This is a genomic window from Desulfobulbus rhabdoformis (genome assembly GCF_016919065.1).
In the GTDB taxonomy this organism is placed as follows: Bacteria; Desulfobacterota; Desulfobulbia; order Desulfobulbales; family Desulfobulbaceae; genus Desulfobulbus; species Desulfobulbus rhabdoformis.
The window spans coordinates 1-115,343 of the sequence record NZ_JAFFQA010000006.1; the positions used below are offsets into that span (position 1 = coordinate 1).

The 115,343-nt window shown below is 48.6% G+C and carries 95 protein-coding genes and 1 pseudogene (1 of these 96 running past the window's edge); 50 read left to right on the plus strand and 46 right to left on the minus strand.

What is annotated here, in order from left to right; all coding sequences use genetic code 11:
- From JWJ90_RS04320 to JWJ90_RS04345, 6 genes and pseudogenes are all read left to right on the plus strand, one after another.
- Positions 1 to 293, plus strand: a pseudogene (locus tag JWJ90_RS04320) (ISKra4-like element ISDau4 family transposase); the annotation flags it as partial.
- Positions 294 to 1,273: 980 nt separating this feature from the next.
- Positions 1,274 to 3,463 carry a hypothetical protein gene (locus JWJ90_RS04325; RefSeq protein WP_205225970.1) on the plus strand — a complete coding sequence of 730 codons (2,190 nt, stop codon included), beginning with the start codon at positions 1,274 to 1,276 and terminating at the stop codon, positions 3,461 to 3,463.
- A gap of 677 nt (positions 3,464 to 4,140) precedes the next feature.
- A complete protein-coding gene (locus JWJ90_RS04330) occupies positions 4,141 to 6,399 on the plus strand; it encodes an nSTAND3 domain-containing NTPase (RefSeq protein ID WP_205225971.1) in 2,259 nt (752 codons plus the stop codon).
- A gap of 571 nt (positions 6,400 to 6,970) precedes the next feature.
- The gene (locus JWJ90_RS04335; protein WP_338032288.1) at positions 6,971 to 8,338 is read left to right on the plus strand and encodes an IS4 family transposase; all 1,368 of its coding nucleotides are present in this window, start codon (positions 6,971 to 6,973) and stop codon (positions 8,336 to 8,338) included.
- Positions 8,339 to 8,375: 37 nt separating this feature from the next.
- Entirely contained in the window at positions 8,376 to 8,882 is a 507-nt protein-coding gene (locus JWJ90_RS04340; protein ID WP_205225972.1) for a LysE family translocator, read from the plus strand.
- A gap of 331 nt (positions 8,883 to 9,213) precedes the next feature.
- On the plus strand, positions 9,214 to 9,621 hold the full coding sequence (locus tag JWJ90_RS04345; RefSeq protein WP_205225973.1) for a hypothetical protein: 408 nt from the start codon (positions 9,214 to 9,216) through the stop codon (positions 9,619 to 9,621).
- 91 nt (positions 9,622 to 9,712) lie between these two features.
- Here JWJ90_RS04345 and JWJ90_RS04350 read toward each other — a convergent pair whose 3' ends face one another.
- Together JWJ90_RS04350 and cls are read right to left on the minus strand one after the other, a co-directional pair.
- Positions 9,713 to 10,429 (minus strand): metallophosphoesterase family protein, encoded by a 717-nt coding sequence (locus JWJ90_RS04350; protein ID WP_205225974.1) that lies wholly within the window; start codon positions 10,427 to 10,429, stop codon positions 9,713 to 9,715.
- Positions 10,430 to 10,601: 172 nt separating this feature from the next.
- Entirely contained in the window at positions 10,602 to 12,062 is a 1,461-nt protein-coding gene (cls, locus tag JWJ90_RS04355; RefSeq protein ID WP_205225975.1) for a cardiolipin synthase, read from the minus strand.
- 391 nt (positions 12,063 to 12,453) lie between these two features.
- On the opposite strand from cls, the gene argJ reads away from it, so the two are divergent.
- The 8 genes from argJ (at position 12,454) to JWJ90_RS04395 (ending at position 20,592) form a co-directional block, all read left to right on the plus strand.
- Positions 12,454 to 13,638 carry a bifunctional glutamate N-acetyltransferase/amino-acid acetyltransferase ArgJ gene (argJ, locus tag JWJ90_RS04360; RefSeq protein WP_205225976.1) on the plus strand — a complete coding sequence of 395 codons (1,185 nt, stop codon included), beginning with the start codon at positions 12,454 to 12,456 and terminating at the stop codon, positions 13,636 to 13,638.
- A gap of 9 nt (positions 13,639 to 13,647) precedes the next feature.
- Entirely contained in the window at positions 13,648 to 15,207 is a 1,560-nt protein-coding gene (locus tag JWJ90_RS04365) for a CHAD domain-containing protein (RefSeq protein ID WP_205225977.1), read from the plus strand.
- On the plus strand, positions 15,204 to 15,947 hold the full coding sequence (locus JWJ90_RS04370) for a ParA family protein (protein WP_205225978.1): 744 nt from the start codon (positions 15,204 to 15,206) through the stop codon (positions 15,945 to 15,947). Before JWJ90_RS04365 ends, JWJ90_RS04370 begins: the two co-directional genes overlap by 4 nt.
- Positions 15,944 to 16,444, plus strand: a complete 501-nt coding sequence (locus JWJ90_RS04375) for a SixA phosphatase family protein (protein WP_205225979.1) — start codon at positions 15,944 to 15,946, stop codon at positions 16,442 to 16,444. Before JWJ90_RS04370 ends, JWJ90_RS04375 begins: the two co-directional genes overlap by 4 nt.
- Positions 16,445 to 16,648: 204 nt before the next feature.
- Positions 16,649 to 17,941: a valine--pyruvate transaminase gene (locus tag JWJ90_RS04380; RefSeq protein WP_205225980.1), complete on the plus strand. Its 1,293-nt coding sequence runs from the start codon at positions 16,649 to 16,651 to the stop codon at positions 17,939 to 17,941.
- A 14-nt stretch (positions 17,942 to 17,955) separates the two neighbouring features.
- A complete protein-coding gene (locus tag JWJ90_RS04385) occupies positions 17,956 to 18,354 on the plus strand; it encodes a DUF4177 domain-containing protein (RefSeq protein ID WP_205225981.1) in 399 nt (132 codons plus the stop codon).
- 154 nt (positions 18,355 to 18,508) lie between these two features.
- Complete coding sequence (locus tag JWJ90_RS04390) at positions 18,509 to 19,555, plus strand: microcin C ABC transporter permease YejB (protein ID WP_205225982.1); 1,047 nt, start codon at positions 18,509 to 18,511, stop codon at positions 19,553 to 19,555.
- On the plus strand, positions 19,555 to 20,592 hold the full coding sequence (locus tag JWJ90_RS04395) for an ABC transporter permease (protein WP_205225983.1): 1,038 nt from the start codon (positions 19,555 to 19,557) through the stop codon (positions 20,590 to 20,592). The genes JWJ90_RS04390 and JWJ90_RS04395 overlap by 1 nt, the downstream gene beginning before the upstream one ends.
- Positions 20,593 to 20,878: 286 nt before the next feature.
- On the opposite strand, the gene JWJ90_RS04400 is transcribed toward JWJ90_RS04395, so the two are convergent.
- The 4 genes from JWJ90_RS04400 to ftsH form a co-directional block, all read right to left on the minus strand.
- The gene (locus tag JWJ90_RS04400; protein WP_205225984.1) at positions 20,879 to 23,380 is read right to left on the minus strand and encodes a hypothetical protein; all 2,502 of its coding nucleotides are present in this window, start codon (positions 23,378 to 23,380) and stop codon (positions 20,879 to 20,881) included.
- Between the two features lie 37 nt (positions 23,381 to 23,417).
- Positions 23,418 to 24,023, minus strand: coding sequence for an ADP-ribosylation factor-like protein (locus JWJ90_RS04405; RefSeq protein WP_205225985.1), 606 nt, complete (start codon positions 24,021 to 24,023; stop codon positions 23,418 to 23,420).
- Between the two features lie 49 nt (positions 24,024 to 24,072).
- Complete coding sequence (locus JWJ90_RS04410) at positions 24,073 to 24,471, minus strand: roadblock/LC7 domain-containing protein (protein ID WP_205225986.1); 399 nt, start codon at positions 24,469 to 24,471, stop codon at positions 24,073 to 24,075.
- Between the two features lie 1,296 nt (positions 24,472 to 25,767).
- Positions 25,768 to 27,558: an ATP-dependent zinc metalloprotease FtsH gene (gene ftsH / locus JWJ90_RS04415; RefSeq protein WP_338032286.1), complete on the minus strand. Its 1,791-nt coding sequence runs from the start codon at positions 27,556 to 27,558 to the stop codon at positions 25,768 to 25,770.
- Positions 27,559 to 28,848: 1,290 nt separating this feature from the next.
- Here ftsH and nrfD (JWJ90_RS04420) point away from each other — a divergent pair.
- On the plus strand, positions 28,849 to 30,042 hold the full coding sequence (gene nrfD / locus JWJ90_RS04420) for an NrfD/PsrC family molybdoenzyme membrane anchor subunit (protein WP_205225988.1): 1,194 nt from the start codon (positions 28,849 to 28,851) through the stop codon (positions 30,040 to 30,042).
- 81 nt (positions 30,043 to 30,123) lie between these two features.
- On the plus strand, positions 30,124 to 30,567 hold the full coding sequence (locus JWJ90_RS04425; RefSeq protein ID WP_205225989.1) for a MerR family transcriptional regulator: 444 nt from the start codon (positions 30,124 to 30,126) through the stop codon (positions 30,565 to 30,567).
- Positions 30,568 to 30,720: 153 nt separating this feature from the next.
- On the opposite strand, the gene JWJ90_RS23505 is transcribed toward JWJ90_RS04425, so the two are convergent.
- Positions 30,721 to 33,111 carry a sigma 54-interacting transcriptional regulator gene (locus JWJ90_RS23505; RefSeq protein ID WP_205225990.1) on the minus strand — a complete coding sequence of 797 codons (2,391 nt, stop codon included), beginning with the start codon at positions 33,109 to 33,111 and terminating at the stop codon, positions 30,721 to 30,723.
- 328 nt (positions 33,112 to 33,439) lie between these two features.
- On the opposite strand from JWJ90_RS23505, the gene JWJ90_RS04435 reads away from it, so the two are divergent.
- From JWJ90_RS04435 to JWJ90_RS04470, 8 genes are all read left to right on the plus strand, one after another.
- Positions 33,440 to 34,195: a 4Fe-4S dicluster domain-containing protein gene (locus JWJ90_RS04435; protein ID WP_205225991.1), complete on the plus strand. Its 756-nt coding sequence runs from the start codon at positions 33,440 to 33,442 to the stop codon at positions 34,193 to 34,195.
- Positions 34,196 to 34,216: 21 nt separating this feature from the next.
- Positions 34,217 to 34,909 (plus strand): c(7)-type cytochrome triheme domain-containing protein, encoded by a 693-nt coding sequence (locus JWJ90_RS04440; protein WP_205225992.1) that lies wholly within the window; start codon positions 34,217 to 34,219, stop codon positions 34,907 to 34,909.
- A gap of 739 nt (positions 34,910 to 35,648) precedes the next feature.
- Positions 35,649 to 35,882 carry a hypothetical protein gene (locus tag JWJ90_RS04445; protein ID WP_205225993.1) on the plus strand — a complete coding sequence of 78 codons (234 nt, stop codon included), beginning with the start codon at positions 35,649 to 35,651 and terminating at the stop codon, positions 35,880 to 35,882.
- 40 nt (positions 35,883 to 35,922) lie between these two features.
- Entirely contained in the window at positions 35,923 to 37,107 is a 1,185-nt protein-coding gene (gene nrfD, locus JWJ90_RS04450) for an NrfD/PsrC family molybdoenzyme membrane anchor subunit (RefSeq protein ID WP_205225994.1), read from the plus strand.
- Positions 37,108 to 37,175: 68 nt separating this feature from the next.
- A complete protein-coding gene (locus JWJ90_RS04455) occupies positions 37,176 to 37,544 on the plus strand; it encodes a MerR family transcriptional regulator (RefSeq protein WP_205225995.1) in 369 nt (122 codons plus the stop codon).
- Positions 37,545 to 37,705: 161 nt separating this feature from the next.
- Entirely contained in the window at positions 37,706 to 38,893 is a 1,188-nt protein-coding gene (locus JWJ90_RS04460) for a DNA polymerase Y family protein (protein WP_205225996.1), read from the plus strand.
- Between the two features lie 53 nt (positions 38,894 to 38,946).
- A complete protein-coding gene (locus tag JWJ90_RS04465) occupies positions 38,947 to 42,024 on the plus strand; it encodes a DNA polymerase III subunit alpha (protein ID WP_240194747.1) in 3,078 nt (1,025 codons plus the stop codon).
- Positions 42,025 to 42,293: 269 nt separating this feature from the next.
- The gene (locus JWJ90_RS04470; RefSeq protein WP_205225997.1) at positions 42,294 to 43,583 is read left to right on the plus strand and encodes an ATP-binding protein; all 1,290 of its coding nucleotides are present in this window, start codon (positions 42,294 to 42,296) and stop codon (positions 43,581 to 43,583) included.
- A 190-nt stretch (positions 43,584 to 43,773) separates the two neighbouring features.
- On the opposite strand, the gene rlmN is transcribed toward JWJ90_RS04470, so the two are convergent.
- The 4 genes from rlmN to JWJ90_RS04490 form a co-directional block, all read right to left on the minus strand.
- Positions 43,774 to 44,865, minus strand: coding sequence for a dual-specificity RNA methyltransferase RlmN (gene rlmN, locus JWJ90_RS04475; RefSeq protein ID WP_205225998.1), 1,092 nt, complete (start codon positions 44,863 to 44,865; stop codon positions 43,774 to 43,776).
- A 46-nt stretch (positions 44,866 to 44,911) separates the two neighbouring features.
- Positions 44,912 to 45,787 carry a radical SAM protein gene (locus JWJ90_RS04480; RefSeq protein ID WP_205225999.1) on the minus strand — a complete coding sequence of 292 codons (876 nt, stop codon included), beginning with the start codon at positions 45,785 to 45,787 and terminating at the stop codon, positions 44,912 to 44,914.
- A gap of 56 nt (positions 45,788 to 45,843) precedes the next feature.
- Complete coding sequence (serC, locus tag JWJ90_RS04485; RefSeq protein WP_205226000.1) at positions 45,844 to 46,926, minus strand: 3-phosphoserine/phosphohydroxythreonine transaminase; 1,083 nt, start codon at positions 46,924 to 46,926, stop codon at positions 45,844 to 45,846.
- Positions 46,927 to 46,995: 69 nt separating this feature from the next.
- Positions 46,996 to 47,457: a tRNA (cytidine(34)-2'-O)-methyltransferase gene (locus tag JWJ90_RS04490; RefSeq protein WP_205226001.1), complete on the minus strand. Its 462-nt coding sequence runs from the start codon at positions 47,455 to 47,457 to the stop codon at positions 46,996 to 46,998.
- 370 nt (positions 47,458 to 47,827) lie between these two features.
- On the opposite strand from JWJ90_RS04490, the gene JWJ90_RS04495 reads away from it, so the two are divergent.
- From JWJ90_RS04495 to JWJ90_RS04575, 17 genes are all read left to right on the plus strand, one after another.
- Positions 47,828 to 49,069: an aspartate kinase gene (locus tag JWJ90_RS04495; protein ID WP_205226002.1), complete on the plus strand. Its 1,242-nt coding sequence runs from the start codon at positions 47,828 to 47,830 to the stop codon at positions 49,067 to 49,069.
- 6 nt (positions 49,070 to 49,075) lie between these two features.
- Positions 49,076 to 50,671, plus strand: coding sequence for a citramalate synthase (gene cimA / locus JWJ90_RS04500; RefSeq protein WP_205226003.1), 1,596 nt, complete (start codon positions 49,076 to 49,078; stop codon positions 50,669 to 50,671).
- Positions 50,652 to 51,134 (plus strand): ComEA family DNA-binding protein, encoded by a 483-nt coding sequence (locus JWJ90_RS04505; protein ID WP_205226004.1) that lies wholly within the window; start codon positions 50,652 to 50,654, stop codon positions 51,132 to 51,134. Before cimA ends, JWJ90_RS04505 begins: the two co-directional genes overlap by 20 nt.
- Before the next feature lie 12 nt (positions 51,135 to 51,146).
- Positions 51,147 to 52,094 carry a tRNA (adenosine(37)-N6)-dimethylallyltransferase MiaA gene (gene miaA, locus JWJ90_RS04510; protein ID WP_205226005.1) on the plus strand — a complete coding sequence of 316 codons (948 nt, stop codon included), beginning with the start codon at positions 51,147 to 51,149 and terminating at the stop codon, positions 52,092 to 52,094.
- Positions 52,095 to 52,213: 119 nt separating this feature from the next.
- Entirely contained in the window at positions 52,214 to 53,965 is a 1,752-nt protein-coding gene (recJ, locus tag JWJ90_RS04515; RefSeq protein WP_205226006.1) for a single-stranded-DNA-specific exonuclease RecJ, read from the plus strand.
- A 161-nt stretch (positions 53,966 to 54,126) separates the two neighbouring features.
- Positions 54,127 to 55,569: an adenylosuccinate lyase gene (purB, locus tag JWJ90_RS04520; RefSeq protein ID WP_205226007.1), complete on the plus strand. Its 1,443-nt coding sequence runs from the start codon at positions 54,127 to 54,129 to the stop codon at positions 55,567 to 55,569.
- A 26-nt stretch (positions 55,570 to 55,595) separates the two neighbouring features.
- Positions 55,596 to 55,763 (plus strand): DUF4911 domain-containing protein, encoded by a 168-nt coding sequence (locus JWJ90_RS04525; RefSeq protein ID WP_205226008.1) that lies wholly within the window; start codon positions 55,596 to 55,598, stop codon positions 55,761 to 55,763.
- Between the two features lie 79 nt (positions 55,764 to 55,842).
- Complete coding sequence (gene miaB, locus JWJ90_RS04530; RefSeq protein ID WP_205226009.1) at positions 55,843 to 57,189, plus strand: tRNA (N6-isopentenyl adenosine(37)-C2)-methylthiotransferase MiaB; 1,347 nt, start codon at positions 55,843 to 55,845, stop codon at positions 57,187 to 57,189.
- Positions 57,190 to 57,518: 329 nt separating this feature from the next.
- Complete coding sequence (locus JWJ90_RS04535) at positions 57,519 to 58,175, plus strand: histidinol phosphate phosphatase domain-containing protein (RefSeq protein ID WP_205226010.1); 657 nt, start codon at positions 57,519 to 57,521, stop codon at positions 58,173 to 58,175.
- A 10-nt stretch (positions 58,176 to 58,185) separates the two neighbouring features.
- Positions 58,186 to 58,425 carry an RNA-binding S4 domain-containing protein gene (locus JWJ90_RS04540; RefSeq protein ID WP_205226011.1) on the plus strand — a complete coding sequence of 80 codons (240 nt, stop codon included), beginning with the start codon at positions 58,186 to 58,188 and terminating at the stop codon, positions 58,423 to 58,425.
- Positions 58,426 to 58,708: 283 nt separating this feature from the next.
- A complete protein-coding gene (locus JWJ90_RS04545) occupies positions 58,709 to 61,258 on the plus strand; it encodes a PEP/pyruvate-binding domain-containing protein (protein WP_205226012.1) in 2,550 nt (849 codons plus the stop codon).
- Positions 61,259 to 61,283: 25 nt separating this feature from the next.
- Positions 61,284 to 62,336, plus strand: a complete 1,053-nt coding sequence (locus JWJ90_RS04550) for a protein-tyrosine phosphatase family protein (RefSeq protein WP_205226013.1) — start codon at positions 61,284 to 61,286, stop codon at positions 62,334 to 62,336.
- Between the two features lie 502 nt (positions 62,337 to 62,838).
- On the plus strand, positions 62,839 to 63,207 hold the full coding sequence (locus tag JWJ90_RS04555) for a response regulator (protein ID WP_205226014.1): 369 nt from the start codon (positions 62,839 to 62,841) through the stop codon (positions 63,205 to 63,207).
- A gap of 206 nt (positions 63,208 to 63,413) precedes the next feature.
- On the plus strand, positions 63,414 to 65,105 hold the full coding sequence (locus tag JWJ90_RS04560) for a sulfite exporter TauE/SafE family protein (protein ID WP_205226015.1): 1,692 nt from the start codon (positions 63,414 to 63,416) through the stop codon (positions 65,103 to 65,105).
- A gap of 772 nt (positions 65,106 to 65,877) precedes the next feature.
- Positions 65,878 to 66,246, plus strand: a complete 369-nt coding sequence (locus tag JWJ90_RS04565; protein ID WP_205226016.1) for a response regulator — start codon at positions 65,878 to 65,880, stop codon at positions 66,244 to 66,246.
- Between the two features lie 150 nt (positions 66,247 to 66,396).
- Complete coding sequence (locus JWJ90_RS04570; RefSeq protein WP_205226017.1) at positions 66,397 to 68,088, plus strand: sulfite exporter TauE/SafE family protein; 1,692 nt, start codon at positions 66,397 to 66,399, stop codon at positions 68,086 to 68,088.
- A gap of 162 nt (positions 68,089 to 68,250) precedes the next feature.
- Positions 68,251 to 68,844, plus strand: coding sequence for a hypothetical protein (locus JWJ90_RS04575; RefSeq protein ID WP_205226018.1), 594 nt, complete (start codon positions 68,251 to 68,253; stop codon positions 68,842 to 68,844).
- A gap of 132 nt (positions 68,845 to 68,976) precedes the next feature.
- Here the strand turns inward: JWJ90_RS04575 and JWJ90_RS04580 are convergent, their stop codons facing one another.
- The 16 genes from JWJ90_RS04580 to JWJ90_RS04655 all read right to left on the minus strand — a co-directional run bounded on the left by JWJ90_RS04580 (position 68,977) and on the right by JWJ90_RS04655 (position 86,475).
- The gene (locus JWJ90_RS04580) at positions 68,977 to 69,657 is read right to left on the minus strand and encodes a response regulator transcription factor (RefSeq protein WP_205226019.1); all 681 of its coding nucleotides are present in this window, start codon (positions 69,655 to 69,657) and stop codon (positions 68,977 to 68,979) included.
- Positions 69,658 to 69,776: 119 nt separating this feature from the next.
- On the minus strand, positions 69,777 to 71,159 hold the full coding sequence (locus JWJ90_RS04585; RefSeq protein WP_205226020.1) for a sensor histidine kinase: 1,383 nt from the start codon (positions 71,157 to 71,159) through the stop codon (positions 69,777 to 69,779).
- A gap of 35 nt (positions 71,160 to 71,194) precedes the next feature.
- The gene (locus JWJ90_RS04590; protein WP_205226021.1) at positions 71,195 to 71,566 is read right to left on the minus strand and encodes an SMR family transporter; all 372 of its coding nucleotides are present in this window, start codon (positions 71,564 to 71,566) and stop codon (positions 71,195 to 71,197) included.
- An 18-nt stretch (positions 71,567 to 71,584) separates the two neighbouring features.
- Positions 71,585 to 73,291, minus strand: coding sequence for a phospholipid carrier-dependent glycosyltransferase (locus JWJ90_RS04595; protein ID WP_205226022.1), 1,707 nt, complete (start codon positions 73,289 to 73,291; stop codon positions 71,585 to 71,587).
- Complete coding sequence (locus JWJ90_RS04600) at positions 73,288 to 74,214, minus strand: polysaccharide deacetylase family protein (RefSeq protein WP_205226023.1); 927 nt, start codon at positions 74,212 to 74,214, stop codon at positions 73,288 to 73,290. Before JWJ90_RS04600 ends, JWJ90_RS04595 begins: the two co-directional genes overlap by 4 nt.
- Positions 74,211 to 76,202 (minus strand): bifunctional UDP-4-amino-4-deoxy-L-arabinose formyltransferase/UDP-glucuronic acid oxidase ArnA, encoded by a 1,992-nt coding sequence (gene arnA, locus JWJ90_RS04605; RefSeq protein WP_205226024.1) that lies wholly within the window; start codon positions 76,200 to 76,202, stop codon positions 74,211 to 74,213. Before arnA ends, JWJ90_RS04600 begins: the two co-directional genes overlap by 4 nt.
- A gap of 34 nt (positions 76,203 to 76,236) precedes the next feature.
- Entirely contained in the window at positions 76,237 to 77,217 is a 981-nt protein-coding gene (locus tag JWJ90_RS04610) for a glycosyltransferase (protein WP_205226025.1), read from the minus strand.
- Positions 77,214 to 78,362 (minus strand): aminotransferase class I/II-fold pyridoxal phosphate-dependent enzyme, encoded by a 1,149-nt coding sequence (locus tag JWJ90_RS04615; protein ID WP_205226026.1) that lies wholly within the window; start codon positions 78,360 to 78,362, stop codon positions 77,214 to 77,216. Before JWJ90_RS04615 ends, JWJ90_RS04610 begins: the two co-directional genes overlap by 4 nt.
- A gap of 220 nt (positions 78,363 to 78,582) precedes the next feature.
- The gene (locus JWJ90_RS04620) at positions 78,583 to 80,076 is read right to left on the minus strand and encodes an ATP-binding protein (protein ID WP_205226027.1); all 1,494 of its coding nucleotides are present in this window, start codon (positions 80,074 to 80,076) and stop codon (positions 78,583 to 78,585) included.
- Complete coding sequence (locus JWJ90_RS04625; protein ID WP_205226028.1) at positions 80,073 to 80,738, minus strand: response regulator transcription factor; 666 nt, start codon at positions 80,736 to 80,738, stop codon at positions 80,073 to 80,075. Before JWJ90_RS04625 ends, JWJ90_RS04620 begins: the two co-directional genes overlap by 4 nt.
- A 103-nt stretch (positions 80,739 to 80,841) precedes the next feature.
- Positions 80,842 to 81,612: a COG4705 family protein gene (locus JWJ90_RS04630; RefSeq protein WP_205226029.1), complete on the minus strand. Its 771-nt coding sequence runs from the start codon at positions 81,610 to 81,612 to the stop codon at positions 80,842 to 80,844.
- Between the two features lie 157 nt (positions 81,613 to 81,769).
- A complete protein-coding gene (locus tag JWJ90_RS04635; protein WP_205226030.1) occupies positions 81,770 to 82,126 on the minus strand; it encodes a PepSY domain-containing protein in 357 nt (118 codons plus the stop codon).
- A gap of 250 nt (positions 82,127 to 82,376) precedes the next feature.
- Positions 82,377 to 82,976, minus strand: a complete 600-nt coding sequence (locus JWJ90_RS04640; RefSeq protein ID WP_205226031.1) for a DedA family protein — start codon at positions 82,974 to 82,976, stop codon at positions 82,377 to 82,379.
- A 227-nt stretch (positions 82,977 to 83,203) separates the two neighbouring features.
- Entirely contained in the window at positions 83,204 to 83,635 is a 432-nt protein-coding gene (gene tnpA / locus JWJ90_RS04645; protein WP_205226032.1) for an IS200/IS605 family transposase, read from the minus strand.
- Positions 83,636 to 83,755: 120 nt separating this feature from the next.
- Entirely contained in the window at positions 83,756 to 84,994 is a 1,239-nt protein-coding gene (locus tag JWJ90_RS04650) for a COG4705 family protein (protein ID WP_240194748.1), read from the minus strand.
- Positions 84,995 to 85,584: 590 nt separating this feature from the next.
- Complete coding sequence (locus JWJ90_RS04655) at positions 85,585 to 86,475, minus strand: phosphoribosylaminoimidazolesuccinocarboxamide synthase (RefSeq protein ID WP_205226033.1); 891 nt, start codon at positions 86,473 to 86,475, stop codon at positions 85,585 to 85,587.
- A 249-nt stretch (positions 86,476 to 86,724) separates the two neighbouring features.
- Here JWJ90_RS04655 and JWJ90_RS04660 point away from each other — a divergent pair, with 249 nt between their 5' ends.
- Positions 86,725 to 87,180, plus strand: coding sequence for an Hsp20/alpha crystallin family protein (locus tag JWJ90_RS04660; RefSeq protein WP_205226034.1), 456 nt, complete (start codon positions 86,725 to 86,727; stop codon positions 87,178 to 87,180).
- Positions 87,181 to 87,192: 12 nt separating this feature from the next.
- Positions 87,193 to 87,591: an Hsp20/alpha crystallin family protein gene (locus JWJ90_RS04665; RefSeq protein WP_205226035.1), complete on the plus strand. Its 399-nt coding sequence runs from the start codon at positions 87,193 to 87,195 to the stop codon at positions 87,589 to 87,591.
- 21 nt (positions 87,592 to 87,612) lie between these two features.
- Here JWJ90_RS04665 and JWJ90_RS04670 read toward each other — a convergent pair whose 3' ends face one another.
- The 9 genes from JWJ90_RS04670 to JWJ90_RS04710 all read right to left on the minus strand — a co-directional run bounded on the left by JWJ90_RS04670 (position 87,613) and on the right by JWJ90_RS04710 (position 96,386).
- The gene (locus tag JWJ90_RS04670) at positions 87,613 to 88,440 is read right to left on the minus strand and encodes a DUF3108 domain-containing protein (RefSeq protein WP_205226036.1); all 828 of its coding nucleotides are present in this window, start codon (positions 88,438 to 88,440) and stop codon (positions 87,613 to 87,615) included.
- 4 nt (positions 88,441 to 88,444) lie between these two features.
- Positions 88,445 to 89,302 (minus strand): UbiA-like polyprenyltransferase, encoded by an 858-nt coding sequence (locus JWJ90_RS04675; RefSeq protein WP_205226037.1) that lies wholly within the window; start codon positions 89,300 to 89,302, stop codon positions 88,445 to 88,447.
- A gap of 3 nt (positions 89,303 to 89,305) precedes the next feature.
- Positions 89,306 to 89,878 (minus strand): UbiX family flavin prenyltransferase, encoded by a 573-nt coding sequence (locus JWJ90_RS04680; RefSeq protein ID WP_205226038.1) that lies wholly within the window; start codon positions 89,876 to 89,878, stop codon positions 89,306 to 89,308.
- Between the two features lie 4 nt (positions 89,879 to 89,882).
- A complete protein-coding gene (locus tag JWJ90_RS04685) occupies positions 89,883 to 90,602 on the minus strand; it encodes a ubiquinone/menaquinone biosynthesis methyltransferase (RefSeq protein WP_205226039.1) in 720 nt (239 codons plus the stop codon).
- 73 nt (positions 90,603 to 90,675) lie between these two features.
- Complete coding sequence (locus JWJ90_RS04690; RefSeq protein ID WP_205226040.1) at positions 90,676 to 91,500, minus strand: menaquinone biosynthesis protein; 825 nt, start codon at positions 91,498 to 91,500, stop codon at positions 90,676 to 90,678.
- 11 nt (positions 91,501 to 91,511) lie between these two features.
- Positions 91,512 to 92,732 carry an amidohydrolase family protein gene (locus JWJ90_RS04695; RefSeq protein WP_205226041.1) on the minus strand — a complete coding sequence of 407 codons (1,221 nt, stop codon included), beginning with the start codon at positions 92,730 to 92,732 and terminating at the stop codon, positions 91,512 to 91,514.
- Positions 92,732 to 93,790, minus strand: a complete 1,059-nt coding sequence (gene mqnC, locus JWJ90_RS04700) for a cyclic dehypoxanthinyl futalosine synthase (RefSeq protein ID WP_205226042.1) — start codon at positions 93,788 to 93,790, stop codon at positions 92,732 to 92,734. Before mqnC ends, JWJ90_RS04695 begins: the two co-directional genes overlap by 1 nt.
- 2 nt (positions 93,791 to 93,792) lie before the next feature.
- A complete protein-coding gene (gene mqnE, locus JWJ90_RS04705; RefSeq protein ID WP_205226043.1) occupies positions 93,793 to 94,887 on the minus strand; it encodes an aminofutalosine synthase MqnE in 1,095 nt (364 codons plus the stop codon).
- 179 nt (positions 94,888 to 95,066) lie between these two features.
- Positions 95,067 to 96,386, minus strand: a complete 1,320-nt coding sequence (locus JWJ90_RS04710; protein ID WP_205226044.1) for a sigma-70 family RNA polymerase sigma factor — start codon at positions 96,384 to 96,386, stop codon at positions 95,067 to 95,069.
- A 215-nt stretch (positions 96,387 to 96,601) separates the two neighbouring features.
- Between JWJ90_RS04710 and malQ the strand changes: the two genes are divergently transcribed.
- Positions 96,602 to 98,179, plus strand: coding sequence for a 4-alpha-glucanotransferase (gene malQ, locus JWJ90_RS04715; RefSeq protein ID WP_205226045.1), 1,578 nt, complete (start codon positions 96,602 to 96,604; stop codon positions 98,177 to 98,179).
- Here malQ and JWJ90_RS04720 read toward each other — a convergent pair.
- Complete coding sequence (locus tag JWJ90_RS04720; RefSeq protein WP_205226046.1) at positions 98,170 to 98,430, minus strand: AF1514 family protein; 261 nt, start codon at positions 98,428 to 98,430, stop codon at positions 98,170 to 98,172. The genes malQ and JWJ90_RS04720 overlap by 10 nt on opposite strands.
- 216 nt (positions 98,431 to 98,646) lie before the next feature.
- On the opposite strand from JWJ90_RS04720, the gene JWJ90_RS04725 reads away from it, so the two are divergent.
- Positions 98,647 to 99,972: a rhodanese-like domain-containing protein gene (locus JWJ90_RS04725; RefSeq protein ID WP_205226047.1), complete on the plus strand. Its 1,326-nt coding sequence runs from the start codon at positions 98,647 to 98,649 to the stop codon at positions 99,970 to 99,972.
- Between the two features lie 107 nt (positions 99,973 to 100,079).
- Here JWJ90_RS04725 and JWJ90_RS04730 read toward each other — a convergent pair whose 3' ends face one another.
- The 3 genes from JWJ90_RS04730 to purD are packed head-to-tail and all read right to left on the minus strand — an operon-like array spanning position 100,080 to position 102,832.
- Positions 100,080 to 100,403 (minus strand): Hpt domain-containing protein, encoded by a 324-nt coding sequence (locus tag JWJ90_RS04730; protein ID WP_205226048.1) that lies wholly within the window; start codon positions 100,401 to 100,403, stop codon positions 100,080 to 100,082.
- An 18-nt stretch (positions 100,404 to 100,421) separates the two neighbouring features.
- A complete protein-coding gene (locus tag JWJ90_RS04735; RefSeq protein ID WP_205226049.1) occupies positions 100,422 to 101,060 on the minus strand; it encodes an L-threonylcarbamoyladenylate synthase in 639 nt (212 codons plus the stop codon).
- The gene (gene purD / locus JWJ90_RS04740; protein ID WP_205226050.1) at positions 101,057 to 102,832 is read right to left on the minus strand and encodes a phosphoribosylamine--glycine ligase; all 1,776 of its coding nucleotides are present in this window, start codon (positions 102,830 to 102,832) and stop codon (positions 101,057 to 101,059) included. Before purD ends, JWJ90_RS04735 begins: the two co-directional genes overlap by 4 nt.
- Before the next feature lie 231 nt (positions 102,833 to 103,063).
- Here purD and JWJ90_RS04745 point away from each other — a divergent pair, with 231 nt between their 5' ends.
- Entirely contained in the window at positions 103,064 to 103,654 is a 591-nt protein-coding gene (locus tag JWJ90_RS04745; RefSeq protein ID WP_205226051.1) for a TetR/AcrR family transcriptional regulator, read from the plus strand.
- Between the two features lie 92 nt (positions 103,655 to 103,746).
- On the opposite strand, the gene greA is transcribed toward JWJ90_RS04745, so the two are convergent.
- The 3 genes from greA to JWJ90_RS04760 all read right to left on the minus strand — a co-directional run bounded on the left by greA (position 103,747) and on the right by JWJ90_RS04760 (position 106,716).
- Positions 103,747 to 104,232, minus strand: coding sequence for a transcription elongation factor GreA (greA, locus tag JWJ90_RS04750; RefSeq protein ID WP_205226052.1), 486 nt, complete (start codon positions 104,230 to 104,232; stop codon positions 103,747 to 103,749).
- 257 nt (positions 104,233 to 104,489) lie between these two features.
- Positions 104,490 to 105,677 (minus strand): DegT/DnrJ/EryC1/StrS family aminotransferase, encoded by a 1,188-nt coding sequence (locus JWJ90_RS04755; RefSeq protein ID WP_205226053.1) that lies wholly within the window; start codon positions 105,675 to 105,677, stop codon positions 104,490 to 104,492.
- Positions 105,678 to 105,729: 52 nt separating this feature from the next.
- On the minus strand, positions 105,730 to 106,716 hold the full coding sequence (locus tag JWJ90_RS04760) for a sigma-70 family RNA polymerase sigma factor (RefSeq protein WP_205226054.1): 987 nt from the start codon (positions 106,714 to 106,716) through the stop codon (positions 105,730 to 105,732).
- A 209-nt stretch (positions 106,717 to 106,925) separates the two neighbouring features.
- On the opposite strand from JWJ90_RS04760, the gene lepA reads away from it, so the two are divergent.
- On the plus strand, positions 106,926 to 108,719 hold the full coding sequence (gene lepA / locus JWJ90_RS04765) for a translation elongation factor 4 (RefSeq protein ID WP_205226055.1): 1,794 nt from the start codon (positions 106,926 to 106,928) through the stop codon (positions 108,717 to 108,719).
- A gap of 135 nt (positions 108,720 to 108,854) precedes the next feature.
- Here lepA and yihA read toward each other — a convergent pair whose 3' ends face one another.
- The 3 genes from yihA to hisI are packed head-to-tail and all read right to left on the minus strand — an operon-like array spanning position 108,855 to position 110,783.
- A complete protein-coding gene (gene yihA, locus JWJ90_RS04770; RefSeq protein WP_205226056.1) occupies positions 108,855 to 109,457 on the minus strand; it encodes a ribosome biogenesis GTP-binding protein YihA/YsxC in 603 nt (200 codons plus the stop codon).
- Between the two features lie 38 nt (positions 109,458 to 109,495).
- Positions 109,496 to 110,368 carry an ATP phosphoribosyltransferase gene (gene hisG / locus JWJ90_RS04775; RefSeq protein ID WP_205226057.1) on the minus strand — a complete coding sequence of 291 codons (873 nt, stop codon included), beginning with the start codon at positions 110,366 to 110,368 and terminating at the stop codon, positions 109,496 to 109,498.
- Positions 110,369 to 110,396: 28 nt separating this feature from the next.
- Positions 110,397 to 110,783 (minus strand): phosphoribosyl-AMP cyclohydrolase, encoded by a 387-nt coding sequence (gene hisI, locus JWJ90_RS04780; RefSeq protein ID WP_205226058.1) that lies wholly within the window; start codon positions 110,781 to 110,783, stop codon positions 110,397 to 110,399.
- A 370-nt stretch (positions 110,784 to 111,153) separates the two neighbouring features.
- Here hisI and JWJ90_RS04785 point away from each other — a divergent pair, with 370 nt between their 5' ends.
- From JWJ90_RS04785 to JWJ90_RS04795, 3 genes are all read left to right on the plus strand, one after another.
- On the plus strand, positions 111,154 to 111,594 hold the full coding sequence (locus JWJ90_RS04785) for an FKBP-type peptidyl-prolyl cis-trans isomerase (protein WP_205226059.1): 441 nt from the start codon (positions 111,154 to 111,156) through the stop codon (positions 111,592 to 111,594).
- A 325-nt stretch (positions 111,595 to 111,919) separates the two neighbouring features.
- Positions 111,920 to 114,811 carry a hybrid sensor histidine kinase/response regulator gene (locus JWJ90_RS04790; protein WP_205226060.1) on the plus strand — a complete coding sequence of 964 codons (2,892 nt, stop codon included), beginning with the start codon at positions 111,920 to 111,922 and terminating at the stop codon, positions 114,809 to 114,811.
- A 24-nt stretch (positions 114,812 to 114,835) separates the two neighbouring features.
- On the plus strand, positions 114,836 to 115,343 hold the 5' portion of the coding sequence (locus JWJ90_RS04795) for a methyl-accepting chemotaxis protein (protein WP_205226061.1). 1,211 nt of this gene lie beyond the right edge of the window; 508 of the gene's 1,719 nt are visible here — the first part of the coding sequence; the start codon lies at positions 114,836 to 114,838; the stop codon falls past the right edge of the window.

The following is a 115,343-nucleotide window of genomic DNA, read 5'->3' on the forward strand; positions in this document are numbered from 1 at the left end:
GAACTAAGTTGGTAAACTACCTGACAAAGAACAAAGGCAGAATCGAGTATGGTCGTTTGCGGCGAGGTGGGTACCCGCTTGGCAGTGGAGCGATTGAGAGTGCCAATAAGTTCATCAGCAATATTCGCCTCAAGAGATCCGGTGCCTGGTGGAAAGTAGATTATGCAAACAACATCCTCAAACTGCGATGTGCCAAGTACAATTCAAAATTCGATTCCTTTTTCGAGGAGTATGAGCAAAACGCAAAGCAGCAGCGAGCATCACGTCCGAAGAGGATCCGACGGGTTAAATAATGCCATAAGTATCGGATGCTCCCTACCCGGAGAGCCTTGAGTCGCAAGAGTGGCGCCGGGTTCAACGCCCGGTTTCGATTATAAATTGGAAAAGTCTTGGCGGGGCGAGGCAAGACTCTGGTTCTTCAATCATGATTATCTTGCCCATCATCTCCTTGTGGTTTGACTTTTTCATTTTCATGAGGCAAGCCTTAGCGTAGGACAATGAACGTTCACCAACTCATAGGTGGCCACTGGATCGTTCAGCGCGTCTGTGATCACAATAAACACCTCTAAAACTGGGTAAAATCGAAATGAATTTAAAATTAGCTCAATTCGTCACGGTGTTTGGAATACTTATCATCGCATGTATAGCTGTAGCCAGAGAGGGAGTAAAAGCCTCATCCCCACAGGTGAAGCCTGTTGAAATTACCAGAGACAATATCTGGTATACTATAACGACGAAGGTGACAAACCAGAGTGACCGAGAAAGTGTATGCGTTACTCTTCAGGCGCTTGATTTTCAATCGGTTGAGGTCGATCACGTTAGCATATGTGCCAAAGTTCCAGTTAATGGCATTCGCATTTTAACGAAGAAAACCTTTTCGCCATTAGCAGACTGGAAACGCATCATTAGGTGGCAGCAGATAGATTAAAGGGTAATCATGGGGGGGTATCCGATGTTTATGGCAAACTGCTTGCGAGATATACTCCTGCAGACGGCAGCACAGGGGATGCCGTCTGCAGGACAGTGGCGAGCCTTTAAATCCCCACAACTGTCGGATACTCCCGTAATCATGAGCATTCACCAGCTCAAAGATGGCCGCGAGGTAATGCATCACGCCAAAGGAAAAAATGGTTTCAACTCCCAGTTTCAATAAATTGGAAGTATGTTGACCGATTAGCGCGGAAACTGAGGACGGTGAGATTGATCAAAACAATCGTGGTCAGACCTCAATTTATTTACTTGGGCGTGACACAGATTATAAAATTATTTTTAAATGACTTCATCTACTGCAGTTGAACAGTGCAGGATTGCTTACGAAAAGGTGTTCGAAAAGAATTTCATAGCATCAGATTTTCTTGGACAAGCTGCTGACTCGTGCTCGCACCTATACCTTGACGGTAAACCCAAAAAAAAGGGATTTACTCATCAGGTTCGAACCACAGCATTATGGCAATGCTCATTCTGGGCGAAACTAACTGATATCGGTTACCAATCTGATCCCATATCGCTTGCCCTTGGCCGCTCACTGCATTTCGGTTTAGTGGATGAAAAGTTATTCCAGCGTTTGCTTCAAACTGTACCTGAAACCCTCAAACGGGGAATACGATATTCCAGCATTTTTCTTTACCCAGATTCGCCTTCATGGACAGCTATTCTCTCTATAGCTGCCAACGGGGACGTTGATTTCCAACAGTTCATTAAAGTCTGCCAGATACTTCACGAGGAACTTCAGGAGCATAATAACCATATTCAAGACCTAAAAAAGGAATTGGAAGAGCTGACAATATTCGAGTATCTGCTGTACGGAAGCCTATTCACTTTCCAGAATTTAGTCCCCGAACGATTCGAATTACCAAAGAAAGATGATGGATACGTTGAGATGCATCAACGAGCTTGGGATGCGTTAAGTGAACTTCTCATATGGAAACTCAAAAGCAGGCCAGAAAATGATCTCCGGCTCAATGAACGATTCTTGGCAAAATCGCTTAAACGCCACCTGATACCATTATTGTTTCCAGGGGAAATTCCTCCGTCATTGTGCCTGAAAAATCTTGATTGGTTGAATGTTCTTATTGCTGCTGTGGCAGCACGGAATGATTTTCTACATGGAACGGTCTATGATTTCTGTTACGACGATGATTATCGATATCTTTTTGAGGGTGAGCATCTAACCCTTTATCCTGTCGAAATTCCGGAGGAATCTGAATGGGATTTTAACGGCAGAAAACTCTCTGCACTTCATACTTACTGGTTCAATCGGGCTTTTCTTTTTCACCTCCAGTCGGACCTAGCTACACAACAGTTTGGGTTACCAGAAAACGATGATGCAAACCGTCTGGCGCACATCAAAGCATGCCAGGTGTTTTTGCAATTGGATGAAGTATTTGGCTTAGAACCAGAAATTGTATTACCGGATGGCTCAAGGGTTGATCTGTTTAAGGCGATACATTCCCTCGAACTTATGACAGCATTTTTCAACTCGTCATATATCGCCAAATTTCAGGATTATCTGAAGGAAACTGGAAACTGGATTCCAGCGTTGTCCCAGCTGATGTTCGAAGGTCTCATGACTGAAGAAAATCGGTTTCCGTTAACCTGGGCAGAACCATCGGAAAAAGCTAAACGGATAAAATCGTGGACCGTTTCAGAGAGCCATCCCGATGGCGATCTCAGGATGGCAGAAAATATTTTGGAATTCTGGTCGAATGACCTGAAGGAATTGAGGGACAGCCTAGAGAAAGCCCCTACTCTACCGACACCTGAATTTCATGAACAACCGATAATCAAACTTGGTATGTATGGATTTCAGTTGCCGTGGTTAATGGCATCACAGAACAACTCAACCGCCGCCGTTAATAATTTACGAAGGATTAGATCTAGACGAAAAGAAAAAACGGATGAAACCCACCGCATCGAATCACGATTAGGTGATTTATTCAGAAACAAGGGATTTAATGTTCTAGAATCATACCAGCCAGATATCGAAGACGGTTATGATCCGGGCGAGGTCGACCTTATTTGCCATCAAGACGATCACATTTTAATCTTAGAAGTAAAATCGTCGTACCTAAGAAAAACAAAGCAGGAGGCTTGGGTCCATCGAACCATTACCTTACGAAAAGCAGCTCAGCAACTTCATCGCAAACAAACAGCCGTTCAAAAGGCCATTCTAAACGATAAAAAATTACAGTCTGATCTCCAGCTGAATACTGACACGAACAAGATCAAATTTTACTCCTGGATTGTGGACACCTCGATTGAACATGACCAGGAAATGATAGATGGATTTCTCAAGGTATCTCTGGAAGGTTTGATAGTGATATTTCGGAATGAACGGCAGTTTTTGGGCCGCAACCTGGTACTTGAGAAGGAAGTCGTTGAAGACGATTTGTTTCCTGAAGGGTTTAGTGTTCAACGATTTATTGAGATAGTTGAGAAAGGTGAACTGTGGGACACCATTTAGGATAGCAATTCATCTGTAAAACGGAGAAATTTGTTAATGGCAGACAATATAGAAATGAAATGTCCCGAGTGTGGACAGCAGTTAAGGTTCCCAAAGAATATCGGCGGCATGCTTATGGCTTGCCCTTCATGTGGTAAAAAATTTAGCTCTGATTTCAAATTGGGTGGTGTAAAAAGAAAAGGGCTATTACAAACCATTTTCGAACTGCCCAATGAAATATTGGGTCGTATATGTCGATATCTTAATTCGTAATAACTGGAAGCATGCCTTGATGACTATCGGAATTTCGGTGGTCGCTTTTCATCGGTGTGGTACAGAGATTTCCATATATTGGAACAATATTAACTCGAAGATCCATGAAATAATTAGGAAGATGGTAAATTTTGAGTCCTGTAAGTGTGCTTGACATTGTCCATGCCTTCTATGTTCAACAATTTCTTGTTCATGAATTGCAGGTGTCATAAGATTACCAAAAATCGGGGACGTGTAGATGAAAAGAATATATATAACATTAAAAAAACTGCTTGTCATTGAGCGGCTAAGAACGTGTGACTTAGCACCTTGCAGGATATAATCGCCCACAGGGATTCTGTCTTAATTTTTTACATTTTCAAAATTTATGTTATCGAGAAATAACATAATTAATTCATATGTGGTGGAGTTTACATAGAGATTATATGTATTATTTGGAAAATTTAAGCCCTCAAGATTTCGAAGAATTGTGCTGTGATATACTACAGTCGCATCTTCTGATAGAACTAGAACGATTCAAAGTAGGAAAAGATAAAGGTATTGACTTGAGGTGTTTAGAAAGCGACAAGTCAAAGATTATAATACAAGTCAAACATACACCTGGAAGCTATGGCGCTTCTCACAGATCCTCTTTAAAAAAAGAGTACACTTCTTTTTTAAAGCATAAACATAATCCATCAAGATATATACTAATAACATCAGCAAAATTATCAGGAGAAAACAAAAAAGAAATTAACAAAATATTTAATGGGCTCATTAAATCAGATAAAGATATCCTTGGCTATGAATTCATAGATGATTTCTTGCGCAACAACCCACAGATACTAAAGCAACATTACAAGCTATGGCTATCAAATTCAGAGACAGTAAGCTTGATATTGCATAATAAGGTTCATGGTAAATCAGAAGATTATTTATCCGGATTATTAGAAAGAAAAAACTATTTTGTTCAAACATCATCTTTTTCGGATGGAATTAATCTTTTGAAAAAGAAACGTACTCTTTTGTTACTCGGTGACCCAGGAGTAGGAAAAACATTTCACGCCGAGCTCATATGTCTATACTATATAACTAAAGGTTATGATTTCATATATGCAGAAAGTATCGATGAGGCTGAAGAAGTTTACGATAAATCAAAGTTACAGATATTTTTCATCGATGACTTTATGGGAGCTAACTTTCTAGAATTATTTAAAGAGAATACAGAAAATAAAATTTTACGCTTCATTAATAGAATTCAATCCTCAAATGAAAAATATGTAATTTTTTGTTCTAGAACGACCATATTTAATTCTGCACTTCAACGAGCTATTCATCTAAATGAAAAAAATATAGACAAAAAAAAGTTAATTTTAGAAATATCCCATTACTCAAATTTAAATAAGGCAAAGATATTATATAATCATCTCGTTTATAAAAAATTAAATGAAAGATATTTTGATATTATAAAAAACACAAAAATATATCTTGATATCGTGAAACACAAAAATTTTAATCCAAGACTAGTTGAGTTTATAACAACTGATGAGTTAATTGAAGATTCAAATGACAAGGAATATCTTGAGTTAGTAAGATATTATCTAGATCATCCAAGCGAAATTTGGCATTCAGCATTTGAGAACCAGCTTAATAATGAAAACAGGTGGCTTCTCCAAACATTATTTACTCACGGTGGTTCTTGTGAGGAATCAGTGCTCGAGGAGAGCTTTATCAAACGAGTTCAATTCGAAATAAAAAATTCGAATCATGTCCCAACATCATCACCGTATATAAATTCATTAAAAATATTACTTAATGGTTTTGTAACTCGCACTATTTCCCACTCTTATACAAAGAAAAACACTTCAACAACCGTAGCAGTTAAAAACCCTTCAATATCTGATTATCTCCTAAGTTATTTTTCAGGCAATTCATACTTACAACATAACACAATTTCATCTTGTGTGTACTTTGACCAGATCAAACATTTAGTCAAATCGAATATTATTAATCATTGTGAAACTGCAAAAATCATAGATAAAATTTTAAAAAATAAGTTAGTTTTCAAAAGCAGAAAAGATAACTCTTTTGAAGAAGAATTATTAGGTTTAATTTTCCTGTCAAATTTCAGGATAGAATTCAAAATAATATTGGAATTATTTCAAAAGTGTTTGAGTGATATTGGAAATAAGAACTATCAATTGTTGTTTGATACTCTCGAATATTTAATTAATAATTATTCTGTTGAATTCTTAATAAAACACGGACTGGATATCAAAAACACCTTTCACGTTATGTTGCTTAATGCAAATGATCTAGATATTATTGATAGGTTAATTGATGATGGTTCATTGTTAGAATTTGATGTGAAAGCACAATTTTTTGTCAGCCCTAGAAAAGAAATTATAAATAAAATCTATGAACTTTGTGAGCTTGAGGCTGATGTCATGCTTGCAGATGATGATGACTATTATAGAGCATTGTCACCATGGGAAGTTGAGAGTGCGGCAGATAATGTTAAATGCAAACTAAAATCGAGGGTTTCTGACTTCAACTTCATTAATATTGAAAAATTAGAAACATTCAATATTAACTACGACGATATCGCAATTGAAAATGAAATGCGTCGAAATGATGATTTTTTTAGTTCAAATAGTAGGGAGGGGGCTTCTGATGAAGATATCATGCGGGTTTTTAGTAAATGAGACACATAGCCAATCGTTTAAAACGTTAGCCTGATGGCTTACTCGTACGACGTGATCGCCGCCGTTTAACTTAACGTTACGAGTTACGATAACTCCTGTCGATCATGACCTTCGATAGACTTAATTTTAGGGAAGTTCCCGGTTCTCGTCTCCAGGCGAATGAGAACCCCGTTATGAAAGTAAGGAATTACTGATGACATTCACCACTATATGTCTTTACATTGTTACATGTTTCACGGTCACGGTTACCCCTGGCCCCACCATGTTGCTGGCACTCGCAAACGGGACATCTCGCAGTTGGCGTGTAGCCGGTATGGGGCATAGCCGTCAGGCTAAGGGATTTGTATTCAAATTAAACACGAAATAACAGTAAAATAGGCGCAAAAAACTTCCAAGGCCCCAGCCTCATAATGGCATTCCCTTTGCCGAGAATGATTACTAATCACTCTCGAAGGTTGGTGGTGCTTTAGCTTGATATTTCTAGGAAATATACTCGTTTTTTCAGTAAGTTGCATCGTTTTTTGCCATTAAGAGAGTTGAAAAAACCGAATTTCGACTGATTGAGGAATCGATCAGGAAACAGCTATGTTGCTTCTTTACCGAGCAGGAAATCGAATCTTTAGCTCGTGAGAGCAAGTTCGTCCAGCGCTCAGGCCAGTTAGGCGGTTTCACCTTCCTTTGTCTGCTGGCTTTTAACAGTGATGCATTGGCATTTGAGAGTCTCAATGATCTCACCGTCAAACTGGAATTGGATCACGACATATGTATCAAAAAGCAATCGCTGGACGAGCGCTTCAACCAGCATGCGGTTTCTTTTCTCACGGCAGCCCTCGCTGAACTCTTCAGCAAAAAGCTGGCCGGTGGAATAGCGACGTTGATAAGCTGTGACCAATTTGAAAGAATTTTGATTAAAGATTCTGTTTGTTTTCAGATAGATCAATCTTTATCCAAGTATTACCCCGGTAGTGGCGGCAGTGGCTCCGCAGCCAGTGTCAGGATCCAATTTGAATATGATTTAGTCTCCGGCAGCATCGTTGATCTCAGCCTGAATGCGTTTAACGACCAGGATGCAACCAATTCAACGCTGACCATTGATGTTGTTAGAGAAGGCGACCTTGTCATTCGTGACCTCGCGTATATGCATCTATCAGCATTGCGAGGTATCCTGCAGAATATTGGTGATTTTTTATGCCGTCTGCAAGCCAACAAAAACGTGTATCAGCTTCGAGGCAAGAAAAAGGTTAAGCTGCATTTTTCCCGGATCGTTCGAGCCATGGCCAATGCCGGAATCGAAAAATTCGAAGACTGGGTATTTCTTGACCAAAATCTGACATTACAGGTTCGCCTCTTCGTTTATCTGCTCCCTGAAAGCGTCTATCAGGAACGAATGCGTAAGGCTCATTTGAATGCCCAAAAGAAAGGGCGGCAATTAGGTAAAGAATTCAAAGCCCGAGCACGGCTCAACCTGTTTATCACCTCCGCGTCAGAGGAGTTGCTTAATATTCAAAATGCGTGGAAGGCATACACCTTGCGATGGCAGATTGAACTCGTCTTCAAGACCTGGAAATCGCTTTGGAAAATCGACAAGGTCAAGAAGGTAAAAAAGCAACGTCTTGAGTGCTATATTTACTCGAAATTATTCATCATTGTGCTCAGCATGGATATGTTATGGATAATGCATAACCTCATGCGTGGGCTCTATGGTAAAAATCTCAGCTTCTATAAAGCGTTAAAGACCTGGATCAGGTCGATTGACCAGTTCAAAGAGGCATTTTTTAACGGAATAGAAGCTGTGACGGTTTTTCTGGTTAAGTTCCTCAAGTTGAGCTGCCGGAAGCATTTGTTGGAGAAAAAGAAAAATGGCAACTATTCTCCAGAAATCATTCAAGGCCTTTTTATTCTGAGAATCGATGGGGAGCCAATACCATGTGCTGTATAATCAGGCCTGCCATGGCTTAGCCTGACGGCTATGCGGTATGGGGATTCTCGGCGCTGCCCTTTCTGACCTTCTGCTTATTGGTGCAGTTTCCGTAGGGTTGGGCGCATTGCTAGCTACATCTGAAGCCATATTCTCTACCGTCAAATGCATTGGAGTCGTTTACCTCGTGTGGCTTGCGATTCAATTGTGGTTCCATCGACCTGTCGCACTGGGGGCAAGCATCGGCAATTCAAGCTCAACGGCAACAAAAGCATTTTCCCGAAGCCTCTTAGTGTCGCTTTCGAACCCAAAGGGCTTGTTATTTTTCTCTGCTTTTCTGCCTCAATTTATAAACACTGCAGAGCCCCAAGCCATTCAATACCTAATCCTTGCACTCCTCACAGCAGCATTAGATATGGTCATTATGGCCTGCTACGCTGCAGGCGGTGCCCAAGCTACTAGATTTCTTACCCTGAAAGGTTTGCGTAAATTGAATCAAGCATGTGCGTCTGCCTTGCTATCGCTTGCTCTATTTTTGGCATTATATCGTAGATCAAATACATGATTGCTACTAGGCAATCTCTCCCCCAGCGGTGGGGATTTTAGGGACAGAATACGACTTTTTATCAATAACATTCTGCGGGAAAGCCCCAGATGTTCGCGTTCAGAGTCAATTCTGCTCCTGTAGTTCGTGACTCTCGGCTATTTCAAAATCTGAATCAACTGGCCGACTGTACTTCAAAAATATTCACCTGAGCACGATTTTTGTGGTACTCCTTTTCCGACAGTTTTATAGGGAGAGGTGGTCAGTTATTAAAATTAAACATATTCACCGGATAGAGTCTTGCTGAGTTTTTTAAAGACGTATCTCTAACCATGGAAGGGGGCTTAAAGCTATGAGCGCAACCATACAGGAGTTGGAAGAATTTATTACAGACTGGAAAGCCACGGAAGAGGGGAATAAAGACGGATTTATTTGTTTAAAAGAGCAGTTAAGTGCACAGGCAAAAGGGGTGATGGAATTTCACCCACGACCAGGCGTTACCTATTCCCTGCGTGGTACGGTTCCTGGCAATGAGCGGTCGTTGTATGTCATGGTCGATGTGATCGAAGATGAGCCTCGCTGGCTCTCTGTCTGTTTTTTTGGGGATATGATTAGCGATCCGCAGGAGCTTGGCTCCTTTGTACCTGGAGGTCTTTTAGGGAACGATGCCGTCTGTTTTGATCTTGAGGAATGCAGTGAAGAGCAGTTGCAATATGTGGCAGCTCGAATTGATGAGGCCTATGCGAGTGCTGTGAAATAACGAATGAGTGTCCATCCTGAAACGGTCTTTTCGGATTCGGGGGTTATCTGAACTTGAACCAAAATCCCCATTTCAGAACGGACACGGCGAATTAATTGAGTTTTTTCCCTGCGCGAAACATGTCACCGTATGCTGGTGGAAGCTTACTTTTTCCCAGTGCATCAATGACGGCATCGATATCATAAGGGCAACGGTAGTGTTTCACCTCTACGTTGCCTTTTTTTATTTTTAAAAGAGCGAAGGATGCCTGTGGGTTGCCATCAAACATGCGGCCAACAGAACCAGGATTAATAAAATGTACTCCCCCAATGTATTTATGATAGGGAGTGTGGGAATGGCCAGTGATAACGATTTCGCAGTGGGTTTTCTTGGCAAGCTCTTTAAAACGCTTATCCGGTGTATCGGCAAAAAGAAATTCTTCGTGTTCTGCAGGGCTGCCGTGATAGAGCCCGATGAAACTATGGCCGAGCCGCAGGAGTTTTTTCTTTTTCTGCTCAAGAAGGTAGGCCGCGTTTTCTTTGCTGAGTGCCTCCGCAGTGCTGGTATACATGATCCGTTTTTCTGGATTAGCCGGTTTTTTAAAATTTTTTCCTTTCAGGAGTTTGATCACTCTATCGTCGGTGTTGCCCCGGATGGTAAAGGCTTCATTATCACGTAACCAATCAAGCGTCTGATTGGGAAAGGGCGCATAAACAAGGCTATCGCCACAGTTGAGCACATAACTGATGGTATGTTTTGAGACCGCCTCGCTGACAGCAGCCAGCGCAGGATAATTGCCATGAATGTCACTGATGAGCAAAATTTTCATAGAGAGTCACTGTAAACGAATAAAAATAATAATGCAGCCCGAATGTTTTGTTGCAGGGTCCCTGGCCCGAATTCGAACGAAAGGGCATCTTGAATAATTGCTTTCTCTGCCAATCCCTCGGTGTCTGACGCTTACCTGTCCTTGATTGAACAATCTAATAATTCAAGACACCCTAAAGTAAGGGACTCACCAACAATGCAGCATTTTCTAACAATCGCTCGCCAAAGGAGCGGTTAGTAAATTGATCGCCATCAAAACCAATGGTTTGCTGCAGATACTCTTGCTGCAGTTTACGGACCTGCCGAGTGAAGTCCTGGTTATACACAAAGAGTGTCATCTCAAAATTGAGCCAGAAGCTACGCATATCAAGATTCACCGAACCAAAGAGGCAAAAATCACCATCAACGGTAATGGTTTTTGCGTGGAGTAATCCTCCGGTAAATGCACGGATATGCACACCTGCCTGCGTGAGGCCATCATAACGGGCACGACTGGCATAATGAACCAGTAATGAATCATTTTGCTGAGGAACGATAATCCACACCTGAACACCACGTTGTGCCGCTGATTGCAGGGCTGCGTTGAGGGCGTTATCAGGCACAAAATAGGGAGTGGTCAAGACAATTTCTTTCCTGGCGGCGTATATAGTTGTCAGCAGGAGATTGTGAATCGTATCTTCACCGTAGCCAGGGCCGGATGGGGCCAACTGGACCAGGGCTTCGCCTGTGTCTTCTACCGGATGCAATTCATCGGTAATACCACTTTTACTGAGTTGCTCTCCCTGTTCCAGTAACCAGTCAAAAAAGAAGGTCACCTGGAGAAGTTCTACCACGGGGCCGGTAACACGTACCATGACATCCACCCAGGCGCCCACTCCTGAATCCTGTTTAAAAAAACGTGGATCGACCAGATTTTGCGAACCTGTGTAGGCAATCGTTCCATCAATTACAGCAATTTTGCGGTGATTTCGTAAATCAATGCGCATGAACAGGGCTCGGATAAGTCCTGCAGGCAGGGCCTCTGTAATTTCCACACCTGCTCGCCGCAGCACTTTTGCCTGGCGGCTTCGCAAGAATTTTTTTGAGCCAATACTATCCAGTAACAGGCGGCAGCGGACTCCACGCCCACTTGCGGCTAAAAGTTCATTGAGCAGTAGATCAACCAACCCTCCCTTGCTCAAAATATAAAATTCAAGGGAGATATTGGCTTTGGCCTTGCGGATATCCTTAATGAGTAGGGAAAAAAATTGCGGGGCTGAGTCGAGGAGTTCCAGTTGGTTCCCCCCCATTGTGGGGATACCTGTGGTTGCATACACCTGATGGTTGAGTGGAAGGCGTTCCGGGTTCACACCGGACCAGTCGATCTGCGGATGATGCATCAGGGTGGTTGACCATTGCCGGATCATGGGGCGGCCTGTAACCAGGCGAGCCGCCCTGCGCTCACCAAGTCGCGTTTCACCAAAGAGCAGGTAGGTTATTGCACCGGCAAAGGGGAGGAGTAATACGATCACCAGCCAGGCTATCGACACCGAGGGGGCGCGTTTGCGCATAATGACTCGTATCGACAGACCAACACGGATGGCCAGGTCGATAAGAAAGATCGAGCTGGTCAGCCCCCAAGCAAAACTCCCCATCTCTTAGTTACTCGAAAAAAACGAATAAAGAGGGATGGAGGGGCGAAGCGAGAACAGGTGTGAAAGGAAGCGGTGTCAATACAATCAATTCCAGGAATGAAGTTATTCAAGAAGGACGGCAAACCTAAAATTCCCATAAATCCGCACTTGGTCAAGGAAAATCCGCTTTCTTGGTGATCGGGCTTTCAATTTAAAGGCTATCTGGTAGAGTAGGGATAAATTTCTGCTATTAACTTGAGGGGTTGTTCCATTGTCACCGAGTGATATCTTTATGAGGTGGGGAGCTGGCCCTGAGGATGAAAAGTGGGGCCAATATTTTGTTGATATGAGCTCTTAGGGTAGAAATAGCTCGTTTATTTGCTCATTTATTTTTTTTACATGAGGACGTCTCATGCAGGTTCAAGGTTTTAAAGCCGCTGCGGTTGCAGCAGGTATTCGGTATGCCGATCGGCTCGATCTGGGCATGATTTTTTCTACTACCCCAGCAGTTGCAGCCGGTGTCTTTACGATGAACACCGTTAAGGCAGCGCCAGTCTTGTTGGATCAACAACGTTTACTAACCGGCAAAGCACAGGCAGTCCTTGTTAACTCCGGTAATGCCAACGCATGTACGGGGCAACAGGGGATGGACCTGGCCGTGGCCACCGGATCCTTTGCCGCCAAAGCCCTGAATATTGACCCCGGCCTGGTTCAGATTGCCTCGACAGGGGTTATCGGTGAGCAGATTAAAGAAGAGCCCTTTGAGCGTGCCATGCCTGGGTTAGTCAAAGCGCTTTCAGCAGATGGGTTCGATGACCTGGCCAAGGCGATCATGACCACTGACCTGGTCCCCAAGATAGCAACCGCTACAATTGATGTTCTGGGAACAGAGGTCTCCCTTTTGGGCGTGGCTAAGGGGTCGGGTATGATCATGCCCAATATGGCGACTATGCTCGGGTTTATTGTCACCGATGTTGCCATTGAGCAGCCCTTACTTGATCAGTTGCTCAAAGTCGCTGTCGAACGAAGCTTCAATCGAATCACCGTTGATGGCGATACATCGACAAACGACATGGTGCTGGTCATGGCCAACGGTGCGGCCGGTAATACCGCTCTGAGTGATCCTAACTCAGAGGCGGTTCATGATTTTGCAGAAGCACTCAATAGCATCTGTCTTGATCTTGCCCGCAAAATTGTTGTCGATGGTGAGGGCGCCACAAAATTTGTTACCATTCGCGTCACCGGCGCAGAGAGTGAGGCAAGCGCTGTACAAGCCGCGCGCACAATTGCCAACTCGGCACTTGTAAAAACAGCCTTTTTTGGTGAAGACGCCAACTGGGGGCGAATAATTGCTGCTCTTGGCCGTTCTGGCTGCTCTTTTCGCCAGGAAAATGTTGCCATCAGTTTTGATGCGGTACAACTGGTAAAACAAGGCCTCTTTATTGGAGGGGATTGCGAAGAGGAGGCCACAAAAGTCATGAAACAAAAAGCATTTGACGTCACTATCGATCTGGGTGAGGGGGAATGCTGCGGGGAGGTCTATACCTGTGATTTCTCCTATGACTATGTCAAAATTAATGCAGATTATAGAAGCTGAGAGCGTTTTATGAATCCAAACTCCCCAGAAACCTGGTTGATTCCGGAGGACCTTCATATTGACGATCTGTTTGCATCGCTCAAGGAAAAATTCGCCCTTGATGTGCTGCCTGAGTATTCCGCAAAGATCGAATATGTCGATACCTTTGACTGGGAGCTTTACCGGGAAAAATATCTTCTGCATAACAATGCTGGGTCCTGGAGCCTTTATCATGAAAATACGTGCAGTCTGACGCTTGAGAAAGGCGGTCCTAAACTTGATTCTCCATGCTTTAGTTCCGACTTTCCTCCTGGTCCGCTGCGTGATGTTTTGACGCCAATTCTGGGGATTCGTTGCCTACTCCCTGTTGCCACAGTCCTGCTCGCAGGTCAGGAGATCCGCCTTTTAAACAGAGACGAAAAAACAGTTGTGCGGCTGATTATCGAGAGGCAGCAACCTGAGGGACAGGCATACAGCTATCGGTTAGTGCGCCTTGTAGCCGTTCGGGGATATGATAAAGAACTGAGTGCAGCGCAAGAGATACTCGAAGAAAATGGTATAGTTGAAGTCGTCTCTGCTCTCATTGGTTTTGAGGAAGCCTGCCGTTGTGGAGGACGCTATCCCCTGGATTACAGCTCAAAATTTCAAATACAGTTGAGTCCCAGGAGTACGGCCCGAGAGGCCATCGGCTCCATCTATCTGGAACTTCTAGATAATATGCGGATCAATATTCCAGGAGTGATGGCCGATTGGGATATTGAATTTCTCCATGATCTGCGGGTGGCGATTCGGCGAACCCGTTCTGGCCTGAGTTTGGTCAAGCAAGTCTTGCCTGATGCTCTTGTGAGCCGCTTTAAAAAAGAATTTGCCGCATTGGGAAGTGTTACCGGTCCTACGCGCGATTTGGATGTCTATCTCAAAGATCGCCAAAAATATCTTGATAGGCTGCCTCCGGCGTTGCAACCTGGACTCGAGCTCTTTTTTGATCAGTTGGCCAAGAAACGTCAGGCTGAACAAAAGAAACTGGTCCGCCATCTTCGAACCAAAAAAATCTCCATTTTGTTTGACGATTGGCAACGCAGTATAGAACAGGAAGAGTTGCATCCCGCACCAAAAGCTCAGATGCCGGTGCTCTCTGTGGCCAACCCAATTATTTTTAAGCATTATAAACGGGTTCTCAAAACAGGGTTGTCTGTCGATCGAACCTCACCAGATGACGATGTCCATGCGTTACGGATTCAATGTAAAAAACTCCGATATTCCATGGAGTTTTTCGCGAGCCTTTATCCGAAAAAAGAATTGCAGGTCGTGATTAAACACTTGAAAAAGCTTCAAGATATTCTTGGCATTTTTAATGATCTCTATGTGCAGCAGACCATGGTCCTGGAGACCTTGGGAGCCTTGAACCAGGAGCGACCCACCAAAACAAATCTTTCAATCTCTGCAAGCCTTGGCGGACTGTTGCAAAGTTTGTATCAGGAACAGGAGGAAGTGCGATATCATTTTAAGGAAGCCTTTATCCAGTTCACCGATGAGGAAACAACGACCCTTTGCCATCAACTCTTCAAGAAAAAGCAGGTGTCGAAATGAGTATACTTGCCGTATATAATATTAAAGGTGGCGTCGGGAAAACCGCCACCTCTGTTAACCTGGCGTACCTGGCCTCGATTCAGCGAAAGACCCTGCTCATTGATATGGATCCACAGGGATCGGCTTCCTACTACTTCCGTATCCGTTCACCGGAAAAATTTGGCACCAAGAAACTGCTCAAAGGCGGCAAACATATAGAAAGAAATATTCGGGGGACTGATTTTCCCAATCTGGATATGCTGCCCGCCGATTTCTCTTACCGCAATATCGATATAGCGCTGGACGACTGCAAAAAATCCCAGACTCGGGTCAAAAAAATTTTGGAACCCTTAGAAGAGGAGTATGAGCAGATAATCCTTGACTGCCCCCCGAATCTGACACTGCTTTCTGAGAATATTTTCTATGCAGCCGACCAGATTCTGGTCCCTGCTATACCCACCACACTTTCCATCCTCTCTTCGGAGCAACTCTACGCCTTTTTGGATGAAATTGGTCTTGGCCACGATAAAGTACGTATCTTTTTCTCCATGGTTGAGAAGCGCAAGCGGCTGCACACCGAGGTTATCCAGTCCATGCAGGGGAAGCCAGGTGTGCTGACTTCCAGCATACCGTATTTGACCGATGTTGAACGGATGGGGGTTTACCGCATGCCTGTTACCGCGAGCCATCCCAATGCAACAGCCTCAAGAGCCTATCAGCAACTCTGGGACGAAATTCAGGACGACGTACAGGCACAATGAAACGGCTGCTTATCTGTCGTCATGCCAAATCAAGCTGGAAGGACCGGAGTGTAAACGACTTTGACCGGCCCTTGAACAAACGAGGCAAGCACGATGCGCCAATCATAGGGCAGCGTCTACGTATTCATGGTCTGGTGCCTGATCTGATTCTTTCAAGCCCGGCCCAGCGAGCCCTAACCACTGCCCTGACCTATGCGCAGGAACTCGGGTATCCGCAGGAGAAAATAGCCACCAACCAAAGTCAATACGCAGCAAGTGTTGCCCGTTTACTCGCGCTCATCCAGGAAACCGAGGCCTCGGTGGTCACCCTGATGATGGTGGGGCACAATCCGGAAAGCACCATGCTTGCCAACTTCCTTTCAGGATTACGTATCGAAAACATCCCCACCTCGGGTGTTGTCGCTCTGGAGTTTGCAATCCAGTCGTGGAAAGAGATTCAGGGGGCAGAGGGACGTCTTCTGGAGTTTGAATATCCTAAAAAGCAATCCACAGTGTAAGAATCATCCAATTATGCCAGTGAAACCCACAGGGCAGGTGCCGAACTGTATGCTCTGTAAACATTTTTTCATCACCTATGAACCAGCACGTCCTCGAGGTTGTCGAGCCTACGGGTTTAAAAGCAGTGCCATGCCCTCACAGGTCGTTCTCTCCAGCTCGGGTTCTCCCTGTCAATTTTTTACCCCCCGATCCAAAAACTGAATATGAAGCTCTCTGCCTTTGGTGAAAAATTCTCCGCAGGTGCCGGTATCCTTTCGCTCATGGATGACCTGGGGCGTGCCGTGGCTGATCCCCAAGCGATTTTGATGGGGGGAGGAAACCCTGGGTATATAGAAGAGATAGGGAAGGTCATGCGGCAACGATTGCAGACCATGATCGATGATGAGCAAATTTTTAAAAAGCTCATTGGATTGTATGATCCCCCACAGGGGGATTCCGGTTTTTGCCGTGCTTTGGCACAGCTGCTGCGTGAGCAGTATGGCTGGCCCATCACAGAGGAGAACATTTGCCTCACCAGTGGCAGCCAATCTGCTTTTTTTCTGTTGTTCAATCTTTTTGGTGGCAAAACAAGCACAGGTGAGTACCGAAAAATACTGCTGCCCATGGCGCCTGAATACATTGGCTATGCCGATTTAGGAGTTGAAGAAGATCTTTTCACCTCGGTACGACCAAAGATCGAAGAGATAGACGAACATACTTTCAAGTATCGAGTCGATTTCGACGAAATTGAGATTGGTCCGGATATTGGTGCTCTTTGCGTATCAAGGCCAACAAACCCCACTGGAAATGTACTAACCGATGCGGAAATTGATGAACTCTCCCACCTCGCCACCCTGCATGATATTCCTTTAATCATTGATAATGCCTACGGGCTCCCCTTTCCCTCAATGATGTACACCGAGGCAAAGCCGGTCTGGAATGAGCAACTCATCCTCTGCATGTCGCTCTCAAAATTTGGCCTGCCTGCTGCCCGCACAGGAATCATTATAGCCGACAAAGAGATCATCCGTCGGGTTGCCAGTGCCAATGCAGTTATCAACCTGTCCACGGCAAGCTTTGGAGCCATGTTGGCAACTGAGATTGTCGCCAGCGGAAAGATTATTCAACTCTCCCAGGAGATCGTCCGCCCCTTCTATCAGAAGAAGATGGAATGGACACGCAAGTGTATAGCCAATGAATTTTATAACTTTCCGTATAAAATTCATGTGGCCGAGGGAGCAATGTTCCTCTGGGCCTGGTTTCCCGGGCTTCCGATTACCAGTCGCCAGCTTTATGAACGGTTGAAAGAGCGCGGGGTCGTCGTGGTCTCCGGAGATTATTTTTTCCCAGGATTAGAACCAGGCTGGCAACACACCCAGGAGTGTCTGCGGATTACTTATGCCCAGGATGATGCGTCCCTTGCCCGAGGCATCCGTCTCATTGGCGACGAACTCCGGGCTGTGTATGCCCAAACTCAAATGAACTCATACCCCCTGAAAGAACAATTTCTTCAATAAACGGAGAGGCTGTGATGATGTGGCAATATCAAACGGTCCTGTTTGAATTTTCCAAGAATGGACTTCTTGGTGATCGCTATATGGATGATGAGGAAATTGAAAAAACGCTCAATACCCTCGGACGAGAAGGTTGGGAACTGGTCAATGTTTCCCTGCTTGAAGATGGGCTGCTTGCCATTTTAAAGCAGCCGCTCGCTGGCCAGCCAGGCCCCTCCATTCAGGAAGAATCCTCCAGGGAGCCAGCAGAGTCGGGCCCTCTTGTTGGTTTTTCGAGCCAATCTTCCGAGACGTCGATTCCTCAAGAAACACCCACGTATGCCAAGCACCCTGAGCACTTGAAGAGCGCAGAACATTCGCTGTCCAAGCCCCAACAACAGGATGATGATCTTGTTGGAGGTATTCGTATTTCCTGAAAAGATGGAGGCTGACGGGTGGGCTTACGTGCCGATGGTGAAACTGAACAGTACAATATTTTTTTTGAAATTTCGTCAAATTAGACTGATAGCTTCTTCTGTAACCAACCGCTGCCACGGATTCAGGGTAGCTTAAGGTGAGCTGATTCATACAATGGCCCTCTACATTCTGAAACGACTTCTTTTGATGATCCCTACGCTGATAGGGGTGATGCTTCTGACTTTTATTGTCACCCAATTTGTGCCTGGCGGACCGGTTGAGCGGATGATGGCCCAGCTCAGTGGGTATGGGGCAGGGAAGGAGGCAGCAGGCAGTACCAGCCTTTATCAGGGAAACAAGGGGCTTGATCAGGAGCGGGTTGCCCAACTGAAAAAACTGTATGGGTTTGACAAACCTCCGGTACAGCGTTTCATCGAGATGATGCGCAGTTACCTGGCCTTTGATTTTGGTCAGTCCTACTATCACCACATGAGTGTGGTGGAACTGGTCGTCTCCAAGCTCCCTGTGTCCATGTCGCTTGGACTGTGGAGTTTTCTCATTGTCTATTCTGTCTGTATTCCTCTGGGCATAGCGAAGGCCGTGCGGGATGGTTCCACCTTTGATGTAATCTCCAGTACGGCTATTCTTATCGGCTATGCTATCCCCGGCTTTGTCCTTGGTATCGTTTTGATCGTGCTTTTTGGTGGAGGGAGTTTTTTTAATGTCTTTCCCCTGCGGGGGCTCGTCTCGGATAACTGGCAGGAACTCAGCCTTGGGGCTAAAATTCTTGATTACCTCTGGCATATGATCCTGCCTATTATAGCCTCGACTGTGGGGAGCCTGGCCGTCATGACCCTTTTGACCAAGAATTCGTTTCTTGAAGAAATTCGCAAACAGTATGTGGTGACAGCCCGGGCAAAAGGGCTTGAGGAAAGGCAGGTTCTTTACAAGCATGTTTTTCGCAATGCCATTATCCCTATTATAACGGGATTTCCCGGCAGCTTTATAACCGCCTTCTTTACGGGCAGCCTTTTGATAGAAACAATCTTTTCTCTGGATGGTATGGGGCTTTTGGCTTACGAGTCTGTTATGAATCGCGATTATCCGGTCGTGTTGGGAACACTCTATTTTTTCACCCTTATCGGATTGATATCGAGACTCTTATCAGATCTTTCCTACGTGCTCGTCGACCCGCGAATCAGTTTTGAGGGGCATCAGTGATGAGGGCAGCACGAGCGGGAAAGGGGACAAGCCTGGCGCGCAGTAGGTGGAAACGATTCAAAAAAAATCGGCGGGGCTATTACTCTCTTATTCTTTTTCTTATTCTTTTCGGACTCAGTCTTTTTGCTGAGCTGCTCAGTAATGATACACCGCTCTATATTCATTACCAGGGGGCTTCGTATTTCCCATTGCTGAAAATGTACCCAGAGACAACCTTCGGTGGAATATTCGAGACTGAGGCTGATTACCGCGACCCATTTATCCTGGATCGGTTGCATCAAAAGGGCAATTTCGTTCTTTTTCCACCCAACCCCCATAGTTTTAACTCAATCAATCTGAACCTCGATCGACCAGTCCCATCACCTCCCTCAGGAGAAAATTTTCTCGGCACAGATGACCGTGGTCGGGATGTACTTGCGCGGTTGATCTATGGATTCAGGTTGAGTGTGCTTTTTGGCGCAGCGTTGACTGCCGTTGGTACCCTGCTTGGAATCATGGCAGGATCGGTACAGGGATTTTTTGGTGGGAAGACGGATCTTGTTTTTCAGCGCTTTATCGAGTTGTGGGGCTCCATGCCCGAACTCTATCTGCTTATTATCTTTGCTTCGATCTTCAAGCCCTCCATGCTGTTGTTGTTAATCCTGCTTTCCCTCTTTGGCTGGATGGGACTTTCTGATTATGTGCGCGCCGAATTTCTTAAGGGCAGAAATATGGAGTACGTCAAGGCGGCCAAGGCCCTTGGGGTGAATAATTTCACCATTATGTATCGGCACCTGCTGCCTAATTCCATGACGCCGGTCATTACCTTCCTCCCCTTTCGCATGTCGGGTTCCATTCTGGCTCTGACGAGCCTTGATTTTCTTGGTCTGGGGGTTCCCCCATCAACGCCAAGTCTCGGGGAGTTGCTCGCCCAGGGGAAAGCAAATATTGATGCTTGGTGGCTCTCTCTTTCCACCTTTGTGGTTCTGGTGGGAACTCTGGTCCTACTCATCTTTATTGGAGAGGCACTTCGCGAGGCCTTTGACCCCAGGAAATAAGCAGAACCCTCAAGGATCCATGGAGGAGCCGCACCCCTCCGTGTCACCTGTTCAAGATAAAAGGGTGTCTTGAATAATTAGATTTTTCAAGCAAGGTCAAGGCATGCTTAAAATTTTACCGCAGGCATATGATTGATATTCCGAGGATAAAATTTTAAGCATAACGCCGAGATTGGAAGAAAAAGCAATTATTCAAGATTCCCAAAAAAAGAGCGGGTCCATATTTGAACCCGCTCTTAGGTGTATACACTCTATTGGTTTGCTTTCCCTGAACGGGAAGATCTACTCAGTGATGATGCTCTAAATGGTGACGAACCATGGCAAACTCATCATTTATATACTGTTTGAGCTGCGCCAATTCAAAATAGAGTTCCTTGGCACTGTACTGTACTTCCTGCGCTTCATTTTCTTCGGCAACAGCAGGGACACGAGGCATGAACTTGGCTGCATCCTGCATCCAGCGATTAAAACGCGAGATTGCGGTGGTCAAAGTCTTGGCAGAGACCTCCTTGCCCATCAACTGCTCGTACAGATAATTGACCAGTTTTTCGGTGTCGGCCGCACTCTTGGCCGGAAGCCTGGAGAGCATGGTCACCACGGACTGCAACAGCTCAGCTAACGATGTGTGTTCCGCAGAAGGACTGGTTTTCTGTAGCGAGGCAAGCAGTTCTTCGGCCTGGGTGAGTTTTTCCCGATCAAGGGCTCGAACAGCCGCTGGCAGGAGCGCACCGAGGGTCGCCACCTCTCCTTCAAAATCAGAGGACTCGGAGGATTCTTCCGCTGTGGCCTCGTCAAGAGTGGCCTCCAGTGCTTCGGTCAGTACGTCTGGCTCGATTTCCTCTGTGGCCTCAACATCTGTCCCTGGTTCGGTCGTCTCAAAGAAGGCATCCAGTGCTCCGGAGAGTTCGCTGCTCTCCTCGGCAGGCGTACTGCTCTCAAGAGAAGCTGGCGCAGACTCTGCTTCCGACGCTTCCTCGGTTTCGTTAAGCGCAGGGGCAATATCGGTTTGCTCGGCAACTTCTTCAGACTCATCGCCAAAGAAAAAGTCGAGTTTTTCTTCGATCTCATCAAGAGGTGATGCACTTAAAGAGGCCACAGTATCTTCTTCAGAGAATCCAGAGTCTTCATTACTGTCGGCCAAAGCTGCTATCGGGCCGGTTTGTTCGTCAAAAAAGAGTGAATTTTCGTTTTCTTCAGCCTCCTGGCCTGTGCTGGTTTCCTCTGGCGCCTCTTTATCGGCATCAAGAAAGAAACTGTCAAGCTTGCCATCTATATCAAGGGTGATCTCCTCGAGCTCAGGTGTCTGCTCAGCGGTCTCGTCTTCCAATGAAAACTCAACGTCTGCTAAAGCAGCAATCGGCTCTGCACCGGAGTTGGCTTCAGATAAAGATGCAACAGCTTGTTTCTCTGCATTTTTTTCATCGTCGTTTGTGGCTTCATCATCTGCAAAAAGAAAATCAAGCTGCGTTGCCAGGTCCTCATCGGCCTCTTGAGACTCACCTTCTGCCGTATTACTGTAACCTGACACTTCTTCGCTATCGGACAGGGCGGGTGCAAGCCCACGTTTTGAACTCAGTTGAGCCCCAATGAGATCATCGGCAAGTTCGTCGTCAACAGGGTGAATGGCATCCGGGGGAAGGATTTCATCTGGATATTGCTCATCTGCAGTTTCCATGGCTGGCTTGGACTCCAAACCAAAGATTGAGTCAAGTTCGTCACCAAGAGAAATCTCTTCATCAGCAGTCTCGGCTTCGGGTTCTGCTGACACATGGGGGGCGGCCTGAGGAGAAAGCTCGACAGCTTCCTCCGGCTCTACTTCCGGCACCTCTGTGATCGGACTACTGATTTCATCGACTACACCGGCAATCATTTCCTCATCAATGTTTTGTCCAGAGCTCGGTGCTGCGATTTCCATTTTTAGATTGTTGAGCCTGTTAATACATCCCACCAGTAATTCTTGGGTCTCAGAATCAGAGGCTTGCTCATCTGAGGCGACTTTTTCAAGCGCCTCATTAAATGAGTGAAGCAGTGTAAAGGCATCAGGGTGTGAGTTGGCTCGTTCTTCAGCAATATAGTCTCCAAGAGCCTGTAACCCTTGAAGGAGTACAGTTCCTGCTTTTTTATCGGCCAGATTTTTCTGGCAGGCTTCAAGATGGGTGTTGAATTGCAGTAAACTTTCATTGGTCACCTCCCAATCAAGTCCAAGTATGGCCGCCTTGAGCAACTGAGTAGCTTGAGGTGTCTCTGGATGAACAGGGACGGTGGCTTGGTCGTCATGGGCAGGGATGATGGCAATCTCTTCCTCGGATCCAGACTCGGCGAGGTCGCTTTGAGTAATCTGGTACTGGAGGATTTTAAATTTGCGAACATCGCCTTTGAGTAACTGGGTTATCTGATCTCCAGTTATGTCGGGCGATGAAATAATTTTTTCAAAATTATAGAAAAAGGTGAGCAGGAGTTTTATGGAGTTCGGGTGAGCATAGGCGCCTTTTGTCTGGATGTAGTTACCAATTTTCGCTAACCCTTGAAGATAGACCTCCGCAACCTTATCTCCCTCCCACATGGGGCCGAGGGAATCGACTTCATCGGAGAGCTCTTGGAGTATCTCGTCGTTAATTTCCCAGTCCAGTGAAAGAATGATCGATTTAAGTCGAGTCAGTGGTGAAGATTCCTCACTGCTAAACTCAAAAAGATCGACATCCTGAGTATCAAACGACTCATTGGCAAAGAGTGTCAGGTCTTCGAAATCTTCAGACTGGGTATAATTTTCACGTTGCGAATTTTTCATCCTACCGGCTCGGGTCTGGTGGCTTTGGTGGGGTCCACTACATAAGTTTTTTCTGAATAGAGATAACAGTTGAAGATATTATCTTTTTCAATGTTTCTGGGACATTATAACCAGTAAGGGCGCTGCCTTCAAAGTACGGAACCTTCAGTTTGCTGTTCAGGTCTTTTTCCAGGACAGATGTCGGCAGGATAGGGATTCCCTGGTTACGAAGATCGACCTTGTTATACTGAAGGACCAGCGGAATTTTAAAGATGGATTCTTTATACCCCTGCAAGTTTTCGTGCAGTTGGTTGAGTGAGCGAATATTCTTCTCCCGCATCTGTTCTTGAGCATCGGCTACAAAAACAATGCCGTCAACGCCCTTAAGAACCAGTTTTCGAGTTGCGTTATACTTAACCTGACCTGGTACGGTATACAGCTGAATCTTAAGCTCGTAGCCTTTGATCTGTCCCATATTAAAGGGGAGGAAATCAAAGAAAAGGGTGCGATCACCGTGGGTTTTCAAACTCACCATTTCAGATTGGATCTGTTTGGAAAACTTACGATTAATATATTCAAGGTTGGTGGTTTTGCCACCACGTCCAGGACCGTAATAGACAATTTTGACCTGAACGATTTTTTCCCTAAGGTTTATAAAACTCACGACGCTCTCCTGCTGGTAAAAGCGTTAGATACACTACAAAGCAACAGGTCTAATTTCTGGACCAGATCTTCTTGATACGTTCGATGGCCTCAACAACGTTCAGCCTTAAAAAACCAAGGGAAATCCCTTTACCAAACATCGTGATGAGCAGGAGTTCATCATCGATTTTAGAAAAGTGAATATTGCATTCAGAGCCTTTGTGGAACAGGAGTGAAAATTCCTGCTCACCAACCAGCTTGGCCATGGCATCGACGGTAGCGAAGTTACCTGCTGCCAGAGCAGCAAAGGAGTAAACATCGTACTTGGAGGTTCCATTATCTTTTGCCGTAATAATGTTGCCAGCCATATCAATGATGATAACGCAATCAACACCAATTTTGATGAGCTTTTCAGTCAGGATTTCATCTATTTTTTCAAGCTGTTCCTGGCTAACAACTCCATAATTCATATGCTACCTCGTTACCTGGTCAGTATGTTGTTAAGAAGAGTGAGAGTGCATTCGTAGGGAAATCTTGGAAAGAATGTTTTTTAGTCTTGCACCGTATGTGGGATCCGGAAAAACATGCAAGATCCCTTTTAATTATTCGATTTCTTATCCGTCAGATAAAAAATAATTTTTCTCAAGTGAGAGCTATGCTTTGCTCGGAATGATAAGAGAAACGTTGTAATTCTAGCCAGTTCGAGCTCGTTGCCTCCTGTGATTCTTGAAGGTGAGGCGAGCTAAAACAATGAAACACACTGAATCGATTCAATAATATGCTATCTGCCCCTGGCATGTAAAGCGAAACAAAATTCAGGATGCATTTACCTGTTCAGTTGACGAGAAAAAGATGCAATGTGCGAATCCTTGAGTGCCTTGACTCTCGATTTTCTGCAATCAGATCTCGGAAAACAAACAATATATGCAAGGCAATATAGCCGTCGTATCAAAGCGTTGAAATCCTGCTATCAGGATTGTTTTCGGCGACTGCGTCGCCAAATCGCGGTGCTGATTCCCTCAAACCCCGCGATTGCACATCAGCCGAAATGAAGAGGAAAAAGGTGTTCCCCTCCTTGGCTGGAACCTGGTATTTGGCTGAGTGCCGCTACTGGCAGAGTCGCTGAGAGCCATTGATAGCCCTGGAAACTTGTTCAAGTATCAGGAGTATACGTCAGATGGGAAATTATATGAAGGGGTTTTTGGAGGAAAAATATTTCTCTCCTACGCTCAAAAAAGCGTTGGCTCAAGGGGCTTCCTGTGAGTCAGCGGCCTTGTAAACAGATTCAAATCCTGAACAGGTAAGCCAAGGTCTACACGCCTGACACCGTGAGGGAATCTTGAATGATTCCTGAATCCGTGACGGCGGATGGTCTCTGAATAACATATTCAGTTGATAATGCAGAAATTTTCAAACTAATTTATTTGCTATTCAGTTTCACCCACCGCCCTTTGGGGTATCCATTAGTACGCCACCTTCACTGTTCGTAACAAGCCGATAAAGTATACTTTAATCGACATGTCACAAACAGCGAAGCTGACACACCAATGAATGCTCACGGATCCAGGTGATTGTTTTTTCTGCCAATCTTGAGGGTGTCTTGAATAATTAGATTTTTCAATCAAGGCCAAGGATTGCGCAAAATTTTACCGCAGGCATATGTGTGATATTCCGAGGATAAAATTTTAAGCATGACGCCGGGATTGGCAGAAAAAGCAATTATTCAAGATTCCCTTGATTGTAAAGTCTAACTATCCAAGACACCCTCAGGCCTCCGTTTCCCCTTTATTGTTCACAATCATGGCGATATCCGCCCTGGATATGGTTTCCTTATCAAGGAGGGCCTGGGTCAGGGCGTCAAGTTCCGAGCGGTGGGCGACAAGAATTTCTCGCGCATGGTCATAGGCTGATTGAACAAGTTTTTTTACTTCCGTGTCTAAAAGGACGGCTGTCTGTTCACTGATGATTACCTGTTGCCCATGGGGCGGGCTTGCCGCGGGAAAGGTGAGTGGTCCGACAGTGGGACTCATGCCCCATTCGCAAACCATTTTTCTGGCGATATCTGAGACGCGTTCAATATCATTACCTGCGCCTGTGGTCATCTGGTCAAAAACGATTTCCTCGGCAATGCGGCCCCCAAGAAGCGTGCAGAGGGTGTTGAACAGGTAGACTTGATCGTGGGAGTTTCGTTCTTCTTCTGGGAGCTGCATGGTGAGCCCCAGAGCACGACCACGGGGGATGATCGTTACCTTGTGAACCGGATCAGCTCCGGGGAGCATCCAGGCGACCAGTGCATGCCCGGCCTCATGGCAGGCAGTGGTTCGTTTCTCCCGTTCGGTAATGATCATGCTTCTGCGCTCGGCCCCCATCATTACTTTGTCTTTGGCGGCTTCCAGGAGATCCATGTCGATTTGCTCCTTCTTCTGTCGAGCCATGAGCAGGGCAGCTTCATTGATTAAGCTGGCAAGTTGGGCGCCGGAAAAACCAGGTGTGCCTTTTGCTATGACCTCCCAGGCAACCTCGGGAGAGATCTTCGCGTTGCGGGCATGCACCTGGAGAATCTTTTGACGGCCCCCCACATCCGGAAGCGGCACCATAACCTGGCGGTCAAAACGGCCGGGACGCAGTAGAGCAGGGTCAAGAATATCCTGGCGATTGGTTGCGGCAATAATAATGACATGGTCGTTTGCTTCAAACCCATCCATTTCAACCAGGAGTTGGTTGAGGGTCTGCTCACGCTCATCGTTTCCGCCAGAGCCAGCTCCAGAGCTGCGATGTCGCCCAACGGCGTCGATTTCGTCGATAAAAATGATACAGGGCGCTTTCTTTTTCCCCTCGTTAAAAAGATCCCGAACGCGTGAGGCGCCAATGCCCACGTACATTTCCACAAAGTTTGAGCCGCTTATAGAGAAGAAAGGTACGCCGGCTTCACCTGCAATGGCCTTGGCAAGCAGGGTCTTTCCTGTCCCAGGTTCACCGTAGAGAAGGACTCCCGTGGGGATTTTTGCCCCCGCCTGAACAAAGTGATCTGGGTTTTTTAAAAATTCAACAACTTCCTCAATCTCTTCTTTGGCCTCGTCAATCCCCGCCACATCCGTCAGGCGTACTTTGGATTCTTCAGGATTGATCAACCGTGCGCGAGATTTACCAAAGGCCATGGCTCGGCCACCGCCCTGACCACCTTTTTTTTGAAAGAAAAAAAACCACACCAACCCCAGGATAAGCACCGGCCCCCAAATAAGCAGGGCTTGCAAGTACCATGGCGGTTCACCTGTTTCTTCTGCAAGGATGCTTACCTCTTTTTTGAGTAAATGGGGTAAGGCCGCACTCGTAAGCGGTACGACGGTTTTAAATTTTTCACCGTTTGAAGTGTCCCAATAAATGACATTACTTTTCATCCGAACCTTGGAGAGGTGTCCGGACTCAACCTTTTTAAGAAAGTCTGTGTAAGGGACACGGTGATACCGTTCAGGGGCTTTGTTGCAGTAGTTAAAGAGAAATAACGCGGCAAGGGCAATAATCAGCCAAAGTGAGAGATTCTTGTAGAATTTCTGCACAGCATTCTCCTGAAATGGTGGTTGATGAAATAAGGGGATCCTTTGGGCAAAATCCCTGTCAGATTTAAATGGGGTAGCGTTGCAGGCGCAGAATAAGCCCTCCCTGCAATTTGCAGCTACCATAAAAAAGACGAAAGGTAAAGTCGGAAGGAAAAAGAAGGGTTCCCCTTCAAGGCCGCCACCTTGAAGGGGAGGGGGGAAGCCCGCTCGTTTTCTGAAATAATGCGAGTGGCTATGTATAACCATGCATTATCTGTTCCACTCTCAATAGAGAGCTTTCAGGCGCAAAGCGAAGCTAACTCTATAATATTTTGTAAGTTATTGATGTAATCACCTTGGCGAGAAATAAAACAGGTTGAAGTGAAAATTTATACTGGGATCAATTTGCGCCTAGCCGCACAGGGCTGATGTGGCGAATTGAGTCATTGCTTAGAGATATGGCGTGTTGCTCCTGAATCATGTGATTTTGTTATTTTTGCCCATGTTTTCAGAAGATTGGTGTTTTACTTGTCAGTAAAAAAGGAGGAAATAGTAATTTCAACGAAACTTTGAAAATGTATTTTGGGCTAATTATGATCAGCTAATTTATAACTTTTCTTACAATTACCGTTCGATTTTCTTGACAGGGGGTGCAAGGCAGGATAGACAGTAGCGCATTGGTAATCGATTACCCCCTTAAAAAAAGTGCTGGGCTTATCGCCCAAAGGAGGTGCTGTCTTGTGATGAGATCATCAAGGTTTGTATCCGCCAATACACCTTGATGAGATAATTGCCGTCCCCGATTCCCTGAGTTTGAAGTGCGGTCGCCTCATCCCCACCAATATGCATGGCGATCTTACTTGCACTCGGAGATTGCGGAAGATGTCAAGACTGCCCCAGGTATGGGGCTAGGAGAAGAAAAATGGAAGCCATAGTATTTTTCGTTGTCTGGTTGGGTGGTGCTGTTCTCCATACACTGTTCGATCTGAGAATCAAACCGGTTCTTCAGGCGGTCAGAGAAGAGAGTGACTTACCCTGATACCCTTGAATCTGTGGGGTGTCTTGAATAATTAGATTTTTCAATCAAGGCCAAGGATTGCGCAAAATTTTACCGCAGGCATATATGTGATATTCCGAGGATAAAATTTTAAGCCTGACGAGGTAAGCGCCAGACTCCGGGGGATTGGAAGAAAAAGCAATTATTCAAGATTCCCTGTGAGTATTCGCCGTCACAGATTCTGGTAAGAATCTTTAAACGTTTATCGAACAGCAAGCGGCTCTATGCCGTTTTGCACTGGAGGAAGCGCTATCATGGAGAATATAGCAGCTAAAGTGTTGCCCCAAGAAGGAGGGCTTGAAGGAAGTCGCTCCGGTATATACGACAAAACCATTGGCCTTTTAGGGCTGATAACACTTGTTGGTGTAGGATTTGGAGTACACGCATTTATAGCGGGGCATGAACATGTGTACGGGGTAACCCGTGAGGTCCCCTGGGGGCTCATGCTTGCCGCATATGTCTTTTTCGTTGTCACCTCGACCGGACTCTGTCTGGTCAGTTCCATCGGCCATGTTTTTGGTTATGAGTCGTTTAAACCCATTGCTAAACGTTCTGTTTATCTGGCTATTTCGACAATTGTCGCCGGATTTCTCGTCATTGCCTTCGAGATTGAAAATCCCTGGCGCATGGCTGTTTACAATGTCATTTCCCCGAATCTGACCTCAAATATTTGGTGGATGGGGACACTGTATGGCGCCTACCTCTTTTGCATGCTCATAGAGTTTGCCCTGCTCCAGGCCGGAAAACACAAAATTGCCGGTATGTGTGGTCTGCTGGGGGTAGTCGCCGGTGTTGCCGCCCATTCCAACCTGGGGGCGGTTTTTGGACTGCTCAATGGCCGCGAGTTCTGGCATGGCCCCTATATGCCCATTTATTTCATCACCTCCGCCATGATGTCCGGTTGCGCTACAGTCATCTTTTTTCACTGGCTCGGCTATAAAATTAATGGCTGGAAAATGAGCGATAAACTTCAGGAATCCCTACGCTCCGTAGCCAAACTTGGAGCTTTGCTCTATCTGGTCATCATGTTTTTTACCACCTGGAAACTGATTTCCGGTATTGCTGGCCATCCTCCGGGAAAATATGAAGCTATCATGTCGCTTGTCTCCGGTCCCTATGCCAAGAATTTCTGGATTGGTGAAGTTGGCCTCGGTCTGGCGCTGCCATTTCTGATCATTCTTGCCGTGCGCGCAAAAAACCTGACAGCCATGGCAATTGGTTCCCTTGCCTCCATTATCGGAATCTTTGTCATGCGTTACGACCTGGTTATTGTGGGACAGATTATCCCTGGTTTTCACAAAATGGACATCGTGGACCTGCCCCATATTCTTCCGTACTCTCCCACCTTGCATGAGTGGGTGATCACTCTGTCTGGCTTTGCCTTCTGCGGTATTTTGTTCATGATGGGCGAGCGGTTGTTTCGCGGCCATCTGTCTGAAGATCATTAATGATATCCGTGTCGCACAGCAGGGGGACTCTTCAAGGTGCAGGCCTCCTGTTCCGGCACCCCGTTGAGACAGGAGGCCGGTATGGCAAGAAAGAAAACCGAGATTCAGGTAATTCGCTCCGATGTGCCCATATACCCTATCGGAGTTGCCGCTAAATTGGTCAATGTTCACCCGAGAACTCTGCGAATTTATGAGCAGGAAGGATTGATCCAGCCCGCTATGATAGGGAATCGGCGAATGTTTTCAGCCGATGATATTCAATGGATAACATGTCTGCGAACGTTTATTCACGAAGAGGGGATTTCCATTCCAGGGCTGAAAAAGCTTCTGGAATACATTCCCTGCTGGGAAGTGGCTGACTGCCCGCATGATGTGTGTTCCCAATGCTCAGCTCGGGTCGATCGCTGCGTCCCCAAGACACTGCATAGGGTAGGGGATGAAGAGGCTCGCATCGAGGCTAAGAACAGTGATGTTGCCAAACGCAAGAAGGCCGCGATCAAAAAAAAGCACCGATCCTCTGGCTGAAAGAGAGACGAGACCAACAAAAAGAAATTTTTGTTGGGGTTGTTTAATAGAGAGCTTTCAGCAGAGTGCTGCCGCAGCCAGAGGAACGCGCAAGCAAGGCAAAAGGGCGCTGAGGGGGGCACCTTCAGCGCCCTTGTTGTTCGACATGACGGATTAACTGGCGATTGCAGCCGGATTGACGAGTTGATACCGCTCGATTTTTCGGCGAAGCGTATCCTTGGAAATCCCCAGTTCCCGGCAGGTGGCCATCTTACGCCATTTATTTCGATCAAGACTGAGGAGAATAGCCTGTTTTTCGATTTCTTCCAGGCTCTGCGGACCTGCCTGCCCGGAGCAAATTCCTTGGTCATCGAGTCCAGTAACAAAGGGTTCAGGAAGGTGTTGGGGCTGAATATAGCCGCCTTCACAGAGGATAAAGGAGTACTCTACAATATTTTCTAGTTCGCGAATGTTGCCGGGAAAATCGTAGCGCATCAAGAGAGAGAGTGCGCTGCTTGAGATCCCAACGATATCTTTTCCCTGTTGGGCCGCATATTTTTTTATAAAATGCTCAATGAGCAGGGGGATATCCTCCTTGCGGTCTTTAAGCGGTGGCAGGCTGATCTTAACCACATTCAGCCGATAGAAGAGATCGTCGCGAAAACTTCCCTCCTTGACCAGCGCCTGCAGGTCCCTATTTGTGGCGGTGATAATGCGCACATCGGCTTTCACCGGCTCATTTGAGCCCAAGGGCTCATAGACCTTCTCCTGGAGAACCCGCAATAGTTTAACCTGAACACTTCCGGGAATATCTCCAATTTCATCAAGAAAAAGCGTGCCGCCTTCTGCAGCGGCAAACCGCCCCTGCCTGTCTTTACGGGCATCGGTAAAAGCCCCGGCTTTGTAGCCAAAAAGTTCCGATTCAAGCAGGGTTTCGGGCAGGGCGGCGCAGTTGACAACCACAAAGGGTTTCTCCTTACGCTCACTGGCATTGTATAAGGCCCGTGCGACCAGTTCCTTACCTGTGCCGCTTTCACCGAGAATAAGGACCGTACTCGGGCTGCGTGCAATATCGGGCATGATGGAAAAAAGACGCTGCATGGCGACCGACTTCGAGATGATCGCATCAAAGTTGTATTTCTGATGCAGCTGCTGCCGCAGGGTCGTGATAGTGGTAAGATCGCGAAAAGTTTCCACGCCGCCAATTATATTCCCTTCGTGGTCGGTTAAAGGGGCGGCACTGATGCTGATGGGCACCTTACTGCCTTGAACATCACGAATAGTGATGGAGCGATTAGCTACGGGCGTCCCCTTGTACAAGCTCTCAGCGATAGCGCAATTTTTACCGCAAATGGAGGAGTGGAAAATATCCGAGCAGGATTTACCCATGGCGTCTTCCCGCGCCCAGCCTGTGATTTCCTCGGCAGCCCGATTGAAGGAGGTAATGCACCAGTTGCGATCAACAGTGAACACCCCATCGGCAATGGAATCAAGGATCAGGCTTTCTCGAATAGAGGAGGTGTTGTCACGAAAAGTTTCAATCCCACCGATAATATTGCCGAAATCGTCAAAGAGCGGTGCTGAGCTGATGGTGACCGGAATCGAGTCCCCATCTTTATTTTTGATAAAAATCGACTGATCCACATACATGGAGTTGCTGTCGATAGCCTTCAAGAGCATGCAGTCATCGCCACACAATGAGGAATGAAATATTTCACTGCAGGGCTTGCCAAGCACCTCCTCCTGTTTCCAGCCGGTGATTGACTCAGCAGCTCGGTTAAACGATGTGATTATTCGATTGCGATCAATGGTGAAAACCCCATCGGCAACCGAGGAGAGAATCAGGGCATTATTGAGACTGTCTGTACAGTCATGGAAGGTCTGCACCCCTCCAATGACGCTCCCTTTAAGGTCATACAGAGGATTTGATGTCAATGAGAGAGGAAAGAACCGGCCTTGTTTATTGGTCATAAAGACGGTTTGGCGGTTGAACGACTGCTCCTGTTCCACCGTCGAGCGAATCAGGCACCCGTTTTCGCAGAGCTCAGCTGGAAAGACTTCCTGGCATTTTTTCCCGAGTACATTTTCTGCGCTCCAACCGGTGATCTGCTCGGCTGATTTATTAAAAGATATGATCTCCAGATCCCTGTTGACCGTGAGTACCCCCTCCGCCAGCGAGTCCAGGAGTAATTGATTATAAAGGGGGGCGTTGTTTTCATCAATACTCACCAGAGCACAGGTAACAGCACCTTTGGGGCCGTAAATTGGGGTAATGGTCGCGAGCACCTCAATCGGGGTTGCGTTGGTATCTGGTAAGGAGAGTAGGGCGGGCAGGGTGTGCGCATCTTCCCACTGCTGCTGATCAAACAACTCTGAAATCTGGGCGACCTTCTCTTGAAAGTGCAGTATGTGCTCAAGCGGCACCTCCAAAAGTTCGGAGGAGCTACGAGCGGTCAGCCCCTCGGCGTTTTTATTGATGCCCTTGATCCGGCCGTAGGTATCAATGCAAATAAGGGAGAGTGCATTGTGGAACATTGTGGGGATTTGCGGAATATTTGAAGTCATCGCACCTGCACTTGAAAAAGGGCTAAAGTATTCACTCAATTGGACGGGCTGACAAAACTCTTCCCAAGGACCTGAAGGCTGAGAATGAGAACGGGTCTCTTCAATAGGTAACCATTATCGCCGACATGGGAAGAGGGCAAAAAGTACTGTTACTATACCATATATTTGAAAACTTGCTCTTCTCATGGTTTTGGGTTATGTTCGCTTGTTGCATTTTTGAATTAATGAGGAGCTATTCATTCTCGGCTGCCTTTTCTCATGCCATAACAACACATTGTAGCACTCGGTGCCGATGTCGTCTTCGTTACTATTATTCTGAGGGTGTGGAATGAACATTAATGAGTTGGAAAAGTTAAACAATGAAGGGGTGGAGCATCTGCCATCGCTGGAGCGCCGAACCTTTTTACGTGCCGGACTCGCCATCACCGGTTTGTTTATGGGTGGGACGATTCTGTCACTGACCTCTGCCCGTAATGCGCAAAGTGCCATGGGCCCCCTGCCTACCAAAGAGCAGTATCCGTACAGCCCTCATTATAGCATGGTCATGCGCCAGAACCTCTGCATCGACTGTGAACGCTGCATGGAGGCCTGTGTCAAAACCAATCATGTCCCTGAATATGGTTATCGGACCATCATTCTTGAGCGGACTCGTGACATCGCGCCCAAGGAGAAAGAAACTATCTTCATGCCCGTGCTCTGTAATCAGTGTAACGAGCCTCCCTGTGTTCGTGTCTGTCCGACCGTGGCCACCTATAAGGATAAAACCACGGGCATCGTTATGATGGACAGCAAAAAATGTATCGGCTGTAAAACCTGTATGGCAGCCTGTCCATATAATGCCCGCTATTTTAATGAAGAAATTCGAGCTGTTGACAAGTGTAACTTCTGCTTTGACACTCGACTCTCCAAAGGGATGAAAGATACTGCCTGTGTCGAGGCCTGTCCGGCCCATGTTCGTGTCTTTGGGGACCTCAGCGATCCGGAAAGTGAAGTGTATCAACTGATCCACAAACCCGAGACCACGGTCTGGGTACTGCGTCCAGAGACGGGCGCTCTGCCTAATGTCTTTTACATGAACGCTTAAGCCGTCAAAGGAGAAAGGATTATGAATGCAAAAGAAAATGGATCTGCACTCCTTGGCGCCTTACTTGCGGCAGGAATGTTGTGTTGTGCCAGCGCTCAAGCCACCGAACCGGCGGTCGATGTCCAGCCCCAGTTCGAATCGTATGGAGACACCAAGGTTATCGCGGTTGAACCGATTCGTGATATGTTCAGCCATAAATCGCACGTTGTCATCGCCGGTCTGAGCTGTGACAGTTGTCATCCTGATATTTTTGAACGTAAACGTGGGGCAGCCAAAGCCAATGGCGACTACAACATGGCCTCACTGGAAGAGGGCATGTACTGTGGCGCCTGCCACGACGGTGATATGGCCTTCAATACCACCGGACCGGAGACCTGTAAGGTCTGTCACGGCAGCGATATGAAGCAGCCTGACGAGGTCATCTTTAATGTTCCCGTAAAAACGGTTATTTTTAACCATAAAGAGCATGTTGAGATGGGGCTTGACTGTTCCAGTTGTCATGACCAGGCCTTTGAGATGCGTGTTGGAGCCGCTGAAGAGCAGCCTGAGAAATTCACCATGCAGGCGCTCTATGACGGCAAATACTGCGGTCTCTGCCATAATGGCTCCGACGCCTTTGCCTCCGACACTCGTTGCACCACCTGTCATATCGGCGTGAGTGGTTTTGAACGCCGCTTTGTATCCGAGGCCGAGGAAGACGAACACGGCCATTGATCCCTTCGCATTTCTTCTTCCGGGGCAGTTTTCTACTGCCCCGGAAGCTCTTTGCTTCCCCTTCTATCTATTGTCAAGAAAACCTGACAGTCCGTATTTATAGAAGTCGGCTCAACGTTGCTCTTGACTTCGTCCTTGCCCCCTCCTTGTTCATTTTCCTTACTCTTCTCCGGATGTTAGCTCCCGTTTTCATCTAGGGTTCCCCAAAAAAACAGCTAAAAACCGTCCTGCCTCTTACCGCTTTTACTATAAGTACTCCTCATGCAAGGCGTATTTTGCGTCCATGCTTCTGGCGTTAACTCTCAACATCCTAGAATAACAGAATAAATCAACGTGCCTTGGCTTGGCCTAACCAGGAGAGTTCTTTTTCTCATCGCTGCTACTTCCCCTTTTCATTGCCAGCTTTCAATAGCCCTTCTTTTACGAATAATTGTTGTATTTCGGTAAGATAGCACCTCTTCTCCTGCGATACAAGCAAGAGCGATTTTGGGCGCATATTGATTCTATGGTCCGTGGCCAATAGGGCGTATTTAGCGTCCTCTGTGTAATTAATCTATCAATAATGATGTTGCTAAAAACCTAAACATCATCTTTTGCACATGTAAAAATGCACACAACTTCAAAGCGTTGTTCAAGTAACCCTGAAAAAATGGTGGAAATCTACCGCTATGGCACATGGCTTGCGATATTGAAAGCAAGAAAAATGCTTCAACCAGCGAACAACGAACAGGGGATGACAATGAATACTTTACCACACAACCAGACCAAGCGTTTAGAGAACGATGGCGGTCGTTCTCTTGGCACCTGGGTTCGTTCCCACCTGGCCCAAATCGTCGAGTCTTTCTGGTTCTGTCTTACCTTTCTCCTTTTTCTCCTTCTTGGACCGTTTTCAGCCGTGGTGGTTCTCATCGGCCTGGGGTCCCTGGCAAGCGAAGAAAACAGGGCAAAAATGACTGAGCCGGCACGTTTATAATTTTTTCACACCTATCTGAACACGCAAGGAGGTACGTATCATGGCAAATGGGTTTTTACTGACAGCAACTGCTGAGCCGGAGGTCGCCAATCCTCTGGTGAAAACTTTGTCCGGTTTGTTTGGCATTATTCTGGTCGCCGGTGTCTGTGTAGGCTTGGCCGGATTTTTTGTTGGACATGAACACATCTTCAACAATACCCGTGAGGTGCCTTGGGGGCTACTGATTTCCACCTATGCCTTCTTTGCCATCACTTCCACCGGCCTGTGCCTGCTTGCCGCCATCAGCCATGTCTTTGGTGGCAATAAGCTGGCGCCTCTTGCCAACCGCATGGTCTGGGTATCCCTGATCACCATTCTCAGTGGTTTTGTCGTCATCGGCATGGAGATCGAAAGCCCTTGGCGAATGGCTATTTACAACGTCATCTCTCCTAATATTACCTCTAATATCTGGTGGATGGGTACGCTCTACGGTATGGCCCTTGGATTTATTCTCCTTGAGTTCTGGCTCATCCTCACCCGCCATTACACCATGGCGCTTGCACTCGGTATCCTTGGTGCCCTGGCCGAAGTCGCCGCCAACACCTGCCTTGGTGGTGTTTTTGCCACACTTGCAGCCCGTCCCTTCTGGTACGGTGCCCAGTTGCCGGTGTACTTTCTGGCCTGTGCCTTTCTTTCCGGTGCTGCTGCAGCAATCCTCTTTACCCACTACGCCTACGTTATTCGCGGCAAAAAGATGGATCAGCACATCTTTGACGGCGTTCAGGCCGCCGGTAAAGTTATGCTCTTGATGCTGATTCTGGTTGCGGTGGCCACTTTCTGGCGCATGGCCTCCTTCTATGTCGGTGGTGTTGATGACGGCAAACTTGCAGCCAATGCCCTTTACGCTGGCCCGCTCTCCTTTAACTTTTGGGTCCTCGAGGTTGGTGTCGGCCTGGCTGCACCTGCAGTGCTGATTTTAATCACTCGCTTGAAAAGTGTTGCCGCCATGTCCACCGCCGCTCTCATGGTTCTGGTTGGCATGTTTATCTCCCGACTCAATATGGTCACCGGCGGTCAGATCGTTCCTCAGTACCTGGGCTATGATAACCTGCCGACCTACCTCAACTATACCCCGTCCGGATTTGAGTGGTTGGTTGCGCTGGCCGGTATCGGATTCACCGGTCTTGCCTTTCTGCAGGGAGAGCGCTTTTTCGGAAAAAGCTTCTCTGATCATGAAGCCCACTAAGATCTGGCGCAGAGTATTTGACCGGCACGCCCCTGTGCCGGTCGTGGATTTCCGCAACGGGGGAAACAATGGTTGATGAACAAAAAGCGATATTCACCATCGGAGTTGCCGCACAGATGTTGGGTGTGCATCCCCGGACCTTGCGAATCTACGAAGAAGAAGGTTTGATTACCCCTATCCGCAAGGGAAAATGGCGCTACTACACCATGAACGATATCAAATGGATTGAATGCCTACGGGAGATGATCCACCAACATGGTGTCTCTATTGCTGCGGTGAAAAAGCTGCTGCAATACACCCCTTGCTGGAATATTACCGACTGCCCCTTTGAGAAGCGCAAGCAGTGTACCGCCTTTATGGCCAACGGTCTTGTTCCCAAGAAAATCGAAAAGAAAAAGGTGAAAAAATCCCAGGGGTCAGGTTCAAAGGCCGCCTGAATCTACCCCCGCAATTTTTCACAAAGCCCGTCACATCTTTGATGTGACGGGCTTTTTTTTTTGACCTGATTCCGTGAGTGTTGAGTTCGTCCCTCACAGGGGATGGAGGTAATGTATAGTTCAGCTTTACATTTACTGTACATTTAGCTAAAGTCATTCCCATGGAACGACGAATCATTCATCTCAATATTGCCGACTTCAGTGTGGCGGTGGAGCGGGTGATGGACAGCCGCCTTCGAACCAGGCCGTTGATCATTGCCCAGCCTTCGGCCCGCTCTCTGGTCTACGATATGAGCGATGAGGCATATGGCGCGGGGGTCCGGAAGGGAATGGCCCTGAGTCTGGCCCGCAAACGATGCCCCACAGCACATATTCTTCCCCCCAGGCTGGAGAAGTACCGCAAGGCTATGGATGCCTGCCTGCAACAGGTGCAGCCCTATACCCCCCTGGTGGAGCGTTCCAGTGATACAGGGCATTTCTATCTTGATGTCAGTGGAGTGGGGCGTCTTTTCGGTCCACCCCAGGATATCGGCCTTCGCCTGCGGCGCTCCATGCAAAAGTCCCTGGGGCTTGATCCCATATGGTCGGTAGCCCCCAACAAACTTTTGGCCAAGGTGGCCAGTCGTCTGGTTAAACCCCGGGGAGAATATATCCTCCAGGAGGCAGGCACCTCTTTTTTAGCCCCGCTGGCACTACGCATCCTGCCGGGAGTCAGTCAAAGAGATCAGCTTCGCCTGGCCCATGTCAATATCTGGCAGGTGGGGCAGGCAACCGCGTTGAGTGTCCACGAGTTAAGCCTGCTTCTTGGCCAACAGGCGCATTCCCTCTACCGGATCCTGCGAGGTATAGATACTTCGCCGGTTCTCCCTGGTGCATCCAGGCAACAGCGCAACACCTGGTACCACCATTTCAGCCCGGACAGTAACAGGGAAACGGTTATTCGAGCGGCCCTGTTGCAGCTTGTAACCCAAGCCGGAAGAACTCTGCGCAGTCGTGGCCTGGGGTGCCGCCAGGTTGGGATTACGGTCCAGTACACCGACGGGGTCCTGGTTAGCCGCCAAGGAAGCGTGTCCCAACCGCTTGATGAAGAAAAAGAGCTGCAACACCTGGCGGCAACCGTACTCTACCGGGCCTGGAGGCGACGGGTTCGTCTGCGTTGTCTCTCGTTCACCGTAGGCAAGCTACAACACCCTGTACAACAGCTCTCCCTCTTGGCTCACGCCCCCCAGTCGCTTGCTGTCCGGGAGCGTGACCGCAGCCTGAGTCGGGCCTTGGATGCGATCCATTTTCGCTGCGGCACAGACAAAATCATGCGGGGCACACAGCTGCTTGCCCGTCCTTCGATTTGAAAACATGGGCTTTCGAATTTGTTTAAAAAAGTTTGTGTTATTCGTATGATACGTTGTTCCATGACCACGTTTTTTTTCTCCCTCCTGCCATGATCGCCCTTGGTCTTCATTCCTCCTATTCCCTGATGCAGGGGACCGCCAGCCCTCAGGCTCTCTGTCGCTACGCCAAGGCCCAGGGATATAGCACCCTGGGGATGACCGACTGTAACAACCTGTATGGCCTTTGGAGGTTTCTTGAAGGCTGCCGTGAAGAAGGCCTGCGGCCCATCATCGGCGCAGAGTTGAGCACCGGCGATCATCAGCGTCTCTTTGCTCTGGTCAAAGACACTGTAGGGTTTAGCAACCTTTGTCAGCTGCTCAGCAAATGCCACCAGCACCCTCAATTCTGCCTCAAAACCGCCTTGGAGACGCATCACCAGGGGGTAGTCCTGTTGGCCACCGACAACTCCATGCTGCGTTTTGGCCGGGAGATTGAGGCCGATATACTGGCTGGTCTGGTGGCAGCTCCCACCCAGCATAACTCCGCCCTCCGTCTCCAGGCCAAAAAACTTGGATTGGGCTGCATCGCCCTCCAGGACAGTTATTTCCTCAACGCCAGGGATGAACCCCTGCACCGGCTTGTTCGTGCCATTGAACTCAACACCTCCTTTGAACGGGTGCCTGCGGACAGCTGGAAACCAAAAGGCATGCTGCCCTCGGCAACGGCCTGGAAAGAGCGATTTGCCATTTGGCCGGAATCACTGCGTGCGGCCCTGGATGTTGCCGAACGCTGCAGTTTGACAACTCCCTACCAGGGGCTGATTATGCCTCCCTGGTCGGGGCAGGACGCTCTGGGTGAGTTACGACAACGTGCTTTTGCCGGTGCCGGAAGACGGTACGGGCAACCATTGCCTCCCGAGGTAAACAAACGCCTGGAACACGAACTCAGCGTGATTGAATCCATGGGGTTTTCCACCTATTTCCTGGTCGTGCATGATATAGTCGGGCCGGTAGCCCGTACCTGCGGTCGTGGCTCCGGTGCGGCTTCGCTTGTGGCCTACTGCCTGCACATCACCAACGTCTGCCCACTACGCCATAACCTCTATTTCGAGCGTTTTTTAAATCCGGGGCGCAGCGATCCTCCGGATATAGATATTGACTTTGCCTGGGATGAGCGCGATGCCATGCTGAAGTCGGTGCTGAGCCGGTTTGGTTGCCGTGCGGCCATGGTGGCCAACCATGTCACCCTGCAACCCCGGGCCGCAATTCGAGAGACCGCCAAGGTCTTTGGCCTGCCTGATGGCGAGATCAATCGTGTCTGCAGGAAGCTGCCCTGGACCTGGCGCTCACAGGAGGCTGCAGGTGATTTTCTGACGCAGTTGCGTAACCTGCCCCAGCTACGCGATGCCGATCTCAGCGGTCCCTGGGCCATGATCCTGCAGCTTGCAGCCCGTATCAGCGGGGTGCCCCGCTATCTCTCTGTCCACCCTGGGGGGGTTGTGATTACCCCAAAACCGGTCTGCGACTATGTACCGGTGCAGCAGGCCGCAAAGGGGGTACCGACCATTCAATGGGAAAAAGACGGTGCCGAAGAGGCCGGGCTTGTGAAAATAGATCTGCTGGGCAACCGCAGCCTGGGGGTCATTCGCGATGCCCTGTCCCAGCTGCGGGCCGAGGGGAGCAGTCTTGATGAAAGCAGGTGGGTTCCTGAAGATGATCCCCCCACCAGAGAGACTGTGGCGCAGGGGAGGACCATGGGCTGTTTTTATATTGAAAGCCCGGCTACACGCCTGTTGCAACAGCGCTCGCAGCGGGGAGATTTTCAGCATCTGGTGATTCATTCCTCTATCATTCGCCCGGCAGCCAACGAATTTATTCGCGAATATCTGCGCCGTCTCCATGGCGGTTCCTGGCAGCCGCTGCACCCTTTGGTTGGCGGTGTCCTTGATGAGACCTACGGTATCATGGTCTACCAGGAAGACGTGTCACGTGTGGCTGTTCGGTTTGGTTTTTCCCATGGCGATGCCGACCGGCTGCGCAAAATCATGTCCAAAAAAGACAAAGCACTCCAGTTGCGCGATTATCAGCAGAAGTTTCTGGCGGCGGCAACAAGACGTAGTGTGCCCCCACAGGTGGCGGAAAAAATTTGGGCCATGATGATGAGCTTTCATGGCTATTCGTTTTGTAAACCCCATTCCGCCAGTTATGCGCGGGTTTCTTTTCAGGCAGCCTACCTCAAGACGCACTTTCCAGCCCAGTTCATGGCGGCTGTGCTCTCCAATCAGGGAGGCTTTTACTCAGCCTTTGCCTATGTCTCAGAGGCACGTCGACTTGGGCTTGAGATCCTGCCGCCCTGTGTCAACCAAAGTGAAATACAATGGCAGGGCAGGGGGCAAGTACTTCGGGTAGGCTTAATGGCAATATCCGGGGGAGGGGGGGAAACCTGCCAACGAAGCTGTCATCTTCGGGAAAAAGGGGAATTTCGCTCCGTCTTTGATTGGTTATCCCGGGTACAACCGGCCCGTGACGAGGCTCAGGCATTTGTTCATGCAGGGGCTTTGGATGCGCTCCACCCAGAGGCGACAACCAACCGCGGTCTGCTTGTCTGGCTCCTTGCCGTCTGGTTTCAAGGGAAAAAACGCGGCCATGCACTCTTTCCCCTGGACCCCAGTCCGCCCCCACTTCCGGCAGAAGTGCCCAGAGAACGGCTGCGCAATCAGTATAGGGTCCTTGGCTTTCTTTGCCAGCTTCATCCCATCACTCTTTTTGCCCATGAGCGACACCGTCTGCAGACGCGCACGTCCCATGAGCTTGCAACCCTGCCTGCGAATGCGGTTCGCACACAAAAACGGTTGCGCTATATCGGCTGGTTGATCACGGGCAAACTGGTCAGTACGAAAAAGGGGGAGGCTATGGAATTCCTCAGCTTTGAAGATGAGACCGGTCTTGTGGAATGTACGCTTTTTTCCAAAGCCTATGCCCGCTATTGCCATCTCATTTCCACCTGTGGTCCGTTTTTGCTCAGTGGCTACCTGGATGAAGATTTTGGTGTGCGCACCTTCACTATTGAACACCTGCGGCCCTTGCGTCTCGACCGAGCCAGAGGGAAACCGCAAGCAGAAGGGAGCCCGATCGCCGCCGAGTCAGCTTGAGCTGTAGGGACAATGAAATATCATTTTCCCGGTGAAAAGAATTCTTCATTTTGTCCCTGAGCAACGAAATCTTTTGGTGAGGCGAAAATTTTTTAACAAATTCATTGATTATTCAGTTTGATCTTTATGCCGCTGGGCCGCATAATTTCAGAGAGCAGACAGCTTAATGCGTGACGGCGCCTGATAGTTGACTGACGCACAAATGAATGCTCAAGGATTCAGCAGACAGAGATATGCAACGTTGAACCGCTACAACCGCGAGGTGACGAGTGCCTGAAGAAAGCTTGGATTGCGGATATCTGCAGAAAAAAGTCGATGTCCTCCAGGAGACCCTGAAACAGGTTAGCTACCAAAACCAGATGATGCTCAAATGGGTCAATGGTGCCGTGATCATTGTCGACCGGGAAGGTATCGTCAAGGAGGTGAATACGGTTGCTCTTGATGCCCTGGGCTGGACCGAAGAGGAGTTTGTCGGTCAGCACCTGCATGACACCATTCATCACTCTCAGGACGATGGCAGTGAGTACCCCTATGATTTCTGCCCTCTGTTTGCCGCCATCGAAGACGGGTCTTCCCATCATGTGGATGGTGATGTCTTCTGGCAAAAAAATGGCTCAAGTTTCTCAGCTGATTTTATTGTCTGCCCCAACCGTGGCGAAGAAAACGAGATCACCGGCGCCCTGCTCATTTTTAGAAATCTTACCGAGCAAAAACTGCAGGAGGCCAGCCGGATTCATTCCATGAAGCTGGAATCTATAGGTGTTTTGGCAGCAGGCATTGCCCATGAGATCAATACACCTGTCCAGTTCATAGGCTCCAACCTCTCTTTTTTACAGGAGTCTTTCCAGGATATTCTCCATCTGCTGGAAGCCTATACCAAGCTGAAAAATACAGTTGAAAGCGGGGAGGGTGATACCGGTGCACTCCTTGAGGAAATAACCCGTCTGGAGGATGAGGCGGATGTGGAGTACCTGACCGAAGAAACACCGACAGCCTTTGAGCAAACCAAAAACGGCGTCGAACGGGTCACCAAGCTGGTGCTCGGCCTTAAAGGCTTTGCCCATTCCGGAGATGGCGAGAGTAAACGCCCCGCCGACATTAATGAGATTATCAGCAACTCTCTGGTTGTCTGCCAGAATGCCTACAAGTATGTGGCCAACATGGAGCTTACCCTTGAAGAACTCCCGTCTATCAAGGTGTATCCGGGTGATATTGGTCAGGTTATCGTGAATCTCGTGGTCAATGCAGCCCACGCCATCGGCGATAAAAAGGACAAGGAAAAATCTTCGGAAATGGGGACCATTCACATCAGCAGCGCCAGCGATGCACAGTGGGTAACGGTCAAGGTTGAGGATAGCGGTGGCGGCATACCGGAAGGGGTACGTCAGCGCATTTTTGACCCTTTTTTCACCACCAAGGATATTGGCCATGGCTCAGGTCAGGGATTGGCCATTACCCGCAATATTATCTATGATAAACATCACGGCTCAATCAGTCTGGAATCGACCGTGGGCGAGGGAACCACCTTTACAATCAAACTGCCAATCAAATCCGATTAGCCCTCTTTACTCCTCTGGCCGCTCTCTTAACCCTGCCTCTTTTTGCCTCGGTTTGGTTCGTCCGTTACTGTCTAAAACCCGGATGCCCCCAAAGGGCGGTGGGGGGAAACTGGACAATAAATGAATGAGTTAAAAAATCTTCGTCTCATTCAAAGGATACCTTGTTCAGTGACCACCCGTCTTCACGGGTTCAGGAGAGCGGTTGACTGGCCGGATTCAACTGTACCTTTGCCTCATCCCAGCCCTTACCCGCCAACTGGCCGCAGGCAGCAGAAATATCTTCTCCACGACTGGTACGAATAAAGACTGTATAGCCGTTGTCACGTAGGATTTTTTGAAACTGTAAAATCCGCTCCTTACTCGGACTACGCACAGCGTCATCTCCTGCGGGATTGACCGCAAGTAGATTTATCTTACAGGGGACCTGGCAAAGGATTTGTGCAAGTTGCAGAGCATCGGCATCAGAGTCATTGACCCCTTCGAGCAGGGTGTACTCAAACATGATCCGTTTACGCGCCTTTTGCCGGTAATTTTTGCAGGTTTCCACCAGCTGGGCAATGGGATAGCGTTTGTTGATCGGCATCATGCTTGAGCGCAGGGTGTCGTTTACCGCATGGAGGGAAACCGCCAAATTGACATCCGTACGTTCACCCAACTCCTTCATTTGCGGCACCAGCCCACAGGTCGATACGGTGATTCTGCGGTTGGAAAAATCCAACCCCCGCTGTTCAGTCAGGATGGAAAGGGCATCGAGCAGGTTCTCAAAATTGGCCAGCGGTTCGCCCATTCCCATGAAAACCAGGTTGGTTAAGGGAGGAAGGTCATGGTTGAGGCACCAGTCTCGCACGGCACAGACCTGATTGATGATTTCAGCTGTTGTCAGATTACGCTGAAACCCCATGGAGCCGGTTACACAGAAGGTGCACCCCATGGCACACCCTACCTGTGAGGAAACACAGAGGGTGGAGCGATCCTCTTCGGGAATCATCACCGATTCGATGATAGCCCCGTCCTGTAAGCGGAAACCAAATTTAACAGCGCCATCGGCCGACACCTCCACCATCGCCTCATCAAAACGGCTGATGGTGGCGTGTTGGGCAAGGACAGCTCGAAAGACCTTGGCAAGGTCAGTCATCTGCTCAAACTCAGTAATACCTGGTCGATAGATCCACGCCAAAATCTGACGACCTCGAAAGGCAGGCTGTCCCAGTGATTCAACATAGTTGATCAGTTGCTCCTGGGTGAGATTTTTCAGGTCGGTTTTGCTGGAAGCAGGTGTCATGTAATCCCTAATGTTTGCTCGTCATAGCCCTGTAATCATGGATGTATTACAGGGCGCGCTGAAATTCTGATTTAATGCTGAGTGATCCTTCAAGGGCTGCCTGGATAGTGGCGATCATGGAGTCTTTATCCTTGGGGAGGCGGCCACTGAGAGAAAAATAATTTGATGCGTGGTTGGCGTAAAATTGTGTGCGGTTGTCCTCAAGCCCTAAGAGCAGTGTGTGCAGTTCTTGAAAGAGGCCGACCTGATCAGGCAAAGTGAAACGACCTTGTCTGGCGAGCCGATAAAGTGGCGTTCCCGGAAGCAGCATCAGGGTGAGCACTGCAATCTGGTGGGGATGCATTTGATTCAGCACGGCAGCCGTTGCCTGAGCATGGGCAATTGAATTATGCACTCCAGCTATTCCCAGAAGACAGGTGACAGAGAGAAAGAGCCCGGCAGCACGCACTCGCTTCCCTGCCGTAATCATAGCCTGAGCATCAACCCCCTTGCAGATTGCCTGTAGAGTGGCATCATGGCCTGTTTCCAACCCCATGTAAATGCGTCGCAGGCCCAGGTTTTTATACACACGAAGTTGTTGATCGGTTTTTTGGGCAATATTCTGGCACGTAGCATAGGTGCTCACCCGGCGAACCCAGGGGAGCTTTACTTTGATCAGGCGTAAAAGCTCTTGAAAGAGGGTATCTTCCATGGCCAGTGCATCGCCATCAGCCAAAAAGAGTGTTGTTTGATGACTACAGTAGGTGGCCGCGAAGTCAAGGTCTGCTGCTATCCGTTTCCAGGATTTAATTGTAAATTTCTTGTCCCTGTCGCGGTAGGCTGCACAGAACGTACAACGGTTGTGGGAGCAGCCCACACTCACCTGAAGAATGATGGAGAATGCCTCGCTGGGAGGCCGTATGATATCGCCTTGATAATCCATGCAGAAAAAATCCCCGTTCACAGCGGCCAGTCCGCCATGAACGGGGAAAGAAAAGATCAGCCGTTTTTCTTGGAAAAATCGTTCATGAAATCAACCAGTTTCTCAATGCCTTCTTGAGGAAACGCGTTGTAGATAGAGGCGCGACACCCCCCGACAGATCGGTGCCCTTTGAGGCCGTCCAGGCCGACCGCTGTTGCCTCTTGGATGAATTGGGCCTCAAGTTCTGCGGTGGGCAGGTTAAAGGCGATGTTCATCATAGAGCGGGAGTCGATTTCGGCATGACCACGGTAAAAATCGGTGGAGTCGATGACTTCATAGACCAGATCTGCTTTCTTGCGGTTGATTTTTTCAATGGCGCTGACGCCTCCCTGCTCTTTGAGCCAGTTCATAACCCGACCAACACAGTAGATACCAAAACAGGGGGGGGTGTTGAACATGGATCCCTTCTCTGCGTGGGTCTTGTATTTGAGCATTGTGGGGACAGTGTCACCGACCTGCTCTAAAAGATCATCACGGATAATAACCAGAGTGACCCCGGCAGGACCGATATTTTTCTGTGCACCGGCGAAGATAAGGCCAAATTTACTGACGTCAAAAGGACGGGAAAAGATATCTGACGACATATCGGATATCAGCATGGCATCCTTGGCGGGCATAGCAGGGAACTGGGTGCCGTAGATAGTGTTATTGCTCACAAAATAGAGGTACTTGCTCTCAGCGGCAACTTCGTATTCAGCGTCGGTAGGAACACGGTTAAACGTGGTGGCTTCGGAGGTATAAGCAACATTGATATCGCCAAAGAGTTTGGCTTCTTTGATGGCCTTTTTAGACCAGACACCGGTATTGAGATAGGTTGCCTTATCCCCTGGCTGCAGCAGGTTCATCGGCACCATAAAAAATTGAGAACTGGCTCCACCTTGTAAAAAGAGTACTTTATAATTGGCCGGAACCCCAAGTAACTCACGGATCAGCGCTTCAGCCTCATCGGCTACAGCCATGAACTCTTTGGAGCGGTGGCTGAGTTCGATTAAGCCAATGCCTTTATTCTTGTAATTAACGATATCAACAGCGGCTTCCTGAAGAACTGAATAGGGCAGGGTGCCGGGTCCGGGACTGAAGTTATAAATTCTTTCGGGCATTCCTCTCTCTCCTTGGTACGCGCTTGAATAGTTGGTTACTTTTTGGGGGCTGCTATTTTGAGTGTCGGGTTACCCGCGGATTTGCCGCAGGGCCTCATAAAGAACGATACCCGCAGACATGGCCAGATTGAGGCTGCGGATATGGTTGTTACTCATGGGAATGGTCAAGCAGCGGTCACTATACAGCTTGATCAGATCTTCGGGCAAGCCTTTTGTCTCTTTACCAAAGACCAGCTTGTCTCCTGGGTGAAACTGGACATCTGTATACAATCGCTCTGTTTTTGTGGTTAAAAAATGAAGCGTGTTCTCCTGTTGGTCGTTGAGGAATGTCTCGAAATTTGGCCAGTGATTGATCTGGACAAAGGGCCAATAATCAAGTCCCGCCCGTTTAAGATGTTTGTCATCCACCTTAAAACCGAGAGGGTGCACCAAATCCAGGATGGTATCTGTCGCTCCACAGAGCCGGGCAATGGACCCGGTGTTGGGTGGAATTTCCGGTTCAACCAGAACGATGTGTAGGGGCTCAGCCATTTAAATTACCTTCAACTTAAAAAACAGAAAAATAGACACCGTATGTACAGAATATGGATAGAGGTTGCAAATTTAAAAATACAGTTTACATTCTTTGATCCGCTTTTCGTTGTTGCCGCGCAATTCTTCAGTATGCTCATCAGAGGCTGAAATGATTCAAAACACTCAGGGGATATCCTGAGGGCTGAGTTTTTTCACTCAACGCGCAAGAATCGCATTCAATTTGAGCCAGGTATAGAGCTGATATTTCAATTCTACATTGGGAATATGGGGAGATGCATTTTTTAAGGGAACTTGAGTGAACCAAGTTACCCCTGGTCGTCTACAACGATTTTCGCCCCACAGACACCTTCATCATAGCGGGAAAAATATGGCGCTCATCGTACAAAAATTTGGGGGAACCTCTGTAGGTTCCACTGAAAAAATCAAGGCAGTTGCCCAACGGGTAATCAAAAATCACAAGGCAGGCAACCGGATGGTGGTGGTTCTCTCAGCCATGTCCGGTGAAACCGATCGTTTAACGGGGCTTGCAAATGACATTCAGCGTATTCCTAACTCTCGCGAGATGGATATGCTCCTGGCCACCGGAGAGCAGGTTACGGTGGCGCTTTTTGCCATGGCGGTCAAGGAAGCAGGCTATGATGCGGTCTCCCTTTTGGGGGATCAGGTAGCCATTCATACCGATAATATGCACACCAAGGCACGAATTGATTCTATTGACCCCGAAAATATTAGCAAATATCTGGATCAAAACAAGATTGTCACCATCGCTGGCTTTCAGGGCGTGGCCGACAACGGTGACATTACCACCCTTGGCCGCGGCGGCTCAGATACCACAGCGGTAGCTTTGGCTGCGGCTCTCCAGGCCGATGCCTGTGAAATTTTTACCGATGTTGAAGGGGTCTATACCACCGACCCCAATGTCTGTGCTCAGGCGAAAAAGATTGACTACATCAGTTATGACGAAATGCTGGAGTTGGCAAGCCTTGGTGCCAAGGTGCTCGACATTCGTTCGGTTGGGTTGGCAAAACGGTTTAGCGTACCTGTCCATGTACGTTCCACATTTTCTGAAAATATTGGTACCTGGGTCGTTGAGGAGGAGAAAATTATGGAATCCATGCTGGTATCCGGCATTACCTACAGTAAAAAAGAAGCTCGAATCACCATCAAGAAAGTTCCGGATCAACCCGGAGTTGCGGCAAAAATCTTTCTCCCCATCAGTGATGCGGGTATTTTGGTTGATATGATCATTCAAAATACTACAGATGGGCAGCTCACAGATATGACCTTCACGGTTCCACGCAATGATTACCAGCGTGCCATGGACATTTTGCAAAACGTGGCTAAAGATATTAAGGCAGATTCAGTGAGTGGCGATAAGGACATAGCCAAGGTCTCCATTGTTGGTGTCGGTATGCGTAACCACACGGGGATTGCCTCCACCATGTTCCAGATCCTTGCCAAAGAAGGGATCAATATGATGATGGTCTCCACCTCTGAGATTAAAGTTTCCTGCATTATTGCTGAAAAATATACGGAACTTGCTGTTCGGACACTGCATGATGCCTTTGCTCTGGACAAAGATAATGCCCCCATAGAAGAGACCGAGTAAGAGATAATGTCCCGCGTTATAGAGCTGTACGACACCACCCTTAGAGATGGAACTCAAGCCGAAAATTTCAATCTTTCGGTGGATGATAAAATCAAGGTATGCAGGCAACTTGACCGAATTGGTATTGATTTTATCGAGGGTGGCTGGCCAGGTTCAAACCCTCTGGCCGTGGAATTTTTCAAAAAAATGCAAGATGTCGAGCTAAAACAGGCAAAACTTGCCGCCTTTGGCTCAACCAGGCATTTTCAGAAAAAGCCTGAACATGACGGTAATTTGCAGGCATTGCTTGCTGCGAAGACACCAGCAATTACCATTTTCGGAAAGAGTTGGGATATCCACGTCATTGATGCCCTACGGATCGAACTGAAAGATAATCTTACCATTATCGAGGACTCGCTTGCCTTTCTCCGGCCACAGGTCGAGCATCTGCTCTATGACGCCGAGCATTTTTTCGATGGTTTTAAAAATAACCGGGAATACTGTCTTGCAACCATTGGTCGTGCAATTGCCGGTGGGGCTGAGACTATTATCCTCTGCGACACCAACGGCGGCACACTGCCCCAAGAAATTCCCGCAATCATGGAACGGGTAAAGCAGTTTGTGGCCGAGCAAGGGAAAGAGGTTAAGATTGGTATTCATCCCCACAATGACTCGGAAACCGCGGTGGCAAACGCCCTGATATCCGTTGATATGGGGGCAAGCCAGGTACAGGGGACCATTAACGGTTTTGGTGAGCGGTGCGGTAACGCCAACCTGACCTCGATTATACCGGCCATTGTCTTTAAAATGGGGCTTGAGTGTAAGGTGGGCAAATATATAGACTGCCTCTACACCACGGCACGTATGGTCAATGAACTTGCCAATCTGCCGCATAATCGTTACCAGCCTTATGTAGGGGAGTCCTCCTTTGCCCATAAGGCAGGGATCCATGTCAGTGCGGTCCAGCGCAACCCAATGACCTACGAGCATATTGAACCTGCAAAGGTGGGCAATGTACGTAGGGTTCTCATCTCTGACCAGTCCGGACGGGCCAATGTGCTGATGAAGGCGCGCAAGTATGGACTTGATCTGGAAAGCAGCGATCCGCGTATGGCCAATATCGTCAAAGAACTCAAGGAGTTGGAAAACCGCGGTTACCAGTACGAGGCAGCGGAGGCAAGTTTTGAGCTCTTGATGCGGCGTGCGCTTGGCCTGCATCAGGATTACTTCGACCTGGAAGCCTTTCGCGTCATGAATCATAAGTACGATATCAGCAAGAACCCCTTGACCGAGGCCACTATTCGCCTTTGGGTGAACGGCCAGGCTGAACACACCGCCGCCATGGGCGATGGACCGGTCAACGCCCTGGATAAGGCATTGCGTAAGGCGCTCATCCGGTTTTATCCGTCACTTGAGGATATGGAGCTTCACGATTACAAGGTACGTGTACTGACAGGTGAACATGGCACCGGGGCCAAGGTACGTGTACTTGTTGAAAGCAAGGATCTTGAAGAGAGTTGGGGGACAGTTGGCGTGTCAGTCAACATCATTGAAGCCAGCTGGCAGGCGCTTGCCGATAGTATTAATTACAAATTGATGAAGGATGGTAAATCCGATAGCTGATAGGGTCATTGTTCTTCATCGGGGCAGAGATAGGGACAAGCGCGCGCTTGTCCTTTTTCTTTTCGGCCTTGTGCTCATTCTTGTTGATTTTTGGCCCAGTGTCCACAAATTAGAAACACGACACTACGGTCTTCAGCCTGACTCTCATACACAACTGATCTGGACGGCTCCCAACCAAAAAAAAGCCAATTTTATACCGCTCAGCTCAAATGGTATTCGTAATAAGGCCATAGCTGCCCGCTATGCCCTTTTTTTGTTTGAACCATTAGCCATAAACCGGGCAAGCCAACAGGATTTGGAGCTGCTACCTGGTGTCGGCATTCAATTGGCAAAAAATATCAGGGAGTTCATTGCGATACACGGAACACTCAACAGTGTTGAAGATTTGCATAAAATTAGTGGGATAGGGCCGAAAAAAGCTCAGCAGCTACAACCGCTGATCACCTTTGTACAGGACGAATAAATCATCAGTACAATGTCTGAAACCAAGCGAATTACATCTCCGGTGCTTGTCTTGATTGGCCCCACGGCCATCGGTAAAACAGCACTTTCCCTTGAAATGGCGGCTCGGTTCAGTTGCGAGATCATTTCCATGGACTCCATGCAGGTGTATCGGCTCATGGATATAGGTACCGCCAAGGCAACTGTTGAAGAGCGCAGTCAGGTACCGCATTATCTTATCGATATTGTGAATCCGGATGACCAGTATGATGCAGCCCGGTTTGTTCACGATGCTTTGGCCGCCGTTGAAGAGATTATAAAAAAGGGCAAAGTTCCCTTGATCACAGGGGGCACGGGGTTGTATCTCCGTGCGCTTTTGAATGGACTCTTTGAGGAAATCAAAGTGCCGGAGAGTCTGCGCCATGCCCTGCAGCTCAGGCTTGAACAAGAGGGAAGAGAGTCACTCTTTCAAGAGTTTTGCCGGGTTGACCCGGAAAGCAGTTCTCGAATCCATAAAAATGATACGCAGCGTCTGCTCAGAGGCCTCGAAATTTTTCTGGCCACTGGCCGTCCCTGGTCGCAGCATCTCAAGGAGCAGACTAAAAGACAGCCGCCTGTTCATTTTACCCGACTGCTTCAAATAGGATTGCGCACCGAACGATCTATCTTGTATGATCGTATAAAATTGCGAACAAACAAGATGATGTGTCCAGCATTTCAGCAAGAGGTTGAATCTCTTTTGGCAGGGGGGTACGGCCCTGAACTGAGTTCGATGCAGTCAATCGGCTACCGGCATATGGTGGGGTATCTGCAGGGGTGCTGGGATTTTGCCGCGGCAACCACGAGCCTTATTCAAGATACCCGCCGTTATGCAAAGCGCCAGTTTACCTGGTTTAATCGCTCTGAAGATATCCGCTGGTATGATGTGGATCAACCTGCTAAAGTGTTGGCCGATGCGGAACATTTTCTTCAGGTAGAATAACTTTTAGCGGCCTGAATAGAGCTTATACCACTCTTCTTCCTGAGTTCTCCTGTCCTTTAAACCTGGATCCTGAGGATTCAGGATGAAGACATCTTCACTTACAATTACGAACTATTGCGATGCCACACCCTCTGTATATTTTATCTCCCCATCTGAAAAATCCGGAAACAAAACGATTTGGGGCTCAAGCAGCCAATCATTTTCGTTTGCCTCCCCAGCTTGGAGAGATCTTATACGTACGCGGCATCGATACACTTGAACGGATTGATCAATTTCTTAATCCTCAGCTTACCATGCTGCCATCACCCGATTCCATGAAAGGAATTGAGGCAGGGGTGCGTATTCTTCTTGAGGCCTATAAAAATCAACTCCCCATACTCATTCACGGGGACTATGATGTGGACGGCATCACCTCAACCACCTTACTGACTGCTTTCTTCCGTGAGATCGGAATTTCGACCTGTTACGTCATTCCTAATCGACTTGAAGAACGGTATGGTCTTTCAAGACACTCGATCAGGCGCCTCATCGAGCAACTTGACAATCCTGGCAGGGGAGGGGTGTTGATTACGGTTGATTGCGGGATTACAGCCATCGACGAGGTCGAATATGCCCGGCAACAGGGATTTGATGTCATCATCACCGATCACCATGAGCCACAGGCTGAATTGCCCCGTGCTGGCGCCATAATCAACCCCAAACAGGCTGACTGCCTTTTCCCTTTTTCCCAGCTTGCCGGAGTTGGGGTGGCCTTCTACCTTGTCATGGCCTTGCGCAAGGCTTTTACAGAACACGGTGTTTTTGATGGCACCCAGCTCAACTTGAAAAAATATCTCGATCTTGTGGCGCTGGGAACGGTGGCTGATGTGGTGCCTCTGGTTGGGATAAATCGTATTTTGGTGCGGGCAGGCCTTGAGGTATTATCAGAAAAACAGCGACCAGGGGTTCATGCGCTCTGTGAGCGTTGCGGCATCGCTGAGCGAGAAATATTAGCCGAAGACATCTCCTATAGACTGGCCCCGCGAATCAATGCCTCTGGTCGGCTCGGAGAACCGGGGGTCGCTGTTGAATTACTGCTCTCGCAGACCTCCCAGACAGCCCAAGATCCGGCTGATGCCCTCGATCAGTTTAATGTTGAGCGTAAAACACTTGAGCTTGATGCCTTGGAAGCAATAGAAATACAGTGCAAAGAGCAGATCGCAACGGGTAGGGAAGGGTTGGCAATCTATCAGGAAGGGTGCCATCCCGGGGTATTGGGTATTGTCGCATCTCGTATAGCCGAGCGGTATGGTCGTCCGGTAATCATTTTCACTGATGAACAGGTCGGTGCCGATTCCACAAGCCTCAAAGGTTCCGGGCGTTCGGTAGCCGGGGTGCATCTCTTTGATTTACTTGAACAGTGCAAAGAGTTTATTTCTCAGTATGGTGGACACGCCATGGCCATTGGCCTGACCATAGAACAGGCAAATATAGAACATTTTGCTGAACTTTTTAACGCCAAGGTGTGCGGTTGTGGTGAACCTCTGGGACAGGGCAGGGGGATAGAAATTGATTACCACTTTACTGAAAAAAAGGCATTGACCAAGCACTTTGCACGTGCGTTGCAGCGACTGCAACCCTTTGGCGAGGGGAATCCAGAGCCAAGCTTTTTGTTATCCCGTGAGCGTTTGATGCATCCCAAGCGGAGTAACGGGCATTTACGTTTTCGAGTTCAGGCAAATGGTCATGTTTTTCCTGGGATTGGCTTTCATCTGGCTGAAAATGGACATAATTACAAGAGCCCCCATGATCTGGTTTTCCATTTGAAACGATCCTGGTTTCGAGGGATAGAGCAGGATCAGGTCCAGGCTACCCATGTTTTACTGCCTTGAATTCATTACCATATCTAAAATTTAACATAATATATATTATGCGACATTGTGAAATTCGAGAAACTCAGCTCTGTGTTGTCAGCACTGCGTTTTCTTCATCCAGTGTTGCGTGAAGCTTTTTTGAGCTTTCCCTTATCCTTTAACCCCATAGAGACAACGCCATGAATCGTGAGATCTATCAGGAGCCTTTGGTATCCCGTTACACCAGCCGCGCTATGCAGGAATTGTTTTCCGAGCGGTTTAAATTTACCCAGTGGCGTAAATGCTGGGTTGCTCTTGCCGAGGCCCAGCATGAACTCGGACTTGGTGCGGTCACCGCTGAAATGGTGGCTGAATTAAAAGCCAATATCGAAAATATCGATTTTGATGTGGCCACGGCCAAAGAGCGCGAGATTCGTCACGATGTCATGGCTCATGTTTTTGCCTACGGCCAGTGTTGTCCGCTTGCTGAGCCGATTATCCATCTGGGGGCCACCTCACAGTTTGTTGTCTGCAACACCGATCTTTTTGTGCAGAAACAGGCGCTTCAACTGGTTAAATCCGCATTGATTCAGGTTATTGCGAACCTGGAGAAATTTTGCCGCACTCACAGGGATTTAGCCACACTTGGCTATACCCACTACCAACCTGCACAGCCTACTACGGTTGGTAAGCGTAACACTTTGTATTTGCAAGATTTATTAATGGATCTGGATTACGTCGAGTCGCTTGAGAAACAACTCAAGGCCCGTGGGGCCAAGGGAACCGTCGGCACCCAGGCTACATTTATTGAGCTTTTTAATGGGGATCACGAAAAGGTCCGTAAACTTGATCGGTTAGTGGCTAAAAAACTTGGTTTTGACCAGGTTTTTGCCGTGACTGGCCAGACCTATCCTCGCAAGCTCGATATGAAAACATCCGAGACTCTCGCAGGCATTGGCGAGTCGGCACACAAATTTGCTGTTGATCTTCGCCTGCTTTCCAACCTCAAGGTTCAGGAAGAGCCCTTTGCCAGCAAACAGGTGGGGAGTTCTGCCATGGCCTATAAACGAAATCCCATGCGAAGTGAGCGCATGACCGGCCTGGCCCGAAAACTTATGGGCCTGCCAGTGAACTTCGGAGCGACCGCTGCCAATCAGTGGTTTGAGCGAACCCTGGATGACTCCGCAATTCGCCGTATGGATATGGCCCAGGCCTTTTTGCTCACGGATGCCGTATTGAAGCTATATATCAACATTACCAGTGATATGGTTGTTTATCCGAAACAAATTGAGAAGCACCTTCGCGAAGAACTCCCCTTCATGGCCACCGAAAAAATTCTCATGGCCTGTGTTGAGCGCGGCAAAAGTCGTCAGGAGATGCATGAAGTCATACGCGAACATTCCGTTGCTGCCGGCTTTGACGTTAAGATGAAGGGCTTGACCAATAACTTGCTTGAGCGTCTATCTGCAGATGACCGTGTCCCCTTTGAAACCAAGGAATTGGAAGAGCTTATCGGTGACTACCAGCAGTTTACAGGCCGTGCCGGTATGCAGACCAGTGAATATCTCGACGAACATGTGGTCCCGGTCTTGGAGAAATACCAGGGGCTGTTGGGTAATTTCGACGCTACCATCTCAGTTTAATACTCGCTTACAAGTACGAGAGAGATATGGCTGCCGTAGTTGAATGTTATCTCCGTATCCGTCCGGAAAAAATAAGCTGGCTTCGATTTATTTTTGAAGGATACGATGGGTTGGCTATTGTCTCCACCATAGCCGCCAAGCAGGGTCTGGTCCGTATCCAGACCCTGGATTGCCGGTTGACCGAAACCATGTGATTAGTCGAAGCATTGGCTCAAGATCTAACCCCCTACCCTGGTCGCTGCCCGGAAAATTGTGCGAATTCCTTCTAGAATTATGAGTAAAAGCCTGTATATCAAAACCTTTGGCTGCCAGATGAACGAACGTGATTCTGAAATCATTGAGCAGCTCCTTGCCCAGGATGGCTATAGCCTCACCAGTACTCCGGAGGGTGCCGATCTCGTCTTGCTAAACACCTGCTCTATTCGGGAAAAGGCGGAACAGAAAGTTTTCAGTTTACTGGGGAGCCTGCGTGATGAGAAAAAACGGAATCCAGCAATGCTGTTAGGGGTAACCGGATGTGTCGCCCAGCAGGAAGGGGAACACATCCGGGAGCGCATGCCCCATGTGGATCTTATTGTCGGGACTCAACAGATTTATCAACTACCTGAAATGGTTCAGCGGCTCAGCCAAAAGGAAACCAGCAGAGAAATTGCGACCAATCTCGATGCATCCTTTGAGATTCCCCCCTTTCAGAAACTTCTGGAAAACTCACCCCCCTCCCCTGCTCCCCAGGGATTTAAACGTTTTGTCACGATTATGCAGGGGTGTAATAATTTCTGTGCCTATTGCGTCGTGCCTGGTACCCGAGGTCGTGAGATCAGCCGTCCGGTTGCCGATATCCTTGAAGAGGTGGCCATCCTCGCACGCCAAGGTGTGCGTGAGATCACTTTGCTGGGGCAGAACGTAAACTCCTACGGACAGACAAATGCTGTTGCTGACCAGCCTGTTGGCTTTCCGGAGCTTTTACGTCAGGTTGCGGCCACTGAAGGGATACAACGGCTCCGTTTTACCACGTCGCACCCAAAGGATTTAACCGATGAACTCATGCGCTGCTTTGCCGAGCTTGAAAATCTCTGCCCGCATTTCCATCTGCCGGTACAGGCTGGATCAAACACCGTGCTCAAGCGGATGAACCGAAAATACACGGTTGAGCAGTATTTGGAAAAGGTTGATGGCTTGCGGTCCTATTGCCCAGACATTGCCCTGGCAACAGATATCATCGTTGGTTTTCCCGGTGAGACCGATTCCGATTTTACAGCTACCATGGATCTGCTGAATCAGGTTCGCTATCACAGCTCCTTTTCTTTTAAATATTCAGATCGTCCTCATACCCGTTCAGCCCAGTTTACTGATAAGGTTCCTGAAGCGGTTAAATCCGAGCGTTTGGCGATCTTTCAAAAACGGCAGGATGAGATTTCATTAGAACGAAATTCTGAACTGTTAGAGAATACTGTTGAGGTTATGGTTGAGGTATGTTCCGAGACATCGATTAAAGCCAGGACCGGCGGTAATCATGTGGTCCACATCAACGAACCTGTTGCTGGCATCTTACCGGGCGACTTGATCCAGGTACGTATTATTCATGCCGGTAACCATTCGCTTCGAGCAGTCCTTGCCTAAATCCGGCGAGTTTGCTTCGGAGTATATTGGCTTCGTGACCGTTTACTGTAGGGAATCTTGAATAATTGCTTTTTCTGCCAATCTCCCGGAGTCTGACGCTTACCTCGTTATGCGAAAAATTTTATCCTCGGAGGTAAGCGAAGACTCCGATATCATGTATATGCCTGCGGTAAAATTTTTTGCATGCCTCGAAGTCTGCGCTTATCTGACCTTGATTGAAAAATCTAATGATTCAAGCCCCCCTGTATTAAGGAACCTGTATAGCCCCTGCTCTATTCTCAGGGATAAAGAGTTGATTTTCTACTCAATGAGTTTAATGAGACACCACTATGATAGATTTCCATACGCATACTTTTTTTAGCGATGGGGCCCTTGTGCCCTCTGAACATGTCCGCCGCGTCGAAGAGATGGGATATGAGGCCATTGCCATCACCGATCATGCCGATTCCTCCAATATCGGCATCCTCATTCCCAATCTCATTCGAGTGGCTCAGGAACTTAATGCTGTCAACGCAACACAGCTTGTCGTTGGTGTTGAATTAACCCATGTTCCCCCCGCATTGATTGGTCCCCTCACTGTGGAATGCCGCCAACTTGGTGCTCAGTTAGTCGTTGTCCATGGAGAAACACCGGTGGAACCAGTCTTGCCGGGAACAAACCGTGCTGCCTTGGAGGCTGGTGTTGACCTTCTTGCCCATCCCGGTTTTATCACTGAGCAGGAGGCTGAACTTGCGGCTGAAAAAGGTATTCTCCTTGAGCTTTCTGGCCGTAAAGGGCACAGCTTGACCAATGGCCATGTCGCCCAGGTGGCACGCAAAACCGGTGCTTTACTGGCCATTAACGCAGATGCTCATGCCCCCGGCGATTTTCTGACAGAGGAAATGTCCCAGAAAGTCGGTTTGGGAGCGGGGTTGTCTATGGATGAGTATGTCCAAATACGACAGAATATGAAGCAGTTACTGGGTAGACTTACACCACTTGCCTAAGAAGAATTCCATGGCTTTACCAAATGAACAGAGCGTGACTATAAATACGCCTTATATAGAACTCGACAAACTCCTCAAGCGGGAAAATCTTTGCGCCAGTGGTGGTGAAGCACGCTTTGTTATCAGTGAAGGAATGGTTTTGCTGAATAACCAGGTTGAGATGCGAAAGCGAAAAAAAATTTATCCCGGTGATGTGGTAACTTTTCAAGGGGAATCATTGCGGGTGGTTGCCGAAACTGTTGATTCTTGAACGACCAGGAGTCGTTATTCTATTTGTTTTGTAATGGCGGGTGTCCTCCGAGGATACAATTATTCGCCTCACGAGGTAAGCGCCAGACTCTGCGAGATTGGCAGATAAAAACAATTACTTGAACCCGTGAGCATTCATCGGTGCGTCAGTTTCATTTTTTGTGATATGCCGATAAAAGTACAGGTAACCACCCGTCGTCACGGATTCAGGAATTATTCAAGATGCCCTTTAGGTATCCCTCCCTGATCTTGGTCGTATTCCTTCCGTCGATGGAGTGTAGCGTATGGCTGTCCCCGTACAGGCTCTTCTCAGGCATTGGTCGTATAGGTTGTTCGCACCGGACAAGATGCTGCAACACTCCTACGATGCCTTTCGTCGATTGCTTGAACAGGACAGCGCCGCCCACAACCTCATGGCGGAATTTGAAGAGCTTTTTCATGACAATCGCTATGAGGATCTCGCCCGGGTTTCTAAACGTTATAAAGACTTTAGCCAGGCCGTTCTGGCCATGGTTGAAAGCCTGGAGCAGATGAATCCAACAGCTGCTCGCTCTCTCAGACAGTATTTCACCAAATTTGATTTTTATATTCGCTTCCTTCTCGCCCCGCCTGAGCAATTTACCATTCCTCCCTTTGTCGTAAAACTCGGTGAGCAACACAGCGATGCATTATTGCTGGGCAATAAAGGCTACAACCTGGGACTACTCAAAGAACAGGGCTTTGCTCTCCCTGATGGCTTTGTCATCACAACGACCGCTTATTTCTCGTTGATTGAGGAAAATAAGCTTCGTACTCCCATAAATTCGCTTCTCGCCCAGATTGATCCCCGTAACGCTGAAGAATGCGCTCGGATTTCCTCGGAAATACAGACCCTTATTTTAGGGGCACAAGTCCCTCTGCATATTAAGAACGAACTTGAAGAGTTTCTGTTATCTCTTCAAAAATATGAAGATAAACACTGTAACCTTGCAGTTCGATCTTCGGCTCAAAAAGAAGATGGAACCTATTCTTTTGCAGGTCAGTATGAATCCCTGCTCGGCGTACGGTCTGAGAACCTGGCCCAGGCCTACCTGGAGGTTATCGCCTCGAAATATTCGGTGCAGGCCCTGCTGTACCGAATTCATCTTGGCTTTATGGATGAAGAAACCCCCCTGGCAGTCGTTGTCCAAAAACTGGTGCATGCTTCCATAAGCGGAGTCATCTATACCCAGCTCCCCTACGGCGATGAGAGCGACCAGTACCTGCTCATTGAATGTGTACACGGCCTAGGCGATCTTTTAGTGAGCGGTCAGGAAATTCCAGAAACCTACCTGGTGCATCGCGCCACCTTAGATGTTCAACTGCCTCTCCCTTCTGCGCAGGGTGAACGTCTTGTAAGCACAACAGAGGGGCTTGTACGTGAGAAACTTGACGGTGATACAGGCAATGCCCCCATGCTCAGTCAGCAGCAAATCCAGGAACTTGCCGAAAAAGCAATGGTTATTGAGAAGAATTTCGGTGATGTCGCTCAGGATATTGAGTGGTCTCTTGATGAACAGGGACAGCTTTTTCTTTTACAAAGCAGGCCTCTTGGTTCGACACTTTCAGACCGTAACGATTTCGGGCACCCACAGTCCGAACGGGAGATTGAAGGAGAGATCGTCTACGCCGGTGGAGTTTGTGCCTCCAGAGGTGTCGCTGCCGGACCTGTGGCGCACTATCTGAGCCAGGTAGGTACAAAGCGGCCTCCCGATGGAGCTCTTTGCATTGTCAGGGAAACCCCTCCAAGTCTGGTTGAGATCACGGGGCATGTCTCTGCCATTATTGCTGAAAAAGGGGCATTGGCAGGGCATTTTTCAACGGTCTGTAGAGAAAAAGGCATACCTTTATTGGTTCATGCCCAAGGAGTCAGTGATCTCCTGCCTGAGGGGCACTTGGTGACCCTGGATGCGAGTCACTGCAAAATATTTTCTGGCAATATCAGTGGACAACTTGCGAGCCTCCCCAGACTTCATGAGCAAAGGGAACAAAGTTACCACAAACGCATCAGCTCTATTCTTCGATTTATCACCCCTCTGCAGCTTACCGATCCCCGCGCCGACAGTTTTAGCCCTCAAGGTTGCCGTTCAATGCATGATATCATCCGCTACAGCCATGAACGCTCCCTTACAGCCATGTTTTTTCTTGGTGATATGGTCTCGGGTAAGTCGCAGAGAGCATTGAAAATCAGGACAGAACTCCCCATAGATCTCTATGTGCTTGACCTGCGCAACGCGAAAAAGTCCACGGCGATCGGTTCTCTTCCCGTTGAGGAATTTCAATCAGTCGCACTTACAGCGCTTTGGGGAGGGCTGTCGCATCCCGATATTGATTGGGACTCCCACCAGCATTTTGATTGGAAAAGTTTTGATGATGTGGTTCTTGCCGGTGGAATGGCCTCCACTCAAAGCGGCGATCTTGCCTCTTATGCAATCGTTGGCCAGGGATATTTAAATGTAAATATGCGTTTTGGCTATCATTTTACTCTCATTGATGCGGTCTGTGGAGCTGATCCCAGATTGAATTATGCACAGATACGATTTGCAGGCGGTGGCGGCGAATATGCGGGGAGACACCTTCGCGTGCAATTTCTTGAAGCTGTTTTGCAGCATTACGGGTTTACAACAACCACCAAGGGAGACCTCATAGACGGCCGATTGGTCGAACGAAGTCAGGAAGAAATCTACGAACTTCTGGATAACCTTGGAAAGTTACTTGGTGCCACTAAGCTTATGGACTTGGTTCTGCGTGAGGACAGCCAAGTCCCGGAACTTGTCTCGCAGTATTTAAACGGTGTCTATACCTTTACCCAGTAACAGACGGTAACCGCAAAGGAAAGCTATGTCCAACTATGAACTGACCTGGATCACGGAGCATCTGGCAACCGGCTATGCGCCCATGTCATATGAAGAGCTTGATGCCATACGTGAGCAGGGAATCTCTGCGATCGTCAATCTCTGCGGTGAATTCTGCGATCTACATCAAATTGAAGAACAGTCTGGATTTGAGGTGTATTACCTGCCGGTTGCTGATGAATGCGCTCCAGACCTTGAAGAGATGGAAAAGGCGCTTGAGTGGCTGGATGAGGCGGTGTACCTCAACAAAAAAGTGTTGGTGCACTGTCGCCACGGTTTTGGTCGAACCGGTACCTTTGTTTCGGCCTATATGCTCCGCAGGGGGCTTGGTCTGAAGATGACGGAAAAGGCACTTAAGGGGAACCGCGCCAAGCCAACCAACTACTCCCAGTGGAAACTGCTCCGCAAATACGGCAAACAGGAAGGCATCCTCCAATCAAAAAGCCCCTCTATCGACAATCAGGTCGGCATTGATACTCAGGCTCTGGTCAGTGATTACAAGACCTTTGTCGCTGCCATTGACGACCAGTATGGAGAGACACACAATAGAGAACACTGTTGTGGCCAGGCAAACAGTCCCTGCTGCTTTGAGCCCTTTGACATGCTCTTGATCGAGAGTCACTATCTCAGCAAGATGATAAATAAAAATCTAAGTAAAGACAAACGATTGGAGGTTATTGAGCGCGCTGTCACCATGACCCACAAGCTCAAAGAGTTGCACCGTCAATCCCCGGGTCTGCCAAGTGAAGAGTTTCAGCAACTCTGCGGGCAAGCTGGTTTCCGCTGCCCGCTTCTTGGGGATGACGGTGGATGCCTGCTCTTTGCCTTTCGCCCTCTTCGTTGTCGTCTTTTCTCTCTCCGTCAAGACTCGCAGATGGATCTGTCTGTACAGGAAGGTCTTCGGCGACTCTCAAAAAACGCCTACCTCACCTTGGCGGGGATTTTCCCCCCTGGCGGAAATTTAGATTTTTCCAGCGTGGATACCATGTCCGGTAAATTTGTTCAGGTCTACTACCAGGCGATGATGCATAAACGCTGAAAAGAATTTTTTCCCCTCCTTTAGTCGTGAAATATACTTTTCACTGCACCACATTGTAGGAATAGGCGGTTTAGCCTTTTCCTGCTGCACTCCCTGTTTTTTCATAGCACCATTTAGAATTATTCAAGCACCCTGCAAACTATTTGTTTCAGTGCAACTCTATTGTTGCACCAAAAATCCAGGTTAAATAAGGAGTTTTACCTTTTTATATTCTGGTTATTTGAAAAGCAAATTTGGAGAAACCGTCGCAGGCAATAGAGTTAGGCTGCGTAGCAGTGTAAAATTAAATCAATTGGCATGAACTCTGCTATAACGGAATTGAATGAACTCAGGTTGGGAATAGAATATTGCATGACTTTATGATCTTCTCGATGCTTTTACTGAAACTTCAGATGAGAGTCTTACACTTCTGCAACAGAAGTGTGGTAATTTATATTTTTGCTCAAAATTAAGCAAGTATCCTCTGTATAGGCAATCCCGACCATAACAACGAGGTGGATACATGGCTGAGATTATTTCCTTGGATGACGTGCAAGACGCAACTACCCTCATCGGAAAAATACTCACAAAGAAGGGGCATAGAGTTCATACCTTCACAGAAGGAACTGCCGCCATTACCTTTGCCCAAAAAAATCATGTAGATTTAGCTATTTTGGACGTAAACCTCAAGGAGATGAGTGGCTTGAAAGTGCTTGCCGAACTCAAGAAAACCCACCCGCTGCTTCGAGCGATTATTCTGACAGGGTATCCAACGCTTGCAAGCGCACGTGAGGCTATCAAACTGCGCGTAGACGAATACTGTGTCAAACCCATTGATCGTTACGAGTTGGAATCGAAGGTTACAAGTATCCTTGAACAAACATTCCGATGATGCATTGCAAAAAGAACGCGCTGTTTCGTTTTAAAAAATTTAAAACCATTGGTTTTTCAACAAGTTATTTAAAAGGTACATCTGATTTTCCCTTTTCCTGTAAGGATAAACAACAAACACTTCGAGGAGGTATACCCCGAAGCAAAGGTTGTGCAACAAGGTGCTCTTAAGGGTGTCTCTAAAAATTATACTGAAGGAGAAAATACATGAAAAAAGTAGCCGTATTAGTCTCCGTGGTGCTTTCCACGGTTTTACTGTTTACCTCACATTCGCAGGCTGCTGATGCCAAACTGGCGAATACTCAGGTCAAGGCTGGGAGCCCGATAACTGTCAGTGGTACCATACCCCCCGGAAAAGAACTGTATGTGACTGTGGCTTCGGAAAAGATGTTTGCGCCCAAAGATGCCCCCGGTCCTAAAGAGCAGTCTCGCCTGACCAATGGCAAAAACGGTAAAGATGCCTTTGGTGATACCGAGATACCTCCGAGTTATTACGTGGTCACTACCGCTCCTGAAACTCTGGCGGCTCCCCAGGAGGTATGGAAAGGACAGACTAAAGGTATTTTCGCCTTTCCCCCGTTTAAATACCGCGTCATGGTGAACAAAATTCTCCCCTGGGAGGAGATTAATCCCGCCTTAATCTCCATGTTGGGACCGGTCTCTACTGAAAATCAGTGGGAATTTGTAACCTTTACCCATGAGAAAAAGTTTGGAGTCAACACTGTCTCAAAGGAACCTGGCAAAGGTGGTGGAAATGCGCGCATGATCATGTCGGATTACAACACCACCCCGGAGCTATGGAATGAAGGAGTTGAGGTACAGCTCGATAAGGCCAGTGGTAAATTTTCCGTGACCATGACGCCCTATAAAAATCTGGCTCCGGATACCAAACTCGCTGTCTATGTAAACGGTGACAAGGTAGATAGCGTCACCATAGAAAAATCCGGTTTTTTCTTCGCTACCGGCAATGTCTACATGAACCCGTTGGTTGTTTTTGGTGGCGCTTTCGTTATCGGAGTACTTTTTGTTATTATGGGTGCCGCTGGTGGCCTGTTCACCGCAGCGTTCCAGATCACCGTTGTCGGCACCAAAGGTCCGATTGGTATTAATGCAGGCAACACCATCAAACCGACCAACCTTTTTCTGACGATGTGCTCACCGATCACAGGGCTCATGACTTTTATCAAAGAAAAACGGTTTGCCTACCCTGTAGCCATTCCCTTCGCCATTGGTATTGTGGCAGGTGCCTTTTTCATCGGACCGCCACTGTCAGCAAAATATCTTAACCTGGCAGCCTTTAAATTTTATCTGGGAATTATCTGTCTGGTTATTGGTGTTAAACTCTTTACCGAATCCTTGCCTAGCGCCATTGCCAAGAAAAAGGCCATGCAGGCTATCGTCAAAAAATTCAACGCTGCAGTCAAAGAGGCAAAGGAGTCAGGAAAGGCCATGGAAATGGGAAAAGTTGAATTTGAAAAATTCAACTTCCTTAAATTTAATATTTCTTTCTGGGGTGAGACCTTTGTAGCCCGTCCGCTGATGATGCTTGTCGGTGGAGTACTTATGGGGATTATCGCCTCTGCATTTGGTGTTGGTGGTGGTTTCATGTTTATGCCTTTTATGACCACCTTGGTCGGTTATCCGATGTATCTTGCAGTCCCTATCGGTCTGGCTGGCGCCTGGGCAACCTCTATTGGAGCTGTGACAAAATACACCATGCTTGGATATCAGCCTGACTGGATTATGGCAGCCTTAATTGCCGCCGGTGCAATGCTTGGTGGAATTGTTGGACCAAAAATCCAAAAAATGTTGCCAGAAATTTTCTTGAAGAGAATGTTGGCATTTGCCTTAATTTTAACCTGCCTCAAATACGCTGACCTGCTCTGGTTTCTTCGTTAGAAAAAAAGCGTATTACCTTCTCAGCAAGGGGATAACTGTCACATGGTTATCCCCTTTTTGCTCGTTCCACTCCTTCTCCTCTCCCCTTACCTGTACGGAAGTAGTCGGTTAAGTCCTCACTCCACTCCAAAAACTCATTCGTAAAACCGATCTAAAAAGCGCAATCTATTTGTTTCAGTGCAACCAAAATGTTGCACTTAAGTACTTTCGTTTGGAGTTCCATTTACCTTGTCCAAACCTGACGTAACTGCCCCCTGAATCCGTGACGGCGAGCAGGCTCTGAACAAGGTATCCCATTAATAAAACAAAGATTTTTAAACTAATTCATTTGTTGTTCAGTTTCACCCGCCGCCCCTTGAGACATTCATCCGCGCTCCACCGTCATCGTTCGTAACAGGCCGATAAAGTGTGCTTTAATCGGCATACCACAAAATGGGATGCTGACACTCCGATGCATGCTCACGGATTCAGGTCTCAGTCAAAGGCAATACACTCCGAATTACAGCGGGATACTCGTTTAAATATAAAAAATAATTAAACCTGGCATCAGGCCTGCTAATACAAGGGGCAGTTGATCAATGAATCAATGATATCTTCACGTGTGACATGATTTAACCGATTGACTTTAAGTGATTTTATAGGGGATGCCCGAAGAAAAGCCCTCATTCACTCTGCAGTAAAAGCGTTGCAATGTGAAGGGCGGGCAAACTCGCAAGACAGGGTGATGCAGGTTGGTCATCCACCACCATCCCCAAAATGCTCAGGAGTACACATGGCTGAAATTCTCTCATTGGATGACGTTGAAGATGCGACGGTCCTTATCGCCAAAATTTTGAAGAAAAAAGGGCACAATGTCCACACTTTTACTGAGGAAGATGAGGCCATCAATTTTGCCCAAAATACTCCCATAGATTTGGCAATATTGGATATCAAGCTCAAAAAAATGAGTGGCATTGAAGTGTTGGCAATTCTCAAGGAAAATAATCCAGCCTTGCGGGCCATCATCCTCACTGGCTACCCAACCATTGAAACCGCACGTGAGGCTATCAGTCTGGGGGCTGACGAATACTGCGTCAAACCCATAGATCGTGATGAGCTTGAATCTAAAGTGAATAGTGTTTTAGAACAGGAACAGGGATAATAGCTTGTTTCTTAAAGGAATTTTTTTGATTTGCCCATTTTTGTTTACCTGAAAAATTCCGGACAAGGAGGAGGTCTCGTATAGGTTGAGCTTGCATGATAAGAATTTTTGTAGCGTGATCATTCATTTTAAGTTGGAAGGAGAAATTGCATGAAAAAAGTAACTGGTCTGGTCGCTGCGGTCCTCTCCGCAGTGTTCCTCTTTACTTCAAATTCTCAGGCTGCCGATGCCAAACTTGGGAGCACCCAGGTAAAGGCTGGCACCCCGATTACCGTTTCCGGTACCATTGAGCCCGGTCAGGAGCTGTACGTTACCGTTGCATCTGAGAAGATGTTTGCTCCTCAAGATGCCCCCGGCCCCAAAGAAAAATCTCGTTTGACCAACGGCAAAAATGGCAAAAACGCCTTTGGCGACACTGAAATCCCTGCCAGCTTTTATGTTGTAACCAGCGCCCCTGAGACTCTGGCCGCACCGAAAGAGGTATGGAAAGGACAAACCAAGGGGCTGTTTGCCTTCCCGCCTTTTAAATACCGGGTTATGGTCAACAAAATCCTGTCCTGGGAAAAAATTGATCCTTCCCTGATTCCTATGTTGGGTCCGGTTTCCACAGAGGCACAGTGGAAGTTTGTAACTTTTACCCATGAGAAAAAGTTCGGTATCAACACCGTTTCTAAAGAGCCTGGTAAAGGGGGCGGCAATGCTCGTATGATCATGTCCGACTACACCACCACCCAGGAGCGCTGGAACGAAGGTGTCGCAGTAGAGCTTGATAAGGCAACCGGTAAATTCTCGGTTTCCATGACCCCATACAAGAATCTTGCTCCTGAGACCAAACTGGCCGTCTATGTAAACGGCGACAAGGTCGACACCGTAACCATCGAGAAATCCGGTTTCTTCTTTGCTACCGGTAACGTCTACATGAACCCGCTGGTTGTCTTTGGTGGCGCCTTCATCATCGGTATGCTTTTTGTCATCATGGGGGCTGCCGGTGGTCTTTTCACGGCGGCATTCCAAATCACCGTTGTTGGAACCAAAGGCCCGATCGGTATCAATGCCGGTAACACCATTAAACCGACCAACCTCTTTCTCACCATGTGTTCCCCGATCACCGGTCTGATGACCTTCGTGAAAGAGAAACGTTTTGCCTACCCGGTTGCGATTCCTTTTGCCATTGGTATTGTTGCGGGTGCTTTCTTTATTGGACCGCCCCTGTCGGCCAAATACCTCAACCTGGCTGCATTTAAATTCTACCTGGGTATCATCTGTCTGGTTATCGGTATCAAACTGTTCACCGAGTCCCTGCCCAGTGCAATTGCCAAGAAAAAAGCCATGCAGGCCATCGTTAAGAAATTTAACGCAGCTGTTAAAGAGGCCAAAGAGTCTGGTAAGGCTATGGAAATGGGGAAGGTTGAATTCGAAAAATTCAATTTCCTTAAATTTAACATTTCCTTCTGGGGGGAGACCTTTGTTGCCCGTCCGTTGATGATGCTTGTAGGTGGTGTGCTTATGGGGATCATTGCTTCCGCCTTTGGCGTTGGTGGTGGTTTCATGTTCATGCCCTTCATGACCACCCTGGTTGGCTACCCCATGTATCTGGCCGTTCCGATCGCTCTTGCCGGTACCTTTGCCACCTCCATTGGTGCGGTTGCCAAGTACACCATGCTTGGCTATCAACCTGACTGGGTTATGGCTGCACTGATCGCTGCCGGTGCTATGCTTGGTGGTATCGTTGGACCGAAAATTCAGAAAATGCTGCCGGAGATCTTTCTCAAGAGAATGCTGGCACTAGCCCTGATCCTGACCTGCCTCAAATATGCAGATTTGCTCTGGTTCCTCCGTTAAGATCAGAGAGTTCGCAGATGTATCTGTGGGGATGACCGGGAACGGTTGTCCCCATTTTTTTTGAACGGATCTATCGCACTTGAGCAGGAGCCCGCTTCCTGGTAATTTATCGGTCGAGACGATAGTTTTTTTACCCGTTTTCCCTTCTCATTCGAGTGACTCATGGATCAATTAACCGAACTGCTTGATGTCATCTACCTCAATTACCTGACGCCTCTTTTTGTGGGTACGGGGTATGTGCTTGAATTCTTATTGATCACACCTTTTCTCTCTATGCACCTGCCTCCGCTTGCCCATGTGATCCTGCTCGCAGGAGTTCTGGCCATGTTTTCGTTTAGTCTGCGTAGGTTACTTCGGGTTGAGCAAAAGGTTCGACAATTTAATACGGATTTTGCGGCGAAACGGGAAAAGCAACAGAATCTGCAACTCATTTCAGATAAACAGAGTCGCAGCGCTCTTTACCGGGTGACCGATGAAGAACTCAATGATGAGTATAATCGTTTCCTGGCTGGGCATTACGCCCGCTATGTCTCTATCTATCTCTTGCCGCTCTTTCTTATACTCGCCTGGCTCAATACCATTTTTACGCCCACCTTTCTTGAGCGGTATCATGGTTCTCCATACCTGTGGCCACTGCCGATACAGAGTATGGGGGTTGGCGGATTGAACCTGACCTTTTGTTTCCTGGTGGCCTACATCGGTTGGCTCATTATCGGTTTTCAGGGAAAGCGGCTTGTGGTGAAGGGAAAGAAATAATCCGGTCGTAACTACAGTGATTTATTCTGATAAAATTGACTTTCCAGGGGGCAGCAGAGAGGGGAACAGGTTTTTCAGTCTAGGTCAGGTAAATCGCGAGAGTCAACTATTGGGGAATGAGACACCGGATTTTCATGCTTGTTCATCCCGGGCCATATACCCAATCCCACGCACGGTAACAATCAGTTCACCTGACACGTCGTTTATCTTTTTTCGTAAATTTTTGATATGGACATCAATGTTATTGGACATAGTAAAGGGATCAAAGGCTTCTCCCCAAACATGTTCGGCCAGATTGAATCGGGAAATTGCTCGGTTACGATTGTACAGAAGAAATTCCAGCAAGGAAAACTCCTTGGGGGTGAGATTGATTGTCTCTCCACTCAGGGTGACGATATGGGTGTTGGTATCAAGACAGAGCTTACCAATTGAAAGCTGTAAGCTTGTTTGTTCGTGAGCTCGTCGCAGCAATGCCCGAATACGCGCCAACAGTTCTGCCATGGAAAAAGGTTTATGCAGATAATCATCTGCACCTAAATCCAGCCCCTTGACCCGATCGGAAATATCGCCCTTTGCCGTTAACATCAATACCGGTACAGCCATTTTATCGCCACGTAGCTCTTCGAGAACGGTGAAACCGTCTTTTTCCGGAAGCATGATATCAAGCACGATCAAATCGTAAGGATTGGTAAAAATCTTCTCCAGAGCCATTGTTCCAGATCCTGCAGTGTCAACGGCATACCGTTGTTTTATCAATGATTTTGCAATCTGTTGGCAGAGTTCCGGTTCATCGTCAATAATCAGTATCCGCATGTAGTTCTCTTTTTTTGTTGATAAAGAATGTCTGATTAGCAGGGTGTGTGAAAACGTATCAGCTCACCATCCTCCAAAAGCAGGAATAATCGGAGCATGATGCCTTGCCTGGGATTTGGCTACAGACGAGGTAAACGAAGCATAACGGTGGTACGCTGTTCCAAACCACTTGAGAAGGTAATGCTCCCTTGATGGAGTTCAATAATTTTTTTAACAATTGTCAGGCCTAAGCCAAAACCACCAAACTCAAGTGCTCGCGATTTCTCGCCACGAAAAAAAGGGTCAAAGACCTCTTTGCACTCGGCCTCGTCTAGACCTGCACCCGTATTGGCGACGGTGATCACCACTGTATCCGTTCTTAGGGCAGCGGAAATTTCAATTTGCCCTTCTTTTCTGGTAAACTTCAAGGCGTTGTCCAAAATATTGATCAATGCTCTCTGGAGTTTTCCCTCATCCCCCTGGACCACACAATCTGGTTCAATCATGGCCTGCATGGCGATACTCCCCTCTTCAGCAAGGAGAGAAAATTCTTCTACCAGTGAACCCAGCAGGGTTGAAAGGTCAACCGGATTCCACTTACCACCGGTCATTGTTTCTAATGAAGACAGCGTCAACTGATCTTTGACCAGCCGCTCTAGGCGAAAGCTTTGCTGACTGATTCGCAGGAAATCCTCCTGGACCAAGGCCAGCCCCTCTGCTGTTTCTCTGGACAAAATTTCATCAATCGCTAAACGGATCGAGGCTAAAGGCGTTTTCAATTCGTGAGAGGTGGCATAGAGAAATGTTCGCTGGCGATTAAAGGAATGCTGCAACCGGTCAAGCATGTGGTTGATTGTCCGCGCCAACTCGCTGATCTCGTCACCAGGTTCCTGCAAGGGAATTCGTCGGCTTAAGTTTTGTTCACTTATATCCCTGGCAAGGTCCTTAATATGCTGCACTGGCTGTAAAATTTTTTTGGCCACCCATCGGCTAACCGCACAGAGTACCAGAGTGGAAAAAATCAGGCCCGCCAACAGCCCATAAACTACCTCTCCGATTTCCTCATGGAGTTTTTCCATTGGCCGCCCTATCTGGACCCGAAAGTGCTGACCGGCCCTTTCAACAAGGAAGGAAGTCATCCGTAACACAGGGGGAGTGGTTTTGCTCAACGGCTGTTCTTGAATAATCTGGGGATGTACAATAGCAACCGAACCGGACGGCAAAGCAACAAGGGGGATGTCCTCAGCAAGCTTTGAGCGAAATATAAGCGAGTTATTCGCTGCCCCCCTGATCTCAATCCAGTATTGATCGATCCCAAGATTTTGCCTGCCCCTCTCAGTCATAGATGTTTCAGGGGAGTCAACAAGTGATCGCACGACCCTGGTTCCCTCCTCATGCAATACTGTATCCAAGAGGTTAAAGGGCTGCTCAACCATTTCATAGAAGACCACCAAAGAAAAGAGCAGGCTTGCTAGAAAACCCGATCCAACAATAAAAAGCATAATGCGGGTTTGCACAGTCATGATGGTAATACTCAAGAGGTGAGGCAAATAGTTTGTCAGGACGATCGAGTAATGAAATAAACGCCCAGACAGATCACTGCGATGCCCAGTAAGCGGGTCGGACTTAAGTTTTCATGAAACAAGAACCAACCGGCGCAGGCAGTTACGATATACCCCACCGAGAGCAGCGGGTAGGCATAGCTCACTTCAACCCGAGAGAGAACGAGGAGCCAAACCACCACGCTGACAACATAACAGATCAATCCCGCCCAGATATAACCGTTTGCGGCGACCTCCCAGACAATGCGGGGAATATTAGTGAGCATGAAGTCAAAATACCCGATCTGACGCATGCCCTGCTTCAGGGCGAGCTGTGCCGCGGCGTTTAACAAAACACCGAACAAAATAAGGGGAAGATAGATAGCCATGGTATCCTTAAAAAACCTCTAAAACTTGAGAAACACGTACCCTTTTTCACCATTGAAATCCTGAAAAAGAGGAGGCGGCAAGGCATTACGCCAACGCTTCAAGGCTCGCTCCCGGGCAATAAGAACGGCATGGCCCCGATGCTTCTCTATCAGCTCCGTCGCCGTCTTGAGATCAATGAGACGATCACCTGCTTGGGGATATTCAAATCCATAGCGCAATTCCCCTGGAGACCCCAGATTGTAGACATCATCGCGCTTGAGGTACCAGCAGACTGCACGGATAGTATCGTCATCGGAGATCACCAGATCTCCTTGAGCAACAAGTGGCGCGTCTCTTTCTATCAGCGGCCCAGGGCATTTCACCTCAACGGTTTTATCGGGCAGGGTGTAATGGGCGAGCACATAGACAAAAAGAAGGGACGTCCCTGCAAAAACGATCTTGTTATACGGATTTCCCCCCTGGTAGGACCAGTAACAGAACAGCAGAAAGAAGAGCAGGCCATTGACGATCATAATCACCTTCCAGGCCTGGCTGTAGGGACGCATACCATGGAAGCCTACAAATTGGAGGGCAATAAAAGCCAGCATGAGCAGGAGAAACAGCAGACCATTGATCGCTATTCCTCCACGAAACAGTTTACTCTGCCCATTTTTTTGTAAAAGCTGCACCATACCGAGCCCCATGAGGATGGCAAAAGGGGGGAAACAGGGCAGGATATAGGTGAGCAGTTTACCCTGCGAGAGGGAGAAAAAGAAAAAGGGCACAAGCATCCAGCAGAGGGAAAGTTTCAGCAGTGATCCCTCGCTTCCCTGCTCCCGAAAACGCTGTCTGATCCCGGCACCGGCGGCGGGAATGAGAAAGGTCCAGGGAAAAACCAGGCCGGGGGCAGCCAGTAGGAAAAACCAGAGAGATTCCTTATGCTGGGCATCACTGCCGGCAAAGCGGCGAATATGCTCGTTCCAGAAAAAATAGTTCCAGAAATCCGGCTCCCGCATATGGATACGGATTGCCCAGGGCAGGCTGACCAGCACGGCAACAACAATAGGCAGCCAGCTCATGCGAAAGAGATCAACAAAGCGACGCTGCCAGAGCAGGTAGGGAACCAGGGCAAGCACAGGAACGGCCAGAGCGAGAAAACCCTTAGTCAGGAAGGCAACCCCGCAAAATATTCCGGCAATAATCAACCAGATTTTTTCACGAGAGCTCCCTCGCTCAGCCTCGGTGGCCCAGTAAAAGGCGGTGATGCAGCCGGTGAGAAAAAAGGAAAAGAGGTTATCCAACACGGCAGTATTGCCAACCCCAAAGACCTCGAAACAGGAGAGGAAGACAAGAGTTGCCGCTATTGGTGCAAACTCCTTATCCTTTCCCGTTCCAGTCCTGGCCTTTTGAACCAGAAAGAATACCAGCAGTGCCGAAAGGCCAATAGAGAGCGCCGAGGGAAAACGCACTGCAAAATTATTCTCACCAAAGAGCAGTTGGCTTCCGGCATGCACCCAGTAGCCTAGGGCGGGTTTTTCGAAGTAGCGCAGGCCGTTGAGGTGCGGGACCGCCCAGTCGCCGGTGGCGATCATTTCACGGGGCACCTCTGCATAACGGGTTTCATCTGGGACGAAAAGATCGCGGGCCCCAAGTGGGAGGAGATAAGCAACCACATAAAAGCACAACAGAAGGCAGGTGTAGAGGACCATCTGCCTTTTGTTGTGGATAGGATGTTCGGTATTCACGGGGTAGGTACTCCGCAGTGTTGGTGTTCGGGGAGAGTCGTTGTTTTCTGGCAGGCGATCCATCCTTCCCTACCCTCTATTGTTTGGGAAACAATGGAAGACTCGACCAAGGGATCGCTTTGCGAGAGGATTGCACCCAAAGGCTGAAATGCAAGGTCATGCTCTGCCGCCTGGTTCAAAAAATTCTCGAACTGGTCCAGACAGGCCCCGCCTTCTGCCTCGGCGTGGATGGTCAACACGTTGCAGCGCTCAGGCGTAATGAGTGAAAGCAGATGCTCATTATACGCCGCAGGTGTGCAATCCAGACCGATCAGTTCATCATAGGTGGGCAAAGTTGTCGGCACCTGCACGTGACAGAAGCGGTGGCCGTGGATCACCGGTTGAAACGGGGCCGTGCCTCGACAGTCGGAGTGAAAACCAAAGGAGAAGCGGTCGAGCACCTCCAAGGCCTCCGGGGTGATTTGCCAGGCAGGCGCGGCAAAGCAGGCTGGTTCCTTGCCCAGTATCTGCACCAAACGCTCATACCCCTTGCGAATGTCGGTCTCGATTTCCACCGGGGTTAGCTCACGCAGGCGTGACTGCCAGCGGTGGTGATCCCAGGCATGCAACCCAACTTCATGGCCTTCCTCACTTGCCCTACTGATCGTTGATGCGCATCGCTTGCCGATTTCCGGTCCGGGCCAGAGGGTTCCCTTCAAAAGAATATCCAGACCATACAGGCTGGCGGCCCGGGTTCTGAGCATCTTCAACAGAAACTTGGGCCGTACAAGGCGCCAAAGATGACGCCCCATGTTGTCCGGTCCTACTGAAAAGAAAAAGGTGGCCTGAATTTGATGACGGGCAAAGAGGGTGAGCAGGTTGTGGACACCCACGCGGGTTCCGCGCAGGGTGTCCACATCGACCCGTAGACCGACCGGTATCATGCGGCCACCGGCTGGGAGCGGACCACATCCTGAAGGAAGTAATCCAGGGTCTGAGAGACCGACTGCTCAAAGGATACCTGGGGCTCCCAGCCAAGGATGGTACGCGCCTGGCGGATGGAAGGTCGCCGGTGCTGTACATCCTGGTAGCCCTTGCCATAATAGGCACGAGCTTCAATGAATTGGGTTCCGGCCTCCGGTGGAAAATGACCACGCAGTGGGTGGGCTGCAAATTTTTCCCGTAGAATGTCAGCCAGTTGCTGCATGGAGTACTCGTTGTCGGGATTGCCGATGTTGAAGATACGGCTGTTGCAGCGACCATCCTTATTTTCGATGATGCGATAGAGGCATTCGACCCCATCGCGCACATCGGTGAAGCACCGCTTCTGGCTGCCGCCGTCCACCAGGCGAATGGGCGTTCCTTCCACCAGATTGAGAATAAATTGGGTAATGACCCGGGAAGATCCGATACGCGCAGACTGCAGCGAATCGAGCTTGGGCCCGACCCAGTTAAAGGGACGGAACAGGGTAAAGGGAAGCCCTTCGCTGGCTCCATAGGCCCAGATAACCCGGTCGAGCATCTGCTTGCTGCAGGAGTAGATCCAGCGCTGCTTGTGGATGGGCCCAAGGACAAAGTTGGACTGAAGCTCGTCAAACTCATCATCCCCGCACATACCGTAGACCTCAGAGGTGGAAGGGAAGATCAGGCGTTTACCATATTTTGCACAGTAACGGACCACCCGCAGGTTTTCTTCAAAGTCGAGTTCGAAAACGCGTAAGGGGTTGCGCACATACTCGATGGGGGTGGCGATGGCAACCAGGGGCAGGACCACATCGCACTTGCGCACATGGTATTCGATCCATTCACGCATAATCGAGATATCGCCTTCGGTAAAATGAAAATCCGGCTCGCCCAGGAGATGACCTATACTGCTGGTACCCAGATCCATACCGTGAACCACATACTTGCCGCTGTCCAGCAGACGTTTGGAGAGATGGTTACCGATAAAGCCGTTGACCCCGAGAATCAAGACCTGCTTTTTTTTCGGCAGCTGGGTCACGTCCCCGACACGTCCGTTGAGCCGCATACCCACGGAGAGGTTCAACTCTTCAGCCAGACGTGGGCCGCTGAGGTAGACCCCATCTTCTACCTGCCCGAATTCGACGATCAGGGCATCCTCACCACAGGCGACGGTCAGCGGGTTGGTGGCCAGCACCGTTCCCGGATAGGCCTTTTCCTGGACTGGACTCACGCGAACCTGCCAGAGGAGACATTTGCGGTTGACCAGATAAGTAAAGGCGCCGGGATAGGGCCGGGTCACCGCACGGACCAGATTACGGATGGTCGAGGCGCTCTGATCCCAGTGGATTTCTCCGTCCTCGGGACCTCGTCCGCCATAGTAACTGGCTGTCGCCGCATCCTGGGGCATACGCGCGTTGGTGCCGGCCTTGATTTTAGGTAACTCTTCTTTCAGCAGTACCTTGGCGGCCTGGTCCATCTTGCCAAAGAGACTCAGGGCCGTATCGTCCTCCGTAATGGCCACCTGTTGTTGGCCTATAATGTCGCCATCATCGGGCTTGGCAGTCATGTAATGAAGGGTGACACCGGTTTCCTTTTCACCGTTAACCAGAACCCAGTTGACCGGGCAGCGACCACGATAGCTTGGCAGCAGGGAGCCATGGAGATTGATGCACCCCTGTACGGGAATATCGAGGATCTCCTGCCCGACCAGATCGCGGTAATAAAAGGAGAAGAGAATATCGGGTTGCATGGCACGAATTTTCTCCACCCACAAGGGATGATTAATATCCTCAGGCGCATAAACGGCAATATCATGGGCGGTTGCCAGTTCGGCCACCGACTCAAACCAGATATTTTCCAGGGGATTGTCATGATGGGTGAAGATAGCCTCGATTTCAACCCCTTGGTCCAGCAAGGCCTTGATGCCACTGCATCCGATGGTGTGATAGGCTAAAACAACTGCTTTCATAGAATATTCCTCAGTATTTCAAAGAAGTAGGGCATCAAAAAATCGATGATACGGATGTCGAATTCATTTTCGTGTGTCGAGTCCCTCTTATTTCATGCACGAAATAGCGGGGACGGCTGCGCACGTCATGGTAGATTCGGCCGATATATTCACCCAGCAGGCCAAGGCCGATGAACTGAGCGCCGATAAAGACAAACAGGAAGGCAAAGAGGGTAAAGACACCTTCGGCTGCCCAGGTTGCACCGTAAATCACCCGCAATACCATGAGCAAAAGACCAAAACCGATACCGGAGAGCGAAATCAGCACTCCAAGAAAGGAGAGTAACCGCAGAGGAAAGGTCGACATGGAGGTCAGGAGGTCGTACTGAAGGGAGATCAGTTTGAGAAAGCTGTACTTGGACTCTCCATTTTCCCGCCGGGCGTGTTGCACAGCAATCTCAGCGGTATTACCGGCAAAACTGTTGGCCAGGATGGGAATAAAGGTGGAGCGCTCCGAGCACTGGAGCATGGCCTCAACAATGGGCCGCCGGTAGGCCCGGAGCATACAGCCGTAATCGTGCATCATCACCCCGGTTGCCTGCTGCACCATGCGGTTGACAAGGTGTGAGGCGGTGCGGCGAAAAAGGCTGTCCTGACGATTTTCGCGCACTGTGCCCACCACATCGACGCCCTCGTCCATTGCACGTATCAGCTTCGGGATTTCTTCCGGCGGGTTCTGCAGATCCGCATCCAGGGTCACAACCATCTCTCCCCTGCTCTGTTTCATCCCGGCAAAGACAGCGGCATGCTGACCGTAATTGCGGTTGAGGATGACGCCGATCACCTCATCGTGGGCATCGGCAGCCCGAGTAATCAGCGCCTGAGATCCATCCCGGCTGCCGTCGTCGACAAGAATCAACTCAAAACTGCGCTTCATGGAACGACAGGCAGTAAGGCAACGCTCCACCAGCTCGGGCAGGTTTTCCCGCTCATTGTAGACCGGAATAACCACAGATATTTCTGGAGCAGCGATCATGCCAGCACCTCCTTAATGGCGGCCACCACCTCATCGACATCAGAGAGTTCCATGTCTGGAAACAGGGGCAGAGAACAGAGCCGTGCCGAATTCCATTCGGTGTTTTTCAGAGTTCCTTGCGGCTGTGGCATGGTTTCACGGTAATAGCGCTGTAAGTGAGCTGCCTTGAAATGAATGCCGGTGCCGATGTTTTTCTCTTTGAGCGCCGCCATGAACCGGTCCCGATCCATACCTTCGTGTTTCGAGTCCACCCGCACCACATAAAGGTGCCAGGCGTGACGCATGGGATAGGTCGGTGTAATCAACGGCAGGATTTCGTCCACCTCGACCAGGAGTTTGTTGTAGCGCTCAGCTAACTGCGTACGTTTTTCGATAAAACCATCGAGCCGAGACAGCTGCCCCAGACCAAGGACCGCTGCCATATCGGTCAGGTTATATTTAAATCCCGGCTCCAGGACCTCGGCCTGGGGTGAACGCCCCTGCATGGTCCGATCAAAGGCATCGACGCCGAGTCCATGAAATTTAAGGCGTCGAATGTGCTCGAGCATTTCTGCATCATCGGAGCAGAACATACCTCCTTCGCCGCAGGTCAAATTCTTGATCGGGTGAAAGGAAAAAATTGTTGTTCCACGATGCCCGATCCGCTCGCCCCTATATTCGGTTCCAGCTGCATGGGCCGCGTCTCCGATCAGGGAAATCTGGGAGGCCGCAGCCAGCTGACGCAGTGCATCCAGTTCCACGGGTGCACCCGCAAAATGAACCGGAATGATCGCCTTCGTCTGCTCGCTGATCAAGGGGGCAACGGTTTCGCTGGAGACCATCAGGGTGTCGCGTTCGACATCGGCAAAGATCGGGGTGGCCCCTAAAAGGCGTATCAGGTTGACGGTGGAGATCCAGGTGAGCGAGGGGGTAATAACCTCGTCCCCAGGGCCTATCCCCAGGGCTGTTAAGAGAAGATGCATACCGGCAGTGGCGGAACTCAAGGCCACCGCGCCCTGTGCTCCACAGTAGTTGGCAAAGGCCTGTTCAAAAGCAAGGGCCTTGCTGCCGGTGGTAATCCAGCCAGAACGCATGACCTCGGCCACCGCCTCTATTTCCGCTTCGCTAATGGAAGGCTTTGAAAACGGCAAAAATGTTGATCGCATTATTGTCTCATAGTTGTTTATCGGAAATTGGGGCACCAGCGCCCTTTTGCCGTGGCTAACACGGCTATTGCACGTCACCCTAGCAAACCGAAGATGAAGAAAAGATGAAGATAGGGAACAATTGCGTAAAAAAAGCAAAAAAAATCCCTCTGACATAAGTCAGAGGGAGATAGGGATACAGAGAAGCAGGCGTGATTGGTTCGATTTAGGGCTTATCTTTCTACCAGGCCTTTCGCTCCACCGAAAATAAGGGGCTACTACATTGGTGTTCATTTCCCCGTGCTAGAGTTATATTCACCCGCAGACCGCTTCCAGTCTGCGGATCGGCCGTTTCAAGCGTGATACTCGCACCGATACGTTGGGCAATGGTCTGGACTATGGACAATCCCAGCCCCGAGCCAATCTGTTCACTCCCCAGGACCCGGTAAAAAGGATCAAATACTCGCAATCGCTCCTCTTCAGGAATGCCTGGACCGCTGTCCGCAACCTCCAGGAGCACTATTTCCGGTCCAAGTCCGACCGATAGATCGACCCGTCCACCGGTGGGGGTGTAGCGAATGGCGTTATCTACCACATTTTTCACCAGGGTAAGAAGATCCACTGCATCGACTTCAAGGAGGGCATCGGTAGCAGTAGTGATCCCGATATCAATCGATTTGGCCTCAGCCAGGGGGAGCAAATCCTCTAACACCTGCCGATAAAGCTGCTGTACAGATAGCCTCATACCCGATCGATCACTCGTTGACTGTGCTCGGGCGAAGGTGAGCAACTGATCCAACAACTTTCTCGCCCGATCGAGCCCCTGGCGTAAAGTTTGGAGCCGGTCGCTGGCAGAGACAGACATATCAGCCTGTGCCAACCGCTCTGCCTGCAGGGAAAGAGCGGTCATGGGTGAGCGCAACTCATGGGCGGCATCGGCGACAAATCGCCGCTGCACGGTCATGGATTGATCTACCCGTTTGAATAGACGGTTAATGGCCCCCACAAAGGGGCGAACCTCTAACGGGAAGTTTTCTATAGCAATGGGGTGCAACTCTTGTTCGCTTCGGCTGTCTATTTGGCGAGAAAGGTGTGTAATCGGAGCAAATATTGTGCGAATGAGGAATGAGGCGACAATGAGCAGAAGTGGTATCAAAAATAGAAACGGAATCAAGGTGCGCAGCGCACTGTCTCGAGCGATTTCATCACGAAACTCAGTCTCTTGCGCTACGGCAAGCCTTTGATCCGGGGCACATGTTTTCACCATGACCCGATAATCTTTGTGATGCACCCGTACCGTATGCAGTCCATCGGACAATCGAGCTGGCAATGCGATGGAGGAAGGATTGTCGCTCTTCTGTTGGCTAGCTATTGGTGCGTTCGGAAGCATCTGCACCAAGAAACGAGATTCCGGATCACGGACCAGCCGTTCACCGAAAGCAGTAGTCGGTAGAACAGATAATCCCTTTTCCTGCAACAGGGCGGTCACTTGGGACAACATATCATCCTGCAGCTCATGCGCCTCAATGAAAGCACTGACAAAGGCAAAGGTTCCCGCTATCACGCCAACACAAACGATGGCGACAGAGAGCCATAGCGCCAATCGACCCTGCAGTGAATCAAGTCGCAGCGTCTGAAGAACACGGGGTGAGATTACACCTACACACTTACTGAATACTTCTTCGTACCAGTGCCTGCTCTTTGGCTGCTCGTTGCTCTCCGATCTATCCTTCATGCGCTTTTTGCGACCATCCACCCCGCCCCTCGAATATTTTTTATAACCTCGCTTCCAAGCTTCTTGCGAATTGCATGGATGAAAAAATCAACCGCGTTACTCTCAACCTCTTCTCCCAAGCTGTAGATACGGTCCTCCAATTCACTCCGGGAGAGAATGGCACCAGGACGAATAAGGAGGGCCTGGAGAAGTGCAAATTCGCGACTGGAAAGCTGGACAGGTGTTCCGATAGGACCTGTAGCTTCCCTGGTCACGGGATCCAAGCTGACGATGCCATTGGTTAACAGGGGAGAAGCCGAGCCACCCTTGCGCCGCAACACAGCACGCATGCGAGCCAACAACTCCTCCATAGCAAAGGGTTTAAGCACATAATCATCGGCCCCCTCATCAAGACCGCGAATTCTGTCTTCCAATCCATCGCGAGCAGTAATGATCAATAAAGGGATCGAGTTTTGCTGGCCACGCACATGTTGCAGCACCTCTACCCCATCTTTCCCCGGCAACCCCAGATCCAAAAGGAGGATGTCGTACTGCTGGAATTGGAGGTTATCAAGTACATCCTGTCCATCTTTGACCCAATCGGTGGCATATGAAGCATCCTTAAGGGCGTCCTGGATAGCCGCGCCAATCATCGGATCATCTTCAACCAGTAATACGCGCATCACGTTGTCCTTCAGGTTGTGCCATTCCCGTTTTACGACACGGCAATGACGGTGTTGGCAAAATACAAGTATATAATCCGTCGTTCACAGGTTTCCGAGATCATCAATGTGAAGTTACGGCTGATTTTTGTTTAAAGAACAGTATACACGCCAACATGAAGGTAAAAAGCACAAACGATGCGCTTGCCCGATCTAAGGCCATACCGCCTGAGCTCAGCGGTTTATCGAGAAAATCGCCTACCACTGCACCCAAAGGACGGGTGAGGATAAAAGCTGCCCAAAAAAGCAGAGTGCGGGAAATATTGGTCCAATAATAAGCGGCAACAAGAAGGAGCAGAAGTCCATCAAAAATCACGGCCCCACCACTGTATCCCAGGCCGGCCGTATCGGCGGTCCAATCCCCCAGTGCGGTGCCCAGTGTCTGGGAGAGCATGATGGTTACCCAGTAGAAAGTTTCAGCTTTGTCCGAGTTGATCGATTGCACTGAAATTGTCCCCATGGAACGGTACCATGCAATGAGAGACATGGCGAGAAGGCCACACAAGAGTAGTGATCCTCCGGCATAACCTATGCCCAGCGAACGGTCTGCAAAATCTGCCAAAGTGGTACCAACAGTGGTGGTCGCGATAATTGTTAACCAATAGAGCGAGGGGTGAAATGCTGTGGCTTTAATTTGTGCGACGACTGCAACCATAAAGAGGCCAGCAAAAATAGCTGTTCCCCAAAGATATCCCAGGTTCATTGACATGGAGACCGTATCGCCACCTGTCTCTCCAAGGGTGGTTGCTGCAATTTTTATAATCCAGAAAATAAGCGTTACCTGCGGAACCTTATTTAAGGTTTCTTGAATATTTTTTGGTCGAAATTTGTTCATATCCAGGCCTCATTTAATGTACTTCAAACTAAAAGTTTTGAATTGTGTGATTCCTATCTATAGCTTTTAATCCGTTCAGATAAGACTGAATACCTGCTTGCCTACAAGAAGAGACCGTACCGAAGCGTTGTGGCACCTCGGCACAGTCCTTTAGGCATCAATCCTTCTGCTCGTGTTCGTCCTCATTGTCCCGGTCCCGGTGATCATCGTGATCAGCCTTATCCAACTTTGCAGCCAGGATTTTTCCAGACTGCGGATCAACTTTAACGTCCATGACTTTGGGACCATTGATAACCTCGACATCAAAGACCCACTGATCGTCGTCCTGCTCCAATTCCGCCTTGGATGCGGTGCCTGCAGCATACTGTTCCGCGGCAGATATTGCTTGAGCAAGGCTAATTTGAGCAGGATGAGTGGGCAAAGCATCGTTTTGCATCATGGTATTTGCAAAGGTTGGGCTGGACATTGAGAACATAACAAGGGTAAGTGCGAGGGCTAATACATTCTGTTTCATCGTTCATACTCCACTAAGTTGAAGAGACGCGGTTATTCGCGTTTTTCGTACAATAGCGAATTAGAATTATACCAGAATTAGGAAGCCCATTTTTTTTATGAATGCATATTGTGCAAGTCGTCCCCCAAAAATAAAAAGGCGCAAGGATTATCTTGTTATCGACAACCTTTGCGCCTGCAAAAAATGGCCAGACCACCTATGATTCGGCAGGAATGATTTGCCCTGCGTTTTTTTTTAACTGCGGTTTCTGTCAAACCCTCTGTTTTTGTCTCAGCCAGTAGACTAAGGCGAATATACTACAGACAGTCAACATCCCTAAGGAAACCCAGTGCAGATTGTGGAGCACTCTCTGCTCGTTGCGCCCAAACCAAAAACCAAGACCGGCCAACACCATAACCCAGATTCCTGCGCCAAGCGCAGTTGCTCCGCAAAAGGTTAGAAGCCCCATACGAGCCACCCCTGCGGGCAAAGATATATATTGGCGAATACCGGGCAGCAAACGTCCGATAAAGGTACTGATATGGCCATGGCGCTCAAAGAACAGATGTGATTTTTCAAGGGCCTGAGGACTTATAAGCAGGTAACGTCCATATCTTTCCAAAAAAGGAAGGCCGAATTGCACCGCAAGCCAGTAGTTGAGCAGTGCCCCCAGTAGGCTTCCCGCTGTACCGCTGAGGATCACCATGCTGAGATTCATTTTTCCGCTTGCGGCAAGATAGGCCGCCGGTGGGATCACCACCTCGCTCGGAAAAGGAAAAAAAGAGGATTCCAGGGCCATAAGCAGGACAATACCGGGATACCCCCACTGACCAGCAGTTTCTGAAAGCCAAACCACACATTGGTGAAACATTTTAAATTCCCACTTTAGTTTCTATTCTGCCCAGGAGGGCTCCTGTAAACCGGTAGCAAACACGTCGAACCTTCCCAACAATTTGAGAACAACCACGGGAATTGACAATCGTCCGGCTGGTTTTATTTATCAAGTCAGAACCACCGGCAAAGCCGGTGGCTTGAAAGCCTGAGAACCGCTCAAAGCGGCACATTTAACAGATCAACTGACCACCATTCGGTGGTCGCCTATTTAAACAGGTTCAGTTGTTCGAGACGTTGATCTTCTTTTTCTTGATTGCGGATATACTCCCGCACAACCTCTTCGTCGGTGCCTACTGTTGACACAAAATAGCCTCGAGCCCAAAAACTCATTCCGCAATGGTTCTTCTTTTGGCCCAGATATGTGCGAGCAATATGAATGGCACTTTTCCCTTTCATATACCCAACTACTTGTGAGACCGCATATTTGGGCGGAATCGAGATTAACATATGCACATGGTCTGACTGAAGATGTCCCTCTAATACTCGGCTTTCCTTTTGACGAGCCAATTCGTGGAGTATACCCCCAAGATTCTTCCGGAGTTGACCATAGAGTATTTTCCTCCTGCATTTCGGTATCCACACCACATGGAACTTGCAATCCCATTTCGTGTGGCTTAAACATTGTATGTCGTTCATGAAGCCTCCTTTTTCGTGACTTTGAGCGGTCCACGAAATTGGAGGCTTCTTTATTTTGCAGGATCCGTCAAACTTTGAGAGTCCCCCGGCAAAGCCGGGGGTTTACCCAGAAGAAATTAGCTATTGAGGCAGCGGCGAAGGATCTAATGCGTCAATCGTCGTTATCAATGAGAGAAGAGATGCATGGCACTCCGTGGTATCCGGATGGAATGCCCTGAGATTGTGGAGCACTGAATCAATGGCATCGTCAACTTTGGTCCAAATTTCCTTGTCCATCGCTCTCAATCTTCCAGCAGCGCGATCCCAGGCAGATTCCAGGTCTCTCACCCTTGATTTTGCCTCGGCAAACTTGCCGGAATCGACCAATGCCAAGCTGTCCACACTTATGGTCCTATAAAGAGATAAATCTCCCAAAGGCCGCATGGAGGATACTGTTGCACTTGCTCTTCCTTTATCTGAAAAGGATTTGTTGGCTAAAGAGGCAGTCAGCTCTCCATTTCGCCAATAGTACCCTCCCCAAGAAACAGAGAGTAAGGCGATAAGGACGAAAATGACTTGAGCAAAAACAACGTTGCGGGAACGCAACCTCCTCTCACTCTTTATGCTGCCAGCGATCATATCACGCTTGGTTATCGAAAGAAAAATGACCGTCAACACAATAGCTGCTAAAAACAAGGCACTGGTCATTGTCGGCCCAAGCCCTACCCCACCGCTTGCCGTTGATTGGGAGAGATAATCGCCTAAAGATGCCCCCAAGGGTCTGGTCATGATGTAAACGATCCAAAACGAAAGGATGGAATCAAGGCCCAATTTCCAGGCAATCCCCATGATTGCAACTACAGAGCAGACAATGAAGCCGGTCGTTAGATAGCCCAACCCAAGACTCTCTGCCATAAGATCGCCGGTGGCTGTTCCCAGAGCAAAGGTGAAAAGAATAGCGAGCCAGTAAAAGGTTTCCCGTCGCACCGTGAAAATGGAGTGAATGGAAAGCGTTTTTTCGCTCACAAACCAGATTGAAAAGGTTATCGCCAATGCCAGACTAAAAAAAATGGTGCTTGTTTCGAGGGGAACATGCATATTATCCGTGAGTAAATCGGTCACTAATGTGCCAAAAACACTCACGAGAACAACCGTCAGCCAATACACGGATGGGATATACTTGCTGGCACGATATTGAAAAACCATGGACATTACGAGTAGCCCACCCATAATTACCGACGTGCCGATAAGCCCCAGGCCAAGGCTCATATTAAGAAAATCTGCTGCTGTTTCACCAACAGTCGTACAGAGTACTTTTATGATCCAAAAGTACAAGGTTACCTCAGGAACTTTACTGAGCAGCTTTTCTGAATTCTTCATTTCATGCGAGTTCATCATTTTTTTGCCTTGGTTTTTTATTATCACTTGAGCGGCAGACTAAGCCTATCAGTGGCCGATATGGAGGCATGTGATCATCTTGAATAGACGTCCTCAATTCCTCTCGTTTTTTATTCAGAGAGCATTTGAAAAAAAATGTGCAGCGTTGGATACCTGATGAGGAGAAAAGTTGATCGATGGTGACAAGGCTCAATAGCAAATGAAAATTAGACCAGAATTAGATCTCCACCATTGTATAGAAAATATTGGTCGCCAGAGCTAAGTTTACGGTTTATGGACACACTGCAAATTCTTATTTGGCGGGGAGGTTGGTAGGCTCGTCTTTGGATAATTGAGCCTCATCTTCAGGTGGATTGGAATTCTCAATTTTGCCATATACAGAAACAATGAACTGTTATGGAACTTTTTTCCAAACCATATAAAGACGCTGAAATTTTCCCGTTGGATATTTGAGATTAATTTCGGTGGTAATAAAAAAAAGCCCATTCATGCCGCTGAAATACCTGCGCATGAATGGGCTTTTAGGTCGCCTGAAAGAGCTTTTTCTTTAAGGCTCTATTTGGGAAAAAACGTCAGTGTGTCAGTTTGACCTGTGCTTCCTCGTAACGGCTTTTGGTTTTATCCAAAATTTCTGCAGGGATGGGTGGAGGTGGCGGTTGTTTGTCCCAGTCGAGCGAAGAGAGGTAGTCCCGAAGGAATTGTTTATCAAAGCTGGGTTGTCCTTTACCTGGGGTATACTCATCCAGAGGCCAGAACCGGGATGAATCTGGAGTGAGCACCTCGTCGACAAGAATCAACTGATCTCCGTCAATTCCCATCTCAAACTTGGTGTCGGCAATAATAATCCCCTTGGTTCGGGCATAATCTGCAGCCCGTTGGTAGAGAGCAATGCTCGCCTCTGCCATTTTTTTCGTCAGTTCCGCTCCAACTAGCTCTTCCATACGGGCAAGACTGATATTCTCGTCATGCAATCCCTGCTCGGCTTTGGTGGAGGGTGTGAAAAGGGGCTCAGGAAATTGATCGGATTCCAGCATATCTGCTGGCAGGGTAAAGCCACAAACCGTGGTGTCCTTTTTATACGCGCTCCAGAAGGATCCGGAAATGTAGCCTCGGACGATGCACTCGATCGGTACGACCTTGGTCCGTTTCACCAACATGGAACGGCCTTCAAGCTGATCACGATACTGGTGGCAGATTTCAGGGAATTCATCAACATCAGCACTGATCAGATGGTTGGGCAGGATATCCCCCAGCAGATTGAACCAGAACAGGGAGATTTCCGTCAGCACCTTTCCCTTACCGGCGATGGGGTCATCCATGATCACATCATAGGCAGAAATGCGATCAGTGGCCACCATCAGCAGTTTATCCGCATGACCTGGAATTTCATACATATCACGAACTTTGCCGCGGTGCAGCAGGTTCAGCTCCGGGCAATCGGTGGCAATTACAGCCGTACTCATTTTGCATACTCCTGAAACTAAGGTTGGTTACAAAAACAATATTGTTTCTTGTCGTCGTTTTATATGGAAAAAGTAATTCTGTAAACGTTTGAGTGAAGCAAACAGACTGGACTGTATCAAGACACCGGCAAGACAAACTTTCCGAGCTGTTTTAGGCCTCAACGTCCAACAAAGGCTCTCTTGACAATGCCAGAGGAGGGTTCTTATTCTATATGATCATTAACTCGCATGCCCTCAAGGAGGTGCACTATGGCTTTTATTCGATTTGTGGATCGCCCGACGTTTCGTAACCCCTGGGCTGAATTTGAGCGAATCCGCCAGGGGCTTGATGAGCTTTCCCGCTCCTATGGGGAAAAAGGGAAAAACCAACCCGCCAACGTCTACCCCCCCTTAAACATGTACGAAGAACCGGATCGACTGCTTATCACCGCCGAGTTACCTGGGGTCCGCGTGGAAGATCTGAGTCTATCCATTGATGGGGAGACGCTTAACCTGCAAGGTAAACGTGACAATCACCAGAGTGAACCGGGAATTTCCTATCACAGACGGGAGATAGAGTCTGGAAGTTTCAGCCGCGCTATTGGCTTACCGGTCAAAGTCGATAACGAACGAGTGGCAGCCAAACTCAACAATGGTGTGCTCACCATTACCTTGATGAAAGCGAGTGCGGTCACCCCTCGCCAAATTAATGTCTCTGCTGAGTGATGAGGTGTGTCCATGTCTGCACAAGAACTTAAAATTCAGGATAAAAAACCGGTGCAACCCAACCAGGAATCCACAAAAACTGAGACCTGTTTTGCTCCCCATGTCGATATTTTTGAGACTGATGCGGAGGTTGTTGTCCTTGCAGATGTTCCTGGTGTAACCCCTGAAGATATCGAACTCTCTTTAGAAGAGAATATCCTCACAATTGCCGCCCAGAGGCAACCTCCCAAACACATGGGACGTCTTATTCTCGAAGAGTATGAGACCGGGCATTATCTGCGGCGATTTACTGTTGCTGAAACCATTGATCAGGACCAAATCGCAGCTCGACTGGTCGATGGAGTCCTGCGGGTGAGTTTACCTAAAGTCGCACCAACCCAGCCGAAAAAAATTGAAATCAAAATCGGATAAGCAAATTCTTTGATTCGCTGTTTACCTTTGCTTGCGCTGTAATTCCGGACAGGCGGGATTGGTGTAGTCCACCAGTTCCGCCACCAATGAGCCGATGACAATACGCGAATGAATCTCAACCGGGACACGACAACGGTCGTCGGTGAGCCATAACGTCGTCCCCCCACTTTTTTCATAAAGCCCGCGAAACTGCATGCGTGGTTCAATTTTCAGCGTTGGACGTTTACCAAATATGGTCTTGCGTCTCTCTTTTTTGACAACAGCAACCTGAACGGCATGCCGTTTTTTATCGGCAAAGGTCGGGACTATAATCGGAACCTGGCCAATGTACTTCAAGGCTCTTGAGATAATAAAAGAGGTGAACTCGTTATAGACACCACCATCCAAAGTGTACTCTTGAACCTTGTTCTTATTTTTCTGATAACGAACAGTGTGTGCAGTTTGGTCATAAAGACTCAGACGAGTGGTTTTATGATCATAGCCTTCGTTTTGCTTAACTTCGTAACGGACCGGCAATTTTGACACACCTGAGACAAAACAGCGAAAGCGGTCATCCACAGGATAAAACAGGGAGAGTGGACCATAATCCTTAACCTTTGCATCAATGACAAAATCGGCCTCATACTCTGAAGTCGGCCGAATCTTCAGGTAGATATCCCCAATCTTGACCCCCCCACTCCATGAAACCGAGTAATGCAGGGTTTCCTTACCCGAATAAATAATATCAACGGTCTCCGAGCGTATCTGACTGGGGCGAAGCTCCACCTCTGGCCTTAATTTTTTGCAGATCCCTGTGGTCGGTGCAAGCAGCAGCGTCGAGGCTACCACGGCTATGAACATATGTTTCATTTCGTTAATTTCCTGTTGCTAACGCAAGGCAGGTAGCGCAGAAGAGCGTGAGGGCGATAAGACCATTCATGGAAAAGAACGACTGGCGTATGCGGGAAAGGTCCTTGGGGCTGACAATGAGGTGCTGATAAAAAAGGGCCGCAGCAGTTAGAGCAATGCCAAGAAAGTACCAGTAATTCAGCCCGGTTAAAACACCTGTCAGGGTAAAAAGAATAAAGGCCAGTAGGTGGAAGAGCACTGCGATTCTAAAACCGTTCTTCCTTCCGAAAAAGGACGGCATGGAATAGAGCCCAGCATCACGATCAAAGTCGGCGTCCAGGCAGGCGTAAATACAGTCAAAGCCAGCCACCCAAAATAAAACAGCCAGAGAGAGTACCCAGGGGTAACCTTCCAGGCTGGCCGCTACAGCCACCCATCCTCCAAGAGGGGAGATGGCCAGGGCCACGCCGAGAACAACATGACATAGCCAGGTAAAACGTTTGGTGAGTGAGTAAAAAAGGGTTAATCCCAGGGCAAAAGGCGCAATCATAAGCGCCAGGGGATTAAGCATGAAACAGGCAAAGAAAAAAAGCAAACTTGCCCCTATCATCAACCCCCAGGATTGAATAAGCGTTACCTCACCGGCAGGCAGGGCGCGACCGGTGGTTCGAGGATTGGCAGCATCGAATTTTCGATCAGCAATCCGGTTAAAGGTCATGGCGCTTGTCCTTGCCCCGCCCATGGCGATAACAACCCAAAAGAATACTGAAAAATCAGGGATGCCACGCTCTGCAAGAAAGGCCCCCATCAGCGCAAAAGGCATGGCAAAAACAGTGTGTTGGAATTTGATCATTTCCAACAAAACAGATATTTTTTTCCACATAATTTACATTCCCTGCCAACGCTTAATCGATGAGGAGGCGACCGGTATGCTCAAAAGGTCGCAGATTCGTGCTGCAAATTGTCTGGCAATATCGTCAAGCGTTTGTGGATGTTGATAAAAAGCGGGCATTGGCGGGCAGATAACAGCCCCTGCCTCGTGCACGGTAAGCATGTTGCGCAAGTGGGTGCGATTGAGTGGTGTCTCACGAGCTGCAAGGATTAATGGACGTCTCTCTTTGAGGGTGACATCAGCTGCACGGTGGATAAGGTTCCCACAGAATCCGCCAGCAATGGCCGCAAGAGTCCCCATGGTGCAAGGAAGAACGACCATGGCATCATAGCGGGCAGAGCCTGATGCTGGAGCCGCGGTAAAATCGTCGGCCTGAAACCAGCGCTGAACCTGAGAGAGATCCTCGGGTTTGAGGTCAAGCTCGAATTTGAGCACCTTGCGCCCGGCATCGGAGATGATTGCGTGCACCTCAACCTGAGCTATCTCCAGTAAGTGCAGCAGCTGAGGAACGTAGAGCATGCCGGTTGCCCCGGTCAGCCCAAGGAGAAGACGTCGACACTCTGCCATGGGATCAGCCCTTCACGCCTCGGTATATGGAGACAATCCCAAAGGTAAGCGGTATTCGTGAGACCTTGTTAAACCCCGCTTCCCGCATCATGGCCATCAATTCCTCGGGTTCATAAAAGGCCGCTATTGAGGAGGCAAGATACTGGTATGCCTCTTTGTCACCGGAGATAAGGCCTGCAACGGCCGGAAGAATCTTGTTGAGGTAGAAATGATAGATCGGTTTAATGATCGGGTTGGTTGGCCGGGAAAATTCGAGAATGAGTAGGTTCCCTGTGGGCTTGAGAATGCGGTGCATCTCTTTAAGCCCCTGGAGTGTCTGGGAGAGATTACGGACACCAAAGGCCACCGTACAGCCCCAAAAACTGTTGGAGGGAGCGGGAAGCACCTCCCCATCTCCGCAAACCGGAAAAATACGGGTTTTGCGATCATCACTGGGCAGGGCTTTGGCACCGGCCAGGAGCATGTCCTCACAGAAATCAACAGAAAGCACAGATCGCCTCTGCGCTTGCCTGGTGAGTTCCAAAGAAAGGGGTAAGGTGCCTGCACAGAGATCCATGACCCAGCCTTCGGGAAACTGACGGAGCAATCTGGTTGTGCGCCATCGCCAATAGCGGTCTATCTGCAGGGAAAGCAGGGAATTCAGTAGGTCGTAACGCCCGCTAATGGCGGAGAACTTATCGCGAACAAATTGCTTTTTTTCCTCGGGTGACGGTAAGGTGCTCATGAAGTACTCGTTCTCCCATTAGCGGGAGCATTCAGGTTAAGAATAATGGAAAAACAGGTAACTGTCCTGGATTCTACGAAAATATTTTGAGGGGAAGCACATTGCCTGGTGCCTCCTGGCGGTCCATCAGATACTGAAAAAACCTCTCCAATGCCTGGAGCTTAATGGCGCTCAGGTCGTGCTCGATGCCCATAAGGTAGTGGGAGCATGCTTCACAGTCCATGGGGATGCGTCGGGCGACACGATCACAAATTTCAGCCATGCGCTCCGCTCCCTGTTTACGGCAATCGACAAGGGCCTGGCGGACCTTGCGGGCGGTTTCTGGCTCTTGAGCCAGAAATTCCTCTCGTACAGCACAAACCGAAAAGACGAAGGGCAGTCCCGTTTTTTTGTGCCAGGTTTCTCCTAAATCCAGCTGAACCGGATAGCGTCGTTCGACATTCAGACGCAGGGCATCATCGCCAATGGCAAGAACCGCACTGGATCGTTTGCTGTTCTCCTCATCGGCATAGACCTCGCCAATTTCATAGCAGGGGCGAACCCTATAAAATTCTTCGAGGATTATTTTCAACAAACGAATAGAGGTATCAGACTGACCGGTGAGGATAACCAGCTTGCCATCCAGTTCTTCCGGCGGAACCTTGGAAAAAAGAAACACAGAACCCACCGGACCCGTAGCACTGATGGAGAGGTCTGCCAGAATCTGGTAGCGTTCGGGGTGGAGCGCATAGGCGTATGAAGAAACAAATCCTAGATCGATCTTATCTCTCTCAAGAAAGACGTTGAGTTGGCTGGGTTGGGCTTCAACAACGTGCCATTGTTGCGGGTAGCTCTGCTCTTTCCAAACTTCATAGATAGGTGCAACATTGATATAGTTCACCATGCCAATACGGACCATGGCCTGACTCCTTATAGTACAACCCGTGTCGGGCTTAATGGACTACCAGCGCTGACTACATAGCGCAGAAGTTGTGTAGGGTCCTGAACAGAATCAGGAATCGGTATAGAAAGTATATCGGCGATTTTGCCCGGGGCCAATGTCCCCCTCTGGCTCTCCAGTCCCAAAGCCTGGGCTCCGCCCAGACTTGCCATGGCGAAAATCGCTGCCGGATCAAGCTGGGGATGACTCTCTGCAAGAAGGGACATCTCTCGCCACAAAGAGAGTTCCGGATTCGAGGCGACACTGTCGGTGCCGAGAGCAGGGAGAATGCCGGCTTCAAGGAAGCGATCCACCGGAGCTGTGCCAACCGCTAAAAATTGATTGCTTCCGGCACAGAGGCAGACTTTGGCGCCTTCACCGGCAAGTATTTGAATTTCTTCTGGATCGACATGGATAGCATGGACGCAGAGGGTTTGTTCATCCAGAGCCCCCAAATCATAGAGATACCGTACAGATCCGGCATGCCCTGGGGGAATAAACGATCCGTCCCAAAAACCTCGACTTCGGACAAAGTCAACCATTTCTCCCCTGCCCTGGGCAAGCATCTCCTGTTCGGCCGGTGGTTCGGCAACATGGATGGGAAAGGTATGGCCTAGAGCTTTTGCCCGGCTTTTAAGCGCCTGAATGAGTTGAGGATGGGTCGAATACGGTGCGTGGGCACTGCAACGCTGTCGCTCCGGTTCGGCTCCAAGTCTTTCCAGGTTTTTTTCAAGGGTAAACCCGGCCAGGCCAAGGTACTCCTTATAGGCCAAAACCTGGCCGTTCGTCTTTTGCTGAAGTTCTCCACCAATGGTTGTGTTCCCGATATCGGCAAGAATACTCACCCCGGAACGGTACTGCTGCTCTGCACAGGCCAAGGAGGCCTCTTCAATCTCGGGGCCGGTAATTCCAAGGCTGTCTCGCAGATACAAAAGCTCTACAATCCACTGGGTAAAAGATGGCCCAGGAGGTTTCTTCCCAAGTTCGCCAAGATGAGAGAGCTCAAGGTGAATGTGAGCATTGATCAGTGCCGGGGTCAGGGCCGCATGGGGATGGGGAATAACCTCCACCTGTGGGTAGCTGGTCTGTAACGCATCTAACCTGTCGACAGCCAGGATTTTTCCTTCTTCAACGACAACACCTGCATCGGCAAGAACAGCTCCAGAGACGGGCACAACCCAGGGAGCACTATGGATCTGAACCCTGGACATCAGATGGGGGTATAGTCCATCAGCCGTTGTTGCGGAGAAAACCCAGCATCACTGACCAGACGACGAATTTCCTGCTCAGAGAGGCGGAAGTGAATTCCTGCTGCAGCCACCACATTTTCCTCGATCATGGTCGAGCCAAAGTCATTGGCGCCAAAAAAGAGGGAGAGTTGGGCAATCTTGGGGCCCTGAGTAACCCAGGAAGCCTGAATATTGCGAATATTATCAAGGAAAATGCGACTTAAGGCCAACATACGTAGGTAGCTGACTGCCGTTGTTTTCTCGATCTTTCTGGTTTCGGCAAGCGGCGTATAATCGGGCTGAAAGGGCCAGGGAATAAAGGCCGTGAACCCACCAGTGCGATCTTGAAGAGCACGGACCCGTTCGAGATGCTCAAGCCGTTCTTCCATGGTTTCTATATGGCCAAACATCATGGTGGCCGTGGTACGCAGACCAAGTCGGTGAGCTTCTTCCATTACGCCGATCCATTGATCGGCATTACACTTCCGTGGTGCCAGTTCTTCGCGAACACGGTTGTTGAGAATTTCCGCACCGCCGCCGGGGATAGAGTTTAATCCGGCATCTACCAGACGTTTTAAGACCTTGGCAACGGGCAACCCGGAAATCTGAGAGAAATGGTAGACCTCAGGCGGCGAAAAACCGTGGATGTGAATGCCGGTCTCTTTCATGAAGCGGAGCATCTCTTCATAAAATTCAAGGGGTTTGTCCGGGTGCAATCCCCCTTGGAGCAGAATTTGGGTTCCGCCGAGTTCCTGGGTTTCGCGGATCTTCTCAAGGAGTTCTTCTTTACTGAGGACTTTGCCTTCCTTATCCTCGGGCGATTTGAAAAATGCGCAAAATTTACAGGCGGATATACATATATCTGTATAGTTGATATTGCGGTCGATGACATAGGTGACCACCGGTTCCGGATGCAGTCGCCTGCGTATACTGTCGGCAAGAAACCCTAACTGATGAAGATCAGCCTCACGTTCAAGCTTAAGGAAATCATCACCAGTAATTCGTTCCCCTGTCTCTATTTTTTTCTGTATCGCTTGCATGGTTAGAAGGTCTCTATGACGTTGTAGAGAGTGTCGCGCTGGACAGGCTGGCGGCCTGCTTCCTGAATAAGACGGATAAGAGTCTTATGACCAAGTGCCTGCTCGGTTTCAGCACCAGCCATATGGGTTATGACTTCCTCTTTGACGGTTCCATCCATGTCATCTGCACCAAAAGAAAGGGCAACCTGGGCAAGTTTCGGTCCGATCATAACCCAATAGGCTTTCACATGGGGAAAGTTATCGAGCATCAACCGACTGACGGCAATGTTCTTAAGATCATTGATGCCGGTGGTGTTGGCATGCTCGGCCATCGCCGTGTTTTTCGGGTGAAAAGCGAGTGGGATAAAGGCTAGAAAACCATCGGTTTCGTCCTGGGTCTTGCGCAGGGCATCCAGGTGTTCGAGCCGTTCAGCTACGGTCTCGATATGACCGTAGAGCATGGTTGCATTGGTCTTCAGCCCTTTTTTATGGGCAGCTTTAGCCACTTCGATCCAGCCTTCACCGGATAGTTTCCGCTCGCAGGTTACCTGGCGAATACGCGGGCTGAAAACCTCGGCCCCCCCTCCGGGCAGGGAACCAAGTCCTGCAGCCATGAGCTCATCCAGGGTATCCTCAACAGATTTGCCATTCAGTTGAGCCAGGTGATAAATCTCAACACAGGTAAAGGCCTGAATATGTACCTCAGGGCGCACCTCTTTAATGCCCTGGAGAATGTCGATATAGTAGGAAAAGGGAAGATCGGGGTGGATGCCGCCGACCATGTGTATTTCACTGATCGGCTCGTCGAGGCGTTCCCGGACCTTCTCCTTCACATCATCCACACTCATTTCATAGGCAAGCGGATGATCTTTTTCACGTCCAAATGCACAGAACTTACAGAGGTTTGTGCAAATGTTGGAGTAATTAATGTGCTGATTATAAATAAAAAAGGCCTGGTTTCCGTTTTTGCGTTCGCGAACGATGTTGGCCAGGGCCCCAAGAGCGAGGACGTTTGGATGCTGGTACAGTTGCTCTCCATCTTCTAAGGATAACCGCTCCCCTTCGCGGACTTTGGCCAATATACGGCCAAGCCCTGCCTGCTCTATATATGCATCCATTTCTGCCTGCTCCCGGATTGAGTCTATGAAATAGAATTTATTCCCATTGATGTGAAAAAATTCAGTTTTCTTTAGATTGTTAAGGGAATGCTTGCCAAGGCCGCATCCCTGCTTGAATAAAAACAAAGAAGCCCCTTATAAAGACAAGGGGCTTCAAAAAACACGAAATATTAGTTGTGTTAGTCAAGGAAGAACCGAAGTTTCTCCCGACGGCTTGAGTGTCGTAAACGATTCAGGGCCTTTTTTTCGATCTGACGAATACGCTCTCGAGAAACGTTAAATCGTTTTCCGATCTCCTCGAGGGTGTATTCTGCCTTTTCTCCAATACCAAAACGGAGTCGAATGATTTTCTCTTCACGCTCGGTCAGCGTCGAGAGGACCTCGGTGACACGGTGAGCGAGTTCCCTATTTTGCACGGCATCATAGGGTGATTCAGATTCCTGGTTTTCAAGAAAATCACCAAGAGTCGAGTCATCATCGCCCACTGGAGTCTCCAGTGAAATCGGTTCCCGCGATGCTTCCAAAATGGCCAGGATTTTATCCATGGGCAAATCAGTCATCTTGGAAATTTCAACCGGGGTGGGTTCACGACCAAGTTCTTTTAACAGCGAGTAAAACGCCTTAAAAAACTGACTGCGCAGTTCAAGAAAATGCACAGGCAGGCGAATGGTCCGGGTTTTGTCAAGAATGGCCCGGGTTATCGCCTGGCGAATCCACCATGAGGCGTAAGTCGAGAATTTGTTGCCTTTTTTATAGTCAAAACGAAAAACAGCCCGCATCAGTCCCAGATTGCCTTCCTGAATGAGATCAGCAAGGGTCAAGCCCTGATGCATATAGCGCTTGGCAATAGAGACGACCAACCGAAGGTTTGCCCGGATCATGGAATCCTTGGCAAATTCAATGGATCGGTTGTAGGCCTCTATTTTCGTAGCAAGCTCAAACAGCTCTCGAATTTCAGGGTAATTGCGGTTGGCGATGGTCACGCAATGCCGCATGTAATTGAGCTGTTGCTTTTTCGGCTTCAGCGTCGGGTCACGACGCTGCCAGAGGTCGATCCTGTCGACCAGCATTTTTATTTCGGCAACGCCTGAGCCGTCCTGACGGATAGCCTCAATAATGGCGTCAAACCCCTCACGTATGGTTTTGGAGTACTTTGCTTCTTCCTCGGGGGTGAGTAGGTCAAATTGGCCCATCTCCCTAAGGTACGTGGTTGTGGTTTCTTCCGAATCGTGTTCTTCGCTATCGGGCAAGGTATCGGAAGAATTGTCTTCGTCACCGTTTTTCTTTCCGGTCCATTCTTCACCGGATAAGGTCTTTCTTTTTCCCGACTCTTCCTGGGTAACAATTTCAATATTGTTTTCCCCGAGAAAATCAAATAACTCTTCAATGGCTCCCGGATCTTTCACCTGATCGGGGAGGAGTTCGTTCAGATGCTGAAATGTTATACAGCCTTCATCCTTTCCGGCCTCAAGAAGGTCATTTTTTATACCAGCGAGCACCAGCCTTCTCCTTTAATCTGTGCGCAACGCACATTGTGTTTCAGGGTCAAAAAGAATATTATAGTCTACTCTATGAAGAAAATAATGCAATCGAAGAGTGGGTGTCATGCAATAAAAAACGTTTTGCCGGTATGATGAACAGGATTAGGATTGCATGGAACACGCAGAGGCATGAGTTCACGCAGGGCATAGTTTCTTGGGAGGAGTAGACACACATGAATAATTGTACATCGATAAACATTCTCCGACAAAGATCAAGTGGAATTTTATTACCGATTTTTTCACTGCCAGGCCCCTATGGCATCGGTGAGATTGGAAAAGAGGCTTTCGATTTTATAGATTTCTTGAACGATTCCAAGCAAAAGAGCTGGCAAATTCTTCCCACGACGCCTGTCGCTCCCCTGTTTGGTAATTCACCCTATATGAGCTTTTCAGCCTTTGCGGGTTCTCCTTTGCTCATTGCTGCTCAGGGACTTGTTGAGGCAGGGTGGCTTCTCGAAACGGAAATCCCCTCCCCTTCATTTTCTCCTTTTCTGGTCGAATACGATAAAATCGAATCCTATAAAAAAGAATTGTTGCAAAAAGCTTGGAGGCGTTTTTCTCAAAAGCCTTCTTTTGCCGATACGCTTGAACAGTTTGCAAGCACTCATCCGTGGGCACAGGATTACGCATTGTTTGTTGCCTTGAAAAACAAAATGGGTAATGCCCCCTGGTATGAATGGCCGGAAGGATTACGACAGCACGATTCACTTGCCTGCGCTCAGGCCCAAAAGGATCTCCTTGCCGACGTCCACTACCACCTTTTCACTCAGTATGTGTTTATGAAGCAGTGGCAGGCGCTTCGCGACTATGCCCGTGCCCATGAGGTTCAGCTCATCGGTGACCTCCCCATCTATGTTGCCTTGGATAGCGTGGACGTTTGGGTCAATCAATCCATTTTTCAGTTGGATGAAAACACCGGTGAACCTACCCGGGTAGCGGGTGTCCCTCCAGATTATTTTAGTGCCACCGGCCAGCGATGGGGGAACCCGCTCTATCGCTGGAACAGTGCCAACACTGAGGTTGAGACTCAGCTCTACGCGTGGTGGGAGCAGCGATTACAGCACAATTTCAACTTGGTTGATGTCGTGCGTATCGATCATTTCCGCGGCTTTGAATCCTACTGGTCTGTACCGGCCGAAGAAGAGACCGCGCTCAATGGCAGCTGGCAGCCAGGTCCGGGGGAAAATTTTTTCAGAGAAATGACCATTCGGTTGGGTGAGATGAATATTATAGCCGAAGACCTTGGCGTTATAACCAAGGAGGTTGAAGAGCTCCGTGACAGTCTTGATTATCCAGGGATGAAAATTCTGCTCTTTGCCTTTGATGGTAACCCCGAAAATAGCTATCTCCCCTACAGCATGGGAAAAAAAAGTGTTGTCTATACCGGAACCCATGACAATGATACCGCTGTTGGCTGGTATCTGAGCTCTGAAGTTGCACCGGAGGCCAAAAAACAGGCAAAGCTTTTTGCGCATTGCTCCGATGACAATGCTGGCTCGTTCCATAGAGAGCTTATTTATCTGGCCTATGGCTCTCCGGCTAACCTGGCAATTATACCTATGCAGGATGTGCTTGGTTATGGCAATGACTGCCGCATGAATACTCCTGGAACAACAACGGGTAACTGGCAGTGGCGTCTCACCCGGTCCTCACTCACTCCAGAGCTTTCCACCTGGTTGGGGCAGCAGGTTGAGCTTTTTGGACGCGATCCCCAGCCCAAATTGAAAATATTGGCTGCATCTCAAGAGTAGATCAGGACAATGGTATCCCTGTTAAAGGAGAGTCGAAGTCGTCCACCATGGTTTCTCCCGTAGACTTCCCAGCCAGGCTCCCCTTTGATCTCACAGTGGAGGCATTGAGGGGAGTGAATATCGCGCTGGCTGTCGTTCCAGCTCACCAGGGTAAAATCGGTGTCGTCCTGGCCCGCCAGAGCATCACCAAGGAGTTTTGCCAGGTCGAAATTCAAGGAGGCACCTTCTAGGGTTATGTGAATTTTTTCCATGTATCGCTCCGTTGTTTCAATGTTTTTTTCACCATATATTGAAGTAGCTACAACCATGCGTCAATAAATTTTTTGATAGGTAGTTACATTCGTCTTGATAATTATTCTTCCCTTTGCACAATGGGCATATTTTCGACTATACTAGCGCCATATTGATGCGGATTTTTGAGCATCCCCTAGCTGTTTAATCCATGATTATTCTACGGAGGATTTGCTGTGAGGAAAACATTGTTTCCGGTACTGCTGTGTGTGTCACTTGCCCTTTTGGCCGGAGGATGTGCAGGAGATAAAGCTGAACTGAGTGCATCAAAACAGGCGATACATGCACAGGCGGAAACTGGCGTCTATGCAGGCAAGGTCGCGGGCGTCTCCCAGCGTGCTCAAACCTTATCCATTACTGTTGGCGCGAAACATGACGGTGGCGTTTCCAAGAGTAAAGTAATGATGCTGAAGTTTGATGCCGATACCAAGGGAATGAATGTCGCAGCCAAAGGCAAACCAATTAAGGTCAAGTACGAGAAACGAGGCAACGATCTCTATGCCACTGAGGTTGAACTGAAAATTGCCAAACTTCCTGCTGGTATTACAGAAATAAAAACCAAAGAACTGCAAACGTTACTTGCGAGCAACACGGATCTTTTTTTGGTTGATTCCCGCCCCACCGGTCGTTACAACCAGGCCCACCTACCAGGGGCCCACTCCATCCCCATGCCGGTGCTCAAAAAGAAAAAAGCAGCTGTTTTACCCAAAGATAAAAACACAATGCTTATTTTCTACTGTGGCGGCATCACCTGCCCTCTTTCGCCCGGTTCCGCTATCATCGCCAAAGATTTGGGCTACACCAATGTTAATGTGTATCATGAAGGTGAGCCTGTCTGGTCAAAAAATGACCTGCCTACCTATTCGACCAAATCCTTTATCCAAAAAGGCAATGTAGTTCTCATAGATATCCGTCCCACAGAAGAAGCTATCGCCGGAAGAATCAAGGGGGCGTATTCAGTTCCCTATGAACTGCTCGAAGATCGACTCGATGATGTTCCCAGAAACGCACCTATTGTTTTGTACGGAGATGATGAGGTTCTGGATGCGGTTTCTGACGTTCGTTTTGAGGGCTTTAAAAATGTCTCTCTTGTGGAAGGTGGTTACAAGGGCTGGGTGAAATCCGGAGGCGAGATTGAAAAAGGCCCCATTTATAATATGGAAATCAAATGGGTGAGAAAGCTTGGCAAAGGCGAGGTCTCTGTGGCAGACTTTCGCAAGGCCGCTTCAGGAGAAGACAAGGATGCAATTATTGTCGATGCCCGGACCAAGTCCGAGGTGGCTGAGCTCGGTACCTTTAAAAATACTATTAACATCCCGCTGGATGAGATCCCGGCGCGGATGAACGAGCTGCCCAAAGACAAAAAGATCTATGTGCATTGCTCGACAGGCGCGCGTGCGGATATGGCCTATAACGAACTCATCAAAAACGGGTTCAATGCCAAATTCCTGTTGCTGAACATTAAAGACGCAGCCTGTGACTGTGAGATTATCAGGCCTTAAGAGCTGCTGCGGTAAAAAAAATCGTCCTGCGAGACTCTGGTCTGGCAGGACGATGCCCTAAATAACCTGTTATACTCCCTGAAGAAATAAAAAAATTACCTCAAACTTTACATTGCCTTAACCTGCTCGAGTAAGGTACGCATTTCTTCGACCTTATCTCTCGCTACAGCCACCGACCCCTCACGGGCATCAGATTCCATGGCCATGGCTATGCCCCGTATTCCTTCAATGCCTAAACTTGCCGAGGCGCCTTTCAGGCTATGTGCGGCTCGCACGATCCCATCGGTATCCTCCCCTGCTATTGCTGTCTGCAGTTGCTCAAGATCCGCACTTGATGAGTCTTTAAAGAGGGTGAGAAGTTCTTCGAGTAATTCTTCGTCACCAGCGGTTTGCTCGAGGGCGAACTCCTTATTCCATTGTAAATCAGCCATATACGCCTCCAAATATTATCAAGATATGGATTGATTGTATGACGCACTGACACTCTGTACCAGAGAAAAATCAATTTTTCCTGCACGAAAACAACAAATAAGCCCATCTTTAAGCCCAACAAGGGTAGACCCCTGCCCTCCTGGAGTGTCGCCTCCGTCAAGGATAAGGTCAACCTGACGACTAAAAAACGAGTTGACTTCCTCAGCATTGATGGCAGCCGGGGCTCCCGAGATGTTGGCGCTGGTGGCAGTTATGGGGCCTCCAAAGGCGCGGACGAGTTGGTCGGCTATCGGATGGGGCGAATGACGAACGGCAACAGTCCCTGTTCCTCCGGTGAGCCGTGAAGAACATGCCTCTAGAGCTGGAAAGATTAAACTTAGTGGGCCGGGCCAAAAGTGGTTGATCAGAGGCAGATAGGGGGGAGGTATTGTGCGGGCGACCAGACTGAGTTGAGGTTGCCCTTGAATGAGTAAAAGTATGGGGAGGGCGCCTGAGCGTTTTTTGATCTGGTAGAGTCGATCGACTGCCCCTTTGTTGAAGGGGTCGGCTGCAAGACCATAGTAGGTCTCAGTGGGGAAGGCAACCACACCTCCAGCACGCAGGATTGAGGCTGCCTGCTGGAGTGTGGATGCATCAGGTCTAACTATTGGGTTCACCCCTGCAGTGCCTGGTTTTTAGCCTCGACCTGTTGGGCCATCTGATCAGCATGCTCAACGAGTTGTTGCCGCAAACCTTCATCGGTCAGCGCAAGGATACGAACGGCGAGCACAGCCGCATTTTTAGCGCCGGCCTTACCGATTCCCATGGTTGCCACCGGAATACCCGGAGGCATTTGCACGGTTGAAAGTAAGGCATCCAGTCCATTAAGCGAGGAGGCATCCAAGGGAACTCCAATCACCGGAACCGTTGTATGGGCTGCCATGACGCCGGCGAGATGTGCCGCCATACCTGCACCAGCAATAATGATTTTAAGGCCACGATCGTTGGCAGTAGCAGCATACTTGGCGGCATGTTCAGGGGTTCGATGAGCGGAGGTGATCAGCATTTCATAGCCAACGCCCTTGCCCTCAAGAAAGTCAGCGGCTGCCTGCATAACCGGTAAATCAGAGTCGCTTCCCATGACAATACCAACTTGGGGTTTTGGCGTGTCCTCCTTCAGGCGAGCAAGGGCCCGATGACCGATATCACGCCGGTAGTAGCATCCCTGCCAGGATATGACAGACACAGCCTCGTAGGCCTGATCGAGCGCTGCTTTGATATCATCGCCAATAGCGGTTATACCAAGAACTCGCCCTCCGGAGGTGGTCACCTGACGGCCCTGCATGGCGGTACCAGCATGAAACACCTGCACGTTTTCGATCTTGGAAGCTTTGATCAGCCCTGCGATGCGGTTGCCTGTGGAATATTTACCGGGATACCCACCGGAGGCCATGACCACGCAAACTGTTGGCCGGGGGTCAATATCCAGGGTAATCTGGTCCAATGTTCCGTTGATGCAAGCTTCAAAGATATCGACGAGATCGGATCGGAGACGCATCAACAGCGGCTGGCACTCGGGGTCACCAAAGCGGCAGTTGAACTCCAGAACATTGATGCGATCTCCATCGATCATCAATCCGGCATACAGCATACCTTTGTACGGGCGTCCTTCGCTAGCCATCCCTTCGATTGTGGGGAGCATGACCTCTTCCATGACACGTTTGTGCAGGACATCGTTCATAACAGGAGCTGGAGAATACGCCCCCATGCCTCCTGTGTTTGGCCCTTTGTCCCCTTCAAAGACGGCTTTGTGATCCTGAGAAGTCGGCAGGGGAAGCACGGTCTTTCCGTCTGTAAAGGCAATAAATGAAGCTTCCTCACCCCGAAGAAACTCTTCAACGACCACCTTGTTGCCAGCTTGTCCAAAGGCTTTGTCCTTCATAATCAGGTCAATGGCCTCTTCTGCTTCATCCTGGGTCTGGGCGATGATAACGCCTTTGCCAGCTGCAAGACCGTCGGCCTTGATGACACAGGGTAAGCCGATAGACTTGACGAATTTTTTGGCTGCGCCCCGCTTACCAAAGGTACCGTATTGAGCTGAAGGAATGTTATATTTTGCCAGAAAATCCTTGGTAAAAACTTTGCTTCCCTCAAGGATCGCTCCTTTGGAGTCCGGTCCGAAAATCGGTAACCCCTGATTTTCAAATGCATCGACGATCCCCTGCGTTAACGGATCTTCAGGGCCAACCACGGTCAGATCGATCGCTTTCTCCTGGGCAAAGGCCAGCAGACTGGGGACATCTCCAGATGCTATATCGACACACTCGGCAATGGATTTAATCCCGGCGTTGCCTGGGGCACAATAAATAGTGTCCACCTTTTCAGATTGTTTCAGCTTCCACACCAACGCGTGTTCACGTCCGCCGCTGCCGATAACCAATACTTTCATTCAATCTCCTCCGACCATTTGTAAGTGGGCCATTGCTCTTTGGGTTCTGGTTTCTTTTAATAAAAAATATCAAATTTCGTCCAGAAAAATGTAACCGAAATCAGCGGGTTCACCTATTATAACTTCGCTGGTTAACCGCCATTTTTCTTGACATGCCTATTTAGAAACTGGTACTGTACGGAATGAGGACTCATTCATTTTTTGCAGCATTTGCCTGTTTAAACATAATAAATGAAATCACCAGACAAGCATCGTAAAATCATACGTGCTGCCACTAAAGTGTTCGCAAAAAAAGGCTTTTTCAATGCTCGAATCTCGGACATTGCCAAAGAAGCCAAGGTGGCGGATGGAACGATATACCTCTATTTCAATAACAAGGCTGATATCCTGCTTTCTGTTTTCGAGCAGGAAATCGGGAAGCTTATTGATCAGGTCGCGGGACTGTTGGAAAAGGAAACAGATCCGCAAGAAAAACTGCGCATCTTCATTACCAACCATCTTGAGGAAATGAAGAAGAACAGGTACCTGGCAGAGGTTATCCATATTGAACTCAGACAAACCTCCAAGCTGATTCGCGAGTACCGGAAAAATACGTTTAATGAGTATCTAGCGATTATTGCCCAAATCATAAAGGAAGGCCAGGATAGCGGTGTCTTCCGTCAGGAGTTTCATCCACATGTTATGCGCCAGATAATCTTTGGCTCACTGGATGAAATTTCCCGTTGCTGGCATGTGGGCAGTGACTGCTCTTTAACAACCGATGAAATGAGTGGCCAAATGACAGCACTCTTTCAAAGCGGCTTACTCGTTCAATCGGTGTAGAGTGTTGTACGTTTCAGACGCGTGAGTCACAACAGTCTTGATAAAATAACGAAAGGACACCATGACGTGCCCTTTCGTTTTTTCTAAGCTTCCTACTTAATTTTTCCTGCTTCAATATCAATCACCTCAAACTCTCGCATACCTCCGGGAGTTTTGGTGAGCACCTCATCACCTATCTCTTTTCCCAAAAGTGCCCTTCCCAGCGGTGAAAGAACAGAAATCGATCCTTTTTTAACATCAGCCTCTTCAGGACCCAGGAGTTGGTAGGTGACCTCTGATTCGTTTGCCAAATCCACCAAAGTGACAACGGTTCCAAAGACAGCGCGATCCGTAGAAACTTTCGAGCAATCAATTACTTCAGCCCGGCTCAGTTTGTCCTTGAGTTCGAGGATCCTTCCTTCAGTCAGACTTTGCCGTTCTTTGGCGGCATGATACTCGGCATTTTCGCTGAGATCTCCATGCGCACGCGCAACCTCGATTGCCTTGACGATTTCAGGCCGCTCTACCCGTTCAAGCCGTTCCAGCTCATCACGCAGCTGCCGATTTCCTGCCAAGGACATCGGGATACGTTCAACCATGTCAACTTTCCTCCATAATAGTAGTCGCTGTACCCGGGTGGTAAGGGTACAAAAGAGAAGAAAGCGTTGGGCGTAGACCCAACGCTTTCAGCTTTTGTATTTCATGTCAGATGGTTTCATCTGATGAAAACATCTGTTATTTATATCGGTTTTATTCTATTGAGAATAATATAACATTAGAGCAGAGAGAGGATGGTTTTTCCAACAGCTTTTGTTGCATACCAAAGACTCACTGCTTCTGCAAGTGTAACCAGTAATCAATTTCCTTTGTAAAAACGAGCAATCGTTGCAACAACATACTCAAGTTGTTCAGTACTCAGCTCAGGATAAATCGGTAAGGCCAGGGAATCGGCTGCAGCAGCCTCAGCCACCGGAAAACTTTGAGCCCCATACCCGTGCTCAGCAATGCATTTCTGCTGGTGGAGGCAAAGCGGGTAGTAAATCTCACATCCGACCGAGTTATCCTGGAGATACTGTCGCAGTTCATCGCGTTTGGGTACATGAATCACAAATTGATTGTAGATATGGTGATTATGTTGTTCAGCTCCCTCCATTTGGGCGTACACAGCAGATGGCAGGATAACCGGATCATTGACCAGGCCAGCCTCTGCAAAAAGTTTGGTATAGGTGGCAGCGTTCTCGCGACGTCCGGCGTGCCAGCTCTCCAGATGTTCAAGCTTAATGGAAAGGACAGCGGCTTGGATCGGATCCAGACGGAAATTTCCGCCAACGCGTGAATGGTAATACTTGGGTTCTGCACCGTGATTACGATTCGAACGCAGTACCCCTGCATAATCCTCATTGGAAGTGGTAATCATGCCGCCATCGCCAATACCGCCGAGGTTTTTGCTGGGAAAAAAGGAAAAACATCCCGCAAGTCCCATGCTACCGGCGCGCCGCCAGATGATTTCCCCGTTTTCTTCAAACGGATATTCGGCACCTATAGCCTGAGCGGCATCCTCAATGACCGGTACACCATACTCCTTGGAAAGGGCCATAAGCGGCTGCATATCCGCACATTGACCATAGAGGTGGACGGGCATCATGGCCTTGATGCGATTTGCACCTGCACGATCTGCTTGCAGAGCTTCAGCAGTGAGAACGGGATCCATATTCAGGCTTTTGGGAGAGACATCAACAAAGAGCGGCTTTGCCCCAACACGGAGAATCGTTCCCATGGTGGCAAAAAAGGTATAGGGCGTGGTTAAGACCAGATCGCCCGGGCCAACGTCAAGTGACATCAGCGCGTTCAGCAGAGCATCCGTTCCAGAGGAAACGCCAACGCCATACGAGGCTTGTGAATAGTGAGCCACCTTTTCCTCAAGCTCAGTCACTTCACGGCCGAGGATGTAGCCGGTGGAATCAAGAACGCGGGTAACAGCCTCGAGCATTTGGGAACGCAACGGGGCCAACTGTGGTTTCAGGTCAAGCAAAGGTACATTCATGGGGACTACAAAAGAAAGAAGTTTGGGAAGAATGTTGAAAAGAACGAGGAGGTCAGGAGTTCTGATCTGTCGGTCCAGCAGCGAGGATCATCCCATCGCCGCTGAGAAAATCCTGAATATCAGGCATTTCTTTTTCGAACTGTTTACGTAATTTTTTAAGGAGGTTAGCCTCGATTTGCCGGACCCGTTCTCTGGAGATGCTGAATTCATCGGCAATGGTCTGCAGCGTTCTTGGCTCATCGCTGAGTAGGCGTGTACTGAGAATGACCTGCTCCTTTTCATTGAGCTTGGTGCTCAGGTCTGCAAGAATTCCAGCAAGCCTCTCACGCATCTCCTGGCTGGCGACAACTTCTTCGATGCCTGGCCCATCGGAGGGGAGAAAGCTTTTCTGTTCATCTTCGGAATCACTACGCACCGGGGCCTCCAAGGAGACATCCCAGTTGTCCATCCGCTGACCCATCTCGATAACTTCACTCTCTTTGACGTTCAACCGTTCTGCCAGTAATTTCACCTCAGGTTTAAACCCTTGGGATTCAAGGAGTTTTTTTTCCTTGTTCAGGCTAAAAAAAAGTTTACGTTGGGCCTGAGTCGTGCCGATTTTAACCAGGCGCCAGTTATCCATGATAAACTTGAGGATATAGGCACGAATCCAGTAGGCGGCATAATAGGAAAATTTGACTCCTCGATACGGATCAAATTTTTTAGTCGCCTGCACCAGGCCGACATTACCCTCCTGGATCAGGTCCATAAAATTTTGCATCCAGTATTTCTGGAAGTCCATGGCGACTTTGACAACTAAGCGCAGGTTGGAAGAGACAAGACGGTAGGCTGCATCCGGATCGCCGGTCTCTTGAAAACGCACCGCGAGTTCTTCGGTCTCTTCGCGGCTAAGTAACTCATATTGACTGATCTCTTGCAAGTAACGGTGGAGGGCGGGGTTGCTTAATGCTGGCAGATTGTCATCTGTTGATGTCAGCATCAAAGCGTGCTGCGGGGCCTCTTTTGTTTCCACACTGTCTTTTTCGCTCTGATCTCTCATTAATCTCTGGTATATCGTTAGAAAACACAACCCTGCAAGGAGTAAACTCACATGCAGGGATCATGGGGTAAGTCTACCCGAAAAAATCAAAAAAAACACTTTAATATAACTATAGCCGCTTGTGGAGTTTTATTTTTACCCAATCTATGCTAAGGGTACCGGGCTTCCCCCAACCACGCATCTATTTTCCTTTCTTATCTTTGTAACGAATGAATAATATACGAAATTTCAGCATAATAGCCCATATAGATCACGGCAAATCCACTCTGGCCGATCGTATGATCCAACTCTGTAAAATGGTCACCGATCGTGAGTTTAAGGACCAGCTGCTCGACAGCATGGATATCGAACGTGAGCGTGGTATCACTATCAAATCTCAGACGATCTGCCTTCCTTTTGTCGCTGATGACGGGAAAAGTTATATCCTCAACCTGGTCGATACGCCAGGCCATGTAGATTTCAGCTATGAAGTTTCTCGCGCGCTAGCTTCTTGTGAAGGCGCCCTGCTCCTGATTGATGCGGCCCAGGGTATAGAGGCTCAGACCCTAGCCAACCTGTATCTGGCCATGGAAAATGATCTGGAGATCATTCCGGTTATCAACAAAATAGATTTGCCTGCCGCGGAACCGGAAAAGGTTGCCGACCAGATAGAGGATGATCTAGGCCTTGAGGGTGAGGCTATTCAAAAATGTTCCGCCAAAACAGGCGAAGGCGTCCTTGAACTTCTCAACGCCATTATCAAATACCTGCCGCCCCCCGAAGGCGATCCGACAAAACCCCTTGAAGCCTTGATTTTTGATGCCAATTACGATCCCTACCGGGGAACCGTCATCTCCGTACGCATCATTAACGGAACGGTGAAAACCGGTGACCAGATCGTGTTCATGTCCAATGGCGCTGAATACAAAATCGAGGAACTGGGGATTTTCCGGTTACGCCGTGAAGCTCAGAAACAGCTTTCCGCCGGAGAGGTTGGGTATATCATTGCCGGGGTCAAGACTGTCTCCGACACGAGGCCTGGTGACACCATTACTCTTAAAGAAGCCCCCTGCCCTACACCCTTACCAGGCTTTAAAGAAGTCCAGCAGGTTGTGTTTTCTTCGCTCTACCCCATCTCCACGGATGATTACGAGGATTTGGCGGCAGCCCTGGAAAAACTCAAGCTTAATGATGCTGCCCTCACCTTTCAAAAGGATTCTTCTGCCGCCCTTGGCTTTGGTTTTCGTTGCGGATTTTTAGGACTGCTTCACCTGGAGGTTGTCCAGGAGCGTCTTGAGCGCGAGTTTGATATTTCGCTTATCCTGACCGTCCCCACGGTTAAGTATACCTTTTTTCTCCAGGATAAGACCGAGGTGGTGGTTGACAACCCCTCCTATTTCCCTGATCCGGGCACCATAGACCGCATTGAAGAACCCTACATCAAAGCGACCATTCACATTCCTGAACGGTATATGGGGGCGGTGATGACCTTATGCATGGAGCGCCGAGGTGAGAACACCAAATACCATTATCCCATGCCCGGTCGAATAGAATTTATCTGTGAATTACCACTTGCGGAGGTGATTTACGATTTTTATGATCGACTCAAATCAGTCACTCAGGGGTATGGCTCCTTTGATTACGAGTTGCTGGATTACCGTCAAAGTGATCTGATCAAACTCGATATCCTGGTTAACGGAGAGCAGGTGGATGCGCTGTCGCAACTGACACACCGGTCTAAAGCTCGAGAACGTGGTTTAAAGGCCTGTGAGCAGTTGAAAAAAGAGATTCCGCGTCAGATGTTCAAAATCGCTATTCAGGCAGCCATTGGCTCAAATATTGTTGCCCGGGAAAACATTTCAGCGCTGCGTAAAGACGTCACGGCAAAATGTTACGGTGGTGATATTTCCCGAAAACGAAAGTTGTTGGAAAAACAAAAGGAAGGCAAGAAGCGCATGAAAACCGTGGGAAATGTTGATATTCCCCAACGTGCCTTTCTCGCAGTGCTTAAATCTGATCAGTAAGCACTCAGAGAGCGTATATCTTAACTCGCGTCGATGACCTTTCGAGCCCGTTTTTCAACCAAAAGCGGGCTCGGTTCTCCGCTTCCATACCTGCCTAGCCCAAAACTCTGTTCCACTCCCCATTGAGGAAAGTTCTCAACTTTGGCCACCGTCGCCTGCGCCTGCAAGCTCGGCCAGGCGGGTGCGAAGTTCTCCCACCCCAAGCCCTGTTTTACTGGAAAAAATGACCCGATCCCGTGCTTTCAGTGTCAGACCGGCATCAAGTGCTGCTGCGTTTTTGAACTGATCGTTTTTGCTGAGTTTATCGGCTTTGGTATAGACCGGAAGGAAGGGAACCTGCAGATAACGCAGCCAGTCAATCAGGTCACGATCGAGCTGTTTAAGCTCATGACGTACATCAATGATGACCACAATGCAGCGAAGCGTCTCACGAGTCTCTACATAGCGGGTAATCAGTCCCTGCCAGCTCTGCCGAGTTTTCTGTGAGACCTGAGCAAAGCCATAACCGGGTAAATCGACCAGATACAGTGCCTCATCAACTAAAAAATAATTGAGACTCTGGGTTTTGCCTGGCTTGGAGCTGGTTTTGACCAGATTGGTGCGGCTGACCAGTTTGTTGATCAGGCTGGACTTGCCCACATTGGAGCGTCCTGCAAAGGCGATATCAGGATAAAGGGGCTCGGGAAGCTGCCCGATGGCATGGGCAGAGAGCAGAAATTCAACTTTTTTAAAATTCATAAACAGCTCTCTCCCCTGCCCATCGGACGGATGACAAATCAGATGACTTTATTGAGGGAATATTCAATGATACCTTCGGCCCCACCTTTTTTTAGCTTGGGAACGAGATCGCGTACCTGATGCTCGGAGATAACGGTTTCCACGGAAAACCACTCCTGCTTATACAGCTGAGCCACGGTGGGTGCATGGAGACTGGGCAACATGTTGATCACAGTCTCCAGGTTTTCCTTGGAGACATTCATCTTCAAGCCGACGATACGATCAGCCCGCAGCGCCCCCTGAAGCAGCATGGCGATGTTCTCAATTTTTTCCCGTTTCCACGGATCCTGCAATGATGCCTTATTGGCAATCAGCTGGGTATTGGACTGCATCATCTCATAGATTACACGCAATCCGTGTGCACGAATGGTAGACTCGGTTTCAGTGACCTCAACAATGGCATCACAGAGGCCGGAAACGACCTTCGCCTCCGTGGCACCCCAGGAAAAGGTAATGTCCACATTCAGGCCGCGCTCTTTGAAAAATTTCTGGGTAACGTTGACAAGCTCGGTGGCGATCCGCTTGCCGTCAAGCTGCTCCACGCGGGTAATCTCAGAATCACCTGGTACCGCAATAACCCAGCGCGTTGGTTTTTTGCTCACTTTGGAATACACCAGATCGGCAATCACCTCGATATCGGACTCGTTTTCCTGGGTCCAGTCCTTACCGGTGATACCGGCGTCCAGCATTCCTGATTCAACGTAGCGAGACATTTCCTGGGGACGACAGATGGAGCAGGAAAGCTCTTTGTCATCCACTTCGGGGAAATAGTTGCGCGAAGCCAATTTTATCTGCCAACCTGATTTGTCAAACAGGGCAATGGTCGCATCTTCAAGACTGCCTTTGGGAATTCCCAACTTCAATACACTCATTTCTCTTTCCTTACATTCAATCAAAGTTTTATTTTGAGCCGTATACCGCGTCGGGATCAAAAACCTTTGTGGCCTCTGTTACCTCAAGCGTGTCTCCGGACACCTTTCTGTAAAAACAACTTCTGTAGCCTGTATGGCAGGCTGCTCCACCGAGTTGCTCTACCTTGTAGACAACCGTATCTTCATCGCAGTCGACCAGGACTTCTTTGATCATTTGAACGTGCCCTGATGATTCGCCTTTCAGCCATAACTTATTGCGGGAGCGACTCCAGTAATGGGCCTTCCCGGTTTCAAGGGTTTTTTCCCAGGCAAGCTGATTAATATAGGCAAGCATTAAAACTTCACCCGTTGCATGGTCTTGAACAATGGCAGGCAAAAGCCCGTTGCTATCTTTAGCAAAAGCGAGTTCTATCATGATAAATACTGTGGTGTGATGGGTGTGTAAAAGGGTTAAACAGGGTAACCTTTGAGAACATTAAACGGTCTTTTTTTAAAAAAAAGCATCAAACAAATGAAATACGTCTGATGATCATTAAAAACATTTGGATGCATGGCGCAGGAGGCAAAAGGACAGCCTGTATGTGAATACGAAAGCGGAAGATGCCCTCCTCGTCCTGATTTCTCCATTTTTTAATAAAAAGGGACAAGAAGGTGTGCACATTTATGCTGTTACGCATACTTTGTCAAGTCTTGCTTGGAAATTGGCTGGCTTGTAAAAAGACGTTCCATTGGGTATAGTCGCGCAAAACTGACCGCAAACCCTTTAATATACGGAATATCTATCAATGCCAACTGTTCAACTTTTTGATACTGTTTCAGTAAGTTATGTCGCCAAATCTCCAAGTGGAGAGGTGGTTGAAAGCGTCCCCGAAGAAAAACCCATTACCCTGTCAATTGGTCAGGGAAGAATTCTCAAAGCTGTTGAGGCTTCGCTTATGGGCATGCAACCCGGTGATACGAAAACAGTCAATATTCAACCTGAAGACGCCTACGGTCCCTATCACAAAGCCTTGGTTCACGAGATCCCTCGTGCATCTTTTGAGGGGCGGATCGATCCCAAGCCAGGCATGATCCTCTCCCTGTCCGTGGAGCGCGACGGCCAGCAGCAACAGGTTCCTGCCACGGTCTTGGCCGCCGGGAACAACACTGTAACTATAGATTACAATCATCCTCTTGCCGGCATGGTTATCAGCTACACCGTTAAATTGCATGCCATAGGTAATTAATCCAGCCAGTTTACTGTAAAGAGATTTCCTGCTGAGAGTACGATGTATTCTTTTTTCTGCTCTCAGCAATCTTATAGTGGTTTTCCCTCCCCCCTTCCCCTCGCATTTCCTCATTTTCAACCACATGCCATGCCGTCAATCTGCACGGCAGATGTTCAATAGTTCCAAAGAATAACCTCTGCCTTAAAAAAATCTGTACAATCATCTTTCCACACGTACAATACTTCTAAGGTCGAGGAATTATGTGGTGCGCATTGGGACATTTAGCCCTACACCGTGACCTCGAAGGTTGAAGACGACACCATCTCATTAGGGAGAACCGTTTATGTCTATCGAAGATGATGAAATATTACAGGGTTTTGTAGAAGAATCGCTCGAACATCTGGCAGATATCGAAAACGATCTCCTCGCTATTGAAGAGAGAGGGGCCGATATTGATGTTGAGCTCGTTAACAAGGTTTTCCGGGCTGCCCACTCAATAAAAGGAGGTGCTGGCTTCATGGGGCTGAATGTCATTCAGGACTTAGCCCATGCCGCGGAAAACGTTTTGGGCCTTATTCGCAGCGAAAAACTCGTTCCCAATCCCGATATCGTCAATGTCTTGCTTTTGGCTGCAGATGAACTTCAACGAATGATTGAGGATGTGGGGAACAGTAACTCCGTTGACATCACCAGCCATGTCACCGCTCTCAATGCGATCTATGAGACCGGCGAGTCGCCCACCTCTGCTGCAAAGCCAGCGGCTGAGCCTGTTGAGCAGGAAACGGTAGAGGAAATCGTTGAGGAATCCGTTGAGCCGATGGCGGAGGTCGTGGCTGAAGAGGAGGTTGTGGAGCCTCCCCCTGCTGTTCAGGAAATTGAAGCCGAGATTCCCGAGGCTGAACCGGAACCGGTTATTCCAGAACCTGAGCTCGAGATACCTGAGGTCAGTCAACCGGAAACCAGCACCCGAAAAAAATCCGGATCATCAAGTCCAACCAAAACCGATACCAATATTCGGGTGGCGGTCAGTTTGCTTGATCAGTTGATGAACCTGGCCGGTGAGCTCGTTCTCTCTCGAAACCAGCTTCTGCAGACCATCACCTCAGGTGATGTCCGCAATGCTGAGGCTGTGGGCCAGCGGATTGATCTGGTGACTTCTGAACTTCAAGAAGCCATTATGCTCACCAGGATGCAGCCCATTGGCAATGTCTTTAACAAGTTTCCACGCGTCGTTCGCGATCTGTCCAAAAAACTCGGCAAACAGATTGATTTAACGATTGTTGGGAAGGATGTTGAGCTTGATAAAACCATTATCGAGGCCATCAATGATCCCCTGACCCACCTGGTCCGAAACTCCGTTGATCATGGTGTCGAGACGCCGAGTGACCGCACCCAGAAAGGAAAAGATGCGCGTGGATTAATTGTCTTAAAGGCCTATCATGCCGCCGGTCAGGTGGTCATTGAAATCAGTGATGATGGCAAGGGACTTGATGGTGACGCACTTGCCGAGACGGCCATAAAAAAAGGATTAATCACCGCTGACCAGGCCAAGGTCATGTCGGAGAAGGAACGAATTAACCTGATCCTGCTCCCCGGTTTCTCCACAGCCAAGGAGGTCACCGATGTTTCCGGACGTGGCGTGGGGATGGATGTGGTCAAAACCAACCTTGACCAACTCGGTGGCTCCATTGAGATAGAATCCGAAGTCGGAAAAGGTTCTACCATATCCATTAAACTTCCGTTGACTCTGGCAATTATTCCCTGCCAGATTGTCATGACCGGTGGCGAGCGATACGCTATTCCGCAGGTGAACCTGGAAGAGCTGTTACGGATTCCAGCCTCAAGAGTTAAGGAACGAGTCGAGCGGGTCGGTGACGCCGAGGTGGTTCGGCTACGCGGCAACCTGCTCCCTCTGATTCGAATGGCCGAGGTGTTTAATATCGTTCCGACTTACTTTGACCCGGTACAGGAGGAAACAAAAATTGATCGCCGCCGAAACATCGCCGACCGCCGTTCAAAATCTTCGGCTCTCTTGGGGGATGAAGGGGAAACCCGCGAGGAGATCGATACCACACATCAGCAGGAACGCGTCTCTGGTGAACGACGACAAAGTGCCTCCAGTGCCCTGAATATCGTTGTTGTTTCCACCGGGGCCATGAAATACGGTCTGATTGTTGATCGGCTTCATGACTCCGAAGAAATTGTTATCAAACCCCTTGGGCGCCACCTGCAGCAATGCCAGGGATATGCGGGAGCAACCATCATGGGTGATGGCCGCATTGCCCTTATTCTCGATGTATCCAACATTGCACGTATGGCGGGGCTCACATCGCTTGAAGGCTCCGAACGTGCCTCAGAGTTGGCTGAGGCTGCCAAGGAAGCCATCACCAAGACCCGCGACAAACAAGCCCTGCTCACCTTCTCAAGCTCCGAAATCGAGCAGTTTGGTGTGCCGCTGAATCAGGTTGAACGTGTCGAAAAAATAAAACGGGACGATATTGAGGATATTGGAGGCAGACGTGTCATGCAATATCGTGGCGGTAGTTTGCCTTTGATAAGTATCGATGAGGTTGCTTCCGTTATGCCCCTTGATGATCGTGAAGATCTTCTGGTTATTGTGTTTCATATTGCAGGCAAAGATGTGGGCCTGTTGGCAATCGGTCCTATCGATGCCATCGAGATCAGTGCGGACATTGATGATGTTACCCTGAAACAGCCAGGTATCATGGGCTCCACCATCATCGGTTCAAAAACCACGATGCTGGTTGATATATTTGAGATCATACAGATCTCGAACCCCCAATGGTTTGAAGATCATGAGGCCTATGCAGAGATCCCCATGGATGACATGGAGGTGCCCACGATTCTTATTGTTGAAGATTCAAACTTTTTCCGTAATCAGGTGAAAGGATATATGGAGGAAGCGGGATTTAATGTTCTGGAAGGAGAAGATGGCGTTGTCGCCTGGAATGTTCTGGAGGAACAGGCTGATGAAATCAGCATGGTGGTGACAGACATTGAAATGCCCAACATGGATGGCTTTGCCTTGACAGAAAAAATTAAAACCGATGACAGGTTCAAACATCTGCCGGTTATTGCCTTGACCACCCTAGCGGCTGATGAGGACATTGCTCGAGGTAAATCTGTTGGTGTGGATGAATACCACATCAAACTGGATAAAGAGCGACTTATGGAAAGTGTTCACCGCTATGCCAAAGCAGCTCTGAAAGCTTAAACTGTTCTTCGGTGAAATGCCTCAATGCAATTTTTACGTCTAAGCATCAAATGGAAGATTCTGGTGTTGGTCTTACTTGGACCAACACTCATCGCCTCAATTCTTACCTGGCAGCGGATCAGTGATATGCGACGTCAGGCAATTGAATCGATCATTACCCGCAGTGAAGGCATTGTCCTTATGGCGGAAGCGACTCGAGAGCAAATGGCCATTAAACTGCGTGACGGAATTATTAAACCGTTTGATCAGTTGAATGCGGCAAATATTATGGGGGCTGTTCCGGTCATTACGGCCATTGATGCCGCCCAATCAAAGGCCAGAGAGGCCGGATTTGAGTTCAGGGTTCCAAAGATAAATCCGCGAAATCCTAAAAATACTCCTACAGCAGAGGAGCGAAAGATATTGGCAGAGCTTTCTCAGGGGAGCTTGCAGCATAAAATCGTGATTGAAGATGATCAAATTCGATATTTTCGCCCTATTCGCTTGAGCAAAGACTGTCTCTACTGTCATGGAGATCCTCAGGGAAGCCGCG

Bases quoted from the DNA above. Each gene is read 5' to 3' on its own strand.
- JWJ90_RS04325 (WP_205225970.1), top strand. From the start codon at position 1,274: ATGACTTCATCTACTGCAGTTGAACAGTGCAGGATTGCTTACGAAAAG.
- JWJ90_RS04330 (WP_205225971.1), top strand. From the start codon at position 4,141: ATGTATTATTTGGAAAATTTAAGCCCTCAAGATTTCGAAGAATTGTGC.
- JWJ90_RS04340 (WP_205225972.1), top strand. From the start codon at position 8,376: ATGGGGATTCTCGGCGCTGCCCTTTCTGACCTTCTGCTTATTGGTGCA.
- JWJ90_RS04345 (WP_205225973.1), top strand. From the start codon at position 9,214: ATGAGCGCAACCATACAGGAGTTGGAAGAATTTATTACAGACTGGAAA.
- JWJ90_RS04350 (WP_205225974.1), bottom strand. From the start codon at position 10,429: ATGAAAATTTTGCTCATCAGTGACATTCATGGCAATTATCCTGCGCTG.
- cls (WP_205225975.1), bottom strand. From the start codon at position 12,062: ATGGGGAGTTTTGCTTGGGGGCTGACCAGCTCGATCTTTCTTATCGAC.
- argJ (WP_205225976.1), top strand. From the start codon at position 12,454: ATGCAGGTTCAAGGTTTTAAAGCCGCTGCGGTTGCAGCAGGTATTCGG.
- JWJ90_RS04365 (WP_205225977.1), top strand. From the start codon at position 13,648: ATGAATCCAAACTCCCCAGAAACCTGGTTGATTCCGGAGGACCTTCAT.
- JWJ90_RS04370 (WP_205225978.1), top strand. From the start codon at position 15,204: ATGAGTATACTTGCCGTATATAATATTAAAGGTGGCGTCGGGAAAACC.
- JWJ90_RS04375 (WP_205225979.1), top strand. From the start codon at position 15,944: ATGAAACGGCTGCTTATCTGTCGTCATGCCAAATCAAGCTGGAAGGAC.
- JWJ90_RS04380 (WP_205225980.1), top strand. From the start codon at position 16,649: ATGAAGCTCTCTGCCTTTGGTGAAAAATTCTCCGCAGGTGCCGGTATC.
- JWJ90_RS04385 (WP_205225981.1), top strand. From the start codon at position 17,956: ATGATGTGGCAATATCAAACGGTCCTGTTTGAATTTTCCAAGAATGGA.
- JWJ90_RS04390 (WP_205225982.1), top strand. From the start codon at position 18,509: ATGGCCCTCTACATTCTGAAACGACTTCTTTTGATGATCCCTACGCTG.
- JWJ90_RS04395 (WP_205225983.1), top strand. From the start codon at position 19,555: ATGAGGGCAGCACGAGCGGGAAAGGGGACAAGCCTGGCGCGCAGTAGG.
- JWJ90_RS04400 (WP_205225984.1), bottom strand. From the start codon at position 23,380: ATGAAAAATTCGCAACGTGAAAATTATACCCAGTCTGAAGATTTCGAA.
- JWJ90_RS04410 (WP_205225986.1), bottom strand. From the start codon at position 24,471: ATGAATTATGGAGTTGTTAGCCAGGAACAGCTTGAAAAAATAGATGAA.
- nrfD (WP_205225988.1), top strand. From the start codon at position 28,849: ATGGAGAATATAGCAGCTAAAGTGTTGCCCCAAGAAGGAGGGCTTGAA.
- JWJ90_RS04425 (WP_205225989.1), top strand. From the start codon at position 30,124: ATGGCAAGAAAGAAAACCGAGATTCAGGTAATTCGCTCCGATGTGCCC.
- JWJ90_RS23505 (WP_205225990.1), bottom strand. From the start codon at position 33,111: ATGACTTCAAATATTCCGCAAATCCCCACAATGTTCCACAATGCACTC.
- JWJ90_RS04435 (WP_205225991.1), top strand. From the start codon at position 33,440: ATGAACATTAATGAGTTGGAAAAGTTAAACAATGAAGGGGTGGAGCAT.
- JWJ90_RS04440 (WP_205225992.1), top strand. From the start codon at position 34,217: ATGAATGCAAAAGAAAATGGATCTGCACTCCTTGGCGCCTTACTTGCG.
- JWJ90_RS04445 (WP_205225993.1), top strand. From the start codon at position 35,649: ATGAATACTTTACCACACAACCAGACCAAGCGTTTAGAGAACGATGGC.
- nrfD (WP_205225994.1), top strand. From the start codon at position 35,923: ATGGCAAATGGGTTTTTACTGACAGCAACTGCTGAGCCGGAGGTCGCC.
- JWJ90_RS04455 (WP_205225995.1), top strand. From the start codon at position 37,176: ATGGTTGATGAACAAAAAGCGATATTCACCATCGGAGTTGCCGCACAG.
- JWJ90_RS04460 (WP_205225996.1), top strand. From the start codon at position 37,706: ATGGAACGACGAATCATTCATCTCAATATTGCCGACTTCAGTGTGGCG.
- rlmN (WP_205225998.1), bottom strand. From the start codon at position 44,865: ATGACACCTGCTTCCAGCAAAACCGACCTGAAAAATCTCACCCAGGAG.
- JWJ90_RS04480 (WP_205225999.1), bottom strand. From the start codon at position 45,787: ATGGATTATCAAGGCGATATCATACGGCCTCCCAGCGAGGCATTCTCC.
- serC (WP_205226000.1), bottom strand. From the start codon at position 46,926: ATGCCCGAAAGAATTTATAACTTCAGTCCCGGACCCGGCACCCTGCCC.
- JWJ90_RS04490 (WP_205226001.1), bottom strand. From the start codon at position 47,457: ATGGCTGAGCCCCTACACATCGTTCTGGTTGAACCGGAAATTCCACCC.
- JWJ90_RS04495 (WP_205226002.1), top strand. From the start codon at position 47,828: ATGGCGCTCATCGTACAAAAATTTGGGGGAACCTCTGTAGGTTCCACT.
- cimA (WP_205226003.1), top strand. From the start codon at position 49,076: ATGTCCCGCGTTATAGAGCTGTACGACACCACCCTTAGAGATGGAACT.
- JWJ90_RS04505 (WP_205226004.1), top strand. From the start codon at position 50,652: ATGGTAAATCCGATAGCTGATAGGGTCATTGTTCTTCATCGGGGCAGA.
- miaA (WP_205226005.1), top strand. From the start codon at position 51,147: ATGTCTGAAACCAAGCGAATTACATCTCCGGTGCTTGTCTTGATTGGC.
- recJ (WP_205226006.1), top strand. From the start codon at position 52,214: ATGCCACACCCTCTGTATATTTTATCTCCCCATCTGAAAAATCCGGAA.
- purB (WP_205226007.1), top strand. From the start codon at position 54,127: ATGAATCGTGAGATCTATCAGGAGCCTTTGGTATCCCGTTACACCAGC.
- JWJ90_RS04525 (WP_205226008.1), top strand. From the start codon at position 55,596: ATGGCTGCCGTAGTTGAATGTTATCTCCGTATCCGTCCGGAAAAAATA.
- miaB (WP_205226009.1), top strand. From the start codon at position 55,843: ATGAGTAAAAGCCTGTATATCAAAACCTTTGGCTGCCAGATGAACGAA.
- JWJ90_RS04535 (WP_205226010.1), top strand. From the start codon at position 57,519: ATGATAGATTTCCATACGCATACTTTTTTTAGCGATGGGGCCCTTGTG.
- JWJ90_RS04540 (WP_205226011.1), top strand. From the start codon at position 58,186: ATGGCTTTACCAAATGAACAGAGCGTGACTATAAATACGCCTTATATA.
- JWJ90_RS04545 (WP_205226012.1), top strand. From the start codon at position 58,709: ATGGCTGTCCCCGTACAGGCTCTTCTCAGGCATTGGTCGTATAGGTTG.
- JWJ90_RS04550 (WP_205226013.1), top strand. From the start codon at position 61,284: ATGTCCAACTATGAACTGACCTGGATCACGGAGCATCTGGCAACCGGC.
- JWJ90_RS04555 (WP_205226014.1), top strand. From the start codon at position 62,839: ATGGCTGAGATTATTTCCTTGGATGACGTGCAAGACGCAACTACCCTC.
- JWJ90_RS04560 (WP_205226015.1), top strand. From the start codon at position 63,414: ATGAAAAAAGTAGCCGTATTAGTCTCCGTGGTGCTTTCCACGGTTTTA.
- JWJ90_RS04565 (WP_205226016.1), top strand. From the start codon at position 65,878: ATGGCTGAAATTCTCTCATTGGATGACGTTGAAGATGCGACGGTCCTT.
- JWJ90_RS04570 (WP_205226017.1), top strand. From the start codon at position 66,397: ATGAAAAAAGTAACTGGTCTGGTCGCTGCGGTCCTCTCCGCAGTGTTC.
- JWJ90_RS04575 (WP_205226018.1), top strand. From the start codon at position 68,251: ATGGATCAATTAACCGAACTGCTTGATGTCATCTACCTCAATTACCTG.
- JWJ90_RS04580 (WP_205226019.1), bottom strand. From the start codon at position 69,657: ATGCGGATACTGATTATTGACGATGAACCGGAACTCTGCCAACAGATT.
- JWJ90_RS04585 (WP_205226020.1), bottom strand. From the start codon at position 71,159: ATGACTGTGCAAACCCGCATTATGCTTTTTATTGTTGGATCGGGTTTT.
- JWJ90_RS04590 (WP_205226021.1), bottom strand. From the start codon at position 71,566: ATGGCTATCTATCTTCCCCTTATTTTGTTCGGTGTTTTGTTAAACGCC.
- JWJ90_RS04600 (WP_205226023.1), bottom strand. From the start codon at position 74,214: ATGATACCGGTCGGTCTACGGGTCGATGTGGACACCCTGCGCGGAACC.
- arnA (WP_205226024.1), bottom strand. From the start codon at position 76,202: ATGAAAGCAGTTGTTTTAGCCTATCACACCATCGGATGCAGTGGCATC.
- JWJ90_RS04610 (WP_205226025.1), bottom strand. From the start codon at position 77,217: ATGATCGCTGCTCCAGAAATATCTGTGGTTATTCCGGTCTACAATGAG.
- JWJ90_RS04615 (WP_205226026.1), bottom strand. From the start codon at position 78,362: ATGCGATCAACATTTTTGCCGTTTTCAAAGCCTTCCATTAGCGAAGCG.
- JWJ90_RS04620 (WP_205226027.1), bottom strand. From the start codon at position 80,076: ATGAAGGATAGATCGGAGAGCAACGAGCAGCCAAAGAGCAGGCACTGG.
- JWJ90_RS04625 (WP_205226028.1), bottom strand. From the start codon at position 80,738: ATGCGCGTATTACTGGTTGAAGATGATCCGATGATTGGCGCGGCTATC.
- JWJ90_RS04630 (WP_205226029.1), bottom strand. From the start codon at position 81,612: ATGAACAAATTTCGACCAAAAAATATTCAAGAAACCTTAAATAAGGTT.
- JWJ90_RS04635 (WP_205226030.1), bottom strand. From the start codon at position 82,126: ATGAAACAGAATGTATTAGCCCTCGCACTTACCCTTGTTATGTTCTCA.
- JWJ90_RS04640 (WP_205226031.1), bottom strand. From the start codon at position 82,976: ATGTTTCACCAATGTGTGGTTTGGCTTTCAGAAACTGCTGGTCAGTGG.
- tnpA (WP_205226032.1), bottom strand. From the start codon at position 83,635: ATGAACGACATACAATGTTTAAGCCACACGAAATGGGATTGCAAGTTC.
- JWJ90_RS04650 (WP_240194748.1), bottom strand. From the start codon at position 84,994: ATGAAGAATTCAGAAAAGCTGCTCAGTAAAGTTCCTGAGGTAACCTTG.
- JWJ90_RS04655 (WP_205226033.1), bottom strand. From the start codon at position 86,475: ATGAGTACGGCTGTAATTGCCACCGATTGCCCGGAGCTGAACCTGCTG.
- JWJ90_RS04660 (WP_205226034.1), top strand. From the start codon at position 86,725: ATGGCTTTTATTCGATTTGTGGATCGCCCGACGTTTCGTAACCCCTGG.
- JWJ90_RS04665 (WP_205226035.1), top strand. From the start codon at position 87,193: ATGTCTGCACAAGAACTTAAAATTCAGGATAAAAAACCGGTGCAACCC.
- JWJ90_RS04670 (WP_205226036.1), bottom strand. From the start codon at position 88,440: ATGAAACATATGTTCATAGCCGTGGTAGCCTCGACGCTGCTGCTTGCA.
- JWJ90_RS04675 (WP_205226037.1), bottom strand. From the start codon at position 89,302: ATGTGGAAAAAAATATCTGTTTTGTTGGAAATGATCAAATTCCAACAC.
- JWJ90_RS04680 (WP_205226038.1), bottom strand. From the start codon at position 89,878: ATGGCAGAGTGTCGACGTCTTCTCCTTGGGCTGACCGGGGCAACCGGC.
- JWJ90_RS04685 (WP_205226039.1), bottom strand. From the start codon at position 90,602: ATGAGCACCTTACCGTCACCCGAGGAAAAAAAGCAATTTGTTCGCGAT.
- JWJ90_RS04690 (WP_205226040.1), bottom strand. From the start codon at position 91,500: ATGGTCCGTATTGGCATGGTGAACTATATCAATGTTGCACCTATCTAT.
- JWJ90_RS04695 (WP_205226041.1), bottom strand. From the start codon at position 92,732: ATGTCCAGGGTTCAGATCCATAGTGCTCCCTGGGTTGTGCCCGTCTCT.
- mqnC (WP_205226042.1), bottom strand. From the start codon at position 93,790: ATGCAAGCGATACAGAAAAAAATAGAGACAGGGGAACGAATTACTGGT.
- mqnE (WP_205226043.1), bottom strand. From the start codon at position 94,887: ATGGATGCATATATAGAGCAGGCAGGGCTTGGCCGTATATTGGCCAAA.
- malQ (WP_205226045.1), top strand. From the start codon at position 96,602: ATGAATAATTGTACATCGATAAACATTCTCCGACAAAGATCAAGTGGA.
- JWJ90_RS04720 (WP_205226046.1), bottom strand. From the start codon at position 98,430: ATGGAAAAAATTCACATAACCCTAGAAGGTGCCTCCTTGAATTTCGAC.
- JWJ90_RS04730 (WP_205226048.1), bottom strand. From the start codon at position 100,403: ATGGCTGATTTACAATGGAATAAGGAGTTCGCCCTCGAGCAAACCGCT.
- purD (WP_205226050.1), bottom strand. From the start codon at position 102,832: ATGAAAGTATTGGTTATCGGCAGCGGCGGACGTGAACACGCGTTGGTG.
- JWJ90_RS04745 (WP_205226051.1), top strand. From the start codon at position 103,064: ATGAAATCACCAGACAAGCATCGTAAAATCATACGTGCTGCCACTAAA.
- greA (WP_205226052.1), bottom strand. From the start codon at position 104,232: ATGGTTGAACGTATCCCGATGTCCTTGGCAGGAAATCGGCAGCTGCGT.
- JWJ90_RS04755 (WP_205226053.1), bottom strand. From the start codon at position 105,677: ATGAATGTACCTTTGCTTGACCTGAAACCACAGTTGGCCCCGTTGCGT.
- JWJ90_RS04760 (WP_205226054.1), bottom strand. From the start codon at position 106,716: ATGAGAGATCAGAGCGAAAAAGACAGTGTGGAAACAAAAGAGGCCCCG.
- lepA (WP_205226055.1), top strand. From the start codon at position 106,926: ATGAATAATATACGAAATTTCAGCATAATAGCCCATATAGATCACGGC.
- yihA (WP_205226056.1), bottom strand. From the start codon at position 109,457: ATGAATTTTAAAAAAGTTGAATTTCTGCTCTCTGCCCATGCCATCGGG.
- hisG (WP_205226057.1), bottom strand. From the start codon at position 110,368: ATGAGTGTATTGAAGTTGGGAATTCCCAAAGGCAGTCTTGAAGATGCG.
- hisI (WP_205226058.1), bottom strand. From the start codon at position 110,783: ATGATAGAACTCGCTTTTGCTAAAGATAGCAACGGGCTTTTGCCTGCC.
- JWJ90_RS04785 (WP_205226059.1), top strand. From the start codon at position 111,154: ATGCCAACTGTTCAACTTTTTGATACTGTTTCAGTAAGTTATGTCGCC.
- JWJ90_RS04790 (WP_205226060.1), top strand. From the start codon at position 111,920: ATGTCTATCGAAGATGATGAAATATTACAGGGTTTTGTAGAAGAATCG.